The following is a 111,324-nucleotide window of genomic DNA, read 5'->3' as shown; positions in this document are numbered from 1 at the left end:
GCCCTGGCCGTAGATGCTCTTGCCGTCCTCGAGCCGGTACGCCGGGCCGAGATCGAGCGTGTCGAGCGCGTAGCCGACGAAATCCCAGTTCACCATGTCCTTCGAATGGAGGATCGGCAGGCCGGGCATCGCGTGCATGGTCGTGCCGGTGAGATAGAAATCGTCGCCGACGCGGATCATGTCCGGGTCGGAGAACTCGTCGTAGAACAACGGGTTTGTATAGGTGCCATTGCCGTTGTCAGCGGTCCATGTCGGGTGCTGTGTAGCGATGGCGGGGGTGGCGGCGAGCGCCAGGGCGAGCAGGCTTGCGAACGTCTTCATTGTTATCCTCTCCACCAACTGCCGTTCGTGCTGAGCGAAGTCGAAGCACGTGTGGCGAACGCACCGCTTGCGGCACGCACTTCGACTTCGCTCAGTGCGAACGGAACTGTGCGTTAACCCCGTGGCCCCTGCGCGAACGGGCCGATCATCGTGCCGACGAACCCGCCCGCGGTTGCGGTGCTGAGGTTGGTGGCATCGACCCCGGCGGCGACCGTCGTCCACGCCTTGCCTTGCGAAACGGCGAAGTCGTAGCGGCCGCCGTGCGCGGCGATGCGTAGCCGCACCGGGCCGGCCGCGATCGGGCGCTCTGCGATGGTGACGCCGTCGCGCGGCTCCTGCTTGCCGGCGCGGCGTGCGACCCGGACGAACGTGCTGCCGTCGTGACGGGTGAGCGCGATCGTCAGGAAATAGTCGTCGTTCTGGAGTGCGGCGAGCCCCGCCATCTCGCCCTCGCGCGGGGAGAAGCGGAGCGCGGTGGTGACGGTCGCCTCGGCATGTTGCTGGCGTCGCGCGACGAACGCGGGGCGGCCGAAATCGCCAAGGCCGTCGCGGCCGGGCGTCAGCATGAGCGCGCCGCCGGCGGGCCGCACCGGCGCGCCGCGCATCGCCATCCATTCGCGGCCGAGCTTGGGCGCGGTGAAATCGTCGCGCACGGTGAAACTGCCGGTCATCGGCGTGGTGCCGGCCGTCACGGCGGGAAGCGGCGCCTTGAGCAGCGTCGGTACCGGCTTGCCGCGATCGAGGATCACCGGCCAGCCGTCGCGCCATGTCACCGGCAGGAGGAAGGTCTCGCGCCCGGCGTTGTAATAGTCCTGCGCATAGGGTCGCGTGGCGAGGAACACCGCCCACCAGCGGCCATCGGGCAGTTGCACCAGATCGGCATGGCCGGCGGCGCTGATCGGGTTCGGACGGCCGGCGGGCAGATCGCGCTGGGTGAGGATCGGGTTGATCGAGGGCGGGGCGGGGCGATAGGGGCCAGCGACGTTATCGGCGCGCAGGATCACCTCGCTGTGGTTGACGCTGGTGCCGCCCTCCGCCGCCATCAGATAATATTTGCCGTTGACCTTATAGACGTGCGGCCCCTCGATCCAGACCGGCTTGGTGGCGGGATCGATGCCGCCGTCGACGACCAGCTTGGCGTTGCCGAGCATCCTTAGGCCGACCGGATCGAACTGCTCGATCCAGATCGCGCGGTGTCCGGAATAGCGCGGCGTGCCCTCGGGCGCGCGGTTGTTGACGATCCACGCGCGGCCATCATCATCGAAGAACAGTGACGGGTCGATACCTTCGACGGTCTTGAGCCAGACCGGAGCGGACCAAGGACCCGCCGGGTTGGTCGCGGTGATGACGAAATTGCCGCCGCAATCGACGCAGGTGTTGACGATGTAGAAGCGGCCATTGTGGTAGTTGATCGCCGGCGCGAACACGCCGCGCGACATCGGCAGCGTACCGAAATCGAGCTGGTCGGGACGGTCGATCGCGTTGCCGATCTGCGTCCAGTGGATCAGATCGCGGCTGTGGAACACCGGAATGCCGGGGAACCACGAGAAGGTCGAGGTGACGAGATAATAATCGTCGCTGACGCGGAGGATGCTCGGGTCCGAATAGAAGCCGGCGAGGATCGGGTTGCGATACTGGCCCGCCGGTGTGGCGGGGCCGTCGGCTCCCTGATACTCGACCCAGTCGAAGCGCGCTCCATCGTTGGCCGGGTGAGGCGCTGGCGCGGCCGAAACCAGTGTCGCCGCCGCAAGCGCGCCGACCATCGCCAGGATTGTGCTCTTCATCGTCCGACCTCTCCCGTACCGCGCCGTCCCGCAGCGTCGAGATCGGATGTTAACGCTATCAAAGCGCGCTGTCGAGGCGCTCGGTCAGCGTTCGATATCGACGTCGCGGCCGGTCTGCGGGAAGCCGTCGCCGGTCGCCGCGTCGCTGTCGAAATCCTCGCCCGCGTTGCCGCCGCCGGCGCCCGCGCCGCTGCCGCGCGCCGCGCCGGTCGCGGGATCGTAGGAGGCGCGCTTGCCGTTGTCGGGCGGGAGCGCGGCGTCGGCGGCCGGCGGGGTCACGCCGTCGCTGGCGTTGGCGTCGAGCGCCCGTTCGCTGGCATGCGCCTGGCTGTCATATTCCTGGCCCGAATAGCCGGGTCCGGTGCCGAGCTTGCCGGTCTGGACGTCGATGTCTTTGTCGATGCTGCCCCCGGCCTTGGGCGACGTGGGTAGATCCTTGGGTGCGGACATGATGTTCTCCTTGCGGGTATAACGCATCACATCGTAGCGGGTGCCGAACGTGGGGCCGAAGCCGGTTCCCGTGCGTTGTTGCACCGCAGCACTTCGAGGAAGCCACGATGCCATCCGTCACCGACAATGCCATGACCCTGTGGACCTGGCCGCTGGCTGCCGCCCAGTGGAACAAGGACGTGATCGACATGATGTTCGGCGCGCAGCGCGTCGTCGCGGCGCGCCTGCCGACGATCGCGGCGGCGATGCAGAACCCGCTGGCCGCCGACCATGTCGAGCTCAGCCGTATGGTCACCGAGAAGGTCGGTGCTTTCACCACCTCGGGCAAATCGATCGGGGTCGCGGGCGACGCGGTACAGCGCGCGGGCAGCGCCAACGCTAAAGCCATCGAGCGGATGGCGCAGGGCAAGCTGTTGTGGCCAAGCGATTGGATGCGACTGGCGGAAAGCAATCTCGCGGCAGCGGCTGCGGTCGCATCGTTGCCGACCGCGGCGCTGGCGCCGCTCCAGGCCGGAGTGAAGGCGAACGACACTCGGTTGCGGCGGTAGGACGCGGCGCAGCCCAGACGGCGGATGAGATAATGCAGGGGCCGGGGTGGCGATGCACCCCGGCCCATTCGATCACCCGCCGAGCGACACGGTTTCGAACGTGCGCGCTTCGGGCGTGGGCAGCTTCTTCTTGTACTGCGCGGTCAGCTCTTCCTTACGCGCGGCCATCTCCTCGCCGAGCGCGGCGAGATCGAGATCGGTGCGCCGCGCCTGCGCGAACAGGCCCTTGAGGAACGCCTCCTCCTCATGGACGTGGTGCTTGATCTGCTCCGCCAGCACCGTGACCTTCGCGTCGTAGAAATCGTCGCTCGGCTTGCCGTTCTCGATCTCGGCGATCAGCACCTTGGCGCCGTCATGTTCGACATAGCTTTCGTCAAGCAGGTCGCCCTCCACCTTGCCTTTGCACGCCGGGTAGAAGATTTCTTCCTCGATCTGAGTATGGACGGTGAGTTCGAGGCAGATCCGTTCGGCGAGCTTGCGCTTGGCGGCGGCGCCCTTCGCGCTTTCGTATTCCGAGAACAGATCCTCGACCGTGCGATGATCGGCCTTGAGCAAGGCGATCGCGTCCTGTGCCATGTCGTCGTCTCCTGTTGATTGCGCGCCCTTAACGTCTTGTCGGCGCGCGGCGTTCCTCGCCGGCTTGATCGGCACCGAAGGACCATCCGGGCGCCTCGCGGGTTACAGTCGGGTCCAGTCCTTCCCGGAGCATTCCCTTATGGCTCAGACCGTTGCGCAGGTTATCATCGAAACGCTCGAACAGGCAGGCGTGCGGCGCTGCTACGGCGTGCCGGGCGACACGCTCAACCACGTCACCGACGCGATCCGCACCTCGGGCATCCGCTGGGTGCACGTCCGGCACGAGGAAGCGGGCGGCTTCGCGGCGGGCGCGGACGCGCTGCTGACCGGCGAATTGGCGGCGTGCGCGGGGTCGTGCGGTCCGGGCAGCCTGCACTTCATCAACGGGCTGTTCGAGAGCCACCGCAACCGTGCGCCGGTGGTGCTGATCGCCAGCCAGATCGTCCGCGACGAACTCGGCTTCGAATTTCCGCAGGAGGTCGATTTCAAGCAGGTCTATTTGGCGTGCAGCGTGTTCTGCGACGAAATCCGTACACCCGCCCAAGCGCGCCGCATGACGGCGATGGCCGCACAGGCCGCGCTCGCCAAGAAGGGCGTCGCGGTGCTGATCGTGCCCGCCGACGTTTCCTCGTCAGCCGCGCCCGACGAGCCGGGGTTCGCGGTGCATCGCGCCGAGCCGCGCACCTTGCCCTCCGAAGACGAACTCGCCCGCATCGCCGGGCTGCTCAACGCCGGCGAGAAGATCGCGATCTACGGCGGTTCGGGCTGCCATGATGCGCATGACGAGGTGGTCCGGCTCGCCGAGCGGCTCAAGGCACCGGTCGCGCACACCTCGCGGGCGAAGGACTTCCTCGAACACGACAATCCCTTTGTCGTCGGCATGACCGGCGTGTTCGGATCGGAGAGCGGCTATCACGCGCTGATGAACTGCGACACGTTGCTGCTGCTCGGCTGCGATTTCGCGTGGCGGCAATTCTACCCGGAGAAGGCGACGATCATTCAGATCGACATCGACGGATCGCATCTCGGCCGTCGCCATCCGGTCGATCTCGGCGCGGTCGGCGGAATTCGCGAGACGCTGGGCGCGCTACTGCCGCTGATCAAGGCGCGCGAGGCGCGCGGCTTCCTCGACGAATGCCTAGAACACCGCGAGAAAGCGCTGGCGGGCGAGCGCAAGCATGCCGTGCCAGAGGCGGGCAAGGCGATCCACCCGCAATATCTCACCGAGACGATCGGCCGCCATGCCTCGCCCGACGCGGTGTTCACCGCCGACGGCGGCTCGCCGATGGTGTGGCTGTTGCGCCATGTCCCCGCGACCGGACGCAACCGCACCGTCATTTCGCTGACGCACGGCACGATGGCGAACGCGATGCCGCAGGCGCTCGGCGCCAAGGCGGCGTTCCCCGAGCGGCAGGTGATCTCGCTGTCGGGCGATGGCGGCATCGCGATGCTGATCGGCGATCTGATGACCGCGATCCAAGAGGATCTGCCCATCAAGGTGTGCATCTACAACAACAGCTCGCTCGGTTTCGTCGAGCTGGAGCAGAAGGTCGAAGGGCTGCTCGACACCTATACCGATCTCAAAAATCCCGATTTCGCGCGCGTCGCCGAGGCGATGGGCTTCTGGAGCCGGCGGGTCGAGGACAGCGCGAAGCTCGACGAGGCGGTGCGGCAGTGGCTCGCCGAGCCGGGGCCGGCGCTGCTCGATGTCGTCACCGACCGCTACGAACTGGTGATGCCGCCCAAGATCGAGGCCGACAAGGTGTTCGGCACCGCGCTCTATTCCGCCAAGGCGGTGTTCGCGGGTCGCGCGGGCGAGGCGTTCCAGCTTATGAAGGGCGCGATACGGTGAGGGGGATCGCGAATGGCCGGGAAGACACGGTGCGCCTGGTGCGGCGACGATGCGCTGATGGTACGATATCACGATGAGGAGTGGGGCGTGCCGCTCCGCGACTCGCGCGAACTCTGGGAGACGCTCGTCCTCGACGGGTTCCAGGCCGGGCTGTCGTGGCGGACGATCCTGCACAAGCGCGAGGCGTTCCGCGCCGCCTTCGCGGGTTTCGATCCCGCGATCGTCGCGCGCTTCGACGATGCCGATGTCGCACGGCTGATGGCGGACCCCGGCATCGTGCGCAGCGCCGCCAAGATCCGCGCGACGATCGCCGCCGCCCGCATCTATCTCGACATGGTGGCGCGCGGCGAGGATTTCGCCGCGTTCGTGTGGGACGTCGCCGGTGGCGCGCCGGTGGAGGGCGACGGCCATGTCCTCGCCAGCACGCCGGCGTCCGAAAGGATGTCGCGGGCGCTCAAGGCGCGCGGGTTAAAGTTCGTCGGCCCGGTGATCGTCCACGCCTGGATGCAGGCGGTCGGCATGGTCAACGATCATGCGCGCGCGTGCTTTCGTCATGCCGAGGTGCGCGCGCTCGCATGAGCTTCTTCGAAAGCCTCATCGCGCTGCTCGCCGCCGCAATCCTGCTGTTGCAGGTCGCGCGGCGGGTGCGGCTGCCCTATCCGGGGATGCTCGCGGCGGCCGGCGTGGCGGTTGCGATGGTGCCCGGCGCCCCGGTCATCCCGATCGACCCGAACACCGCGCTCGCGCTATTCATCGCCCCGGTGCTGATCGATTCGGCCTATGATTTTCCGATCGGCGCGGCCTGGCGGCTGCTGGTGCCGCTAATCGTCTTCGCGGTCGGCGCGGTGGTGCTGACCACCGCCGTCGTGGTGGCGATCGGCTCGGGCGCTTTCGGGCTGCCGGTCGTGGTCGCGGTGACGCTCGGCGCGATCGTCTCGCCGCCCGATGCGGCGGCGGTGACGGCGGTGCTGGTCAATCTGCCGGTCGCGCGGCGCGTCGACGCCTTGCTCAAGGGCGAGAGCCTGTTCAACGACGCGACCACGCTGCTGCTATTCGGCGCCGCGCTCGCGGTGCAGTCGCACGGAGGGATCGATGGCGGCACCGCGCTCAAGCTGACGCTCGCGGTGCCCGGCGGCATCCTGTTCGGGATCGCTTACGGGACACTGGTGTCGCGGATGACCCCGCTCGCTGGCAATACCGTCGGTGCGACGTTGCTCCAGTTCGTCCACGCCTTCGCGACCTGGCTGATCGCCGAGCGGCTGCATCTGTCGCCGGTGCTCGCCACCGTCGCCAGCGCGATGACGATCGCCTACCACGCGCGCGTCACCGATTCGCCCCGGATGCGGGTCCATTCCTATGCCGTGTGGACAACGGTGGTGTTCCTGCTCAACGTGCTCGCCTTCCTGCTGATGGGGTTGCAGGCGCGGCGGATCGTCGGCGGCATGTCGAGCGCCGATCTGCACCGCGCGGCCGGCCTCACCAGCGCGGTGGTGGTCGGGGTGATCGTCACCCGGCTGCTGCTCGCCTTCCTGTACCGCGAATTCGCGAAATTCCGCCACAACCGTGCCGGCGGCGCCGAGCCGGCATCGCGCGGGGAGGCGGTGCTGATCGGCTGGGCGGGGATGCGCGGGCTGGTGACGCTCGCCACCGCCTTCGCGCTGCCGGCGAGCTTCCCCGAACGCGACCTCGTCGTGCTGACCGCCTTCGCGGTCGTTTTGGCGACGCTGGTGCTGCAGGGCGCGACGCTCGCGCCGCTGATCCATCTCCTCAAGCTCGAACGCAGCGGCGATGCCGCGCGGGAGCGCGACGCGGCACGACGGGCGCTCGCCGAGGCGGCGCTCGCGCGGCTGGAGGACGAGCCCGGCGACGCCGCCGAGGCGATCCGCGCGGCCTATCGCGAACATCATGATCGGCTGAGCGGCCCCGGCCATGAAGCGCCGCTCGCGCACCGGCGCGGGCTCTCGCTCGCCGCGGTGCTGGCGCAACGCAAGCGGCTCGACGCCTTGCGCGACGCCGACGAGATCGGCCCGGACGAATATCTCCAATTGCAGGAAGATCTCGACTGGAAGCAACTCGCCGTCGTCTCGGACGAAGACCGGCGCATCGACGAGAGCTGACGCTCGCTGATGCCGGAAAGACCCACCAGGCGTCCTCCGTATCAAACCTAGGGATAGATGGTCCGCGTTCGCGGTAGATCGTAGTCGCGTCATGCGAGTGTCGTCGGCTGCCGGCTAGACCGGCGTGCCGACGATGCCGCAGTTCTTGCCGGACCGGGGAATCGAGCGCCATGACATGCTGCCGACATGACGGAATGTTACGGAATCTTGCATTTCATAACCGCTGGATGACGGACTTGTCACTGTTACGCCGCCATGCCGCGGCGTAATGCCGCGCCGGACCCATTTTCGCGCCTGCCCGAAACACACAGGAATTCGATGCACACACATGACGAGCCAAAGGCGCTGCCGCCTTCGACGCGCCTGCCCGCCCGCACGCAGCTTCGCTGGCTCGGGTTGGCCGTCGCCGCGCTCGTGGTGATCGCGGTGCTGGCTATGGTGATCGCGCAGTTCACCCGCAGCACGCCCCCTGCGCCGCCGGTGACGCCGCCCGGCACGCTGCGCCTCTCGCCCGATCAGTTCGCCGCGTTGCAGACGATGCGCGTGGCGATCGGCAACTCGGACGCGCGCACGCTCGCGACCGGCGCGATCACGGTCGATGCCGATCACAGCACGCCGGTGCTGATGCCATATTCGGGGCAGGTCGCGCAGGTGCTGGCCGACGCCGGCCAATATGTGAAGCAGGGCCAGGCGCTGCTGACGGTGCGGACCAACGATTTCGTGGATGCGCGGAACGGGCTGTTCTCGGCGCGCGCCGCCTATCAAAGCGCGCAGGCGCAGCTACAGACCGCGCAGCGCACCGCCGAGCGGCAACAGCAGATCTATTCGACCGCCGGCGGCGCGCTGAAGGATTATCAGCAGGCGCAGGCAGACCTCGCCGCCGCGCAGGCGGCCGCGCGCACCGCCGCCGCAGCACTCGGCGCCGCGCGCGACAAGCTCGCCATCCTCGGCAAGAGCCCAGGAGAGATCAACACGCTGGAAGGCGCGGGCGAGGTGTCGGGCATCCACGACATGACGACGCTGCACGCGCCGATCTCCGGCCTCGTGGCGACGCGCGACGTGTCGGTCGGGCAATATCTGTCGCAGGGCGGCGACAAGCCGGTGATGACGATCACCGATCCCTCGCGCGTCTGGCTGGTCGCGCAGATCGCCCAGAGCGACGCGAGCGCGGTCCATGTCGGCGATGCCGTGACGGTGACGACGCCGGCGCTGCCCGGCCGCGTGTTCCACGCGACGATCAACCTGGTCGGCGCGGCGCTCGACCCCGATACGCACCGCCTGCCGGTGCGTGCCGCGATCCCCAACCCGGACGGGGCGCTCAAACCGCAGATGTTCGCGAGCTTCGCGATTCACCAGAGCGGTGCCGGGCAGGTGATCCGCGTTCCCGCCGCCGCCGTCATCCACGAAGGCGATTCGGCGCGCGTCTGGGTCGTGCGCCCCGACGGGCTGCTCGCCGCGCGTTCGGTGACGGCGGGCGAGGAACAGGACGGTCAGGTCGAGATCACCGCCGGCCTCAAGCCCGGTGAGCGGATCGTCACCGCGGGCGCGTTGTTCGTCAACGAGGCGGGTCTGGGCGAATGAACCGTCTCGTCGCGATCGCGCTACGCCAGCGGATGCTGATCGTCGGCATCTTCTGCGCGATGCTGCTCGCCGGGGTGATCGGCTTCCTCAACCTCAATATCGAGGCGTATCCCGATCCCGTGCCGCCGATGGTCGAGGTCATCACCCAGACCAACGGCCTGTCCGCAGAGGAGATGGAGCGCAACGTCACCATCCCGATCGAGGTCGGCATGGCGGGCATCCCGCATCTCACCGCGATCCGCGCGATCTCGCTGTTTGGCCTGTCCGACATCAAGATCCAGTTCAGCTATGACCTGACCAACGAGGCGGCCAAGCAGCAGGTCATCAACCGGCTTTCGCAATTGCCGCCGCTCGCCGGCGGTGCGCAGCCGACGCTGTCGCCGACCAGCCCGGTCGGCGAAATCTACCGCTACAAGATCACCGCCCCCAAGGGCTATTCGGTGATGGACCTCAAGACCCTGCAGGACTGGGTGCTGCAACGCCGCTTCAAGCGCATCCCCGGCGTGATCGACGTGACCGGCTGGGGCGGCAAGCTGCGCACCTATGACGTGGTGATCGACAGCGCGCGGCTCGCCGCGCACAACGCGACCATCTCGCAGGTGCTGACCGCGCTCTCCAAGAGCGACAGCAACGTCGGCGGCCAAACGATCAACTTCGGCGCGCAGGCGGCGATCGTGCGCGGCGTCGGCCTGATCCAGTCGGCCTCGGCGATCGAGAACGTGCTGGTCGGTACGTCGGGCGGCCAGCCGATCCTCGTCAAGGATGTGGCGGACGTCCAGATCGGTAACGCGCCGCGGCTCGGCATCGCCGGCTACAACGACCAGGACGATATCGTGCAGGGCATCGTTCTGATGCAGCGCGGCGCGCAATCGATGCCGACGATCCAGGCGGTGCAGAAGGAAGTCGCCGACATCAACAGCTCGGGCGTGCTGCCGCCGGGCGTCCAGCTCGAACGCATCTACGACCGTTCCGACCTGATCCACCTGACGATCCATACCGTGCTGGAGAACATGCTGGTCGGCATCGTGCTGATCTTCGTTTTGCAGGTGCTGTTCCTCGGCAATTTGCGCAGCGCGATCATCGTCGCGGCGACCATCCCGTTCGCGCTCGCCTTCGCGATTCTGTTGCTGGTGTTGCAGGGGGAGAGCGCGAATCTGCTTTCGGTCGGCGCGCTCGATTTCGGGCTTGTGGTCGATGCCAGCGTCATAATGGTGGAAAACATCTTCCGCCACATGGTCGATCGAACCGCGCGCGTGGAAAGCGGGCATGGCCATTACACGACGGCGACGCGTTTCTCGGCGATCCTCGGCGCGAGTTCCGAGGTGAGCCGCGGCATCTTCTTCGCCGCCGCGATCATCATCGTCAGCTTCCTGCCGTTGTTCACCTTGTCCGGCGTCGAGGGCCATATCTTCGGGCCGATGGCGAAGACCTATGCCTATGCGATCACCGGCGGGCTGATCGCGACCTTCACCGTGGCGCCGGTGCTCTCGGCGATGCTGCTGCCCGACAAGCTTTCCGAAGTGGAGACGTGGATCGTCGCGCGGCTGCGGCGCGTGTACGAGCCCGCCGCCGCCTTCGCGCTCGGCAACCGCATTCTCGCGATCGGCGGGGCGGTGCTGCTGCTCGCCGTCGCGCTGATTGGCGCGCGCTCGCTCGGCATCGAGTTCCTCCCGCATCTGGAGGAGGGCAACATGTACATCCGCGCCAGCCTGCCGCCCTCGATCAGCCTCGAAGCGGGCGAGCCGGTGGTCAAGGGCGTGCGCCGGATCATCATGCAATATCCCGAGGTCAACGCGGTGCTCTCCGCGCATGGCCGCCCCGATGACGGCACCGATGCGACCGGCTTCTTCAACGCCGAATTCTTCGTGCCTCTGAAGCCGTTCGACACCTGGCCGCGCGGCGTGACCAAGGACACGTTGATCGCCGAATTGTCGAAAAGACTTTCCGACAAATATCCCGGCGTCGAATTCTCCTTCTCGCAGATCATCGAGGATAACGTCGAGGAAGCCGCCTCCGGCGTGAAGGGCGCCAATTCGATCAAGCTGTTCGGCCCCGATCTCGCGACGCTCGAGAAATATGCCGACCAGATCAAGGATCAGATGGCCAAGGTTCAGGGCATCGCCGATCTCGGCGTGTTCCAGTCGCTCGGCCAGCCGACCGTACAGGTCGATGTCGATCGCGGCGCGGCGGCGCGTTACGGGCTCACGCCCGACGACGTCAACCAGACCGTCGCCGCCGCGATCGGCGGGTCTTCGACTGCCGACCTGTATGAGAAGGGCACCGATCGGCACTTCCCGATCGTGGTGCGCCTCAAGCCCGAACAGCGCAACAGCGTGGAGGCGATCCGCCGCATCACAATCGGCGCGACCGCGCCGAGCGGCACCGGCATGATCCAGGTGCCGCTGTCCGAAATCGCCAACGTGCGGCTGACCTCGGGCGCGTCGTTCATCTACCGCGAGCATCAGGAACGCTACATCCCGATCAAATATTCGGTGCGCGGGCGCGATCTCGGCAGCGCGGTGGCGGAGGCGAAGGCGCGGATCGCACGCAACGTCCATTTGCCATCGGGCTATCACCTCGAATGGGCGGGCGAGCTCGACAATCTCAACAACGCCGTCGCCCGGCTCGAGATCGTCGTCCCGATCAGCCTGCTGCTGATCCTGCTGCTGCTCTACGCCAATTTCGGCTCGATCCGTGACAGTCTGCTCGCCTTCTCGGCGATCCCGATGGCGGTGATCGGCGGCATCCTCGCGCTGGCGCTGTCGGGCACGCCGTTCAGCATCTCGGCGGCGATCGGCTTCGTCGCGTTGTTCGGTATCGCGGTAATGGACGGGATTCTCGTGGTGACGACGTATAACAACGCGATCGACGAGGGCATCGATCGCGAGGCGTCGCTCGCGACGACGGTGGCGCATAGCCTGCGCCCCGTGGTGATGACGTGCCTGGTCGCCGCGATCGGTCTGCTGCCGGCGGCGATGTCGAGCGGGATCGGCAGCCAGGTGCAGAAGCCGCTCGCGCTCGTCGTGGTCGGCGGGATGACGTTGGCGCCGGTGCTGATCCTGCTGGTGCTGCCCGCGCTGATCGCGCGCTTCTCGCGCCGGGTGTCGCCCCACGATCGCGGCGCGCATGGCCGCGATGTCGGGCACCACACACCACCTGCGGGCGATGGGGAGGTGCCGGCATGACGCGCGCGATCCTCATCGCCGCGCTGCTCGCGACCAGCGGCTGCGCGCTCGGCCCCAAGACCCTCGATCCGCACGCGGCGCTGCCGCCCGCGCCCAAGCCCGAGACGATCAGCCCGGCGAGCGGTCCGGCGCAGGCGCTCACCGCCGACGCGCCCGCCGGCGACTGGTGGCGCGAGTTCGGCAGCGGTCAGCTCGACACGCTGGTGGCGACCGCGCTCGCGCACAATAACGACATCCAGGTCGCCGAAGCGTCGCTGCGCCAGGCGCAGGAGACGGGCAGGGCGGCGGCTGGCGCGGCCTTGCCGCAAGCCGACCTCAGCTATCAGGCGCAGCGCACGCGTATCTCGCGCGACCTTTCGCCCGCGGTCGCGGATGCCAACCAATATCTCTACAGCCTCCACACCGCGCAGGTGACGGTCAGCTACGGCCTCGATCTGTTTGGCGCGACGCGCTCGCGGATTCGCTCGGCGCGTGCGGCGGCCGAGGTGCAGGCGCACAGGCGCGATGCCGCGCGCGCGACCGTGGTCGCGAATCTGGTCGCCGCCGTGATCCAGCGCGCGGCGCTCGCCGAGCAGATCGCGGCGACACAGACCAGCATCGCGGTCAACCGTGATATTCTCGGCGCGTTGCGGCGGCGTCAGCAGCTTGGCGATGTCGGCGCCGCCGACGTGGCGACGCAGCAGACCGCGCTTGCGGCAGCCGAGGTCGCCTTGCCGCCGCTGGTGCGCGCGGAACAGCACCAGCGGGTCGTGATCGGCAGCCTGATCGGCGTGCCGGCCGGAGCGGCCTTGCCCGATCTGCCGACGCTCGACTCGCTCGCGCTGCCGACCCGCTTGCCGCTCGCCCTGCCGTCCGATCTCGTCACGCGACGGCCCGACATCGGCGCGGCGCGCGCGCAGCTCGAAGGGGCGGGGGCGGATGTCGGCACCGCGATCGCGGCGCGCTTGCCGAGCATTCAGCTCAGCGCCAGCGCCGGCGGCACCGCGCAGGCATTCGGCGATATGTTCAAGGACGGCAATCCGTTCTGGGCGATCCTCGGCGGTGTGACCCAGCCGCTGTTCCACGCCGGCGCGCTGCGCCACCAGCAGCGCGCCGCCGAGGCTGCGCTCGATGGCGCCAAGGCGCAATATCGCGCGACGGTGCTTCAGGCGTTCGGCGAAGTCTCCGACGCGCTGAGCGGCCTGCGCACCGATGCCGAAGCGCTCGACGCGGCGACCCGCGCCAGCGATGCCTCGGGACGCGCGCTGGGTTTCGCGCGGCGCCAACTCCAGCTCGGCAGCATCGGCACGCTCGCGCTGCTCAACGCGACCGCGGCGGACGCGCAGGCGCGTGCGCAACTCGTCCAGGCGCGTGCCGCGCGGCTGAGTGACACGGTCGCCCTGTTCCAGGCGGTCGGCAGCCGAATCGGCGCGAAATAGCCGCATACCCGCACGCGCGAGGATCGGTGGCACGGCAGCGGGAACGCGCTTGCCGGGTCGCGGTACCTGCCACCCGGCATGTTCGCGACAAAAAAAGGGCCGCCCCGGAGGGCGGCCTTTGAAAGTTTTAGGAGAGGATGCCTGAAAGGCACGCCCTCTTTGCGGCGGAAATGAAAATGCTGCAAGTGCGAACAGGGCAGCTCTGATTGCGCGGAACGCATCCGATCCCCGGAAAATTAAGTGCGCGTAAACGAAATCTCGATACCCAATTTGGGGTTAGCGCCGGGCATAGCTCGACCGGCCAGCACAATGGCGCGTCACGCCGGGGAGAGAGCGGCCATGTTCGACCATCGCAACGACAAAGCCTTGACCGTCATCTCGATGTCCGATGACGTGCCGCCGGCGCCCGAGCGCCGTGCCGACGCCCGCAACCTGTCGATCCTGAAGGCGGCTATCCTGCGCACCGCGCTCGGCGAGGAACTGTGCCTCGTCCGCAACATCTCGCGCGGCGGGCTGATGGCGCATATCTTCTCCGATCTGGAGGTCGGCGACGCGGTGAAGATCGAGTTCCGCTCGTCGAAGATCGTGCGGGGCCGGGTGGTCTGGCGCCGCCCGGAGTTGATGGGGGTCCGGTTCAGCCAGTTCATCGACATCGCCGAAGTCCTCACCGAATCCACGCCGACCTCGGGCTATGTCGCGCGCGCGCCGCGCGTCGCGGTCAGCGTGCCGGCGCGGCTCCGCTCGGGCGCACGCTATCAGCCCGTTGCGCTCGCCAACATCTCGCAAGGGGGCGCGCGAGTCTATCTGAGCGACCCGGGCCGGGTCGGCGACGACGTGGTGCTTTCGGTCTCTGGCCTGCCGGTGCTCACCGGTTCGGTGCGGTGGCGTGCCGATGCGTGCGCGGGCATCGCATTCAACGAACTGCTCGCGTTCGAGGATGTCGGCCGCTGGATTTCCAGCCACAATGTCGGAGTTGCCACCGGACTGGCGGAGTAGCCGCCAGCGGTTCGAGACGATCTCAGGCGGCGGCGGTTCGTGGTGCGGCGCGTCCGCCCGCCACAAACAGTCCCGAGGCGATCAGACCGAACAGGCCCGCGATGACGAAAGCGGGCAGGTACGTGCCGGTCGCCTCCCGGATCGCGCCCGCACCGAACGCGGCGGTCGCGGCGCCGAGTTGATGGCCGACCATGATCCAACCGAACATCACCGGCGCATCGCGTTCGCCGAACGCCTGGTTGGAGAGCTTGACGGTGGGCGGCACGGTCGCGATCCAGTCGAGCCCGTAGAACACCGCGAACACGGTGAGGCTGAGCGCCGAAAGGTCGATGAACGGCAGCGCGATCAGCGATGCCCCGCGCAGGCCGTAATAAACCATCAGCAGTTTTCGGGGATCGTAGCGGTCGGTCAGCCAGCCCGACGCGGTCGTGCCGATCAGGTCGAACACGCCCATCATCGACAGAAGCCCCGCCGCCGCCACCGGGGCGATGCCGTGATCGCCGCAGAACGCGATCATATGCGTGCCGATCAGCCCGTTGGTGGTCAGCCCGCAGACGAAGAAGGTGCTGAACAACAGCCAGAACACCGGGTTGCGGCTTGCCCGGAACAAAGCCTCGAACGCAAGCAGCGGCGTCGCCGCCTGTTTCATCGCGGGCGGGGCGGTCGGCTCCGCCTCGCCGAACCGGCCGGTGCCGACGTCGCCGGGATGTTCCGGGATCAGCAGCCATACCAACGGGATCAGGGCGAGCGCGGCGATACTCACCGCCGTGGCGACCGGCTTCCAGTCGCCCGCGCTCGAAAGCCACGCGAGCATCGGCAGGAACACCAGCGCGCCCGTCGCGGTGCTCGCGCTCAGCATCCCCATCACGAGGCCCTGCCGGGTCGCGAACCAGCGGTTGACCACCGCCGCGCCGAGCACCGAGGCGACCGCGCCGCTGCCGATCCCTGAGACCACGCCCCAGCTCAGCACATAGTGCCAAGGCTCGGTCATCTTCAGGCTGGCGATCGTTGCCGCCGCCATTAGCCCCAGGCCGCCGAGCATCGTGCGGCGAATGCCGATGCTCTGCATCAGCGCCGCCGCGAACGGCCCGACCAGCCCGTAAAAGAAGATTCCGATCGCGGCCGAGGCGGAGATGGTCGCGCGATCCCAGCCGAAGTGCATCTCCAGCGGTACCATCATCACGCCCGGCGCCGAGCGCAAGCCCGCCGAGACCAGCAAGGCGAGGAACGTCACCGCGACGACGACATAAGCGTAGAATCGCGGCGGCACGCGCGGGATCATGCGTCGGCTTCTTGCGCGAGCGTGGACAAACGGCCGAGCGTGGCTTCGAGCGCGGCCCATTGCTCCGCCCCGAACGCGCCGATCAAGCGCCTCTGCATCGCCTGCCACGGCGCGCCGGCGCGCTCCAGCGCTTCATGTCCCGCATCGGTGACGGTCACGGCCTTGGTCCGCGCGCCGGCGTCGGCGATCGCGAGCCAGCCGAGCCTTTCGAGAGGCGCGAGCGCCCGATACAACGACGTCCGCTCCATCACCAATATCTCGGCGAGCCGGCTGAGCGCGACCGTGCCACGCCGCGCCACGTTGCGCAGGATCGCGAATTGCGTGATCGTCATGCCGGTCGGCGCCAGCGCCTCGTCATAGAGGCGCGTGATGGCGCGGGTCGCCTTGCGAAGCGTCGTGCAGGCGCAGGCGGGGTCTGATGTGGTGGACATGGCGATGATGTATATGCATCATCGCACGGACGTCAACCGAGCGGCTGGCGCGCCAGCCAGCCGCTCTGGTTCGGCGCGAACGTCGGGTGACTCGTCAGAAGTTGACGCTGATCGTGCCGAACACCTGCCGCGGCGCGACCGGGAACTGGTTGAACGTGCCTGATGCCGCACCGATGCTGAGCGTCGACGCGCCCTTCTGATCGGTGATGTTGGTCACGTTGACGCTGAGGTTGAGCGTCTTCACGAACATCGCGTCGTTCAGCGGGACGGCGACGCCGATGCGGCCGGCAAGAGTGAAGTAGCCTGGCACCGACAGATCGTTGGTGTAGGTCGCGAAGCGGCGGCCGAGATAATCGCCGGTGAACTGCAGGTCGAAGATGCCGTAATTGGCCGAGACGACGGTCTTGTTGAGCCATTTCGGCGAGCCGGGCACCTGTTTGCCAGCGGTCGGCACCACCACCGCCGGAACGCCGGTCGAATAGTTCTGCTGGTACTGCGAGTCGTTGTACGACACCGCGTTGTAGATCGAGAAATGCGGCCCGAAATGCAGCGTCGCCGCGAAATCGACCCCGTTGGTCTTCACGTCGCCGACGTTCTGGATGATCGCCGCGCCGCTGATGATCGAGGTGATGACGGTCGTCGGGCTGAGCGCGAGCAGGCGGTTGCTGAAATCAACGTGATAATAGCTGATCTGCCCTTCGAAGCCGGTGATCGGGCCGAGTGAAACCGCGTGCTGTGCGCGCGCGCCGACTTCATAGGTCCAGCTCGTCTCCGGCTTCACGTTGGCCTTGAAATCCTCGAACACCGGCTGGCTGCCGAGCGCGAACGGTGACAGGCCAGTGGCGGCGCTGGTCGGGAACTGGCGAATGTTCTGCTGCGCGTTGACGAAGAACTGGTCGTGTTCGGTCACCGCCCAGGTCGCGCCGATCTCGGGCAGGAACGCCTTGTCGGTGTTGATGCGCCCCACCGGCAGCGCCGTCGAGTTCGAGAAAGATCCGGGGATCGGCTGGACCGGGACGTCCTGGCGCGCCTTCTGGAAGGTGCTCTTGAAGCCGGCCAGCACGGTCACGTTCGGCAGGATGTGCCAGGTATCCTGAATGTGCGTTTGGATTTCGTCGACGGTGATGCGGCTGCCGTATTGCGTGATGAGCGGCGCGGCCTGATCGAACGGGCGGGTGTAGGGCGACGAGGGATTGTTGACGTCGAGCGCATACCAGCGCCGGAACGCCGACGAGCTTTGCCGTTCGTACCAGCCGCCGACTTCGATCTCATGGTTGCCGAGGTGCGCGCTCAGCGTCGAGAGGATGCCGCCGCGATCGATCTGATATTCGGTGGTGCGGGTCGCGAGGCCCGAGCCGCCGAAGATCGTCGAAAGCCGCGCGAGGTTCGCCGCCGAGGTCGGGCTGCTGCCGGGGACGCCGGGATAATAGAAGGAGAACAGCCCCGGCAGGCCGGCGACGTCGATCGGCCCGGCGACGACGCCGACGCCGTCGTTGTGATGCGCATAGGCCTGGTTGGTCCAGGTGACGCGGTCGCTGATCCGCCAGTCGTATTTCGCGTACGCCAGATAATCGGTGCGCTGCGCGTCCGAATAATAGTTTCGGTAATTCGAACCCGCCGCCTTGTATGCGCCGGAGTTCAGATAGGTCTGCATGCCGGCGAAATCGGGATAGAAGAACGGGCGCGTATAGGGCGCGGTCGCGCGGTTCGCCGGGGTGATGACGGTCGCGTCCTCGTTCGGCTCGGTCTTGTCCGAATAGGCGGCGTAGATGGTGAACTTGCCGGTGGCGTCGTCATGGACGAACTTGCCATTGGCCTGATAGCCGCCCTGATGGCCGTTGAAGTCCCACGCGCGGGCATCCTGCCGCACGCCCGAGAGATAGAAGGCGCTGCCGGTGCCGAGATCGCCGCTGTCGATGCGGACGAAGGTGCGGTAGGTGTTGTAGCTGCCGAAGGTCTGCGCGATCGTGCCGCCCATCTCGTGCTTGGGATCGCTCGAGAAGGTGTCGATCGTGCCGCCGAGGTTGCTGGTCGATGCGGTGCCCAGGTCGCCCGCGCCGCTCGCTAGCGTGACACGCCCGACATTCTCCGAGATCACCGCGCGCTGCGGCGCGAGGCCGTTGTAATTGCCGTAGGTCTGGTCGCCGAGCGGAATGCCGTCGAGCGTGTAGCCGAGCTGCTGCTGGTTGAAGCCGTGGATGAAGAGCGAGATGTTCTGCTCGTTATTGCCCCACGGGTCGGCGGTGAGGAAGGTGACGCCGGGCAGTGTCTGGATCGCCTTCAGCGGGTTGATGCCGGGCAGTTGCTTCTGGATCTGGATGCCGTCCATCTCGACGACCGAGCGCGTGCGGCGGCCGGTGACGACGATCTGCTGGTCGTCGTCCCCCGCAGGTGCGGCGTCATCGGCCGGGGCCGCCGCCGGGGCGGGGGCGGCATCGGCGGCATGTGCGGCGAACGGCGTGCTGGCGATCCCCGTGGCCAGCGCGATCATGGAAATCAGACCGGTCTTCATCGTCTCTTCCCTCTTTGCGGCACTGCAACAAAGCGGGCGGGTAGAGGCGCTGGAAGACGATATGGCGTCAGGAATGTTTCAGATTCGCGGCAGGGCCGATTGCCGGTTACTGTCACATATCGGCATCAGTGGCGGGGTGGGTACTGGAACCCGTCCGGCATGACGACGAAGCTATTGCGGAGGTTTCGCGTCACGCCGCGGCGTCCGCCATCGCGCCCATCGTCACGTAATCGGTCTTGCCCGTGCCGAGCACCGGCAACGCGTCCACCACGCGGATGTCGCGCGGGATCGCGAGTTCGGCGATGCCGTTCGCGCGCCCCCAGGCTTGGAGATCGGCGGCCTTGGCGTTGGTGCGCGTGGTGAACAGCACGAGCTGCTCGCCCTTCTTGGCATCGGGCCGCGTCACCACGCCGTGTTGCGCCCCGGGCCAAAGCCGGGCCGCATAGCCCTCCACCGCCGGCAGCGACACCATCTCGCCGCCGATCTTGGCAAAGCGCTTGGCGCGGCCCTTGATCGTCGCGAACCCCGCCTCGTCGACCTCGACGATGTCGCCGGTGTCGTGCCACCCGCCCTCGGGCGGTTGCAGCACGCCCGGCCGATCGGCCTTGAGATAGCCCGCCATCACATTAGGCCCGCGGATCGACAGTTTGCCGCCGCCGCCGATCCCCGGCACCGGATCGAGCCGCCCCTCGATACCGGGCAGCAGTCGCCCGACGCTGCCGGTCTTGAAGTGCATCGGCGTGTTGACCGCGATCACCGGCCCCGCCTCGGTCGCGCCATAGCCTTCGAGGATGCGCAGCCCGAACTTCTCCATCCAGCTTTTGCGCGTCTCGTCCCGCACGCGCTCGGCTCCGGCGAAGACGTAGCGCATCGCGTAGAAGTCATAGCTATGTGCCATCCGCGCATAGCCGGCGAGGAAGGTGTCGGTGCCGAACAGGATCGTGGCGTTGGCGTCGTAAGCAAGCGCAGGCACGATCCGGTAGTGGAGCGGGTTTGGGTACAGCAGCGTCTTCACGCCCGACAGGATCGGCAACAGCGTGCCCCCGGTCAGCCCGAAGCTGTGGAACACCGGCAGCGCGTTCAGCACCATGTCCGACCCGCTGAAATCGATCCGCGCCGCGATCTGCGCGCAATTGGCGAGCAGGTTGCGATGCGTGAGCACGACACCCTTGGGCAGACCTTCCGAGCCGCTGGTGAACAGGATCACCGCCGGCGCATCCGGCGCGATCCGGCGGCGGGCGTGGAGATGCGCTGCGAACCGCGTCGCGACCAGCGCGCGCAGCTTGGCGAACGCGCCGATCCCGGCGGAGACATCCTCCAGATAGCGCACCGTGATCCCTTCGGCGGTGAGTCCCTCGATTACCGCCGCGAGCTTCGCCTGATCGATGAAAGCGCGTGCCGTCACGATCGTCCGCAGCTCGGCGGCGGCGCACGCCGCCTTGAGATTGGCGAGGCCGGCGGTGTAATTGAGCATCGCCGGCACCCGCCCGGTCGCCTGCAATCCGAAGAACGTCACCACCACCGCCGAGACGTTGGGCAGCAGCACGCCGATCGCCTCGCCCGGCTTCGTGCCCGGCTCCAGCGCGCGCCCGAGCGCGAGGCTGCCGGTGACGAGCCGGCCGTAGCTGAGCGGCGTGCGCTTCATATCCTCGACCACCGGCTTGCCCGCACCGCTCAGATGGCTGGCATCCACCAACGCCTCGAACAAGGTCCGGTCGATATGCGAGGTCGCGAAGATCATCGCGCTCATCTCGTCATAGAGCTGGCGTCCGGCTGCGGCGCGGCGCGCGCGCGCCGTCATCTCGCCGTCGATGTGGAAACGGCGCGGCGGCAGCACGGTCAGCGAAATCTTGGGGAACAGCCGCGTCCGCACCTTGCCGCGCAGATAGGAGAAGGGGGTGAACTGCGCCCCCTCGATCCGCACCGGCACGATCGGCGCGTCAGCCTTGTCGGCAACCATGCCGGGGCCGTCGAACACCTTCATCAGCGCACCCGTCACGGTGATGCGGCCTTCGGGGAAGATGACGAGCGTATTGCCCGCCTTCACCGCGCGCACCATCGCCTTGGCCGACATCGGGTTGGTCGGATCGACCGGGAAGGCGCGGAACAGTTTCAGCGCGGGCGCCATCCACCAGCGTTTGGTCACCGCGGTGTGCACCGCGAACACCGGCTTGCCGGGCAGGAACACCGCGAGCAGCAGCCCGTCGAGCCACGACACATGGTTGACCACCACCACCGCGCGCTCACCCGGTTGCGGCATGTTCTCGCCACCCGCGACCTCTACACGGTACAGCATGGTCAGCAGCCAGCGCATCACCGCCTTGATGACCGTTTCGGGCAACAGCCAGCACGAGATCAGCGCCACCGCCAACGTCGCGAAGCCGAGCGCGCCGATCACCCCCGGTGCGCCGGTGCCGCTCGCCTGAAGCCCGGCGACCGCCGCCACCACCGCCACCGTGACGGCGGCGTTGAGGATGTTGTTGGCGGCGATGATCCGCGAGCGTTCCTCGGGCGGACTGGCGGTCTGCAGGATCGCATAGAGCGGCACGATGAACATCCCGCCCGCGAACGAGATGCCGGCGAGATCGAGCAGCACTCGCCACCCGCCGTCGCTGCGCGCGAAGGTCAGCATGCCGGGGTTGGGCGCGTGGACGACATAGGACGAGGTCGACAGCCACAGATCGATCATGAACCCGGCCATCAGCAGCGCCGCCACCGGCACGTAGCGCGCCGAGACTTCGCCCGCGAGCAGCCGGTTGACGAACAGCGAGCCGAGCGCGACCGCGATCGAGAAGGTCAGCAGGAACAGCGTCACGACGGGCGACGCACCGCCCAACCGCGCCGTCACCAAGGACGGAAATTGCGAGACGAGGATCGCGCCGACCGCGAAGAACCAGCTAATGCCGAGGATGCACAGCCACACGCCTTCGCCGTCATGCGCGGCCTTCAGGACGTGCCAGGTGCTCTTGAACGGATTGCGCTCGATCCGCACGTCGGCGCGGACCGGCGGGGCGGGCGCGATGGCGAGGCTGGCGACCAGCCCGCACGCCGCCAGCGCGGTCGCGATCATGCCCGCCTGCCACGGCTGCACCACGCCCGCGAGCAACTGCCCGCCGAGGATCGCGAGGAAGGTGCCAGCCTCGATCACACCGGTCGCGCCCATGATCTCCTTGGGCGCGAGTTGCTGCGGCATGATCGAATATTTGACTGGACCGAACAGCGTCGAGTGGCACCCCATCATGAACAAAGCGACGAGCAGCAGCGGCACCGACTGGAACCAGAAGCCGGCAAGACCGATGCCCATGAAGGCGATCTCGGCGGTCTTGACCAACCGGATCAGCTTGGCCTTGTCCCATGCGTCGGCGATCTGCCCGCCAAGCGCCGAGAACAGGAAATAGGGGAGGATGAAGATGCCGGTCGCGATCGTCGCGAGCATCTCCGCCTTGGCCGGCTGCCCCGCGTAGAGCGTGAAGTTGGCAAGGAACAGCATCGCGAACTTGAGCACGTTGTCGTTGAACGCCCCGAGGAACTGGACGACGAACAGCGGGCCGAAGCGACGCTTGGCGAGGAGCGAGAAATCGGGTGCCGACATTGTCATCTCCGAACGGGGCGGACGCGCATTGGTTGCCGTCCGCAACTGACGATCACGACGTGCCACATAAATGAGCGGTGTTCAATATAAGAATTAGACGGTGTTCATTTTTTGTTTTAAGGGGCGCTCATGGGCCGCCGATCCGATCATAGCCGCGCAGAGCTCGAGGAGCTGATCCTCGCCGAGGCGCATGCGCTGATGGCCGAAGTGGGGTTCGCACGCTTCTCGGCGCGCGAAGTGGCCAAACGGATCGGCTATTCGATCGGCACGATCTACAATGTGTTCGGCAGCCTCGACCGGCTGGTTTTGGCGGTCAACAGCCGCACCTTCATCGCCTGGGCGGGGCTGGTGCGGGCGCGGCTTGACGCGGCCGGGGCGGACCGGGTGGCGGCGCTGGTCGAAGCCTATTTCGATTTCGCCGAGGCCAATCCGAATCTGTGGATGGCGATCTACGATCATCGCCTGCCACCCGACGCGCCGTTTCCGGAGGGGTATTTCCGCCAGCGCGCCGAGCTGACCGGCTTGGTCGAGGCCGAGATCGCGGCGATCCTGCTGCCCGCCAAAATAGGGACGGCGGCGGCGCTGGCACGCTCGCTGGTGGCGATGGTCCACGGGCATTGCGTGTTCGCGCTCAACGGCACGTTCGCATTGCTGGGGGAGACCGATGCGCGCGGCGCGGCGCTGGCGCGCGCGCGCGAGGTGCTGGCGGCGCAATAGTCAACACGTCGCCCCGGCGCAGGCCGGGGCGACGGTGATCTTACTTCTTCAGCTTCACCGCGATGAACAGCGCTGGCATCCGCCCGCGCTGCACGTACAGTGCGACCTGATCGCGGCCGTCACGCTTGGCCTGCGCCACGACCGCCGCCAGCTCCGCAGGTGCCGCCGTCGGCGTGCCGTTGGCGGAGATGATGACATCGCCGCGCTTGAGCTTCTGGCCGGCGTCGCTGGCCGGATCGGTGGTCGCGATCACGACGCCCCGCACCGACGAATCGATGTTGAGGCTGCGCGCGATTGCGGGGGTGAGCGTCTGGACGGTCAGCCCGAGCGGGTTGGCCGTTGCCGAGGGCGTGCCCTGCTGCTGATCGTCGTCGCCGCCCAGCGCGTCGTCATCGTCGCCGGTCGCGACCTTGGCGGCAAGCGCGTCTTCCGACGGACGCGTGCCGATCACCGCGCTGACCGTCATCGGCTTGCCCTGGCGGATGATGCCGATCGGAACGCGTGTGCCCGGCGTGACGTTGGCGACCAGATAGCTGAGCGACTGATCGGGCGTGACGTCCTTGCCGTTAACCGAGGTGACGACGTCGCCGACCTTGAGGCCAGCCTTGGCGGCGGCTTCGTTCGGCTCGATCGAGCGCAGCAGTTCGCCGTGGTTCTTCTGGAGGCCCAGCGCCGCCGCGATATCGTCATCGACCGGCTGCGGGCCGACGCCGAGATAACCGCGCGCGATCTTCGTGCCCTTCATCAGCTTGTCGATGACGGGGCGCGCGTCTTCCGCCGGAATCGCGAAGCCGATGCCGATGTTGCCGCCCGACTGGCCGGCGTAGATCTGCGAGTTGATGCCGATCACCGCGCCGGTCATGTCGAACATCGGGCCGCCCGAATTGCCCTGGTTGATCGCCGCGTCGGTCTGGATGAAGCGATCATAGGCGCCGCCGCCGGTGACGCGGTGGAGCGCCGAGACGATGCCCGCGGTCACGGTCGAGCCGATCCCGAACGGGTTGCCGATCGCGATGATCCAGTCGCCGACGCGCGCGCGGCTCGAATCGCCGAACTTGACGTAGGGCAGGTTGGTCGCGTCGATCTTGAGCAGCGCGAGGTCCGAGGTCGGATCGCGGCCGATCAGCTTGGCCTTGTATTCCTTGCGGTCGATCATGATCGCGGTAATCGAATCGACGGTCGCACCCTTCGCGCCGGGTGCGACGACGTGGTTGTTGGTGACGATATAGCCGTCGGGCGAGATGATGAAGCCCGAACCGAGCGAGGTCGCCTCGCGCGTGATCGGCGCGCCGTTCCCGCCCTGGCCCTGGTTCATCTGCCCGAACAGATCGCCGAAGGGCGTGCCGGCGAACGGATTGGCGGGCTGCTCGACCTTGATGTGCTGGCTCGTCGAGATGTTGACAACCGCCGGCTGCAGCTTCGCGACCATGTCGGCGAAGCTCATCGGCGCGCCGGAGCGCGGGACGGCGGCGGCGATCGCGCCGGGTTCGTTCTGCGCGGTCTGCGCGGGCGGTTCCAGCGCGACGGCGGCAGCGGTGCCGCTGAGAAGGATGGCAGCAGTAATGGCGTAAGCGTATCGCACTTGGGTTGATTCCTTCCGTGTGCCGTATCGGGGCAACGCACCGACCTTAGCCAAGGTTGCTGAACGGTGATTGAATATGAACAAGCCGAAAGAGTCGATCAACGCCGGCCCTGGAACTCCTTCAAATAGGCATTGTCGGGCGACAACACCATCGAGGTCTGGCCCTTCGCGCTGTCGCCGAAAGTATAGCGATAGGACTGCATGGCGCGATAGAAGTCGTAGAAATCCGGGTCTTTATTGAAGCTTTCCGCGTAGATTTGCGCCGCCTTGGCGTCGGCTTCGGCGCTGATGATCTGCGCGGTCTGCTGCCCCTTCGCCTGGATGGTCAGCGCTTCCTGTTCGCGCGCGGTCTTCATCCGGTCGAGCGCGCTTTGCAGTGGCGCGCCGTCGGGCAGGTCGGCATGCTTGATTCGCACATCGACGATCTGCACGCCGTATTGCGCGGCCAGCCGCTGCAACCCGGCCTGGATATTGTCCATCACCTGACCGCGCTCTGGGCTGAGCAGCGCCGCGAACGGGCGTTTGCCGAGTTCGTTGCGCAGCGCCGAGCTGAACAGCGGCTGGAGCTGATCGATCACGCGCTGCTCGGTGACCGATGTGCTGCCGGTCGAGACCACCGCCTTCAGCGGATCGACGATGCGGAAGCGCGCATAGGCATCGACCTCCAGCCGCAACTGATCGGTCGAGAGCACCGGCTGATTTTCCAGATCGACATCGAGCACCCGCTTGTCGACCCAGACGATCCGGTCGATGAACGGAATGCGCGCGATCAGACCCGCGCCGGAGCGGCCGAACACCTCATGCGGCTTCCAGCGGTTGATCGCCCCGCCGACCGGCTGTTCGAAGCGCAGGATCACCGCCTGTTTGGTCTCGGGGACGATCGCAAAGGTGCTGGCGATCAGGATCAGCGCGAGCATCGCGACGATGCCGATCGCGATCGGATTGCGGAAGCTGAGGTTCACTGGGCGTCTCCCTGAACCTGCGGGGCGGGGGCCTGGGCTGCCGGGGCCTGCGCCTCGGGCGCACGCCGCGCGCCGCCGGGCAGCGGCAGATAGGGCACGACGCCGGGCGCCTCCACGATCGTCTTGTCGCTACGCGCCATCACCTGTTCCATCGTCTCGTAATACAGGCGCTTGCGCGTCACCTCCGGCGCGAGTTTGTACTGGGCGTAGATCACGTCGAACGACGCCGCCTCGCCCTGCGCGAGCGCGAGCTTCTGCTGCGCATAGCCGCGCGCCTTGTTGATGTTGCCCTGCGCCTCCTGCTGCGCGGCGGAGACCTTCTTGAACGAATCGATCACCTGCTCGGGCGGCTGCGCGCCCTTGATCGCTACGCCCTGGATGCGGATGCCGGCGTTGTAGCTGTCGAGGATCGCCTGCATGTTCTGCTGGACCTTGACCTCCATCGCGCCGCGCCCCGACCCGATCGCGTCGTCGAGCGTCGCGGTCGCCAACACCGCGCGCATCGCGCTCTCGGCGGTGGCGCGCAGCGTCGCCTTGGGGTCCGCGATCTGGAACACATAATCCTGCGGGTTGCTGATGTCCCAGCGCACCGAATAATTGACGTCGACGACGTTCTGGTCGCCGGTCAGCATCAAATTCTCGCCGCCATTCTCCGGGAAGGTATCGGTCTTGATCTCGCGGACATCGACCTTCATCACCGAGTTGAACGGCGCTGGCAGCGTCAGCCGGATACCGGGTTCGAGCGTGCCAGCATAACGGCCGAAGAACGTCACCACCGCGCGCTGCTGCGGGCCGATCGCGTGGATCGAGGTGAACGCGATCCACATCGCCACGAGGATACCCACGCCGATCAGCCACAGCGCGCCCGCGCTCGGCGTGCCGGGAATGTGCGGCCGGCCGCCGCCGCCGTTTCCACCGCCGCCCGCGCCCCGCGCGCGCTTGATGAACTCGTCGAGTGCGCTCGGGCCGGGAATGCGGGGGCGGTTGCCGTTGCCGTTGCCGGGTTTGGGCGCCCACGGATTGCGCGGGCCTTCGCCACCACCAGCGCCGTCACCGCCGGGGCCGCCGCCCCACGGGCCTTTGTCGTCGCTATTCAGGAGTGGGGGACGCTGAAACCAGCCCGTTAGGATCGTCATCCTTTCTCTATAGGTACGCGTTCCGCCGAAAAATAGTGGCAAGCGCCCGCAACCGCCCTATCTGCGCAACGATGACTGATCCAAATCCGCTCGATAGCGCGCTCGCTCCCGTCGCAGGCACCCGCGCGACCGCGCGTACGGAGGGGAACCGCGCCAGCATCATCCTCGACGTGAGCGGGCTTGAGCCGAGCGAGCATGCGCCGCTTGAAGCGCGCGTCCGTGCCGCCGCCGCCACTGTTCCCGGCATCGAGACGGTGCGCGTCGCGCTGACCAGCCAGCGCACCCGCCGGCTGTCGATCGCGGTGGCGAGCGGCAAGGGCGGGGTGGGGAAATCGACGGTCTCGGCCAATCTCGCGATCGCGCTCGCCGCGCGCGGGCGCCGCGTCGGGCTGGTCGATGCCGACATCTACGGCCCGTCGCAACCCAAGCTGATGGCGGTCGAAGGCAGTAAGCCGACCGCGCGCGACAAGGTGCTCCAGCCGGTGGCGACGCCCTATGGCGTGCCGTTGCTGTCGATGGGTCAGCTCGTCGCCGCCGATCAGGCGATCGCGTGGCGCGGGCCGATGGCGGCGGGCGCGCTCGGGCAGCTCATGGACGCCAATTGGGGCACGACCGATACTCTGGTGATCGATCTGCCGCCCGGCACCGGCGACGTCCAGCTCACCATGATCCAGAAGCATCGTCCGGCCGGCGCGGTGATCGTCTCGACCCCGCAGGATCTCGCGCTGATCGACGCGCGCCGCGCGATCGACCTGTTCAACAAGGCGGGCGTGCCGATCATCGGTCTGGTCGAGAACATGTCGGGCTATGCCTGCCCGCATTGCGGCGAAATCTCGAACCCGTTCGGGCAGGGCGGCGCGGAAGCGGCGGCGGCCGAACTCGGCATCGCATTTCTGGGCCGAGTCCCGCTCGACATCGCGATCCGCTCCGCCTCCGACGCGGGCACGCCGCCCGCCGCCGGGAACGGTCCCGAAGCCGCCGCGTTCGCGACGATTGCCGACGCGGTTTCGCGCTGGATCGAAACGGAGGGACGCTGATGCCGATCACCGATGACGCCGGGATCAAGGCTTTGCTCGAAGAGACGCGCACGATCGCGCTGGTCGGCGCGTCCGACCGGCCCGATCGCCCATCCTACGGCGTGATGAAGCGCCTCCAGGATCACGGCTACCGCGTGATCCCGGTCAATCCGCAGATCACCGGCGAGCATATTCACGGCGAATTCGTGTTCCGCGATCTCGACCAGCTTGGCGATCCGATCGACCTCGTCGATATCTTCCGCAATTCGGCGGCGGCCGGCGATGCGGTGGACGATGCGATCCGCATCGGCGCGAAGGCGGTGTGGATGCAACTCGGCGTGGTCAACGAAGCGGCTGCCGCGCGCGCCGAGGCGGCGGGGCTGAAAGTGGTGATGGACCGCTGCCCCGCGATCGAGATCCCTCGGCTGGGGGTCGCTCGCGTCGCATAACCACGGCGTGGTTGACCTTGCGGCGCGCGCGGATCATCCTCGCGTGATCTAAGGCTTCCGGGCGACTCCGCGATGGTGTTTCCGCTGCTCCTGCTGCTCGCCGCGCCCGATGACGTGGCCATCACCACATACCATGCGCTGACCAGCGCCACGCCTGCCTGCTCACGCCCGGCCGGCGACGACGTGGTGGTATGCGGCCGCCGCGCCGCCGATCGCTACCGGGTGCCGCTGGTCATTCACGACCCCGGCGACCCGGCGTACGAAGGCGTGCCGGCCGAGCGCGAACGGCTGTTCGCGCGGACCGACAATTGCGAGGAGAAGTCGATCTTCCTCGTCGGCTGCGGCTCTTTCGGCATCAAGGCGACCGTCAACGCGAGCGGCACGCATGTCGCGGGCGAACGGGCGCTGGCGCCGTAGCGCCCGCTCGCGTGGTCGTCAGCGTGCTTGCGCGAGCAGCACTTCGGCGATCTGCACCGCGTTGAGCGCCGCGCCCTTGCGCAGATTGTCGCCGCTCACGAACAGCGACAGGCCGTTGGCGACAGTCGGATCGGGCCGCACGCGGCCAACGAACACCGCGTCCTGTCCCGTCGCCGCGAGTGGGTTGGGCACCGCCACCAGTTCGACTCCTGGCGCGCGGCGCAGCAGGCCGTTCGCTTCGCTCACCGAGATCGGCCGTTCGAACGCCACGTTCATCGACAGCGAATGGCCGGTAAACACCGGCACGCGCACGCACGTCGCCGACACGGCGAGATCCGGCAGGCCGAGGATCTTGCGGCTTTCGTCGCGGAGCTTCAGTTCCTCTTCGGTATAGCCGTCCTCGACCAGCACATAGTTGAGCGGCACGACGTTGAACGCGATCGGCGCCGCCCACTTGCGCGGCACGCCCAGCTTCACCGCGCCGCCGTCCTGCGCGAGCCCGGCGCACGCGCCGGCGCCAGCGACGATCTGCTCCTCGAGTTCGCGCACGCCCTCCATGCCACCGCCCGACACCGCCTGATAGGTGCTGGCCACCAGTCGAGTCAGGCCGGCGGCGTCGTGGAGCGGCTTGAGCACCGGCATCGCCGCCATCGTCGTGCAATTGGGGTTGGCGACGATGCCCTTGGGCAGATCGCGCAGCGCATCGGGGTTTACCTCCGCCACCACCAGCGGAACGTCCGGATCGCTGCGCCAGGCCGAGCTGTTGTCGATCACCACCGCGCCCGCCGCCGCGACCTTTTCCGCGAGCGCCTTCGAGGTGCTACCGCCGGCCGAGAAGAACACGATGTCGAGCCCGCTATAGTCGGCGGTCGCCGCATCCTCGACGAGGATCTCGCCGCCCTTGAACGGCACGCGGCTGCCCGCCGAACGCGCCGAGGCGAACAGCCGCAGCGCGGTGAACGGGAACTTCCGCTCGGCCAGCATGGTCAGCATCATGCTGCCGACGAGGCCGGTGGCGCCGACGATGCCGACGGCGAGACGATCGGGCGAGGGGCGGAACGAAGGCATGGGTAGGCGTCTCCTGTTGAGCGGAGGCGCGGGTGTGATTTCGGTCCTGTCGTACAAGGCCGCCCCGCGCTACCGCGGGGCTGTGTCCGGTTGGCTTAGGGTTGAACCGTCAGCACGACCAGACCGCCCCGCGTATGCGGGTCGGCTTGGTGCTAATGGTTTTGGCCATCGAGGACATGGGGAGCGCCGATAGCGGGGCGCGAGGGCGGTGTAAACCGGGGTTGGCGCTTTTTGCTCCCCTCCCTGGAAGGGAGGGGCTGGGGGTGGGTCGCTCTCGTTGGAGCGCTGCGCCAGCCTCAAGCCAACCCACCCCCGACCCCTCCCTTGTTCAAGGGAGGGGAGTAAGAGCGCGGTCACTCCAGAATGTGCATCCACAGCGGCTGGCCGGTGAGGCTCTGCGAGCCGCGCAGCCGTTCCAGCGCCTGTGCGACCGCACGCTCGGGGGCTTCGTGTGTCACGATCGCGACCAGTACGCTGCCGTCGCCGCTCGCACCGCGCTGGATCAGGCTCTCGATCGACACGCCGGCATCGCGCATCGCCGCGGCGATCTCGGCGAGCACGCCGACCTTGTCCGCCACCGCGAAGCGCACATAGTTGCGCCCGCGCCGCTCGCCCGGATCGGCCGCGCCCTGTGCCGCCAGCGCGGACGAGGGCATGGCGAAGGCGGGGCCGAACTCGCCGCGCGCGATGTCGATCAGGTCGGCGACCACCGCGCTCGCGGTCGGGCCGTCGCCCGCGCCGGCGCCCTGGAACAGCAACCGGCCGACGTAATTGCCCTCGGCCACCACCGCGTTGGTCGCGCCCGTCACGTGCGCGAGCGGATGGCTGATCGGCACCAGATGCGGGTGGACGCGCTGGAACAGCCCGCCCGCGCCGTGATCGGCCACGCCGAGCAGCCGCACGCGGTAGCCGAGCGCGGCCGCCTCGGCGATGTCGGCGGCGAGGACGTGGCGGATGCCGCTCGCCGCGACATCGCCGAACGCCGGCTGGGTGCCGAACGCGATGCTGGCGAGGATCGAGAGTTTGTGCGCGGCATCGATGCCGTCGATGTCGAAGGTCGGATCGGCTTCGGCATAGCCGAGCGCCTGCGCCTCGGCGAGCACCTCGGCGAAATCGCGGCCTTCGGCTTCCATCTTCGACAGGATGAAATTGCAGGTGCCGTTGAGGATGCCATACACGCGGCCGATCTCGTTGGCGGCGGCGCCCTCGCGCAGCCCCTTGATGACCGGGATGCCGCCCGCGACCGCCGCTTCGAACTTGAGCGCCGCGCCGGCCTTCTCGGCGGCTGCGGCGAGTTCGAGACCGTGGTGCGCGATCATCGCCTTGTTGGCGGTGACGAAACCCTTGCCCGCGCCGAGCGCGCTGCGCGCCAGCGTGAGGGCGGGGCCGTCCGACCCGCCGACCAGTTCGACGACGACATCGACCTCGCGCGAGGCGAGCGCGGTGGTGTCATCGACCCATTCGAAGCGGCCGATATCGACGCCGCGATCCTTGCCGCGGTCGCGCGCGGAGACCGCGACGATCTCGATCGGCCGGCCCGCGCGCCGCGCGATCAGCGCGCCATTCTCGTCGAGCAGCCGGATCACGCCGCCCCCGACGGTGCCGAGGCCAGCGAGCGCGATACGAAGCGGTTGGGTCATCGTCTAAGGTCTTTCCGAGGTCTCGCCACACCACCCGTTCGTGCTGAGCGAAGTCGAGGCACGTGCCGCAAACGCTCGCGGCCGAAACACGCCCTTCGACTTCGCTCAGGGCGAACGGTGTGGGGTTGACTTTAGACAGGCGGATAAGGCGGGGACAAGCCCGGCGTGGCTACTTCTTCACCAGCCCGATCTCGACCAGCCGCTCGTGCAGATAATCGTGCGCGGTGATGGGTTGCGGATAGCGGTTGGGTCGATCCGCGTCGATGCAGCCGGGCAAGGTCTCGATCAGGAAATCGGGGTTCGGATGCAGGAAGAACGGCATCGAATAGCGCGAGACGCCGCGCCGCTCGGGCGGCGGGTTGACGACGCGGTGGCTGGTCGAGGGCAGCACATGGTTGGTCAGCCGTTGCAGCATGTCGCCGACATTGACCACCATCGCGCCCTCGGGCGGCTTGACCGGCAGCCAGCGCCCGTCGTGATCGAGCAGTTCGAGGCCGGCCTCCTCGGCGCCGAGCAGCAGGGTTATGAGGTTAATGTCTTCGTGCGCGCCCGCGCGCACGCCCTCGGCATCTGCGGGGATCGGGGGGTAATGCAGCAGCCGCAGGATCGAATTGCCATTCGCCACGGCGGGATCGAACCAATCCGGCGCGAGTCCCAGATGTCGCGCGATCGCGGAGAGGATGCGGTCGCCGGCGCGATCGAACGCGGCGTAGAGCTGGAGGAAGGTATCCTTGAAACCGTCCGGCCGCTCGGGCCAGACGTTTGGCGGCATTCGGTCGGCGAGCGGATGTCCCGCCGGCAGCTCGCGGCCGACGTGCCAGAACTCCTTGAGATCGACCGCCGATGCGCCCTTGGCGATCTCGGTCTTGAACGGCGTATAGCCGCGCTGCCCGCCGCCCTCCGGGGTGAAGTAGCGGCGCTTCTCCGCCTCGGGCAGCGGGAAGAAGGCGGCGGTGTCGGCCCAGCCGCGCGCGATCAGCTCGCTTGGGATGCCGTGGTCGGCGATGACGGCGAAGCCGAACCGCTCGAATGATCCGCCCAACGCGGCGGCGAAACCCGCGGGGTCGCGCGCTTCGTCGGCAAGCGAGAGCGTCGGGATTTCGGAAGGCGGGGTATCGAGCATGGACGCGACCGTTGATTGGGGCTGGGCCGCGCAACATAGTCGGTCGGGCCGCGAGCGAACACCCCGCCCGAACCACCTCCGTCCTCCCGCGCTCGCGGGCACGGGTGGGCGGAAGCTGGCCTAGCCGATCAGGATCGTTCCGTCCGCCTTGTCCGCGCCCCTTGGCGCGAGATCGAGGCGGAACGGCTTGCCCTCATCCGTCGTGCCCGACAGCCCCGATCCGTTCGGCGCGACCTTGAACCTCGCGCGCCCGAGCTTCGCCGCGAACCAGTCGCGCACGGCGGCCGGCGTCGCAGGGCTTTCGAAGCTGACCTTGACCCGGCCGTCATCGTCGCGGCCGGAACGGTCATGCCCGTCGATGTTCATGCCGCTGATCGTCGAGCCGGGGTAGAGATGCACGCCGTTCATGTCGAAGTCGCCGGCGTCGAGCTTGATCGCGGGCAGTTTGATGTTACCCGATATGCCTGGGGCGTTGAGCGCCAATTGCCCGTTGGCGGCGATGCTCGCGACGACATTGCCGTCCGCGCCATCGGCGTTGAGGGTGATGGCCGTACCGTCCTTGCCGCTGCCGCACGCGGCGAGCAGCGCAAGGGGGATGACGAGGATCAGGGGGCGGGCCATGACGCTCTCCGTGTATCAGCAGTACAATACACTATGCCGAAGTCGCGCGTCAGGTCAACGCGCTTGCGCGTGACCGGGGCAGTGATGTCGGGCATGGGGACGGTCGATGTCGATCGAATCGCCTCCTCGCACGCTCAATGCCGCGCCGATCCCGTTCTTCGAATTCGTCGCGCTGGTCGCCGCGCTGATGTCGTTGGGCGCGCTCGGCATCGATTCGATGCTGCCCGCGCTCCCCGAGATCGGGCGGCGGCTCGGCGTCCGCGACGTCGGCGGCCGTGCGCTCGTCGTCACCGTGTTCGTGGTCGGCTTCGGCCTCGGCCAGTTGGTTCAGGGGCCGCTCACCGATCGCTATGGCCGGCGACCGGTGCTGATCGGCGGGCTGATCGGCTATATCGTCTGCTGTCTTCTCGCCGGGCTGGCAGGCAGCTTCACCTTGCTGCTAGTCGCGCGCTTCGCAGGCGGGCTGGCGATCGCGGCGAGTCGTGTCGTCACCATCGCGCTGGTGCGAGACTGTTTCACCGGGCGCGCGATGGCACAGGTGTCGAGCCTCGCGTTCATGGTGTTCATGGCCGCGCCGATCCTCGCGCCGAGCGTCGGCCAGCTCATCCTGCTGGCGGGATCGTGGCGGTTGATTTTCGAGGTGATCGCCGGCCTTTCCGCGATGGTGCTGGTGTGGTTCGCGTCGCGCATGCCCGAGACGCTCGCGCCCGAGAACCGCGTGCCACTGTCGGTGCGGCAGTTGCTGCGCGGGTGGCGCGCGACGCTCGCCGACCGCGCCTCGCTCGGCTACATGATCGCCGGCATGATCGTGCAGGGCGCGCTGTTCGGGTATATCGGGCTGATCGAGCCGATCATGGAGCGCGTGTTCCACGCCCAGCATCTGCTCGGCCCGGTGTTCGCCGCGTCGGCGGGGACGATGGCGGCGGCGAACCTGCTCAATTCACGGATCGTGATGCGGCTCGGCATGCGGCGCATCTCGCAGGCCGCGCTGGTGGTGATGATACTGGCGGCGGCGGGTGGGCTGATCGCGGCGGGGGCCGGGCGCGAGGGGCTGGTGCTGTTCGTCGTGCTGCAGGCGATGGCGATGGCGGGTTATGGTCTCGCGGGATCGAACATGTCGGCGATGGCGATGGAGAATATGGGCGCGATCGCCGGCACCGCCGCCAGCCTGCAGGGATCGCTGGTGGTCACCGGCGGCGCGGTGCTGGGGTCGATCATCGCCAGCTTTTTCGACGGCACCACGATCGCGCTGCATACCGGCTTCTTCGTGGCGGGGTTGCTCGGCCTTGGCATCGCCGCGATCGTCGAGCGCGGGCGGCTGTTCCGGCCGAGCTGAAAGCGCGCCGATTTCGCGTGTGACGGGAACCGACCTTCGGTTATGATGTTGGCGTCGTGCCCCCCATTTTTCCCGGGACAGGAGAGCGAAGATGGCGATCAGCGGTGGATATCAGGTGCCCGGCGAAGGCCCGGGCGACGATGGTTATGACGAGGAAGGCTATGACGAGAGCCAGCGCGCCGAAATCCTCGAGGCGACCAGCGGCGGCCCGAGCGACGGTGCGATCCTGACCGACCTCGAACCCGATATCGCGGGCGACGAGGATGAGGACGACGAAGACGATCTCAAGATGGAGAGCGACGAAGTCGGCGGGGAGGACGATGACATCGATCAGGACGAGGACGACCAGGACGAGGACTCGCTCCAGGAGGATTTCGAGGACGATGATCTCGCCGACGACGACGATCTCGACGACGAGGACGACGTCGCGCTCAAGCCCTGAATCGTCAGGCGGAGGGTTCGAGAGGGCACGGTCGGCACCCCCGGCCGTGCCCTTCGCTGTACCGGGCATAGCCCGGTCAGAACGTTGCAGGATCGATACGAGTTGACCGGAACGGAGCCGATGACGCATCGTTAAAGGCGCGTAAATGTCATCGAAAGGCCTGCCCGTGCGCGTTGCCGCCGCTTTGCCCCTGCTCCTGATCGTCGCGTGCTCGCCGCAGACCGATGTTGCGGCCAACAATGATGTCGATATCGACGCGGCGGCGGAGCGCGCGCAGAGCAGCATAAATGCCTATCATCCGGATAGCACGCTGCCGGAGAACGATCCGGCCGCGCCGCCGCCGCCGACCGATCCGATGCCATCACCCACCCCGACGCCGACGGCGAGCGTGCCCGATGGTATCGAAGAGCCGCTCTCGCCGCCGGCGCCCGGTACGCCGGGGGGACTGCCCGATGATCGCACGCCGATCTCGGAAGCGCCCGCGGCCCCCGAGAGCGCCCAAGGCGCCGCGAGCATCGTCGAGCGCTATTACGGGCTGATCGGCGAGCGCAAATACAAGCCGGCCTGGCAGATGTGGCGTGGCGGCGGCGCCGGATCGCGGCTCACGCTCGCGGATTTCGCCGACAGTTTCTCGCCCTACAGCGAATATCACGCCAATGTCGGCGCTCCTGGGCGGATCGACGCAGGTGCCGGCCAGCGCTACGTCACCGTGCCGGTGCAGATCTATGCGCGGCTCAAGCAGACGCGCAAACCCTTCTATCAGATCGGGACGGTCACGCTCCAGCGCTCCGACGTCGATGGCGGTACGGCCGCGCAGAAGGTCTGGCATATCCAGCAGGTCGCGCTCAAACCGGTGTTCAAGCGCTAATCCGAAGCCTGGCGCTCGCGCGGTAGAGCGTTACGCCCGATCGCCGTCGTCGGGTGGTGGGAGTGGTTGCGCGTCGGTGCCTTGCGCCTGCGCTGCGCATGCGGCGGCATGGATCGAGCTTGCCGTCCGACGCGCCGCATCGGGCGTGAGCGATAGGGCGAGACCGTCCGGGCCCTCGATCAGCACTTCGCCGCGTTCGGCCGTCGCTTCCGCGGGTGTTTTTTCCGGCTGCTTGGTCATGGACGATACCTCTTGCGGGAAATAACGTGCATGGCAGGGTGGCGTTCCGGTGTTGGGGGTGTTCGAGCGATGATGACGCGGTTGTTTCTGCAGGCGCACAGAACCCCGGCGCTGACGCCGGAGGATGCCGGTGCGCTGGAACAAGCGATCGCCCGCACCGCCGAGTTCGCCGCGCGCCGTACGATCGTGCGGCCCAACGAACCGCTCAGCCAGTGCACGTTGCTGCTCGACGGCTTCGTCCAGCGCTACAAGGACACGCCCGACGGGCGCCGCCAGATCCTCGCGATCCATGTGCCAGGCGATTTCGTCGATCTGCACAGCTATCCGCTGCGCCAACTCGAACATCATGTCGCGGCGATCACCCCCGCCCATGTCGCGCTGCTGCCGCATAGCGCCATCCGCGCGTTGACGATGGAATCGGCGACGCTCACCGAATTGCTGTGGCGATCGACGATGATCGACGCGGCGATCAACCGCGAGTGGATCGTCTCGATCGGCGCGCGCCCGGCGGCGGTGCGGCTCGCGCATCTGTTCTGCGAGATGTTCCTGCGGCTGGAGCGTGTCGGGATGGTGGACGGCACGCGCTATGCACTGCCGCTGACGCAGATCGATCTCGCAGATGCCACCGGGCTGACCGCCGTCCACGCCAACCGCATGCTGCGCCAGTTGCGCGAGCAGGGGCTGGTCGAGTTCCGGCAGGGCGCGGTTGAGATTTTCGACTGGGCGGCATTGAAGCGTTTCGCCGAGTTCGACGCGAGCTACCTCTATCTCGATTGAGCGGCGGCGGGGAGCGCGGGCCTAAACCGCCCGATCGCCCAGATAATGCGCCTGTGCCGCGTCGGTCGCATTGATCGCCAGGATCGAGCGCGCTTCGCTCGGCGGGCGCGTCTTGCCGTGGCGGTCGGCCGCGGCGTGGACGACCCGGTCGAGCAGTTCGCGTCCCTCGTTCCACCAACCGATGCCGCTGGCCGCGTTGAGATGTCCCTGCGCGCCCGCATCGACGAAGTGGCTGCCCCAATCGACCGCGAGGCTGTGCGCGCGCTCGATGTCGATCCACGGATCATCCGTGCTCGCCACCACAATCGACGGGAAGGGGAGCGGTGCGCGCGGCGCGGGCGCCAGCGCCTTCAACTCTTGCTGCGCGTCGGCGCGATCGACATCGGCGGGCGCGACCAGCAAGGCGCCCGCGACAGGCCAGCCATAGGGTTGCCGGGCCAGCTCCGCCCACCACGCCACCGCGAGGCAGCCGAGGCTGTGCGCCGCCAGCACGACCGGTGCCTGCGCGGTGCGGATCGCCTGATCGAGCTTGGTTACCCAGGCATTGCGATGCGGGGTGTTCCACATGCCGAGTTCGACCCGGACGGTGTCGGGGCGCGACTCTTCCCACAGAGTCTGCCAGTGCGATGGCCCCGAGCCGCCGAGGCCCGGCACCGTCAGGATCGTCGGCTGCGCCGGATCGAAGTGCGAAAAGGTGCCCATTGTGCCTCTCCAAGAGTTGGAGGAAACGTGGCCGTCCGTCGCTCTAGGGTACGCCGGATAACCACGCTTCCCAGGCCCGAAGATATTCCTACTTAAGAGATAGGCAATAGCGCCTGCGCCGGAGCGAAGACCGGCTGCGACAGCCCGAAATCGGCGCGGTCTTTGCGTCGGTGAAGCGCCGCTGTTAGGAGGTGGAATGCCCAAGCTGCGTGCCGACCAACTCCTCGTCGATCGGGGACTCGCCGAGAGTCGCGCGCGCGCGCAGGCGCTCATCATGGCGGGGCTCGTGTTCGCCGGTACGCGCAAGATCGACAAGCCGGGGCAGGCGGTCGCCGACGATGTGGCGCTCGACGTGCGCGGGCGCGATCATCCGTGGGTCTCGCGCGGCGGCATCAAGCTGGCGCACGCGCTGGCCCATTTCGGACTCGATGTGCGCGGTGCGGTGGCGATCGACATCGGCTCCTCGACCGGCGGCTTCACCGATGTCTTGCTGACCAATGGCGCGACGCGCGTCTATGCGGTCGACAGTGGCACCAATCAGCTCGCGTGGAAGCTGCGCGAGGACGAGCGCGTCATCGTCCATGAAAAGACCAGCGCACGCATCCTGACGCCGACACACATTCCCGAACCCATCGACCTGATCGTGTGCGACGCGAGCTTTATCGGTCTCGCCAAGGTGCTCGACGTGCCGCTCGGCTTCGCGCGGGCGGGGGCGCGGCTGGTCGCTCTCATCAAGCCGCAGTTCGAGGCTGGCCGGGGCGAGGTGGGCAAGGGCGGGGTGGTGCGCGACGTCGCCGTCCATGCCCGCGTGTGCGCGGAGGTTTCCGAATGGCTGACGCACAAGGGATGGCGCATCGACGGGCTGGTCGAAAGCCCGATCACGGGACCGGAGGGCAATGTCGAGTTTCTCATAACGGGGCATCTGCCTGAGAACGACGCCGACTGACGCGGAACTCCGCCGCGCGGCGGCAATTGTGTTTCGTACCTGCAATGATACACGACCCACTCACCCGCAGGGCGTAAAGGATCGACGATTGAGCGAGATCGCGTCTAGGCAGCAGTTGAGGCTGGCGTTCCTGCGCTGGGCGATCGTCACGGTGCCGCTGATCCTGCTGCTGGGCTTCACCTCGGCGCGGATCGCGCCGGCGGGGTCGCAGAACCGCTGGTATGCGATGCTCGCGAAGCCGGCCGCGAACCCGCCCGACTGGGTGTTCCCGGTGGCGTGGACGACGCTGTACATCTTGATGGGGCTGGCGCTGGCGATGGTGATCCATGCGCGCGGATCGCGGCTGCGCGCGCCGGCGATCGCGCTGTTCGCGGTGCAACTGCTCGTCAACCTGATCTGGTCGCCGGTGTTCTTCGGCATGCATCTGATCGGCTGGGCACTGGCCATCATCGTCGCGATGTTCGTGCTGGCGCTGGCGACCACGCTGCTGTTCGGGCGCGTGCGCAGGCTGGCGGCGTGGCTGATGGTGCCCTATCTCGCGTGGATAACGTTCGCGGGGGCGCTGCTGTTTCAGATCGATCGGCTCAATCCGAACGCCGAAACCATTGCGCCCGCGTCGGCGAGTACCCAAGTCATCTCTCTGTAATCCAGCCAAGGAAGTGTTTTCATCATGCAGGCCGACAACAAAATCTTCGACGATCTCGTTAAGCTGATGAACAGCGCGGCGGGTACGATCGCCGGCGTCGGCCGCGAAGCCGAAGCGAGCGCGAAGGCGCGTGCGAAGGAATGGATCGGCGGGCTGGACTTCGTCAGCCGCGATGAGTTCGACGCGGTCAAGGCGATGGCGGCCGCCGCGCGTGACGATGCGGATGCGTTGCGCGCGCGCATCGCCGCGCTCGAAGCCAAGCTCGGCGCGGGGGTCTCGAGCGAAGCTTGACATCTTATCCACAGCTTTTGTCGGCGGGCCCGTTCTCACGGGCTTGTCGGCGTTTCGCGGCTCCGCCACGCTTGAGCATGTACCGCCTAAAGCGTAAGGGCTGACGATATGCTCGACGAAGCCGATTACGAACGCGACGACGCCGCCCCCATCGATATGCTGGAAAGTTACTTCTCGGCGCATGGCTGGGAGCACGAGCGCCAGGATGACGAGGTCATCGCCAAGGTCAAGGGAAGCTGGACGCAGTACGAATTGCGCGCCCTGTGGCGCGACGAGGACAGCGTCATCCAATTCCTCGCCTTTCCCGACATTCGTGTCACCGACGATCGCCGCAGCGCGCTGTACGAGACGGTCGGGCTCATCAACGAGCAGCTCTGGGTCGGCCATTTCGAGATCTGGTCGGCGAGCAACATCCTGCTCTACCGGCATGCCGCGATGATCGATGGTGACGGCGGCACTCTGTCGCTCGCCGCGGCGGAATTGCTGGTCGAATCGGCGATCGACGAATGCGAGCGCTTCTACCCGGTGTTCCAGTTCGTGCTGTGGGGCGGCAAGAGCCCCAGGGAGGCGCTCGCCGCCGCGATGACCGAGACGCAGGGCGAAGCCTGAGATGAGCCTTTCCGCCGCCGGATTGCCCGGCCGTATCCTGCTGGTCGGCGCGGGCAACATGGGTGGCGCGATGCTGGATCGCTGGATCGATGCCGGCGTGGTGCCCGAGAATATCACCGTGCTGGATCCGGGTGCGCCTCGGCTTCCCGCCGGCGTGAGACATCTCGCCGCGCTGCCGATGGACTACACGCCGGACACGCTCGTCCTCGCGATTAAGCCGCAACAGCTCGATGCGTTCGTGGCCGCCGTGCCGGGGCTCGCGCCGCGTCTGCTGGTGTCGATCCTCGCCGGTGTCGAGGAAGCGTCGCTGGCCGCGCGCTTCCCCGGCGCCGGAGCGATCGTGCGCGCGATGCCCAATCTGCCGGTGCTGATCGGCAAGGGCGTGGTGGCGCTCCACGGTGCCGGAGACGACGGCGAGGCGCAGGTCGCCAGCGAAGCGCTGATGCGGCCGCTCGGGCTGGTCGAGTGGATCGCCGAAGAGGCGTTGTTCGACGCGGTGACGGCATTGTCGGGCTGCGGGCCAGGGTTCGTGTTCCGCTTCGCGGAGGCGCTGGCGGAGGCGGGCGCCGCGCTCGGTCTTCCCGCCGATCAGGCTGACCGGCTCGCACGCGCGACGCTCGAAGGCTCTGGGATCATGGTCGCGTCTGCCACCGAAAGTCCGGCGACGCTGGCCGATCGCGTCGCGAGTCCCGGCGGCTCGACTCGGGAGGGTCTCAACGTGCTCGATGTCGACGCCGCGCTCAAAACACTGCTGCGCGAAACGCTGGCGGCTTCCGCGCGCCGCAACGCCGAGTTGGCCGCAGCGGCGCGATAACGCGCGGCTAACGTTCATTGCATCCAGAACCCGCGATTTTTGGCGGTCCGTTCGTCCTGAGTAACTGCCGAGTAGCCCGAAGGGCGTATCGAGGTGGTGTATCGAAGGACAGGCCACGCGCGATCACCGCGCGTCGATACGCGCTTTCGATACGGGCCGTCGGCCCCACTCAATCGCTACTCAGCAGGAACGGGTGAGGTAAGTCATCCGCTCCCAATATACTCGGAACGAAAAAAGGCGGCCCGTTGCCGGACCGCCCTTTCGCGACTTCGAGACGGGGAACGCTTAGCGCTTCGAGAACTGGAAGCTGCGGCGTGCCTTCGCACGGCCGTACTTTTTGCGCTCGACGGCGCGGCTGTCGCGGGTCAGGAAGCCGGCGGCCTTGACCGGCGCGCGCAGGATCGGCTCGTACTTGGTGATCGCCTGGCTGATGCCATGCTTCACCGCGCCGGCCTGGCCCGAAAGCCCCCCACCCTTGACGGTGCAGACCACGTCATACTGACCGACGCGCTCGGTGATGCCGAACACCTGGTTGATGACGAGGCGCAGCGTCGGACGTGCGAAATACACTTCCTGATCGCGGCCGTTGATGGTGATCTTGCCGGTGCCGGGCTTGAGCCACACGCGGGCGACGGCGTCCTTGCGGCGGCCGGTCGCATAGGCGCGGCCGAACTTGTCGAGATCCTGCTCGCGCAGCGGCGCGCGGTGGACCGGCTCGTCGATCTGGCCCGAGAGATAGGCTTCGGCCTTGACTTCGGCGGCGGCCTGCGCGGCTTCGCCCTGCTGGTTGAGCACGGCGCCGAGATCGGAAAGGGACTGGCGATTGTCGGTCATTACACGCCCACCTTGTTCTTGCGGTTCATGCCCGCGATATCGAGGACTTCGGGGTTCTGCGCGGCGTGCGGGTGCTCGGTGCCGGCAAAGATGCGAAGGTTGCGCATCTGGGCGCGGCCGAGCGGGCCGCGCGGGATCATGCGCTCGATGGCCTTTTCCAACACGCGCTCCGGGAAGCGACCTTCGAGCACCTTGCCAGCGGTGATCCCCTTGATGCCGCCGGCATAACCGGTGTGCTTGTAATAAACCTTGTCCTTGAGCTTGTTGCCCGTGAACCGCACCTTGTCGGCGTTGATGATGATGACATTGTCACCACAATCGACGTGCGGGGTGAAGCTCGGCTTGTGCTTGCCGCGCAGGACGTTGGCGACGATCGAGGCCATGCGGCCGACGACCAGACCGTCGGCGTCGACGATATGCCATTTCTTCTCCACCTCGTGCGGCTTGACCGCCTTGGTGGTCTTCATGAGCGCCTTCATGGGGCTGTGACCTCTTGTTCGAAACGAAAGGCGCCGCCCACGGATGGACGGCGCTCGGTGATGGGCTAATGTTGGAGAAGCGCGTGCAAGTCAAGCAAAACGCGGGTTTGCTGACGGGTATCATGATACCCGACGCGTTTCAGCCCCGGCGGCGCCCGATCGCATGCACGCCCCAGGTGGTGGCGATCACCAGCAGCGCGCCGACCAACTGGTGCAGCGCCGCCAGGGTGATATCCACGCCGGTCATCACCGTCGCGATGCCGAGCAGGATCTGTACGCCGAACGCGCTGTGGATCGCCACGGAAGCCGCGCGATGCCGCGCGCGCTTGGCCGCGCGCGCGAGCACGATCAACGCGGCGACCGTTACCCACGCCCACCAGCGATGGATGAAATGGACCAGCGACGGATCATCGAGCAGCAGCGTGCCGAACGGGCGCGTGCCGAGTACCTCGTGCGGGAAGAACCGCCCGTTCATCAACGGCCATTGGTTGGTGACGAGGCCGGCGCGCAGCCCCGCCATCAACGCGCCGTAGAGCAATTGCACCGCCAGCACCGCGCCCGCCAACGCGCCCAGCGCGGTAAGCCGCGCCGGTTTCGCATAGGGGTTGGCGGCGAGCGCGCGCAAATCGAGCGCGGTCCATACCAGCCCGGCGAGCGTGAACAGCGCGGTGAGCAGATGCGCGGCCAGCCACAACGGCGCGACCTCGGTCCGATCCGACAGGCCCGAACGTACCATCACCCAGCCGAGCGCGCCCTGCAGCCCGCCGAGCGCGAGCAGCGCGACGAGCCGCCAGCCATAGCCGCGCGGAATCTGCCGACGGATCGCGAACCACACCAGCGGAACGGCGAAAACCGTCCCGATCAGCCGGCCGAGCAGCCGGTGGAGATACTCCCAGAAGAAAATCCCCTTGAAGCCCGCCAGCGTCATGCCGTGATGGATCGCCTCATATTGCGGAATGCGGCGATAGTTGGCGAATTCGGCCTGCCATTGGCTTTGGGTGAGCGGCGGAATCACGCCGGTGATCGGCTTCCATTGCGTGATCGACAGCCCCGATTCGGTGAGGCGGGTGACGCCGCCGACGACGACGATCAGCACGATCATCGCGGCGACGACATAGAGCCAGCGGATCATCGCGAGCGGAACGGCCGGCCGGCCTGAGAGCGGCTTTAGCATCGCCCATGCGTAGCGGGGGAGCGCGGCGCCGTCGATCGGACAAATTGGCGCGGGCCTACCCGCGGCGTTCGCGACGATCGCCGCGTGCGGCGCGCTAGCCGATCCGCTCGCGCACGAATTGCGCCCGTTCGTCGATCGACGCCAGCGGAAGCGTGACGAGTTCGTATCCCATGCCCGAATAGGTAGCGATCATCGCATGATACGTGGTCTCGGCCTCCGCCAGCGTTTGTCTGCGCTCCGCGTCCTGCGCGAAGATGGCTGGCCAAGGTGGCGCGATGAACACGCGGCGCGCATACCGCCGCAGTTCCGCCGCGCGCAGCGTTGCGGCCGGCACCGGCAACCCGCACAGCCGCAGATAGCCGATCACGTCGGGGATGCCGCGATCGAACACGATCGGGCCGGGCGCGTTCACCGCCTCACGGTGAGACCGCATCTCCCACGCCAGCATCAATGCCGCGAACGCCTCCCGATCGTTCCAGGGCAGCGCGGTGCCGCCGATATCCACCTGATCCTGGATGATCGCCCTGCCGGCCTCCGGCATGTGGCGGATGCCGCCGGCGGCGAGAGCGTGGATCAGGGTCGTCTTGCCCGAACCGGGACCGCCCGTGATGATGTGAAGATGGTCGGCCATGCTCTCGTTGCGTGGTTCGGCGCGGTATCGGCTTTCGGAAAGGCGTGCCGCCCTTCAGATATCGGTCGTCGTGTCGGCGGACCTCAGGTTGGTGCGCAAGGCGGTCAGCGTCGTCCGCATCGTCTCCAGTTGGGCAGGGGTGATGCCGGTCGCCTTGAGAACCTGTTCGGGCAGGCACGCGGCTGCTTCGGCAAGCGCGCGGCCGGCCGGCGTGAGCGACACGCGCACCACCCGTTCGTCTTTCGTGTCGCGTCGCCGGGTGACGAATCCGGCGGCTTCCAGCCGCTTTATCAGCGGCGTGAGCGTATTGGATTCGAGGAACAGCTTCTCGCCCAGTTGCGAGACCATCTGATTGTCCTCCTGCCACAGCGCGACCATCGCCAGATATTGCGGATAGGTCAGCCCCAGCGGATCGAGCAGCGGCTTGTACACGCGGTTGAACGCCAGGCCCGTCGAATAGACGGCGAAGCACAGGAACTCATCCAAATTCGGCCCTGCGGCGGTGCCGGGTTGTCGTGCTGGGGAGGTGCGCTCGGTCATGGCCCGAATATATATCGCGCACGATTTAATCGCAATGCTTGCGCAGCGGCTGGATGTCCCTATATAATTCGCACGCGATTAAATCGTGTAACGCTAAACGGAGATGCATCATGACGATCAAGGCGGCTTACGAAGCACAGGCGACCGCGACCGGCGGCCGGGACGGACGCGCGATCACCAGCGACGGTGGGCTGGACGTCAAGCTGGCCACGCCCAAGGCGCTCGGTGGAGACGGCAACGGCAACAACCCCGAGCAGTTGTTCGCGGCCGGGTACAGCGCATGTTTCCTCGGCGCGATGAAGTTCGCCGCGTCCCAGGATAAGGCGTTGCCGCGCGTTCCGGCAGACGCCAGCGTGACCGCAACGGTCGGGATCGGCCCGCGTGAGGACAAGGGTTTCGGATTGGCCGTCGGCATCACCGTCACGCTTCCGGGCGTCGACCGTGCCGCGGCGGAGGCGCTCATCGCCGAGGCCGACCAGATCTGCCCGTACAGCCACGCGACGCGCGGCAATATCGACGTCGTGCTGACTCTCGCGTGAGGCCCGCGTCGGGCACGCTCGCAGTGGCGTGCCCGAGCGCGCCAGACGTGAACTGGGAAGTCGGCGAGGCGACCGGCGTCACCGCGCCTGCGTAGAATTGCGGAATGCCCGCACGTCGATGCGCGGCTAATCCAGCCCGGCAGGTTGACGAGGGGACCATGACGCTGTCCGGCATATCGCAAGGTGAAACGCTGATCTTCGGCCCTCGCGGCATGGCGATCGGAACACGGCGCAGGGGCGGGCGATGACGCTCAGGGAGATCCTCGTCGTCGAACGCCAGGGGCATGACAATGCATCGGTGCTGGCGGTTACCGGCTGGCTGGCCAATGCCTTCAACGCCTTCGTCCGTGGCCTTTGCGTCTACGCTGCACCCGATCCGACGATCGCGGAATGCTTCGCGATCGGCGACCGGCCTATGCGCGCGGTTTCCGACCATCTCGACCGCCAACGCGACGAGTCGGTGGTGCCGGTGGAGACCGGCTTCCGCGCGACCCTCACCGAAGCGGGCGCGTCGGGCGATTGGGCGCGGATCGACAGTGGCGCGGCGGTTGACACCGGGCCGCTCCGGGCGAGGCTGGTCGATCTGGTGGTCCTGCCGCGACCGGCGGGAGACGATCATGCGAGCCTGCGCTTGGTCGAGAGCTTCCTGTCGGACGGCGGCACGCCTTGCCTGCTGGTTCCCGAGGCCATCGATCTCCCGGTCTCCTTCGATCGCATCCTGCTCGCCTGGAACGGATCGCGCGAGGCGAAGCGCGCGCTCGACGCGGCCCTGCCGCTGCTCGCGCGGGCGGCGGCCGTGCAGGTGGTGATGGTGGGAGAGCCCACCGAGAGCGAGGCACAGGGCCATATCGACGCGCTCGCCGCGCGGCTCGCCCGGCACGGCATAACCATCGACGCGCGGCATCATCCGCGTGGCCACACCGCCCAGCAGATCCTGGAGAGCTGCCGGACCTTCGACGCGGATCTGCTGGTGCTGGGCGCCTACGGCCAGAGCCGCACGACCGAGGCGATCCTGGGCGGGGTCACCCGGACGGTGCTGCTGAACGCGCCCGTGCCGGTGCTGATGGACCGCTGATCGCGCGCGAGCGCCCGTTTCATTGCACGAGCACCATCGCGAGCGCCGCGGCGGCCATGACGATCGTCGCCGCCCAGCCGGTCGCGAGCAGCGAGGGTGCTGCCCGGAACGCCCCCATGATCGCCTGACGCGAGACCACGATCATCATCGCCGCCATCAACGGCACGGCGACGACGCCGTTGATCACCGCGCTCCAGAACAGCGCGCGGGTGGGATCGATCGGCGACCAGTCGATGACGATGCCCAGCACCGTCGCCGCCGTGATGATCGAGTAGAAGCCGATCGCCTCGCGGGGCTTGCGTTCGAGGCTGGACGGCCAGCCGCGCAAATCGCCGACCGCATAGGCCGCCGATCCGGCGAGCACCGGCACGGCCAGCAAGCCGGTACCGATGATGCCAAGGCTGAACAGCAGGAACGCGAACCGCCCCGCGATCGGCGACAAAGCGCGCGCGGCGTCGGCGGCGGTGGTGATCGAGGTGACGCCGCTGGCATGCAGCGTGGCCGCGGTGCCGATCATGATCGCGATCGCGACGATGTTCGAAACGGCCATGCCCGCAAGCGTGTCGAAGCGCATCCGCCGCATCTCGGCAGGCGCCTCCTCGGGCGAGGTCACCAGCGGATGTGCATCCGGGTGCTGCGCGATCTCCTCCACCTCCTGCGCGCTTTGCCAGAAGAACAGATACGGGCTGATCGTGGTGCCGAACACCGCGACGATCGTCACCACCGCGTCCTTGCTGGTGACGCGGGGCAGCACCAGCCCGGTCGCCACCGCGCCCCAATCGAGGTGGAGCACGAACAGTAGCGCCACATAGCTCAACAGCGCCAGCGTGAGCCATTTCAGGATGTGGGCGTAGCGATGATAGGGCACGAACAGTTGCAGCAGCAGCGAAACGACGGCGAACAGGATCGTCGTCGCGTGGCCGCTGATGCCGGTCACCAGCTCGCCGGCCTCGCCCATCGCGGCGATGTCCGCGCCGACGTTAATCGTGTTGGCGACGAACAGCAGCGCGACGAGGATGTCGACCGTCCACAGCGGGAGCACCTGGCGCATGTTGCCGGCCAGCCCCCGCCCGGTCACCCGGCCGATATGCGCGCTGACGAGCTGGATCGCGCTCATCAGCGGATAGGTCAGCACCAGCGTCCAGAGCAGGGTGAAGCCGCATTGCGCGCCCGCCTGCGAATAGGTGGCGATCCCACTGGGATCGTCGTCGGCCGCGCCCGTCACAAGACCGGGCCCGAGTTCCCGCAGCAGCGCGACGGGGCGAATCGGCACTCGGCGCCGCCCCGCCTTCGCCCAGGGTCTCCGAAACGGCAGCATGGTCAGGCGGCGCCGCGCGCGCGCTTGCCGAAGGCGCGCGTCGCCGGTTGCCGCGCGAGCCGCTCATGCGAGGTCGCCGCACGTCTTCGCAACCTGACACTCATTGGGCGCACCCCGTCTGAACCGCCTTCTTGATAGTGGGTGGTGATACTCAGCGCACGGATATTCGACGGGCCACGGTCGTTCGCCTAGGGCGATGACAATGACACACGGGGAAGCACGATCATGCCGTCAGGACTCGTAGCGCTGCTCGACGACGTCGCGGCGATCACCAAGCTCGCCGCCGCCTCGCTCGACGATGTCGCGGCGGCGACGGGCAAGGCGGGCAGCAAGGCGATGGGGGTGATCCTCGACGATGCCGCCGTCACGCCTCGCTATGTCACCGGCGTCACGCCCGACCGCGAACTGCCGATCATCGGCCGGATCGCCTTGGGGTCGGTCCGCAACAAGCTGCTGATCCTGCTGCCCGCCGCGCTGCTGATGAGCGCGTTCGCGCCGTGGCTGGTCACCCCGCTGCTGATGCTGGGCGGATGCTATCTGTGCTTCGAAGGCGCCGAGAAGGTGTTCGAGGTGATCTCCGGCCACCACGCCGAGGAAGCGGTCGCGGCGGAGGCCGCCGATGCTGCCACGGTCGAGAAGGAAACGGTATCCGGCGCGGTCCGCACCGATCTGATCCTGTCCGCCGAGATCATGGCGATCGCGCTCGCCGACGTGGCTGCCGCCTCGATCGTGACGCAGGCGATCGTGCTCGTGCTGGTCAGCCTGGCGATCACCGCCGGGGTTTACGGCGCGGTCGGGCTGATCGTGAAGATGGACGACATCGGCCTGCATCTCGCCAGGCGCGACGCGGCGCCGGTTCGGGCGATCGGCCGCGCGCTGGTGACGGGCATGCCGATCGTGATGCGCGCGCTCGCGATCATCGGCACCGCCGCGATGATCTGGGTCGGCGGCGGCATCCTCGTTCACGGGCTGGAGGCGTTCGGGGTCAGCGGCCCCGCGCATGTCGCGCACGCGTTCAGCGCCGCCGGCGCCGGCCTCCCCGTGATCGGCGGCGCCGCGTCGTGGGTCGCCGGCGCGGCGTTCTCCGGCATCGTCGGGCTGGTGGCAGGGGGCGTCATCGTCGCGGGGATGCACCTGATCGCCGCGCTGCGCGGCCGGAGTAATCACGCGGGCCACTGATGTCCGGCGCGACGCGCGCCCGCTTTGCGGCGGGCGGGACATCCTTTTCGGCTTCGGGCCGAAAGACATGCTAGACGCCGGGCGGCGGCGGAAGGCAATGCTGGGAGCGCAGGCTTGGAAACTATCTCTATCGTGTTGATCCTGCTGCTGGCGGTCGTCGTCAGCGGCGCCATTTCGCGGATGCTGCCGGTCGCGTTGCCGACGCCACTGGTGCAGATCGCGCTCGGGTTCGTCGTCGGTCTGGCCGCGCACTTGCGTGTCTCGCTCGACCCGGATCTGTTCATGTTGCTTTTCCTGCCGCCGCTCCTGTTTCTCGATGGCTGGCGCATTCCCAAGGATGCGCTTTTCAAGGATCTGCCGACCGTCGTCGAACTGGCGCTGGGTCTGGTCCTGCTGACGGTGGTGGGGATGGGATTCCTGATCCACTGGATGATCCCGGCGATGCCGCTGGCGGTGGCGTTCGCGCTGGCGGCCGTCGTGTCGCCGACCGACCCGATCGCGGTCTCCGCGATCGCCGCGCGCGTGCCGATCCCGAAGCGGATGATGCACATTCTGGAAGGCGAATCGCTGTTCAACGACGCGTCCGGGCTGGTGTGCCTGCGCTTCGCGATCGCCGCGGCGCTGACCGGCACCTTCTCCGCGACCGGCGCGGCATTGAGCTTCCTCTGGATGGCGGGGGCGGGGATCTTCGCCGGGGTCACACTAACGCTTGTCGTGACGTGGGCGAAGGCTTGGGTGTCGCGCCGCTTCGGCGAGGAGACGGGATCGCAGATCCTGATCAGCGTGCTGATCCCGTTCGGCGCCTATCTGATCGCCGAACACGTCCACGCCTCCGGCATCCTCGCGGCGGTGGCGGCGGGCGTAACGATGAGCTACGCCGAGATTTCCCGTCAGGCGCTCGCCGTCACGCGGATGCGGCGCAACTCGGTATGGGACACGATCCAGTTCGCGGCGAACGGCATCATCTTCGTGCTGCTCGGCGAACAACTGCCCGAGATACTGTCGGGGCTCGATCGCACCGTCGAACTGACCGGCCGCACGAGCCCGTGGTGGCTCGCGCTGTACGTCGGGGCGATCATGGCGGGGCTTGCCGCGCTGCGGTTCGCCTGGGTGTGGGTGTCGCTCCGCATCACGCTTCTTCGGCGCGCGCCGGGCGGCAAGATGGGTTCGACCCCGCCCTGGCGCCTGGTCGCGGCGATGTCGTTCGCGGGCGTGCGCGGCGCGATCACGCTCGCGGGCGTGCTCACGCTGCCCCTGACGATGGGCGACGGGACGCCGTTTCCCGGCCGCGAGCTTGCCGTCTTTCTCGCGACGGGGGTGATCCTGAGCTCGCTGGTCATGGCAAGCGTCGGCCTGCCGCTGTTGTTGCGTGGGCTGACGATGCCACCCGAGCCATCGCAACAGGCCGAAGAGGACATGGCACGGATCGCCGCCGCCGAGGCGGCGATCAAGGCGGTCGAGCGCCTCCAGCACGCGCTGGTGCAGGGACGGGACGACGCCGACGTATATGCCGCCGTCGGCGCGCGGATCATGGACGGCTATCGCGAGCGAATCGAAAGCCGCGCCGGTGACGGCGACGCCAGACACGAAGCGCGCGCGAGCGAGCGGATCGAGCGCGATCTCCGCTTGGCGGCGGTGCAGGCCGAACGCGAGCAGATCGTCCGCATCGCCCGCGAGCGCCGCATCGGCAGCGAACTCGCGAGCAAGCTGATGCGCGAGCTGGATCTGCTAGAGGTGCGCTACAAATAGCGGACCCGCAGCGCTGACTTATCGCTGCAAGAAACCGCATCTAGGGCTTCGCGCTCGAAAGGGCGGGGACGAAAATGCGGTTGCGGTACAGGCTGGCGGGACTGGCGCTTCTGAGCGCCGCGTTGGGCGCGTCTTCGGCGCGCGAGCGGCCGCTGTTCAGCATCGGCGCGATCGCGGATGCGCAATATGGCCCCGCGCCGGATAGCGGCCAGCGCCTGTACCATACCGCGCCGGGCAAGCTCGCCGCAGCGGTCGCCGACTTCAACCGGCGCAAGCTCGCCTTCGTCGTTCATCTCGGCGATTTCATCGACCGCGACTGGGCGAGCTACGACACGCTGTTGCCGGTCGCGGCGAAGCTCCGGCACCCGTGGCGCTTCGCGCTCGGCAATCATGAATTCGCGATCGACGACGCGCACAAGCCGATGGTGGCGGCCAAGCTCGGGATGCCGGGGCGCTATTACAGTTTCACGCACGACGGCTGGCTGTTCCTCGTCACCGACGGCACCGATCGCAGTACGTTCGGCTGGCCGGCGGGCAGCGCCGAGGATCGCGCCAGCCGCGAACTCCACGCCGCGCGCTACGCCGACAAGCCGGAGTGGGACGGCGGCATCGGCGACGTACAGATGCACTGGATCGACGCCGAACTGACCCGCGCCGACCGTGCGGGACTTAAGGCGATGTTGCTGTGCCACTTCCCGGTGTGGCCCGAGAACCCGCACAACCTCTGGAACGCCGCCGAGGTACGCGCGCTGCTGGAGCGGCATCCTTCCGCCAAAATCTGGCTCGACGGGCACAACCACGACGGCAATTACGGCGAGCGGGCCGGCATCCACTATGTCAACCTCAAGGCGATGCTCGACACACCGGAGACCGCCTATGCGCGGCTCGACTTCTTCCCCGATCGGGTGATCCTTCACGGCGTGGGCCGGCAGCAGGACATGACGTTGCCGCTGCGGTGACACGCCGGGCGCGATACCCGCGCTACAGGATCGCCAGCCCGGCGCGCTTGAGCCCGCCGAGATAGCCGCGCATCGCCTCGCTCGCGCTGGGCGCGAGTTCCATGAAGGCGCGGCGGCGGTCGAACGGATCGGGCACGCGGGTCAGCAGCCCCGCTTCGGTCATCTTGGCGATCCAGCGTAGCGCCGTGGTCGGCGCGACGGCGGCGGCGATGCACAGGCTCGACACAGAGACCTGAACGCGTTCGAGTTCGGCGGCGAACAGATCGAGCAGAATGTCCCACGCCGGGTCTTCGAACAGCCCGACGGTGAAATATTGATCGCGTAAACGCCGTGCGCGGATCGCGCCGCGCACCTCGCGCGGGGAGATCGGGGGCGGCTCGTCCGACGGCGGCTGCGCGGTGTAGCTGCCGCCGCGATCCGCCACGCGATCCCGCGGCGAATCGGTGCCCTCGACCCGGCTGAGCCGCGCCAGCGTCTCGGCGATGCGGGCGATCTCCTCATTGAGCCGGCGCAACCGGGTCGTCTCGACCTCGCGGGCGCTGTCGAACAGCCGGTCCGGGTGCGACTGCGACAGCGACGGCGCATAGGCCGCGACGCGTTCGGCGAGCGACGGCGCGCACAACAGCTCGACGTTCGGGCCGAACAGATTGGCCGCTACGAGATCGACCTGAGTGGACGCGAGCGTCGCGACGAGCCGTGCGTCATTGTCGCGCGCGAATTGATTGATACGCGGCAACGCCTCCGCCAGCGCGCCATCGTCGGTGCCTTCGCAGTCGGCCGCGATCAGATGGACCGGCCCTTGCGCTTCAAGCCGCGTCGGCGCCGCGGCCCAATCGACGCGCGCGACCAGGCGCGCGGGCGTCGCGCCGATCGCGGCGGCGGCGTCTGGCGCCTCGTGATCGGCGATCACCAGTGCAGCGATGGTTTTCGCCGGCGATCGTGTGGTTTCCCAAGCATCGGTTCCGTTCATGCCAGCCCCCTGACTTCGCTCCCGCAAGGTAATGCTTTTCACCAAAATGGAGGCAGGTGGATCATGTCCAGAATGAACTCAACTGCGGGTTCCATATCGTTGACGCGACAAGATTCGGCGAAAACATGCGCTTAGCGCCGCCGAAACGGAGTTGACGTATGGCACAGTTTCAAAAGATATCAATACGTGTTTGTGCGAATTCGGCACAGCGAAAGGTCTATACCAAAGAGGATGACGTCGCTCCCGAGATGCGGCCGCTCAATCGAGCGCTTTGACGATCTCCTCGACCATCTTCTTGGCGTCGGCAAGCAGCATCATCGTGTTGTCTCGATAGAAAACATCATTGTCCACTCCGGCATAGCCGACACCGCCCATCGAACGCTTCACGAATAGTACCGTCTTGGCATTTTCTACATCGAGTATGGGCATGCCGTAGATCGGCGAGCTCTTGTCGGTCTTGGCGGCGGGGTTGGTGACGTCGTTGGCGCCGATCACGAACGCGACGTCGGTCTGCGCGAACTCGCCGTTGATGTCCTCGAGCTCGAACACCTCGTCATAGGGCACGTTGGCCTCGGCGAGCAGCACGTTCATATGGCCGGGCATGCGCCCAGCGACCGGGTGGATCGCATATTTGACGCGCACGCCATGCGCCTTCAGCTTGTCGGCCATTTCACGCAGCGCGTGCTGCGCCTGCGCGACCGCCATGCCGTAGCCCGGCACGATGATGACCTGCTCGGCCTGGCTCATCAGGAAGGCGGCGTCTTCGGCGCTGCCGCGCTTCCACGGGCGATCGACCTTGGCGGCGCCGTCGCTCGCCGCCGCGGTCGCGCCGAAGCCCCCCGCGATCACGCTGATGAAGCTGCGGTTCATCGCCTTGCACATGATGTAGCTGAGGATCGCGCCCGACGAGCCGACCAGCGCGCCGGTGATGATCATCGCGGTGTTGTGGAGCGTGAAGCCCATCGCCGCCGCCGCCCAGCCCGAATAGCTGTTGAGCATCGACACCACCACCGGCATGTCCGCGCCGCCGATCGGGATGATGAGCAGGAAGCCGATCGCGAACGACAGGATGGTGATCGTCCAGAACACCCACGCGCTCTGGTCCTGCGTGAAATAAGCGACGAGTCCGAGGATCGCGGCGAGCACGGTGAGGTTGATGATGTGACGCGCCGGCAGCAGGATCGGCGCGCCGCCCATGTTGCCGTTCAATTTGAGGAAGGCGATCACCGAACCCGAAAAGGTGATCGCGCCGATCGCGATGCCGAGGCCCATTTCGATACGGCTCTGCGGATAGATCGCGAAGAACGGCTTGCCGATCAGCGGGATCACCATGTCGGCGATGCCGAACGCCTGCGGATTGAGGAACGCCGCCGCCGCGACCAGCACCGCCGCCAGCCCGACCAGCGAGTGGAACGCGGCAACGAGCTGCGGCATGTCGGTCATCGCGATGCGCCGCGCGGTGGTGAGGCCGATCACCGCGCCGATCGCGATCGCGGCGAGGATGAGCCCAACCGTCGACCAGTCTACAACGAGAACAGGTGCATAGGTCATATCATGGCACAGAGCCGGACCACTGCCGGCGATCGTGTGCATTTGGCTGCACAGTTGGCCGGTGGCCTCGACCATTTCGCCCGGCACATGCGTCACTAGCGTGGTAACCACCGCGATGGTCATGCCGATGATGCCCATGCGGTTGCCGCGCTGTGACGTGGCGGGCGACGACAGGCCGCGCAACGCGAGGATGAAGCACACGCCCGCGACGAGATAGGCGAAGGCCGCCCAGGGATTTACGCTTGCGTGTTCCACGATATTTCCACCCCTTGTCGTCACCCCAGCGAAAGCTGGGGTCTCCCGTTGCTCGCGCGGGACAGGAGCCCCGCGAGACCCCAGCTTTCGCTGGGGTGACGGGCTGATTAGTGCTTAGCCGGAACCGGCCGCTCCTTCTTCTTGTACATCGCGAGCATCCGCGCGGTGACCGCGAAGCCGCCGAAGATGTTGACGCTCGCCAGCACCACCGCGAGCAGCCCCAGCCATTTCGACACCGCGCCGCCGGCGCCGATCCCGGCCGCCGCCGCCGCGATCAGCGCGCCGACGATAATGACCGAGGAGATCGCGTTGGTGACCGCCATCAGCGGCGTGTGCAGCGCGGGCGTGACCGACCAGACGACGTAGTAGCCGACGAAGCACGCCATGACGAAGATCGACAGGATCGCGATGAAGTCCATGTCAGTCCATCCTCTCGAAGTTCCGGAAGCTTGTTCGTGTCAAAGTCGAAATCGCGGCGACCGTGCATGACCGTGGAATCTGGCACGGCCAGGCGCGCACCGCAGCGTAGTACAAATCACGACTGGCCACCCCCGCACCAGCGAGGCTCACGCGAGAAGCCTTTGATTCACGACCTCACCGCCCTTGGTCAGGCGGATCGCATCGCCGATCTCGGCATCGAGCACTGGCGCGCCCGCCGCCTTGTCCCAGAACGCGCTCAGGAAGTTGAACAGGTTGCGGCTGAACAGCGCGCTGGCATCCGCCGCCAGCCGGCTCGGCACGTTCTTGTGGCCGACGATCTTCACGCCGCCGATCTCGATGATCTCACCCGCCACCGCGCCCTCGACATTGCCGCCCTGTTCGACCGCGAGATCGACGATCACGCTGCCGGGCTTCATGCTCGCCACCTGCGCGGCCGAGATCAGTCGGGGGGCGGGGCGGCCGGGGATCAGCGCTGTGGTGATGACGATATCCTGCTTGGCGATGTGCGCCGAGACCAGTTCGGCTTGGGCGGCCTTATATTCGTCGCTCATCTCGCCGGCATAGCCGCCGGACCCTTCGCCCTCGATGCCCGCGACATTTTCGACGAAGATCGGCTTGGCGCCGAGCGACAGGATCTGCTCCTTGGTCGCCGAGCGCACGTCGGTCGCCGAGACCTGCGCGCCGAGCCGCCGCGCGGTGGCGATCGCCTGCAGCCCCGCGACGCCGACGCCCATCACGAACACGCGCGCGGCGGAGACGGTGCCCGCCGCGGTCATCATCATCGGGAAGGCGCGGCCATATTCGCTCGCGGCATCGAGCACCGCCTTGTAGCCGGCGAGGTTCGATTGCGAGGAGAGGATGTCCATCGATTGCGCGCGGGTGATGCGCGGCATGAACTCCATCGCCAGCGCCTCCAGCCCCGCCGCCGCATAGCCATCGACTTGCGCGCGCTCCCCGAACGGGTTGAGGCTGGCGACGACCCATGCGCCCGGCGCGACTCCGGCGAGCGACGCCGGCTCCGGACCCTGCACGCCGAGCACGATGCCCGCGCCGGCGAGCGCGCCGGCGCGGTCCGCGACCTGCGCGCCGGCGGCGGCATAGTCCGCATCGGCGATCGCGGCGGTCAGGCCGGCGCCGGCCTCCACCGCGATCTCGGCGCCCAGGCCGATGAATTTCTTGACCGTTTCCGGCGTCGCCGCGACGCGGCGCTCACCCGGCGCGCTTTCCTTGAGGACCGCGATCTTCACTTGCTGGCGGGGGCGAGCGCGAAATAGACGATGACGAACGCGAGCAGGAAGCACGCCGCCGCACCATATTTCAGCAGGCCGATCACCTTGTGATAGGTCGCTTCATGGACCTTGATGTCGCCGTCTTCGGCCATGCCCGCATCTCCCAATGCTTATATCGGCATATGGCTTAACCGCTGCGCGCCCCGCCCTCAAGTCCGCACCGGGTGTTTAAGGGCGCTTTTACCGATCCACCCTAAACGGGCCGCTCGAACGGCTTTTGTGGGATGGCGGATGACGCGTAACGGGCAACGGCTGCTGATGCTGATCGATGACGAGCCGGCGCAACGCCGCCTCGTCGCCGCGATCGCGGCGCGGCGCGGCTGGCGCGCGATCTTCGCGCAGGATGGCGAGACCGCGATCGCCATGCTCGGCACCCAGGACGGGATGCAGCTCGACGCGATCCTGCTCGATCATTGGGCGCCCGACGCCGACCCGACCATGTTGATCGCCGAGGTGCGCAGCCGCCGCCCGGCGCTGCCGCTGCTGCTGATCACCGCCAACAGCTCGGTCGCGCAGGCGGTGGCGGCGATGCGCGCGGGCGCGACCGACTTCCTCGTCAAGCCGCTCGCCCCCGAACGGCTGCTCGGCGCGCTCGACGCGGCGGTGGCGGGGCAGGCGGCGGGCGAGCTGCGGCCGCTCACCGAGAAGATCCCGGCGCTGCTCGCGTTCGACGAGATCGTCGGCTCGGCGCCCGATTTCCGCGCCGCGCTCGCCATCGCCGCCAAGGCCGCGCGCGCGCGCGTGCCGGTGCTGCTGGAGGGCGAGAGCGGGGTTGGCAAGGAAGTGGTGGCGGAGGCGATCCACGCCGCGTCGCCGCGCGGCAAGAAGCCGATGATAACCGTCAATTGCGGCGCGATCCCCGCCAATCTCGTCGAGAGCGAGCTGTTCGGGCACGAGCGCGGCGCCTTCACCGGCGCGTTCGAGCGCAAGATCGGCCGATTCCAGGAGGCGGATGGCGGCACCTTGTTCCTCGACGAGATCGGTGAGATGCCGCTCGAGGCGCAGGTCAAGCTGCTGCGCGTGCTGCAATCGGGCGACATCCAGCCGATCGGCGCGCGCCACGCGCGCGAGGTCGATGTGCGCGTGATCGCGGCGACCAACAAGACGCTGATCGACGAGGTCGAGGCCGGGCGGTTCCGCGAGGATCTCTATTACCGGCTGAACGTGGTGCAGGTGACGATCCCGCCCTTGCGCGAGCGGCCGGGCGACATTCCCGCGCTCGCCCGCCACCTGCTCGCGCGGATCGCGCAGCAGCCGGGGCTGCGGCCGCTTGGCATCACCGACGAGGCGCTCGATCTGCTGTGCCGGTATGATTGGCCCGGCAACGTCCGCCAACTTCAGAACGCGCTGTTCCGCGCGGCGGTGCTGTGCGAGGGCGCGGCGCTGACCCCGGCGGATTTCCCGCAGATCGCGGCGCTCGGCGCGCAACGCCGCGCCGTCAGCGCCGCCGCGCCGATGGCGACCTCGGGCGGGGTGACGCTGTTCCACCCCGACGGCAATCTGCGCGCGCTCGAGGAGATCGAGGCCGACGTGATCCGGCTCGCGATCGGCCATTACCGCGGACGGATGACCGAGGTGGCGAGGCGGCTGGGGATCGGCCGGTCGACGCTGTACCGCAAGCTGGGCGAACTGGGGATCGACAGCGCGGCGTGAGGCGCAGGCGCGGCTCCGCGCCAGGGCGCGAAGCGCAGCGCCTCGCCCGGACGGCGGGTCGCGTCAGCGAATCCGTCCGACGCCGGCTTTGCCGGCGGCGTGGTTTGATGGCCCACGCCCCCGGGCTGCTAAATCTCGTCCAGCCCACCGTCGCGTCTCGATGCGTCATAGGCGCGCTGCGCGCGTTCCAGCGCGGCGCCGTTGGTGAGCGACCAAGTGTATAGCGCGGCGAAGGGTTCGCGTAGCGAGCAGCCGAGATCGGTGATCGTGTACTCGACGCCGATCGGCTGCGTCGGCAGGACTTTGCGGCTGATGAGGCCGTTGCGTTCCAGGCGCTTCAGGGACTCGGACAGAGCCTTGTGGGTGATGCCGTCGAGGCGGCGCTTCAAGTCGTTGAACCGCGCCGGCCGCGTGCACAGGACGCTGAGGATCAGCACCGTCCATTTGTTGGCGATATGTTCGAGGATGGGCCGCGTCGCGCCGACATCGAGCGGCAGGTCGAGCACGTCTAGGGACATGGGTATACATCTCACTATCTAGGCACCACCTGGTGCCTTCTTGTGATTAGATATAGGATTGATATCTGCCCGTCATCATCCGAGACGGGAGGACGTATGAGCAGACTTTCAGGAAAAATCGCCGTCGTGATCGGCGGCCATGGCGGCATCGGTGGCGCCATCGCGGAGCGGTTCGCGGCGGAAGGCGCCACGGTTTACGCCACCAGCCGCCGCGCCGAAGAGGGGGAGGTCGAGCTTGGGGCCGGCAGGCTGCGCGCGCGCCGCGTCGATGCCGCCGATCCGGCGGCGCTCGCCGCCTTCTTCGAAGTGGTGCGCGGCGAGGCCGGGCGGGTGGACGTGCTCGCCGTCAACGCCGGCATCTCGGAGTTCGCGACGCTCGACGAGATCAGCGAGGATCATTTCGACCGGACCTTCAACCTCAACGTGCGCGCGCTGCTGTTCGCCGCCAAGGCCGCGACGGCGGTCATGCCGGATGGCGGCTCGATCGTGCTGGTGGGCTCGATCGCCGACGCGATCGGCACCAAGGGCTATGGCGTCTACGGGGCGACCAAGGCCGCGGTGCGCTCGTTCGCGCGGACCTGGGCCAACGAGTTGGCGCCCCGCAACATCCGCGTCAACGTCGTGGCACCGGGGCCGACGGACACCGCCATGATGGCGGCGGTCTCCGACGAGGTGCGCGAGGCGCTATCGACGCTGATCCCGCTCGGCCGGATGGCGCGCGCCGACGAAGTGGCATCGGCCGCGCTGTTTCTCGCCAGCGACGAAAGCAGCTTCATCACCGGCGCCGAACTGCCGGTCGATGGCGGCATGGCGCAGGTCTGATCCGCGGCGCGTCCTCACCCCAGCAGGGCGCGGTCCTTCAGGCCGCGCCATACGCGCAGCGCCTGCACCGTCTCGGCGACGTCGTGGACCCGCAGCAATTGCACGCCGGCCTCGGCGCCCTTGAGCGCCAGCGCGACCGAGCCGCCGAGGCGTTCGCCGACCGGCGCTTCGCCCGAGAGCGCGCCGATCAGCCGCTTGCGGCTCGCGCCGAGCATGATCGGCACGCCGAGGCCGTGGAACAGCGCGAGCCCGTTCAGCAGCGCGAGATTGTCGGCGAGGCCCTTGCCGAAGCCGATGCCGGGATCGACCAGGATCTTCGTGCGGTCGATGCCGGCGGCGACCACCGTGTCGATGCGCGCCTCGAGCCAGTCGTACACTTCGGTCAGCACGTCGGTATAGCCATCGCCGCCGTGGGGGCCGCGTTTGGGATCGGGCGAGTGCATCAGGATCACCGGCGCGCCCGCGCGGGCGACGATGCCGGCGGCGCGATCGTCCCAGAGCAGCGCCGAGACGTCGTTGACGATCACCGGGCCGAGCGCGAGCGCGGCTTCCATCACCGCGCCCTTGCGGGTGTCGACCGAGACCAAAGTGCCCGCGCGCAGTAGCCGTTCGGCGACCGGCGCGACGCGCCGGGCCTCGTCGCCCTCCCAGACGAGCGGCGCGCCGGGGCGGGTCGATTCGCCGCCGAGGTCGATCAGCGCCGCGCCCGCCGCCGCCATCGCGACGCCGGCCGCGGCGGCGGCTTCGGGATCGTTCTCGAGCTTGCCGCCGTCCGAGAAGCTGTCGGGCGTGACGTTGAGGATGCCGGCGACCAGCGGCTGATCGAAGCGCAGCGTGCGCGCGCCGAGCGTGAGCGGCGGACGCGGGGCGACGACGCGCGCGTGGATCGCGGTGGCGTGTGGGCCGAGCGTGGCGATCTCGGCGACGGGCACGGTGCGCCTGGTGCCGCGCTCGATCACCTCATAGGCGGCGAACCACAGCATCCCGCCGGCCAGCCGCGCGACGCCGCCGTCCGGGTGGGCGGCGGGGGTATCGACGAACTGGGTGGGGCGGAGGTGGAGGGTGGTCATGGAACGCGCCGTAGCCCCCACGCTCCGTTCGTGTCGAGCGAAGTCGAGACACGTTGCGCCTGGGCGTGTCCCTCGACTTCGCTCGGGACGAACGGGTGGGGTGGCCTTCCTCAGCCGGGTGTCACGGCTGCGTCGCGAGCAGATACGTCTGGCGCAGCGTGTCGATCGGGGCGAGGCCGGTCTCGGTCTCGATATGCCAGAAGGTCCAGCCGTTGCAGGCCGGCGCGCCTTGCACGAGCGAGCCGACCTTGTGGATCGAGCCGCTGTGCGTCCCGCACGCGCTTTGCAGGCTGCCGTCGGCGCGGACCAGCGCGCGGTGTTTGCGCTTGGCGTCGCTCAGCACCGCGCCGGGGGTGAGATAGCCGTTCTCGACCAGCACGCCGAACGCCACCTTCGGCGCGGCCTTGGGGCTTTGCATCGTCGTCAGCGCGGATTCGTCGAGCGGCAATGCGGCGTCGATCCGTTCCTGCGCGGCGGCGACATAGGCGTCCTCGCGCTCGATGCCGATCCAGTGGCGGCCGAGCCGCTTGGCGACCGCGCCGGTGGTGCCGGTGCCGAAAAAGGGATCGAGCACCACGTCGCCCGGCTTGGTGCAGGCGAGCAGGATGCGGTAGATCAGCGCCTCGGGCTTCTGGGTCGGGTGGACCTTGACGCCGTCCTTCTTGAGCCGCTCCTGCCCGCCGCAAACCGGGAATTCCCAGTCGCTGCGCATCTGCAACTCGTCGTTCAGCGTCTTCATGCTGCGATAGTTGAAGGTGTAGCGCGCCTTTTCGCCCATCGACGCCCAGATCAACGTCTCGTGCGCGTTGGTGAAGCGCGTGCCCTTGAAATTGGGCATCGGGTTCGACTTGCGCCAGACGATGTCGTTCAGGATCCAATAGCCGAGATCCTGGATCGCGGAGCCGACCTTGAAGATGTTGTGGTAGCTGCCGATCACCCAGATCGAGCCGTTGGGCTTGAGGATGCGGCGCGCCTCGGCGAGCCATGCGCGGGTGAAGGTGTCATAGGCCGAGAGGCTGTCGAACTTGTCCCATTCGTCGGTGACGGCATCGACATGGCTGCCGTCCGGGCGCGACAGGTCGCCGCCGAGCTGAAGGTTGTAGGGCGGATCGGCGAAGATCATGTCGATCGACGCGGGCGGCAGCGCGCGCATCGCGGCGATGCAATCCCGCTGGAGGATCTGGTCGAGCGGGAGCTCGACGGGAGCTGCCACGACCGGCGCCGCCTTGCGCGCCTTAACCTTCTCCATCAGCCCCATGCATATACCCCCGCTTCCAAGTCCGCACCTTCCTGCGGATCGCGAGACTCGCGTCAAGCGAACATTGGTTAACGATTCGGCTTGCTAAATCGTTAACGTGGCGGAACATTTCGGGAAGGATCGCAGATGTTGAGTCCCGACTTATCCACAGGCCCCAGCGATAGCGTGTGGCGGCGAAGACTCGGCTTCGCGAAAAAACGCCGCGACCGGCGCGAAGCTGCGCCGATGGAGCGGGGAGGGGCCGTGTTCGCGAAGCGCGCGCAGATGTTCGGGGGCGCTATAACCCTTGTTGGTGATCCAGCCGTACTGCGGATGCGCCTCGTGATGCGCGAGCATGATCGTGTCGCGGGTGTGCTTGGCGACGATCGAGGCGGCGGCGATCGACAGGCTGATCGCATCGCCCGAGACGATCGCGGTGGCGGCATGGCTCCATTTGGGCAGCCGGTTGCCATCGACGAGGACATGGCCGGGCGCGCAGCCGAGCGCCTCCACCGCGAGCGTCATCGCCTTCATCGTCGCCCAATAAATGTTGAGCGTGTCGATCTCTCCGGCCTCGACGATGCCGATGCCGATCTGCGCGCAGCCGCGCAGCCGGTCATGCAGCCGCGCGCGCTCGGCGGCGGGCAGCTTCTTCGAATCGTCGATCCCGCGCGGCACGCCCTTCGCGGGCAGGATGACGGCGGCGGCGACCACCGGCCCGGCGAGCGGACCGCGCCCGGCCTCGTCGACGCCGACGACCGGCGCGAGGCAGAGCTTTTCATGTTTGAGGGACGGCATCAGGCGATCCGCCATGCCGGAAAGCGGCGCGCTTCGCCAGCCTGATAGAGACAGATCGCATTGCCGGCGGGGTCACGCGTGCGTGCCTCGCGCCAGCCCCAGCGCTGATCGGCGGGATCGCTCACCGCTGCGCCGAGCCCGCGCAACGCGGCGACGGCGGCGTCGAGATCGCCGCATTCGACATAGAGCATCGTGCCGTCCGGCATTTCGTCCGCCGCCTCGATCGACAGCGTGACGCCGCCCGCGCTTTCGAAGCGGGCGTAACGCGGGGGGGCATCGACGATGCGCCGCAAGCCAAGCGCTTCGTAGAAGGCGGCGCTCGCGGCGAAATCGGTGAGCGGCAGCGTGATCTGATTGGGGGTGGGGGCGTCGGGCGCGTCGAGCCGGACGCTCTGGTGCCCCATCGGGCCGTGGCCGGCGCCGAAACCGGGCGCGCCGAGCATCGCCAGCCGGACGAAGCCGCGCCCGCGCGCGACCGCCTGCGGCAGCGGTGCGCCGCGCGCGAGTTCGGTGGCGATCGCCGAGGCGAGCGTGCAGCCGGTGCCGTGGGTGTGGCGGGTCTCGATGCGCGGGCTGTCCCAGCGCGCGATCTCGCCTTCGGGGCCGACGAGGCGGTCGGTCAGCGTGTCGCCCTCGGCGTGGCCGCCCTTGGCGAGGATCGCGGTGCCGGTGGCGGCGGCGAGCCTTTCCGCGTCTCCGTCCGTTCGCGCTGACGTCTCAGCTTTCCCTTCCGTTCGTGCTGAGCTTGTCGAAGCACGTGTCGCGGGCGCTGCGCCTGGGACACGCCCTTCGACAAGCTCAGGGCGAACGGGAGGAGAGAGCGTGGCCAGTTCGGGCAGGTTGGGGGTGACCAAGGTCGCGAGCCGCATCAGGCGGCCGAACGCGGCGATCGTGTCGGCGTCGGCGAGCGCCGCGCCGCTGGTAGCGACCATCACCGGATCGAACACGATCGGCACCTCCAGGCTTTCGATCGCATCCGCGACCGCATGCGCGGTCTCCGCCGAGCCGATCATGCCGATCTTGATCGCATCGACGCCGATGTCCGACACGCACGCCTCGATCTGCGCGACGACCATGTCGGCGGGGACCGGCAGCACCGCCTGCACGCCGGTGGTGTTCTGCGCGGTGATCGCGGTGATCGCGGTCATGGCGTGGCCGCCGAGCATCGTCACCGTCTTGATGTCGGCCTGGATGCCCGCGCCGCCGCCCGAGTCCGAGCCGGCGATGATGAGGATGCGCGGGGTCACGCATGTCCCTTGAAGCGGCGCACGCTCGATCCCGGATTGCCGGCGAGCGCCTTGCCGGTGCGCGCGGGCCGGTCCATCAGCTCGCCGCCGCAGTTCGGGCAGCGATCGTCGAGATCCTCGGCGCATTCGGCGCAGAAGGTGCATTCGAACGAGCAGATGAACGCGCCGGGGGCGTTGGCGGGGAGATCGGTGCCGCAGCGTTCGCAATCGGGGCGCATTTCGAGCATTGTGTTTCCTTTTTTCCCCTCTCCCATCGGGAGAGGGGCAAGCCGCGAAGCGGCGCGGGGTGAGGGCGGGGGCGTGCCTCACCCTCACCCTTCCGTCGCTTCGCTCCTCCCTCCCTCTCCCGAGGGGAGAGGGACATTTTACGCCGCCGCCCGCACCGCGTCGCAGATGCGCTCGACCACGCGCTCGACCTGGCCGGGATCGTCGCCTTCGGCCATCACGCGGATCACCGGTTCGGTGCCCGAGGGGCGGATGACGAGACGGCCCTTGCCGGTCAGTTCGGTCTCGGCCTCGGCGATCACCGCCTTGACCGATTCGGCTTCGAGCGGCTTGCCGCCAGCGAAGCGGACGTTCTTGAGCAGTTGCGGCAGCGGATCGAAACGGTGAAGCAATTCGCTCGCCGGCACGCCCGATCGGACCAGCTCGGCGAGGATCTGCAACGCCGCGACCAGCCCGTCGCCGGTGGTCGCGTAATCCGACAGGATGATGTGCCCCGATTGCTCGCCGCCGACGTTATAGCCTTGCGCGCGCATCGCCTCGAGCACGTAGCGGTCGCCGACCGCCGTGCGGACCAGCTTGATGCCCTGCGTGGCGAGGTGACGTTCGAGCCCGAGGTTGGACATCACCGTCGCGACCAGCCCGCCCTGCTTGAGCCGGCCGGCGCGCGCCCAGCCGCTCGCGATCGTCGCCATGAGCTGATCGCCATCGACGACCTGGCCCTTCTCGTCGACCACGATCAGCCGGTCGGCGTCGCCGTCCAGCGCGATGCCGATATGCGCGCCGCTCGCCACCACCGTCTCGCGCAGCACCTGCGGCGCGGTCGAGCCGACCCCGTCGTTGATGTTCTTGCCGTTGGGGGAGACGCCGATCGCGATCACCTCGGCACCCAATTCCCACAAGGCCGAGGGCGCGACCTGATAGGCGGCGCCGTTGGCGCAATCGACGACGATCTTGAGCCCATCGAGCGTCAGCCCGCCGGGGAAGGTCGATTTGGCGGCGTGGATGTAGCGCCCGCGCGCATCCTCGACACGGCGCGCGCGGCCGATTTCCTCGGCGGGCGCGAGCGCGACCTCGCCGTCGATCAGCGCCTCGATCGCGAGTTCGTCGGCGTCGGAAAGCTTGTAGCCGTCGGGGCCGAACAGTTTGATGCCGTTGTCCTGATACGGATTGTGGCTGGCCGAGATCATCACGCCGAGATCGGCTCGCATCGCATGCGTCAGCATCGCCACCGCCGGGGTCGGCATCGGGCCGACCAGCACCACGTCCATGCCGACAGAGGTAAAACCCGCCACCATCGCGTTTTCGAGCATATAGCCCGACAGCCGCGTATCCTTGCCGATCACGACACGGTGGCGGTGATCGCCCCGCCGGAAACGCGCGCCCGCCGCCATGCCGACCTGCATCGCCATCGCCGCCGTCATCGGGCTCTTGTTGGTCAGCCCGCGAATGCCGTCGGTGCCGAAATATTTGCGTGCCATGCGTGGGGTTCCGGATCGGTTGTTTGCGCTCAATATCGTGGGTTCGTCGCCTGCGCGACCCCTGTACCCGTTCGCCCTGAGCCTGTCGAAGGGCGTGCCAAGGGCGCGACGTTTGGGGCACGTGCCCTTCGGCTGGCCGGCAAGCCAGCCGCTCAGGACGGGCTTCGACAGGCTCAGCACGAACGGGACGGACGGGGGGCGTCACGCCAGACATCCAGCGCTCAGCACGAACGGGTTTTCACGTCACCCCATGCATCCAGCGCTTGAGCGGCCACGACAGCGCGAGCAGCACCACGCCGAGCGCGATCGCGACTTCGGAGATCGTCACGAACACGCCGACATAGGTGTCGAGACTGACCTTGAGGTTGGTCACCTGTCCGCCGACCGTATCGACGCTGGCGAATTGCGCGACGACGCCGGCGACATATTGCGCGACCGAGATCGACAGGAACCACACGCCCATCATCAGCCCGACCACGCGCGCGATCGACAGCTTGGTTATCATCGAGAGGCCGACCGGCGAGATGCACAGTTCGGCGAGCGAGTGGATCACGTAGAGGCCGGCGAGCCACCACAGCCCGACCTTGTAATCGGCGCCGACGAAGGTCGTGCCCCAGACGAGGAACAGGAAGCCCGCGCCCACCCCCATCAGCGCGATGCCGAACTTGACCGGGATCGAGGGTTCCAGATTGCGCCGGGCGAGGAAGCCCCACACGACGCTCATCACCGGCGCGAGCAGCATGATCGCGATCGAGTTGAAATTCTGCGTTTGCGGCGCGGACAGCGAGAACAGCCCGAACACGCTGAGATCGGTGTTGCGGTCGGCGAACAGTGTCAGGCTCGATCCGGCCTGTTCGAACAAAGTCCAGAAGATCACGTTGAAGGTGACGAGCACCATCGCCGCCATCATCATCTGGAATTCGGTGCGGCTGCCGGCGAACCACGACCACAGGATGATCGCGGGAACCGAGACGAGGAAGGTGCCGAACAGCAATTTGCCCATCAGCGACAGTGACGCGAGATAGCCGAGGAAGCCCGATCCCGGCGCGGCCGGCGCCGCGCTCATCAGGTTGGTGAACAGGAAATAGAAGGCCGGCACCGCGAGGAGCGCACACAGATAGATGATCTTCGAGCGATCCTTCACCGCGTCGGCGGGCGGATTGCCGACCAGCGCGAGCTGGCCGCCGTGGAAGCTCACCATCGCCCACGAAATCAGCATAACCACGCCGGCGAAACCGAGCCCGAACGGCCAGCCGAACACGTCGGCGAAGATCGGGCACAGGATCTGCCCGAGGAACGAACCGGTGTTGATGCCCATGTAGAAGATCGTGAAACCCGAATCGCGGCGGCGGTCGCCTTGCGCGTAGAGTTCGCCGACCATCGTCGAGATATTGGGTTTGAAGAAGCCGTTGCCGACCGAGATCACCGACAGCGCGATGAGCAGGATCATCGTCAGCAGCGGATCGCGCTCGGCTTCCTCCGCGAAATGCCCGGCCGGCACGGTATGCGCCACGCTGCCGTCGGCGGCGAGCAGCGCGAGGCTGCCGTCGTCATTGCCGCGGATCTTGAGCTTCTGCCCCTGGTACAGCAGCGAGCGAACCTCATTGGGATCGCTGGTCGGCGCATCGCGGAAATGATCGACCACGACTTCGTAGCGCTGGCCGTCGATCACCTGATACGGCTTGGCGGGCTGGCCGCCGAACGCGAGCGTGAAATAGCCGACCGCCATCATCAGCGCGCCGAACTTCACCGCGCGCTTGGAGCCGAGATATTGATCGGCGAGGAAGCCGCCGACCAAGGGGGTGAGATACACCAGCGCGGTATAGCCGCCGTACAGCCCGGTCGAGGCGCGGTCGCCGAGCACGAAATGCTTGGTGAGGTAGATCGTCAGGAGCGCGCGCATCCCGTAATAGCCGAACCGCTCCCACATCTCGGTGCCGAACAGCCAGAACAGCGGCTTGGGGTGGCCGAACCACGTTCCGCTCGCCGCCGGATTGACATGGGTGATGTCCGGCTCTCGCGGGCTATCCGCGGTCGGGGTGTCCACCATTTTCTAATGTGCTCCTAAAAACGCGACGCGCCGCGCTTGGTCGCGCGGTGTTTTGTAGCAGATGAAACTAGCGGCATTCCGCCGGCTGTAAATATGTCCGCTGCCGCGCTACAGGGCCGGGCCATGTTCAACGACACCAGTTCGCCGCTCGCGCTGCTCGCCACGCGCCGCTCGGGCAAGCCGCGCGACATGATCGCGCCCGGCCCCTCGCCCGAACAGATGGAAACGATCCTCACCATCGCCGCGCGCACGCCCGATCACGGCAAGATCGCGCCGTGGCGCTTCGTGATCGTGCCCGGCGACAAGCGCGACCGGCTCGCCGAGGTCATCACCGAGGCGTACCGCGCCGAGCGGCCGCAGGCGACGCGCGTCGAACTCGAGTCGCTCGTCCAGTTCGCGCATCAGGCGCCGGCCCTGGTGGTGGTGCTCTCCGCGCCCCACCCGACCAGCAAGATCCCGCTGTGGGAGCAGGAGCTTTCGGCGGGCGCCGCGTGCATGAACCTGCTCACCGCCGCGCATGCGCTGGGCTTCGTCGGCGGCTGGCTGACTGGCTGGCCGGCGTTTTCGGATGCGGTGCGCGATGCGTTCGGCGCCGCGCCCGAGCGAATCGCCGGCTTCATCTTCCTCGGCACGCCCGAGCGCACCCTCGACGAGCGCCCCCGGCCCGAACTGGGCGACGTCGTCTCGACCTGGGCAGGCTAGGGCTGGACGCCACGCCCCGCTGCTGTATTAAGATGGCATGACAGCGCTCAGCAACGACGACAGCCCCGTGTACATCCGGCTGCGCGGCACGATCGCGGCGGCGATCCTGCGCGGCGATTATCGCGCGGGTGACCAGCTCCCCTCGGTGCGCGCGCTTGCTGCGCAGCATGGCGCCAATCCGCTCACCGTGGCGAAGGCATACCAGACCTTCCAGGACGACGGCTATGTCGAGGTGCGGCGCGGAGTCGGCATGTTCGTGCTGCCGGGTGCAGCGGAGAAGCTGCGCGACGCCGAGCGGACCCAGTTTCTAAACGAAAGCTGGCCGCGCATCCGGGAGCATATCGGTCTGCTCGGTCTCGATCCCGCCGACCTGCTGGAACGCAGCCACGCCTGAGCGAGTGACGATCACCGGCGAGTCGCTCGCGCGCGCGGATATCGCCGCGCTGGCTGGTTCGGCGCCCGTGAGCCTGATCGACTGCGATCTCGCCGAGGCCGAGCTTGGCCGGCTCGATCTGTCGGGATGGCGTTTCGAACGCTGCGGCCTGCGGCGCGCCGACTTCTCCGGCGCGCGGCTTGAGCGGACGCACTGGCGATCGTGTCGCGGCGCGTTCGCGACTTTCACCGGCGCGGAACTCGGCGATGCGGTGTTCGTGGCGAGCGATTTCAACAATGCGCTGTTGCGCGGCGCGACCTTGCCGGCGGCGTCGTTCACCGGCTGCAAGCTGACGGGCGCGGACTTCACCGATGCGCGCGCACTCGAGCTGCGGTTCGAAGAGACGTTGCTGATCGACGCGAGATTGGCGGGCTTTCGTTCCTCAAGCAGACGCTAACCCGGCTCGATCTCAGCCGTGCCGATCTGCGCAAATGCGATTTCCGCCACGCGGTGTTTGAAGCGTGCAGCCTGCGCGACGGCAACATGGCGGGCTCGCGCTTCACGGGCGCGGACCTGCGCGGTGCCGATCTCGGCGGGTTGCGGCTGGTCGATGCCGCGCTGTTCCGGGGCGCGACGATCTCGCGCGACCAGGCCGGGCAGTTGCTGGGCGAGCTCGGCCTCAACGTGCGGTAGCGCATCCGGACCGGGAGCGATAAGAGGCGCGCGATCAGGAGAAGCCGTATGAAAACCCGCGCTGCCGTATCGTTCGAAGCCAAAAAGCCGCTGGAGATCGTGGAACTCGATCTCGAAGGCCCGAAGCCGGGCGAGGTGCTGGTCGAGATCATGGCGACCGGCATCTGCCATACCGACGCCTATACGCTCGACGGGCTCGACAGCGAGGGGCTGTTCCCGAGCGTGCTGGGCCACGAGGGCGCGGGCATCGTCCGCGAAGTGGGCGCGGGCGTCACCAGCGTGGCGCCGGGCGATCACGTCATCCCGCTCTACACGCCCGAATGCCGCCAGTGTAAATCGTGCCTCAGCGGCAAGACCAACCTGTGCACCGCGATCCGCGCGACCCAAGGCAAGGGGTTGATGCCCGATGGCACGACTCGGTTCAGCTACAAGGGGCAGCCGATCTTCCACTACATGGGCTGTTCGACCTTCTCGAACTTCACCGTCCTGCCCGAGATCGCGGTCGCCAAGATCCGCGAGGACGCGCCGTTCAAGACGAGTTGCTATATCGGCTGCGGCGTGACGACCGGCGTCGGCGCGGTGGTCAACACCGCCAAAGTGCAGGTCGGCGACAACATCGTCGTGTTCGGGCTGGGCGGAATCGGCCTCAACGTGCTCCAGGGCGCGAAGCTGGCCGGCGCGAACAAGATCATCGGCGTCGATATCAACCCGGATCGGGAGGAATGGGGCCGCCGCTTCGGCATGACCGACTTCATCGACGCGCGCGGCAAATCGCGCGAGGAGACGATCGCTGAAATCCTCGCGCTCACCGACGGCGGCGCGGACTATACGTTCGATTGCACCGGCAACACCGAAGTGATGCGCACCGCGCTCGAGGCGTGCCATCGCGGCTGGGGCACCTCGATCATCATCGGCGTGGCCGAGGCGGGCAAGGAGATTTCGACCCGTCCGTTCCAGCTCGTCACCGGGCGCAATTGGCGCGGCACCGCGTTCGGCGGGGCGAAGGGTCGCACCGACGTGCCCAAGATCGTCGACTGGTATATGAACGGCAAGATCGAGATCGACCCGATGATCACCCACGTCCTCTCGCTCGACGAGATCAACAAGGGCTTCGACCTGATGCACGCGGGCGAGAGCATCCGTTCGGTCGTGGTGTATTGAGGCGATGTTCACCCACATCATGCTCGGTGCCGACGATCTCGATGCGTCGCAGCGCTTCTACGACGCCACGCTCGGTGCGCTCGGCATCGCGCCGGCGCGCCGCGCCGAGGATCGCTTCCTCTACGCGCACGACGGGGGCATCTTCATCGTGATCAAGCCGATCAACGGCGAAGCGGCATCTTGCGCCAACGGCGGCACGATCGGCTTTCGCGCCGTGTCTGCCGAGGCGGTCGATGCGTGGCACGCCGCCGGGCTGGCGCATGGCGGCAGCGCCTGCGAGGATCCGCCCGGCCATCGCGACACGCGGCTGGGCCGCGCGTACAGCGCGTATCTGCGCGACCCCGCCGGCAACAAGCTTTGCGCCGCGTACCGGATCGTCGCATGATCGAGACGGTCAGCACCGCGCGCGCGCATGGCGGCGTGCAGGGCGTGTACCGGCACGCGTCGGCTACGACCGGGACGACGATGACCTTTTCGGTGTTCGTGCCCGATCACGCGCCGGGGGCGCGCCTGCCGGTCGTGTGGTTCCTGTCAGGACTGACCTGCACGCACGCCAATGTCACGGAGAAGGGCGAGTATCGCGCCGCCTGCGCGGAGCTCGGGCTGATCTTCGTCGCGCCCGATACGTCGCCGCGCGGCGAGGGCGTGGCGGACGCGCCCGAATATGATTTCGGGCAGGGTGCGGGCTTTTACGTCAATGCGACACAAGCGCCGTGGTCCGCGCATTTCCACATGCGCTCGTACGTCGAGCAGGAACTCCCCGCGCTGATCGCGGCCGAGTTCCCCGCCGACATGGCGCGGCAGGGGATCACCGGCCATTCGATGGGCGGGCATGGCGCGCTGACGATCGGCCTGCGCAACCCCGACCGCTTCCGCAGCGTCTCCGCTTTCGCGCCGATCGTGGCGCCGAGCCAGGTGCCGTGGGGGCGGAAAGCGCTCACCGGCTATCTCGGCGACGATTCGGCGGTGTGGCGCGCGCACGACGCGGTCGCGCTGATCGAGGACGGCGCGCGGCTGGACGCGCTGCTGGTCGATCAGGGCGACGCCGATCCCTTTCTGGCCGAACAATTGCGCCCGGAGTTGCTTGCGGCGGCATGTGACGATGCCGGTATCCCGCTCACGCTCCGGCTCCAGCCCGGCTACGACCATAGCTATTATTGTGTCTCGACCTTCATGGCCGATCATCTGCGCTGGCATGCGGAGCGCCTCGGCTGAACCCGTTCGTGGTCCTCACGCGTTGGGTGGCTCTGAGGAGAACGACATGACCGACGATACGGCCACCGGGCGCGAGGATGAGATCGACCGCGATGTCGGCGGGGTTCAGGGCACCGAAGGCGACGACACGACGGCGGACGCGACCGGCGATGCCGGCGGGACCGACGAGGGCACCACGGTGATCGCGCCCGATGCGGGCGAGATCGAATGGGCCGGCGGGCTGGTCAAGAAGGCGCCGGGCACGTCGAACCCCTGACGATCGGGGCGTCGAGTCGCGCTTGTCGCAGTGCAACATTTCTGGCTTGACCGACTGAACACTCTTTAATAGACGGCGCGCCATGGCGAGGCCGAGAAGCGACGACAAGCGCAACGCGATCATGGCGGCGGCGACACGGATCATCGCCGCGCAGGGGCTTGGCGCGCCCACCGCGCTGATCGCCAAGGCGGCGGGTGTCTCGAACGGATCGCTGTTCACCTATTTCGAGACCAAGGCCGATCTGCTCAACCAGCTCTATATCGAGCTCAAGAGCGAGATCGCCTCGCTCGCGCTGGCGGATATGCCGATGGAGCAGAGCCCGCGCGAGCAACTCTTTCATGTCTGGTCGTGCTCGCTGCGCTGGGCGCAAAGCTATCCGGAGAAGCGCCGTGCGATGATGCAGCTCAACGTCTCCGACGAGGTCGGCGCGGCGAGCCGCGACCGCGTCCGCTGCGCGTATGGAGAGATCACCGCGCTCGTCGAGCGGGCGCGGGAGAATGGCCCGATGCACGCGGCGCCGTTCGGGCTGTTCGCGGCGCTGATGCACGCGGTAGCCGACGCGACGGTCGACTTCATCAATCAGGATCCCGCCAATGCCGATGCGCATCGCCAGACCGGCTTCGACGCGCTGTGGCGGATGATCGGATGATCTTCTTTTCAACTTCAAACGACTGACTGGTCAAACATGCAGGGTTTCATGATGACGCGATATGCAGACGGGCGGACGGTTGGGGCGCCCCCATCACGCAAGGCGAAGGCGGTGACGGCGCGATGAGCGACACGCCCGATCAGACCATGCGCGACGACGCGTCGGCACAGGACCAGCCCGAGGCCACTGCCAAGAAGTCCAAGCTGAGCCCGGTCACCAAGCTGGTGCTGCTGGCGGTCGTGGCCGTGCTGGTGGTGCTCGGCATCGTCTGGTTCATCCATCACCAGACCGTCGGCAAATATCTGCAATCGACCGATGACGCGACGATTGCCGCCGATGCGGTGGTGATCGCGCCGAAGGTGAGCGGCTATGTCGAGCAGGTGCTGGTGATCGACAACCAGGACGTGAAGGCCGGCGACCCGCTCGTCCGCATCGACCCGCGCGATTATCGCGCCCGCGCCGAGCAGGCGCAGGCGCAGATCGCGCAGGCCGCCGCGACGACCGAGAACGCGCGCGCCGGCATCGCCGAGCAATATGCTGCGATCGACCAGGTGCGCGCGCAGCTCGCCGCCGCGCGCACGAAAGCCGCGCACGACGCGGCCGAGGTCGCGCGCTACACGCCGCTCGCGGCGAGTGGTGCCGAGACCCGCCAGCAACTCGCGCAATTGCAGCTTGCCGCCAAGCAATCGGCCGAGGACGCGCGTGCGCAGGCGGCGGCGCTGGTCGCGCAGGAACGCCGCATCGCCAGCATCCGCGCGCAGGTGCGGCAGGGCGAGGCGCAGGCGCAGGGCGCGCGCGCCCAGCTTGCCGCGGCGAACGTCGATGTCGGCGCGACGATCCTGCGTGCGTCGATCAACGGCCGCATCGGAGACAAGACGGTGACGCTCGGCCAGTTCGCGCAGGCCGGTACGCGACTGATGTCGCTGGTGCCGCTCGACAAGATCTATGTGACCGCCAATTTCAAGGAGACCCAGCTCGCGCTGATGCGCGCCGGACAGCCGGCGACGATCGAGGTCGATGCGCTCGGCGGCACCGAGTTGCACGGCCGAGTCGAGAGCGTGTCGCCCGGCACCGGCGGCGAATTCTCGCTGCTGCCGCCGCAGAACGCGACCGGCAACTTCACCAAGATCGTCCAGCGCGTTCCGGTCCGCATCGCGATCGACGCGACCCCGGCGGCGCGCAAGCTGCTCGTCCCCGGGCTGTCGGTGACGGTGACGGTCAACACGATCGGCGCGAAGGGCGAACTCGACCATATCCGCGATCAGGAAAAGCAGCGCGAAAAGGCCCGTACGCGTGGCTAGCTCCGCCGCCGCCGTGCCCAAGGCGCGGCCGCCCGCCGATGCCGAGGGGCGCCGCGCCGATGCCAGCGCCTGGCTGGCGGTGGCGGCGGGCACGCTCGGCGCGCTGATGGCGACACTCGACATCTCGATCGTCAACTCGGCGCTGCCCACGATCCAGGGCGAGATCGGCGCGAGCGGTACCGAGGGCACGTGGGTCGCCACCGCCTATCTGGTCGCCGAGATCGTCATCATCCCGCTTTCGGCATGGCTGACGCGGATGCTCGGCTTGCGCACCTTCCTGCTGATCGCGACGGTGCTGTTCACCGGCTTCTCGCTGATCTGCGGCACCTCGACCAACCTGACGCAGATGATTATCGGTCGGGTCGGGCAGGGGTTCACCGGCGGCGCGCTGATCCCGACCGCGCAGACCATCATCGCGCAGCGGCTGCCGCGCGCGCAGCAGCCGGTCGGCATCGCCATGTTCGGCGTGGTCGCGATCATGGGGCCGGTGATCGGCCCGCTGCTTGGCGGCTGGCTGACCGAGAACGTGAGCTGGCACTACGCCTTCTTCATCAACCTGCCGATCTGCGTGGTGCTCGCGGTGCTGCTGTTCGTCGGTCTGCCCCACCAGAAGGCCAAGCTCGGCGAATTCGCCAATGCCGATTGGCTCGGCATCGCCGGACTCGCGCTCGGGCTGGGCGGGCTGACCGTCGTGCTCGAAGAGGGCCAGCGCGAATTGTGGTTCGATTCGAGCGTGATCCGCACGGTGACGGCGATTTCGGCGGTCGGCTTCATCTGTCTGTTCGCCGGGCAGGTGTTCGCGAAGCGGCCGGTCATCAAGCTCAGCCTGCTGCTCGATCGTCAGTTCGGGTCGGTGGCGCTGATGGGGATCGTGCTCGGCATCGTGCTGTACGGCACATCCTATGTGATCCCGCAATTCCTCGCTTCGATTGCCGATTACAATTCGCTGCAATCGGGCAAGGTCGTGCTGCTGTCGGGTATCCCCAGTCTGTTGCTGATGGCGGTTGTGCCGATCCTGCTCAAGCGGATCGATATCCGTATCGCGGTAGGGATGGGGCTTATCATCATGGGCACCTCGGCGCTGATCGATTCGAGCCTGAACGCGCAATCGACCGGCGGCGACTTCACCGCCTCGCAATTGTTACGCGGCGTCGGCCAGATCCTGACGATGCTGTTCCTCAGCCAGGCGGCGGTGCAATCGGTTCCGCCGGCCGATGCCGGCGACGCTTCGGGCCTGTACAACGCCGCGCGCAACCTTGGCGGCAGCCTCGCGCTTGCCGGCATCTCGATCATCCAGGATCAGCGGGTGTGGCTGCATTCGCGGCGGATGGAGGAATCGCTCCACGCCAATTCGGTGGCGGTGCAGGATTACATGGCGGCGACGGCGCGAACCGTCGGCAGCCAGGTGGCGGCGTACCGGCTGATCGGCGGGCAGATCCAGATCGAGGCGCTGGTGATGACCTATAACGACATCTTCTTCGTGATGGGCATGGGCGCGCTGATCGTGCTGCCGCTCATCTTCTTCCTTCGGCCCTTGCCGAAGCATTCCGAATCTGCGGCGGTGCATTGATGCTGAAACATACTCCCCTCGTCGCGCTGGCGTTGCTCGGCGCGTGTACGGCCGGCCCGAACTATGCCGGCCCGCCCAAGGCCGCGTCCGACGCGGTGGCGCGCGGCGGCTTCGTGCGCGCGAAGGACGCGGCGTTCGTCCCCGCGCCGGGCCTCGCGCGCTGGTGGGAGGCGCTCGGCGACACGACGCTCGACCGGCTCGTCGACGACGCGCTGGCGCACAGCCCAAATATCGATCTCGCGCAGGCGCGCATCCGCGAGGCGCAGGCGCAACTCAGCTCGCGCCGCGCCAACGAACTTCCCAATATCAGCGCCAACGCCACCTATCTGCATGCCGGGCTGCCGGGCACCAACCTGGTCGGATCGAGCGACAGCGGCAATGGCGGCAGCAGCGGCGGCGGGGATGTCTCGTCGCTCAATTTCTACAATCTCGGCGGGCAGGCGTCCTGGGAGGTCGATCTGTTCGGCGGCGGCCGGCGCGGCATCGAACAGGCGCGCGCGGGTGTCGCGCAGCGCTTCGCCGATCTCGCCGACGCGCAGGTCAGCCTGTCGGCGCAGGTCGCGCAAGCCTATGTCAATCTGCGCGACGTGCAGGAACGCCAGCGGCTCAACGCCGAATCGAGCCGGCTCCAGCGCCAGGCGCTCGATCTCACCCGCCAGCGCCTGCGCGCGGGCACGGCGTCGCAACTCGACGTCGAGCGCCTGCAGACCCAGGTCCAGAACACCGACGCGCAGAACGTGCCGCTCGCCGCGCAGATCGACCAGTATAAGGATCAGCTCGCGGTGTTGACCGGGCGGACGCCGGGCGCGCTCGACGCGCAGCTCGACGCGGGCGCGCCGGTGCCGCTGCCGCCCGCGCAGGTTCCGATCGGCGACCCGGCGACGCTGATCGCGCATCGCCCCGATATCCGTTCGGCGGAGCGCGCGCTCGCGGCGGGCAACGCCAATATCGGCGTGCAGACCGCCAAGCTGTATCCCAAGATCAACTTCATGGGCATCCTCGGCCTGGGCGGCACCAATCCGGGCGATGTGTTCGATCCGGGCAAGCTGACGTCTCTGGTCGCGCCGATGCTGAGCTGGTCGTTCCTCGATTTCGGCCGCACCCGCGCCGCGATCCACACCGCCGAGGCGCAGCGCGACCAGGCCGAGGCGCAATATCGCGAAACGGTCTTGGAGGCGCTTCAGGACGCCGAGCGCAACCTGTCGCTGTTCGGCAACGTCCGCCAGCAGCTTGGCCAGTTGCGTGGGGCCGAGGCGACGGCGGAGCGATCCGCCCAGCTCAATGCGCAGCGCTATCGGGCGGGCACCAGTACGCTGATCGACCAGCTCGATATCGAACGCCAGCGGCTGTCGGCGGCGATCGCGGTCGCGCAGGCCAAGGCGCAACTGACCAACGCCTATATCGGCGTGCAGAAGAGCCTCGGGCTGGGCTGGAGCGACCCCGCCGGCGCGCCGGCCGGCTCCGCGCCGGTCAGTTCCGGCGGCTGAACGCCGCCAGTTCGTCGGCGCGGCGGCTGGTCGTGTCGAACGCGCATTGCGCCGCCTCGATCCGGGAGATCGTGCCCTCGCCGAGCGCATAGGCGTGGCAATTGGCATCGCGGTACGCGATCCACGCGCGCTGCGCGGCTTGCAACGCCGCCGCCTGCCGCGCCGGAATGCGCGCCCGGGCCGCCTTGTAGGCGGCGTTGAGCCGCGCGTCGGCCTGCGCGGTCTGGCGCGTGAAGCACTCGGCGATCGCGGCGGTCGAGGTCTGGTCGAGGCAGGCGTTGGGCGTGGCGGCGGCCAGCGCGAGGATCGATAACAGCATCTGCGTCCTTCTCCCGGTTCGGCCGCGCCGGCGCGTGCGCCGAAACGGTCCGCGCGGATGGCAAGCGGCGCGGGGGCGTGTCAAGCCGGGCGACTGCCCGATGCGATTGACTGAGCCCGCCGCGTGGCGCAAAACCCGGACAAATCAGGGGAGATGGACAATGGGGCACACCAATTCGGGAAGACTGACTCGCGCGATCCGGCGGTCGGGCGTGCGGATGACGGCGACGGCGCTGGTTCTCGCGCTGGCGGCGGCCTCGCCCGCGCTGGCGCAGGCCGACCGGATGGTGGCGATCGCGGTCCCCAGCCAGCCGGACGCGATCGAACTCGGCACCGGGCCGCTGCCCGGCGCGACCGCCAAGGAATCCTGGCACAGCCAGTATAACAGTGTCTTCGCGCGCAACGTGACGGTGGCGACGCTCACGCCCTTCCTGCCGGACCCCGCCAAGGCGAGCGGCACCGCCGTCATCGTCGCGCCCGGTGGCGGCTTCACCACGCTGTCGATGCAGAACGAGGGGTGGGATGTCGCCCGCGCGCTCGCCGCGCGTGGCGTCGCCGCCTTCGTGCTCAAGTACCGGCTCAACCAGACCCCCGGCGACATGGCCGCCTATCAGCGGTCGCTCCAGGAGCGCGCCGCCGGCGGGGCGCCGCGCCCGAACGTGGCGGCGATGATGGCCAATCTCGGCCCGCAGCTCGCCGATGCGCGCGCCGCCTTCGCGCTGATCCGCGGCCGCGCGTCCGAATGGCATGTCGATCCGGCGCGGATCGGCATGGTCGGCTTTTCGGCGGGCGCGATGCTGACGATGGCGACCACCCTCAACGGCGCGGCCGATGCGAAGCCCGCCTTCGTCGGCAACGTTTATGGTTCGCTCGCGGCGGTGACGGTGCCCGCCGACGCGCCGCCGCTGTTCGTCGCGCTCGCCGCAGACGATCCGCTGTTCGGCAACGGCAATTTCGGGCTGATCGAGAGCTGGCGCGCGGCCAAGCGCCCGGTCGAGTTCCACTTCTTCGAACAGGGCGGACACGGCTTCGGCATGTACCCGAAGAAGACGACCAGCACCGGCTGGTTCGACGAATTCGCGCGCTGGATGACGATGCATGACTGGATGAAGCCCGCCGGCTGACGCGAAAGCGGCCGGACGGCGGGGGCGTCACGCCCCCGGCGGCGGTTCGACGACCGGGTCGGGGGCGGGGCGGGCGCTGATGAAAATGTCCCACACCGCCATGAACAGCGCCGCGATGACCGGCCCGACCACGAAGCCGTTGAACCCCATCAGCTCGAACCCGCCCAGCGTGGCGATCAGGACGACATAATCGGGCATGCGCGCATCGCGCCCGACCAGGATCGGGCGGACGACGTTGTCGACGCTGCTGATGATGAAGAAGCCGCAGCCAGCGAGCGCGATCCCCTGCCAGATCGCGCCGGTGGCGAACAGATAGATGGCGACCGGCACCCAGACGATGCCGGTCCCGATCGCCGGGAACAACGAGAACACGCCCATCGCGACGCCCCACAGCAAGGCGCCGGGCAGCCCCAACGCCCAGAACACGAGTCCGCCGGTCGCGCCCTGCAGGATGGCGACGATCAGGCTGCCCTTGATGGTCGCGCGGATCACGGCGACGAACTTGCCGATCAGCACGGCGCGCTGGCCGTCGGTGAGCGGGATCGCGCGTTCGATCCGCGCCGCGATCGCATGGCCGTCGCGCAGCAGGAAGAAGGTCAGGTAAAGCATCACCCCCAGCGCGACGAAGAACCCGAACGTGCCCTGGCCGATGCTCAGCACCTGCGCGGCCACGGTGCGAAAGCTGCTCGCGACCCCCTGGGCGAGTTTGGTGCGCAGCCCGTCCACGTCGCCGAGGCCGATGTCCCGCAGCCAACCTCTCAGCCAGCCCGGCAGATGCGCCTGCGCCTCGACGAACAGCCGTCCGATGTCGATCTCCCCGGCATGCACACGCGCGTAGAAGGCCGTCGCCTCGCGCAGCAGCGCGCCGGCGAGCAGCATCGCGGGAACCACGACGACCACGACGATGATGAGCAAGGTTATCAGCGCGGCGCCGCTGCGGCGCCGCGGCATCATGCCGAGCACGCGCGCGTTGAGCGGCTCGAACAGCACCGCCGCGATCACCGCCCACAGGATCGCGCCCGCGAAAGGCGCGATCAGCCACACGAACGCCACGGTGGCGGCAGCGACCAGCGCCAGCAGGAAGACTCCCGCCGGCGTCTTTTGGCCGGGATGCTCCATCATGCCGTTGCGGCCAATCCGCGCGTGCCAGCCGGCACGAGGCGGGCGAGCAGGTGCCGGACGAGCGGCTTGCACGCTTCGAGCAGGATCAGCAGGACCATGCCCAGCGCGAGCGCGAGCGCCATGTCGCTCCAGCGGATCGACCCGAATTTCAGCAGCGCTTGCGACTGCGGCACGAACAGGATCAGCACGGTCACGCTCGCGATGGCGCCGAGCACATAGCGGAGCGCCGCGTTGGCGCGCGCGACCGCTTGGCCGATCGAGCTGCCGAACGCCCGGTTGATCAGTATCAGCGCGATGATCTCCGCGACCAGCGCAAAGAACATCAGCGCGCGCAGTTCGGTGTCGGACATGCCGGTCGATCGCTCGACCACGAAGACCAATGCCAGCGTCGCGAAGGCGGCGCACCCCTGGAACACGCTCCACACGACCATCGCCACGGAGAACAAGGTTTCGGATGGATCGCGGGGACGGCGTCGCATGATGTCGTCTTCGCCGCTTTCGGCCTCGAACACCAGCGCGCAGACCGGGTCGATCACCATTTCCAGCAGGGCGATATGGATCGGGCCGAACAACACCGGCAGCCCGAACACCAGCGGCAGCAGCGCCAGCCCCGCGATCGGCACATGGACCGCGAAAATGAAGGACATCGCCTTGCGGATATTGTCGTAGATCCGCCGCCCGAGCCGAACCGCCTGCACGATCGCCCCGAAATCATCCTCGATCAGCACGATCGACGACGCCTCGCGCGCGACATCGGTGCCGCGCCTGCCCATCGCGATGCCGATGTGCGCGGCCTTGAGCGAGGGCGCGTCGTTGACGCCGTCTCCGGTCATCGCGACGATCTCGCCGTCGGCCTTGAACGCCTGCACGATGCGCAACTTCTGTTCGGGCATGATGCGCGCGAAGACGGTGACGCGCTTCAGCCGCTCGGCGAGCCGGGCGTCGTCCAGCGCGGCGAGTTCGGCGCCGGTCAGCACATCCCCTGCGGCGAGCCCGGCCTGATCGGCGATCGATCGCGCGGTGGCGGCGTAATCGCCGGTGATCATCACGACCCGGATGCCGGCGCCGCGACATTCGGCGACCGCGCCCGGCACGCTCGCGCGGAGCGGATCGGCCAGCCCGACGAGGCCGCACAGGTCATAGTCATAGCCGTGTTGCGTCTCGTGCCAGTCGCGGTCGCGCGGGGCCGCCGTGGCGACGGCGAGGACGCGGATGCCGCGCACCGCCATCGCCTCGATCGCGGCGGTCATTTCGGCGAACGGTTCCGGCGGCAGGTGGCACAGCGCGGCGATCGCCTCGGGCGCGCCCTTGGCGGCAAGGACGAGAGCCGCGCCGTCATCCCAGATGTTCGACACCGCGAGCAGTTCGGGGCGCAGTGCATAGCTGTGGACCAGCGCGCCCCGCGACGCCCCCGGTTGCGGCGCGGCACCGCGCGCGGCGTGCAGCGCGATCTCCATCGGGTCGGTCGGCTCGACCGCGCTGGCGAGCGCGGCGGTTTCGATAAGGCCGCGATAGGCCTCGGGGACGGTCACGCCCGGCCCGAGCGCGAGCGTCTCGCCCGACGGGAGCCAGAGTTCGGCGACCGACATGCGGTTCTCGGTCAGCGTGCCGGTCTTGTCAGTGCACAGCACCGTCGCCGAGCCGAGCGTCTCGATCGCCGCCGCGCGGCGCGTGAGCACGCCGACCTTGCCGATCCGCCACGCGCCCATCGCGAGGAAGACGGTGAGGACGACCGGAAACTCCTCGGGCAGCATCGACATGCCGATCGCGATGCCGGCGAGGATCGCCTCGACCCAGCCGCCGCGCAAGAAGCCCGTGAGCAGCACGACGAGCAGCGCGACCGTGGCGCCGCCCGCCGCGCACCAGGTGACGATCCGCGTCGTTTCGCGGCGCAGACGCGGCGCTTCGGTGTCGAGCGTGGCGAGCGCCTGGCCGATCCTACCGATTTCGCTACGCGGCCCGGTCGCGATGACGCGGGCGATGCCGGTGCCGCGCGTGACGAGCGAGCCGGAATAGACGAAGGGCTGGCCCTCGCCGCCGGGCCGGCGGGTATCGGGCGCGAGACCTTCGGCGGCGACCGTCTTGCCGACCGGCAGCGATTCGCCGGTGAGCAGCGATTCGTCGGTCTGGAGATCCGCCGCCTCCACCAGCACGGCATCGGCGGCCACCCGGTCGCCTTGTTCCAGCACCATCAGATCGTCCCGGACGACCTCCCGCCCGGCGATGCGCATGCGCGCGCCGTCGCGGATCACCAGCGCGCGCGGCGCCGAGAGATCGCGGAGCGCCTCCAGAACATGTTCGGTGCGCGCTTCCTGGACGACGGTGACGACGACCGAGAAGGTCGCGAAGGCGAGCAGGATCAACGCCTCGGCCAGATCGCCGAGCAGCAGATAGGCGCCGCCGCCCGCCAGCAGCAACGCGAGCATCGGCTCGCGCAGCACGTCGAGCACGATTGCCACGGTCGAGCGCCGGCCCGCCTGCGCCAGGGCGTTCGGGCCTTCGGCGGTAAGCCGCTCCGCCGCCGCCGCCGCCGTCAGGCCCACGTGGCGGTGCGCGGCGGCGGTCATACCGCCGTGCCGACCGCCAGCCCGATCCCGGCGGTCAGCGCCATCGCGAGCGCGCCCCAGAAGGTCACGCGCAGCGTCGCGGTCCAGACCGGCGCGCCGCCCGCGCGCGCGCCGATGCCGCCGAGCAGCGCGAGGAACAGCAGCGAGCCGACCGCCTCGCTCGGCGCCAGCCACCGCGCGGGCGCCACGAACACGATCGCGAGCGGCAGCGCGGCGCCGGTGGTGAAGGTGGCGGCGGACGTGAACGCCGCCTGGATCGGCCGCGCGGTCGTGATCCGCGAGATACCCAGTTCGTCGCGGGCGTGCGCGGCGAGCGCGTCCTTCGCCATCAATTGCCGCGCGACGATCTGCGCGGTCGCCGGATCGACGCCGCGTTCGACATAGATGCCGGCCAGTTCGTTGACCTCGGCGGCGGTGTCCCCGGCGAGTTCGCTGCGCTCGCGCGCGAGATCGGCCTGTTCGGTGTCCGATTGCGAGCTGACCGAGACATATTCGCCCGCCGCCATCGACATCGCGCCGGCGACCAGTCCGGCCGCGCCCGCGACCAATATGTCCGCCGGCCGGGCGGCAGCGGCGGCGACGCCGATGATCAGGCTCGCGGTCGAGACGATCCCATCATTGGCGCCGAGCACGGCGGCGCGCAGCCAGCCGATCCGGGAGACGAGGTGATGTTCACGATGCACACGCAACCTGGTCATCGCCGCTCCCTTTCCGGCATGCCGATGGCTCGCGCTGTGGGCGCGCGGGCGATCAGCGCGCGCATTGGCCCTGGTCCCCCCGCAGCTTTGCGCCGGTATCGCGGTGATAGATATCAGCGATGTACCGTATGTCACCTTTGTCATCGGGTTCGGCGGTGAAATAGGCGATGTAGATCGGGACCGGCGCGGCCAGCGCGACCGTGCGCGTCCGTCCGGTGGCGACGGCCGCGTCGACATCTCCGCGCGTCCAGCCGGGTTGTTTCGACAGCAGTGCGGCGACGAGGCCGAGCGCATCGCCGACCCGGACGCACCCGTGGCTATAGGCCCGCACGTCCTCGGCGAAGAGTTTCTGTTCGGGGGTGTCGTGCAGATAGACGCTGTACCCATTCGGCATGACCAGCTTCATCCGGCCGAGCGCGTTGTTCGCGCCGGGGCGCTGTCGATAGCGGCCCGCTTGCAGGACATAGCCCTGCGCGGCGGCTTGCGCGGGATGGGTCCGCAGTAGCGCGGCGATGCCCTCGCGCGCGATCGAGGGCGGAATCTCCCACCACGGATTGAGGATCACGCCCGTGACCGTCGCGGCGAACACGGGGGTCGGCGACGCCGTCTTTCCCGCCACCACGCGCCAACGCCCGGTCATCTTCCCGTCCTCCCACAACGTCGCCTCGAAGGCGGCGGTGTTGACCAGAAGGTAGCGGGTGCCGAGCGCGCGCGGCATCCAGCGCCACCGGTCCAGATTGGCGGCGAGCGTGGCGCGGCGGGCCGGATCGCTTTCCGCGTGATAGGCCGCGCGGAGCGCCAGGTAATAGGGGTGCGAGGGCCGCGCGGATGCGAACAGCGCGTCGATCCGGTCGGCCGCCACCGCCTGTCCGACGCGCGTCGCGGCGTCGGTTCGGTCGGACGTGTCGGCGATATGCCAGCCGCTGCGAAGCGCGGCCCCGCAACAGCCATGCCGATGGGCTTCGAGCAGCCGCGTCGCCGCCTCCGTCGCGGCGGCGTCGAGAGCGGCTTGATCGTTCGTATCAAGCGCGGCCCGCACGATGCGCGCCTGCGCCGTGACGGGTTCCAGCGCGTCATCGGCGGCCGCGTCGAGCCATTCGACGAGCCGGGCGGCCTGGGGCCGCGTCCAGTGCGGCTGGACGACATCGGGCGCGGGGGCGGCCGACACCAGCGACAGGAAGCAGCAGAGCAGGACGGCGCGTGTCATCGCACGCTCATCAGCGGTGGGGCGCGGGGTGCCTATACGGGTTTCTACGGTGCGGGCGCCGCAAGCCCAAGCCGGTCCGGCGCCCGGTCTTCCGGGTGAACCGGGTGCGGGCGCGACTACGTAGCAATCCGTATTGGGCCGTCGTCGCCGTGCGAACAAAGCTGCCCGTGGCCGGCCCGATCCGGGGCGCTCGACGCGATGGGCGTATGCGACTGCATCGACGCGCCGTTCTGAACGAGGATAGACATCAATGGAAAAGACAATGAAAGCGGCGGTGGTCCGCGACTTCGGCAAGCCGCTCGTTATCGAGGAAGTGGCGGTGCGGATGCCGGGGCCGGGGCAGATCCTCGTCAAGATCGCGGCGACCGGCGTGTGCCACACCGATCTCCACGCCGCGCAAGGCGACTGGCCGGTCAAGCCCAAACCGCCGTTCATCCCCGGCCATGAGGGCGTCGGCCATGTCGTCGCGGTCGGCGCGGGGGTCGGCCATGTGAAGGAGGGCGACCGGGTCGGCGTGCCCTGGCTCTACACCGCCTGCGGGCACTGCGTGCATTGCCTCGGCGGATGGGAGACCTTGTGCGAGGCGCAGCAGAACACCGGCTATTCGGTGAACGGCAGCTTCGCCGAATATGTCATCGCCGATCCCAATTACGTCGGCCATCTGCCCGCCAACGTCGGTTTCGTCGAGATCGCGCCGGTGCTGTGCGCGGGCGTGACGGTCTATAAGGGCCTCAAGGTCACCGACACCAAGCCGGGCGACTGGGTGGCGATCTCGGGCATCGGCGGTCTGGGCCACATGGCGGTGCAATATGCCAAGGCGATGGGGCTGAACGTCGTCGCGGTCGATATCGACGACGCCAAGCTGAAGCTCGCGACGGAGCTGGGCGCGGCGCTCACCGTCAACGCGCGCAACACCGATCCCGCCGCGTTCATCAAGAAGGCGATCGGCGGCGCGCAGGGCGTGCTGGTGACGGCGGTCTCGCCGATCGCGTTCGCGCAGGCGATGGGGATGGTGCGGCGTGGCGGTACGGTCGCGCTCAACGGCCTGCCGCCCGGCGATTTCCCGCTGTCGATCTTCGATACCGTGCTCAACGGCATCACCGTGCGCGGGTCGATCGTCGGCACGCGGCTTGATCTTCAGGAGGCGCTTGATTTCGCTGGTGACGGCAAAGTCCATGCGACCGTCGCCACCGACACGCTCGAGAATATCAATCAGGTCTTCGGGCGGATGACGCGCGGCGAGATCGAAGGACGGATCGTGATCGACTTCGAAAAGGCGTGACGTTCCGGCCCGAACGTCCGGCCGGCTCGGCGAAATTGGGTCGTGCCGGACGTTCGCGGCGGAAACCGGCGTTCAATGCGCGAGGAACACCGGGATCGGGCTTTGCCCGAGCATCTCGCGCGTCGCGTTGCCGAATGCCGCCTCGACGAGCCGCAAATGGCCATAGCCGCCCATGACGGCATAGCCGAACGCGCCCGACGATGCCTCGGCCAGCAGCGCCGGCCCCGCGCGCGGCGCATCGACCCGTCGGATTTCGGCCCAGATGCCGTAACGCGACAGATATTCGGCGGCATCCTCCGCCGGGGTGGTGGTGATCGAGCCATCCTGCACCTCGACGATGGTGACGCGACGCGTGCGCCGCAGCAGTGGCACGGCGGCGCGCAGCGCGCATGCGGCGCAGCGCGATCCGTCCCAGGCGAGCAGCACCGCATCGCGATCGAGCCCGCGGCATTCCGCCGGCACCGCGAGCACGGGCTTGCCTGAACGGACGATCAGGTCGGCCCCGGCGCCGTGCATTTCGGGATAGGCGAAATCGCCGAGTTCGCGCTGGACGACGATCACGTCGGCGAGCGCCGCCGCGCCGCGCAAGGATGTCGCGATGTCGCGGCGCGCGTCGATCCAGTCCCAGGATATGTCCTCGCCGGCGAGCCGCGCTTCGACCGCGCTTCTGGCGCTCGTCTCCGCCGTGAGCAATCCGCCGCGCTCGCCGCCGTCACGACACCCGTCCGTGTCGGTCGCGGGGCCTCCGCCGATATCGAGACAGGTGACATGCCCGTCGATCGTGCGGCACAGATCGAGCGCGACCTGCAAGCGCCCGTCCTGGCCACGATCGCTGTGGATGAGCAGAAGGATGTTCTTCATCGGGTCGTTCCCGTGCCGCGATACCGTCATCACCAGGGGTATGTCGCGCGCCACGCGCCGCCCATCCGCAATCATACGGACATGGCGCAGGGCCGACGGGGCGATGGCGGGCTATAGGCCGAGCTGCCGCTCGACGAAGCCGATCCGGCGCACCATCGCGACGAAGAAGGCGGTCGACCAGCCCAGCAGGATGATGCCGTTCGCGCCCTCGATCGCGCCGATCAGCCGCCACGGCCGGGCGAGCAGGACATCGCCATAGCCGATCGTCGTATAGGTGGCGGTGGAGAAATACAGCGCGGTTTCGAAATCGGGCACCGCGCCAGTGCCGTCGTAAAGCAGCGCATAGGCCCAGATCTCGATACCGTGCAGCACGAACAGCCCGATCGCCGCGGCGACGATCACCGCGACCTCGACCCGCCAGTGGCGCTCGGCGGGCACGCGCGCGCGGTGCGCCAGCACGCTGATCAGCAGCGCCAAACCGCCGAGATGCAGGATCAGCATCGACAAGACCATCGCGGTCGCGACGAGCAATTGGCAGGCGAGACTCATGCCCGCGCGAGTAGCAAAAGGCCGCGAGGGGCACCGACTGGGGAAAGTACGTAGCCCCGATGCCGCGCCCCCGCCGCCGCTACGGGAGACTACGCATGGCCATCCCCCGGCCGAGCGGCGATGACCGCCGACGATAGCTGATTGGAGATGATGATGGCCGGCCCTCAGACACCGTCCGCCCCGTTCCGCCACCTGCTGGTCTGCGCCAACCCCTCGACCCACAGTTTCGACCATGCGATCGTGAACACCTATGCCGAGACTGCGCGCGGCTATGGTCATGGCGTCGAGGTCCGCGATCTGTACGCGCTCGGGTTCGATCCGGTGCTGCGCGACGAGGAGCGGCCCGGCACCGGCGCATGGACGCCCTCCGCCGATGTCGCGGCCGAGCTCGATCTGCTGAACGCGGCGGATATCCTCGTTCTGGTCTATCCGATCTGGTACGGCCTGCCGCCGGCGATGCTGAAGGGCTATGTCGACCGGGTGCTCGGCGCGAACCATTCGTTTCGCAAGGTCGCCGACAACCGGACGCAGTCGCCGCTGGCGGGCAAGCCGCTGCTGTCGTTCAGCACCTCGGGTCTGTCGCATGTGTGGCTGCACGCGCGCGGGCAGGACGATTCGCTCCGCGCGGTGTTCGATGCCTATCTGATGCGCGCCTTCGGGATGCGGCGGAGCGACCATGTCGCGATCGACGAGATCGTGCCTAACATGAGCGAGCATCACGCGGCGGCGCAACTCGAACGGGTGCGGGCCGCCGCGCGGCAAGTCTGCGACATGCCGGCCCGAGCCGACGCCTGACGCGCGGCGGTGCCGCTCGCGATCAAAACCGCTGCTTGAGCAGCGCGACGAGCGCCATGACCATGCCGAGCAGGGTGAGACCGACGAAAAAGGCGATTGGGCCGGGCGTGCGGCCGATCTCCTCTCCGGGGGGGATCGGCCCCTCGTCGTCAAACTGCTGTGACATCGGCGGGCTTCCTTTCAAGCGGCGGTGGGCGGCGCGGTCAGGCGGGCGGATGCTCCGGTACGGGCGGCGGCGCCTGCGGTGCGGCGCGGCCATGGCTGAGAACGCGCGACATCTCGTCGCGGTGGGCGGCGTGAAGTGCGTCGGCGCAGATCTGCCGGGCGGTCTCGCGCACCCGTTCGAGCTGTTCCTCGGCATAATGTTTGTCGAGGCCCTCGACGATGGCGTCGATGTGCAGGTGCCGGGTGTCCGCCATGTTGAAGATCGTACCGAGATATCGGTCGAAGCCTTCGCGAAGCGCGATCAACTGCCCGTGCTCGGCGAGCCACGCCTCGGTCGAGGCCGATGTCGTGATGCCGAGCATGCGCACGCCCGCGAGCAGCGGCTTGCCCACGCGGGGATGCTCGCTGTCCGGCTTGAAGCCGCCGCCCAGCACGCGATCGACATAGCCCTTGATCATCGCCGGGGGGAGGCCGAACCAGATCGGATAGATGAAGGTGAGGACGTCGCAGCGGCGGATTTCGCGCAGGTCGTCGAGCGTGGCGAGTTGCGGCCCTTCGCCGATATATTCGAGGATCGGATCGAAGCGCAGCGCATAGAGATCGCGCACACACACGACCTGACCGCACGCCTGCACGGTTTCGCTATAGGTGGCGGCGATCTGGTGGTTGAAGCTGCCGCTGCGGGGATGGCATAGCACCACCAGATGCCGGATCGGTTCGATGGTCACGGCCGCATCTCCTTCAATGCTTGATGAAGAGCGGGAAGGGGCAATCGTTCAGCAGGCGCTCGGTCACGCCGCCGAACAGGCCCTCCACCAGACGCGCGTGGCCGTAGCCGCCCATGACGACATAGGCGGGTTTGATCCCCTCGATCGCTTCGCGGATCACGAACCCGGCCTTCTCGCCGAACGCGGGATCGTGCCGGAGGTGGTGGCGGATGCCGCGCTCCGACAGATATTCGGTGCATTTAAAAGCGGGCACGCCGAGCGAGCCGTCGTCGATCTCCAGCACGGTGACGGACGCGGCGCGGCGCAGCAACGGCATCGCCGCGAGCATCGCGTCGTTCGCGCCCTGTGATCCGTCCCACAGCAGAAGCGCCTCGCCGTGGAGTTGCATGCCAGCCGCCGTACCCGGCACCGCGAGCACGGGCTTGTCGGCGTGTACCAGTGTTTCGCCGATCGCCTTGTGCATCGCGGGGAAGAGCAAGTCCTTCGGCGAACTCAGCACCACCAGATCGGCGAGCGGGGCGACCTGCGCGAGTTCGTGCGCCAGCTCGCCGCGCCGCTCGATCCAGTCGTATCGAAGCCCGCTGCGGTCGAGTTCGGCGCGTGCCGCCAGCACCGCCTCGGTGGCGGTGTCCGGCTCCAGCACCATCGGCCCGAACAGCGGGTCCGCGCCGATCGATGCGATCGGGATGGTCAGATCGAGACAGAGCAAGGTCGCGTCCAGCGCTCCGGCGACATCGACGGCGGCCCGCAGCCGTGAAGTGAGACCGGCGTCATCATGGACGAGCAAGAGAATGGTGTTCATTGTTTTTCGCGTCCCCGCTTCGATGAAGGCCGCCGGCCGCCGACGTGTCAGGCGGCGTGACGCGGCGTGGTCGCGGCCGCGATGTTGGCGGCGTCGCGCTGCGCGGTCTGCAACGCCTCGACCGCTTGGCGGCCGATCTCGCCGCTTTGCTCCGCGAAATGCCTGAAGCCGGTCTGGACGAAGTCCGAACAGGCCGAGAGCACCTCGGTGGGCGTGTTCGCGCTGGATACCGCGTCGGCGAACTTCAGGCCGTCGGCCGTGCGCTCGCTGAGAAACGCGATCGCCTGACGTTGACGGTCGAAATAGGTCTTGAGCACGGTGGCCTGAAGGCGCGGCCCCACCATCAGCATCTTGCCGATCGCGGGAATCGCCGCCGTGACGGACGCCTCGCTCCTGGCGGCGTGTTGATCCGTTACCAACGTCTGCTGATCTTCACTCATCTCGGTCTCCGGTCAAATGGTCCCCGCAGGGGCGGTCTGCATCTTGGGCCGGGCGGGGCGCTATACGGGATGTTACGCGGTGTCGGTCGGGCGGGCGGTGGCGATCGCGACGAGATCGGCCGCGCTGCCGACGCGGAGCTTGCGCATCAGGCGGCCGCGATGATTTTCGACCGTGCGGTGGCTGATGCCGAGTTCGATCGCGATCTGCTTGTTGGTCAGGCCGCGCACGACGCCGTCGAGCACGTCGCGTTCGCGCGCGGAGAGGCTCTCGAGCGTGGCCGGGCGGCGATGGTCCGGCGCCCGGAGCGAGTCGGGCGCGGGCGGCATCACGCGGCGCCCGGCGGGCACGGCGCCAGCGCGCGCGCGGCGCCCGCGCCATGCGCGACGATAGGGGCTCCCGGCCTTTGGCCCGTGGTCGATGCGGCGACATTCCTCATCCGACGCTCCTCGGCGAACCCCGCCATGTTGCGCGATTGTTGCGCGATTGCTGCGCCGCGTCGTTACGTAATGGTCACACGGATCGGCCGGGCCGCCCGGGTCTCGGGCGCGTCCGGCGCGCGGATGCGGGGAATTACGCATGGCCGCGCCCGCCGCGTCTGGGGCAAACCCGGCAGCGCAGTTCGCAAACCGGCGAGAGACACGATGACGATCCGCCACCCATCCGCTCCGACCGCCAGCGCCGCGCCGCGCGTCGCCACGGAGGACGCGGCATGAAGAAGCGCCTTCTCGTCATCGACGGGCACCCGGACGCAGATCCGGCGCGGTTCGTCCACGCACTCGCGCGGCGATACATCGAAGGGGCCGAGGAGGGGGGGCATGAGGTCCGCACGCTCAACGTCGCCGAGCTTCGCTTCCCGTTGGTCGCCTCGCGCGCTGATTGGGAGAATGGCAACCTGCCCCCCGATATCCAGACCGCGCAGGAAGCGGTCGCCTGGGCCGATCACATCGCCATCTTCTTCCCGCTATGGCTCGGCGACATGCCCGCGCTGCTCAAGGGCTTCGTCGAGCAGGTGATGCGGCCCGGATTCGCGTTCGTCGAGCGGCAGGGCAAGCTGCACGAGAAGCGCCTGACGTCGCGCACGGGGCGGCTGATCGTGACGATGGGGATGCCGGCGGTGGTCTATCGCACCTATTACCGCGCGCACTGCGTCAAGAGTTTCGAGCGCAACATCCTGCGGTTCGTCGGGATACGGCCGCTCGGCCATGTCCTGATCGGCAATGTCGAGGGGAGCGCGGTGGCGCGGGCGGGGTGGCTCGACGATCTGTTCGATTTCGGCGAGGCCGGGATCTGATCGTCCCGCGCACGGTGTTTCAGACGGAGGCCCGATTCATGGCAAGCAACGATCCCGGCGCAGCCCCGCTGCATGTCGTCATCCTCTGCCACCCCGATGACAACAGCTTCAACGCCTCGGTCGCGCGCGCCTATTGCGACGCGGTCGAGAAGCACGGACACCGCGCGATCCTGCGCGACCTGTACGCGATGAACTTCAATCCGGTCCTGAGACGCGAGGAACGGCCCGGGCCGGCGTTCCGCCGCTTTCCGGACGTGACCGACGAACTCGCGATCCTCGCGGACGCGGTCGCGTTCGTGCTGGTCTATCCGATCTGGTTCGGGACACCGCCGGCGATGATGAAAGGCTATGTCGAGCGTGTGCTGGCTTCGGCCGCGACCGCGCAGGACGTGCAGGCGGCGGCGGCGAAAGGCGTGCTGACCGGCAAGGTGATGATAAGCTTCACGTCCTCGGCCGCGCGCGAAGTCTGGCTGAACCTGCAAGGGCAGGTGAACGGCTTGCGGAGCTGTTTCGACCATTACATCAAACACGCCTTCGCGCTGCGGATGGTGCGCCATGTCCACTATGACGAGATCGTCGATGGCGTCGATGCGGGCTTCGTGCGCCAGTATCTGAGCGACGTGCGCATGGAAGCGGGCAAGGTGATCCGCGAGCTCGCCGACGCGTCGGCGCGCGCGGCGGCGGGATGACCGCCGCGCGCCGCGCCCAGCTTCAGCGCGAGAGGACGTATTGGCCGGGCGCGGGTTCGATCGGCCCGTATCCGGCCTCCGGTTTCCCGATGGACGGGGGCGGGCCGGGCTGCCCGGAGCGTTCGCCGAGCCAGGCCGCCCAGGCGAGCCACCAACTCCCTTCCTGCCCGCGCGCGACCGCCTGCCAGCCATCGGGATCGAGATGGCCGCGCGTCGCCGGGTGCGTCATGACGCGGAAATGCCGCCCCGGATGCCCGGGCTCGGAAACGATGCCGGCATTGTGGCCGCCGCTGGCGAGCAGGAAGGTCACCTCGGTATCGGTCAGCAGGTGGATCTTGAAGACCGAGCGCCACGGCGCGACGTGATCCCATTCGGTGCCCACCGCGAAGATCGGCACGCGAATGTCGTTGAGCGCGATCGTCCTGTCATCGACCTGGTAACGGCCTTCGGCGAGATCGTCGTCGAGGAAGAGCCGCCGCAGATATTCGCTGTGCATCGCCTGCGGAAGCCGGGTGCCGTCGGCGTTCCACGCCATCAGATCGTTCATCGGCTCGGCTTCGCCCATCAGATAGCCGTGGATGACGCGCGACCACAGCAGGTCGTTCGACCGCAGCATCTGGAAGGCGCCACCCATCTGGCGGCTGTCGAGATAGCCTTGCGCCCACATCATGTTTTCGAGGAAATGCACCTGCGCCGCGTCGATGAACAGGCCGAGCTCGCCCGGTTCGCTGAACTCGGTCTGCGCGGCGAACAGCGTCATCGAGGCGAGCCGCGCGTCGCCATCGCGCGCCATCGTCGCGGCGGTGATCGCGAGCAGGGTGCCGCCCAGGCAATATCCGGCGGCATGGATGGCGGCGTGGCCGGTGATCGCGGTGACCGCGTCGAGCGCCTTCATCACGCCCAGCCGGCGATAATCGTCGAAGTGGATGTCGCGGTCTTCGCGTCCGGGATTGCGCCAACTGATCATGAACACGGTGAAGCCTTGCCCCACCAGCCAGCGCACCAGCGAATTGGCCGGGCTGAGATCGAGAATATAATATTTCATGATCCAGGCGGGGACGATCAGGACCGGCTCGGGGCGGACGGTCGCGGTGGTGGGGTGGTACTGGATCAGTTCGATCAGATGATTGCGATAGACGACCTCGCCGGGCGTGACCGCGACCTCGATTCCCGGACGATAGGCATCGGCGCCGGCGGGCCGGTCGCCCGAACACGCGCGACGGAAATCGTCCAGGAAATTGGCGGCGCCATCGGCCAGACATTGGCCGCCCGTCGCCGCGATGCGCCGCTGCACGACGGGATTGGTCGCGATGAAATTGGACGGCGCCATCACGTCGAGCCACTGGCGCAAGGTGAAGCGCACCATCTCCTCGTGGCGGGGCGTCACCCCGCCGACGGCGCGGCCGCTCTTGTCGCACCATTGCTGGCCGAGCAGAAACGCCTGCTCGATCAGGTTGAACGGCCATGCCTGCCAGTCCGCATCGGTGAAGCGCCGGTCCTGCGGCAGCGGATCGATCGCCGCCGCGACCGGCGCGGAGGCGACCGCGACGGTGCAGGCGTAATCGAGGAAGCGCAGAATCTGGCGATCGGCGTCGGCGGCGAGCTGGAGCTGCCGCCCCGGCGAGATCGCGAGATGGACCGCCCAGTCGAGGAACGCCGCGCCGATCGACGCGGGCGAGAGCCCGCCGGTCAGCCGCGCCAGCGCGGCGCCGGTCACCCTGTCGATCACATCTGCGACGGCATCGAGCGGCTCCGCGCCCGCGCCGTGATCGTTCACACGCTCGGCTTCCACCGCCTGCCCCTCCTCGGTTCGCGGAAACGATCCCCGTCGCGGGGCGCCGGCCCCGCGCATCGCCGCCTGGCGGCGCGCGCCGCGCGCCTCAATGGCCGAGGATCAGGGGAAACGTGCTTTGGGACAGCATGCGTTTGGTCACGCCCCCGAAGGTTTCCCGCAGCCGGCCGTGGCCATAGGCGCCCATCAGCACGTAATCGGCGCGCCAGCGCGTCGCCTCGTCCCTGATGAGTTCATCCGGCGCGGTATGCGTTTCATCGACGATGCGGACGGTGGCGTGGACATCGTGGCGTGACAGATATTCGGCGGCTTCGGTCGGCTCGACGCCGTCTCCGCCCCGCCGGGCCATGAAGATCTCGACATCTTTCGCGAGCTTGAGCAGCGGCAGGCACGCCCGCACCGTCGCGGCGACGGAGCCGCGGCCATCCCAGGCGATGAGCGCGCGGTCGAGCGTCATGCGCTTCAGCGTCTCGGGAACCGCGAGGATCGGCGCCCGCGCGTGCATCACGAGATTGCTCACGATGTCGTGCATGTCTGGGCTGCCGACCTCGAGCTTGCGGTTGAGCACGACGAGATCGGCGAGCGCCGCCTTGTCCTGCAGGCATCGTTCGATCGAGCCGGTGGAATCGCACCAGTCCCACGCCACATCCTCGTGCACCAGCCGGGCTTCGAGCGCGGCCTTGTTCTTGGTCTCGCGCTCGCATTCGTCGGCGAACAGGATCGCCTCCGCTTCCGCCCCGCCGTAATAATCGCCGACGAGGATCGGCAGCACGGACACGTCGACGCAGGACAGATGCCCTTCGAGCGCACGGGTGATGTCCAGTGCCGCCTGCAGGCGGGCCTCCTGTCCGCTGTCGTCATGCACCAGCAAGAGAATGTTCTTCATGGCCACCTCCAATGTTCCGGCGACGACGATAGGAAAGGAGTCGATGGTGCCGATATGGGGGATGATACGGATACGAAAGCGGCCGCCCGGCGCCCGGACGGCCGCGTGACGCGATCCGCGCGGGATGGTCAGAACGCGACGACGATGTCGTCCTCGACGGCGGTGACGCCAGGCGCCGCCCATGCCGCCTGTTCGGCCAGGCCGCGCTCGCTCCACGCCCGCACCTTGCCGGTCAGCTTGACCTTGCTGCCCTCGGTCGCGACCATCACCGTGTTGGCGTCGAGATTGGCCTGGCGCTTGAACGCGGCCATGATGCGGTCCTTGATGTCGGCGGGCACCGGCAATTGCTTGACGGTGATGAGATTGACGACGCCGAGCACCCCGGTCACACGGCCAGCCGCCCTGCGCGCCTCCTCGCTCTGATAATGTTTGTCGACCGTGCCGGACAGCGTCACCCAGCCATGTTCGACCTTCACGGTCAGGCGGTCGTCCGGGATCGACACGTTCCACGCGAACAGATCGAGGATGCGCTTGGCGATCTCATGGTCGGCGGTCTTGGGTTCGGCCGCGAGCCGGACCTTGATCTCCTCGGCGATCGCCTTGACGCCGGCCACCCTGCGGGTCGCCTTTTCGGCGGCGAATTTTTCCGGATAGGTCTTCACATAGCCGGACAGGGTGACGACGCCGTCGTTGACGGCCACGCCGATGTCGGCGTGATCGACACGCGGTTCCCATTCGAGTTCGGCGATGACATCATGCTGCAACTGGCTGTCGGTCTTTAGCATTGCTCTTCTCCTTCTTCGAGGTGAGACGCCCGATCGGGGCGCCGGGCTCGCAGGCGGATAGGCTGAGGACCGCCGGCAAGATCGTGGAAGCCTTCGTGCCACGCCGGCGCCGCAACTGTCGGAGGAGGTTTGGGAAGGGGTCGGTCGGCATCCAGCGCTCCCGTGGCTATCACGGTCTTTCTGAAGCGCGGATTTGCGCCGCCCAATGCGCAAATTCCCTTAAGGGTCGGGCATCAGCCCATGCGCTGGCCGCCGTTCACGTCCAACGTCGCGCCGGTGATGAAGCCGGACTCCTCGGCGACGAGGAACGCGATGCAGCGCGCGATCTCCTCCGGCCTGGCGAGTCGGCCCACGGGAATCCGCGCGACGATCCCGCCCAGGACATCGGTCGGCACCGCCTTGACCATATCGGTGTCGGTGTAGCCGGGCGCGACCGCGTTCACCGTCACCCCGTCCCGCGCGCCTTCGAGCGCGAGCGCGCGCGTGAACCCGAGAATGCCCGCCTTGGAGGCGGCATAGTTGGTATGGCCGAACTGTCCCGTCTCGCCGTTGATCGAGGAGACGTTGACGATCCGCCCCCATTTGCGCGCGCGCATGCCGGCGAACACGGCATGCGCCATGTTGAAGCAGCCCGAAAGGTTGGTGTCGATCACCGCGCGCCACGCGTCCGGCGTCATCTTGGCGAGGCTGGAGTCGCGGGTGATGCCGGCGTTGTTGACGAGGATCTCGATTGGCCCGAGCGCGGCCTCGATCGTATCGATGCCGGCCCGGCAGGCATCGTGATCGCTGACCGACCAGCGCCACGCCGGGATGCCGGTCCGGCTGGTGAAATCCTTGGCCCGATCCTCGTTGCCGCAGAAGCTGGCGGCGACCGTATATCCGGCCGCCGCCAGCGACTGGCAGGTCGCGGCGCCGATTCCCGTGGTGCCGCCGGTCACCAGCGCGACGCGCCGTGTCTGTGTCGCCATTTTCGTCTCCTCTCTCATGTGGAAGCGGGCGCCGCGCCGTCAGGTCGCGATCAGCACCTTCAGCGCCTGGGTCTCGGCCGCGCGGCCGAACGTGTCATAGGCGTCGAGGATATCGGCGAGCTGGAAGTGGTGGGTGATGAGGCGTTCGGGCGCCAGCGTTCCGGCGGATACCGTTTCCATCAGCATCGGCGTCGTGGCGGTATCGACGAGCCGCGTGGTGATGGCGATATTGCGCGACCACAGGGTTTCGAGGTGCAGATCGGCCTTGCAGCCATGCACGCCGATGTTGGCGATGACGCCGCCGGGCGCGACGAGTTCCTGGCAGAGCTCGAACGTCGCCGGTACGCCGACCGCCTCGATGACGGTATCCGCGCCGAGACCGCCGGTGACCGCGCGCACCGCCGCCGCCGCGTCCTCATGGCCGCTGTCGACGACATGCGTCGCGCCGAAGCGCTTCGCGGTCGCGAGGCGGTGCGCGTCGAGGTCGATCACCACGATCTTGGCCGGCGTGTAGAAGCGCGCGGTCAGCAGCGCGGCGAGCCCGATCGGCCCCGCGCCGACGATCGCGACGCTGCTCCCCGGCTGGACCCGCCCGTTGAGGACGCCGCATTCGAAGCCGGTCGGCAGGATGTCGCTCAACATCACCAGCGCCTCCTCGTCGGCGCCGGCCGGTATGGGATAGAGGCTCGTGTCGGCATGCGGCACGCGCACATACTCCGCCTGCGTCCCGTCGATCGTGTTGCCGAGAATCCAGCCGCCCGACGTGCAGTGCGAATACATGCCCTTGCGGCAGAAGGCGCACCGCCCGCATGACGTGATGCACGAGATGAGGACGTGATCGCCGGGCTTGAACGTCGTGACGCCGGCGCCGACCGCCTCGACGATGCCGACACCCTCATGGCCAAGGATGCGGCCGGGCGCGCAGGTCGGCACGTCGCCTTTCAGGATGTGCAGATCGGTGCCGCAGATGGTCGTGCGCGTCACCCGCACGATCGCGTCGCCGCCGTCGCGGAGCACCGGCATGGGACGTTCGTCCAGGCTTTTGCTGCCGGGGCCGTGATAGACCAATGCTTTCATCGCCGTCTCTCCAGGTTCGCGCGCCGCGCCGACCGGCGGGCGATCTTGCGCATCGGCTCATGCCGATCGCACCACGCGCAGCCCATCCGTAGATTCACGGACGGCACGGCGGCGCGGGCGGGGGGCGATGCGCGGCGAAGCTGGCGCGCGCGGCGGTGCCCGTGCCGGACACCTAAGTAGCATCCCCGATTCATCGCCTGCGGGCGCGATCCTATCCCTCTGCCGGCGGGACTAAGGAGACGAGCGATGACCGAATCGGCCACCACGCAATTCGACGCGCCGGTTCCCGAGCTGCTCTGGACTGCTTGCGAGCGCGTCTGGGAAGTGCCGATGATCGTCACCACGGGATGGTGGAACGCGGCCGTCAATGCGGCCTGGCCGCCCCGGTGCCATCATACGATCTCGCATGATTGCCACGAACAACTGGCCGTGCCCGAGCCGATCGAGGACGATCCCGAACCCGCGCTCTTCGCCTGATCCCGCGTGCCGCAACCCGAAATGGAGACGCTTCCCATGAACGAGATGAGCAAGACACCCGCCACGCGGACGTCGATCGCGGACATCAGCCCGTTCGGCTGGCTGCGCGGTGAGATCGACCGCATGTTCGCCGATGTCGATCAGCCGGGGCGAGGCTTTTTCGATATCGCGAAGCGCGTGGTCGCGCCGATGCCGCCGCTGGAACTGAACGACACCGGTGACGCCTATCGGCTGACGGCGGAACTTCCCGGCCTCACCGACAAGGACGTTTCGGTGGAAGTGACCGAGGGTGTCCTCGTCATCGCCGGCGAAAAGACCGCGTCGGAGGAGCGCAAGGACGAGGGGCGGCTGATCAGCGAACGCCGCTACGGCGCGTTCCGCCGGGAGATAGCGCTGCCCGCCGACGCCGATCCCAACGAGATCAAGGCCAAGTTCAACCACGGCGTGCTGAGCCTGGAGATCGCCAAGGACCGCAACGCCCCGCAGCGGTCGCGAAAGATCGCGATCGAGGCATAGGCGTGGCGGCGGCGTCGGTCGCGCGCCTTCCCCGGCGCGATGCCGACGTCGCGGCCTGGCTGGCACGCGGCGGCCCGTTCGGGACCGATGCGCCGGTGGAGATCATCGAAACCCATGCCGCCACGATCTATCTGTCGGGCGACCGCGCGTGGAAGATCAAGCGCCCGGTGGCGTTCGGCTATCTCGATTTCACGACGCCGGAGCGCCGCCGCGCCGCGCTCGACGCGGAACTTCACCTCAACCGCCGCACCGCGCCGGACCTGTACCTGAACCTGCACCCCGTTACGCTCGAGCAGGACGGCACGCTGGCGCTGGACGGGCGTGGCGCGCCGATCGACTGGCTGCTCGAGATGCGCCGCTTCCCCGACGCGGCGTTGCTGGCGAACATGGTGGACCGGATCACGCTCGACGATGCGTTGCTGATGCGCCTCGCGGACGCGGTGGCGGGCTTTCACGCGCGCGCGCAGATCGCCGAAGGCGGTGATGGCGCGGACCGCATCCGCAAGGTGGTGGAGGGCAATGCCCACAGCATGGCGGCCTTCGCGGATACGCTCGACCCGGCCATCGTGAAGGCGCTCACCGAACGGCTGATGGCGGGGGTCGCGCGGCACCGGCCGCTGCTCGACGCGCGGGCGCGTGCCGGACGGGTCCGGCATTGCCACGGCGATCTCCATCTCGCCAACATCGTCGTGCTCGATGACGTGCCGACACCGTTCGATTGCCTGGAATTCGATGCCGAACTCGCCACCACCGACGTACTGTACGACCTTGCGTTCCTGCTGATGGATTTCTGGGCGCGCGGGCTGCGCCGCGAGGCCGGCATCGTCGCCAATCGCTATTTCGATCTGTCGCCTGCCGACGAAGCGGGAATCGCGCTGCTGCCGCTGTATATGAGCATCCGCGCCGGCATCCGTGCGCATGTGCTCGCCGCGCAGGCGGCGCGAACCGGCCGGGCCGAGGACTTCGCGCAGGCGCGGCGTTACCTTTCGCTCGCGGGTGAAATCCTTGCCGATGCCCGTCCGCGACTCGTCGCGATCGGCGGCCTGTCCGGGTCGGGCAAGTCGACGCTCGCGCGCTTCGTCGCGGGCGAGATCGGCGGCCCGCCCGGCGCGCGCGTGTTGCGGAGCGACGTCTTGCGCAAGCGGCTCTGCGGCGTCGGGCCGGAGCAGCGGCTCGACCCGTCGCACTACACCGCGCCGGCCAACCGGCGGGTCTATGAGGAAACGCGGCGACTCGCGGCCGAGGCGCTGCGCGCGGGTCGCGCGGTGATCGCCGATGCCGTCTTCTCGGACCGACTCGACCGGGCGGCGATCGCGGCGGTGGCGCGGCTGTGCGGCGTTCCCTTTCACGGCTTCTGGCTGGAGTTGGGCGAGGCGGAACGTGTGCGGCGTATCGCGGCGCGTGGGCCAGATGCGTCGGACGCGAACGCGGAGGTCGCGCGAAAACAGAGCGCGCTTGCGGCCCCGGATGACTGGATCGTGCTGGCGGCGGGGCGGGATCTGCCGGAACTGAAACGCGCGCTGGAGGGGTGCCTCACCCAAACCTAAGTATCAATCCCAATGCGTCGGCGGTGACGATATTGTTACAAAGTCTTAAAGATAAATGCAGATTCGGGACTATGGAAATGCGAGCGCACATCTACAAATCCCGCTCCGTGCTCGATGCGGAAGCGAAGCGTCGTATTCAAGTCGGCGGAAGTGTGCTTGCTTCGATCATCCTGTTCGAAGTCATCGTTTCGGTCTGGATGAATAGCGGATTCGTCTGACGGCGGTTTCGCCAACCATGAGAGGATCGCCGGGAGGACGCGGGCGGCGTCACCGCAGCGGCGCCGGCATCTCGCGCGCGCAGCGGATCGTCACGGCGCTCCCGCAGGCCGCGAAGTACAGCGCGAATCCATGCAGATCGACAATGGCTTTGACGAGCGCGAGCCCAAGCCCCGCGCCGACGCCGTCGCGGCGGCCGCGATAAAAACGCTGGGTGACGAGCGAGCGTTCGGCGGCCGGCACGCCATCCCCTTCATCGGCAATGGTGATGGTCGGGACGGCGGCGTCGCTGGCCAGCCGCACCGTCACCGTCCCGTTCGGTGGCCCGAACTTCATCGCATTGTCGATCAGGTTGGCGACCGCTTCGAACAGGAGGCTGGCATCGCCCTCGATCGTGGGAACGCGCGCGCATTCGCACAGCAGCGTGATGCCGCGATCCTCCGCCGCCGGGCGGTGAAGGTCGCACGCGTCTTCCACCAGCCGGACGAGGTCTATCGACGCGAAGCGGCTTCTGCGTTCGTCATCCTCCAACTCGCGCAAGCGCAGCAGCGCGGCGACGATGCCGAGCAGGCTGTCGATCTCGGCGAGCCCGCGGTCGATCACCGCTTCGAAGCCGGCCCGGTCCTCGGCTTCGCGCAAGCCCCGCTCCAATCCTGCGCGGAGGCGGGTGAGGGGGGTGCGGAGCTGGTGCGCGATATCGTCGCCGATGCCGCGCACCTCGGCAACCAGCATCTGTAATTGGTCGAGCATGCTGTTGATGTGCGCGCACAGCAGCCCGAAACTGTCCGGCCGCGCCGGCACAGGCAGGCGCTGGGCAAGATCCCCCGAGACGATCCGTTCGGTGAGCAAACGCACCGCATCGACCTGCCGCGCGGCGCGCCGGCCGGCGACGAGGCCGACGCCGAGTGCCAAGCAGAGGCCGGGCAGCAGGCCGAGCAGCAACGATTGCCAGGTCAGCCGCAGCGCTTCCTCGGTATCGTCGAGGTCCATGCCGGTCAGCAGGCGCGTGCCGTCCGACAAGGGGCAGAGCGTCAGGCGGGCGACGTCGCTCGTCTTGCCGGGCAGTTCGGTCGGCGCGACGGGAGCGACGAACGACGCACTGGTGCCGGGTGGAAGGTCCGGGATCGTCGCGACGTTACCCGCGATCCGCCGCCCGTTCGCATCGAACAGGGCAAGGAAGCGCTCGCGGTGAATGTCGCGCGCCAGCCGTTCGCGCAGTTCTTCGGCGCGTTCGGCGGGCGGGGTGAGCGCGAAGAAGCCGCAATCGTCGAGCAGCGTGTGTTCGATCGCGCGCCGGTGATTGCCGTTGGCGGTCACCCAGAAGATGCCGGCCAGCACCAGCGACTGCAGGATCAGGATCGCTGCCAGCGCGCCGCCCCAGCGCCAGGTCGCGCGGGTGCGGGGATCAGGCCGGAACATCGAAGATATAGCCTTGCCCGCGCACGTTGCGGATCAGTTGCGGTTCGCCTTCGCCGTCCACCTTGCGGCGCAGGCGGCCGATGTGGACATCGACCACATTGCTGTTCGGCTCGAAATTGTAGCCCCATACGTCCTGGAGCAGCATCGAGCGGGTGACGATGCGGCCGGGGCGGCGCACCAGATAGTCGAGCAGCTTCAACTCGCGCGGCAGCAGGTCCAGCGGCCGGCCCGCGCGGCGCGCCTTGCCTTCGAGCAGGTCGAGATCGAGCGGGCCGACGATCAATCGCGTGTCGCGCCGCTCGTCGGGGCGGCGGAGCAGCGCCTCGACGCGGGCGATCAGCTCGACCAGCGCGAAGGGCTTGGGGAGGTAATCATCGCCGCCGGCGCGCAGACCGCGCACGCGATCGTCGAGGCTGCCCAGCGCGCTCAGCACCAGCGCGGGGGTGCGAAATCCCTCCGATCGCAGCGCCGCGATCAGGTCCAGCCCCTCGCCATCGGGCAATTGGCGGTCGACGATCAACACGTCGATGCCGCCCGCGCGCACCGCCTCGGCCGCTGCGGCGAGCGTGGAGCGATGTGCGACCCCGTGCCCGGCGGCGACGAGTTCCAGCCGGATTTCATCCGCCGTGCCGGGATCGTCTTCGAGGAGCAGGATCTGCGTCACGCCTGCGCATGTGTGGCGGGCACGCGCGCGCGGTCAACTGAATTGCGTTTCAGACTCTGAACGCGGTTTTAGTCGACGGCCGTAAAGCGGCAGGGTTAGGGGGCGGCAGGATCGATCGGAGGCGGAAGATGCGGTTGCTCGCACTGGCGGGATGGATATGCCTCGCGACGCCCGCGCTGGCGCAGAGCGGCCCCGCCGTGTCGCTCGACGCGCTGGCGCAGGACGTGATCGCGAACAATCCCGAGCGGCAATTCTACCAGCGGCAGATCGATACGGCCGGTGTCGAGCGCGCGGCGGCCGGGCGCTGGGCCGATCCCGAAGCGACCGTCGAATTCGGCCAGCGCCGCGCGAACGACGTCAATACCGGCGCGCTCAACGGCGAGGGCATGACCTATGCCGTGTCGGTCACTCAGCCGATCGAGTTCGGCGGGCGGATCGCGCTGCGCCGCGCGATCGCCGACCGGCAGGTGTCGCTGGCGCGGATTGGCCTCCAGCAGTTCGACGCGACTTTGGCGGCGCGGGCGCGCTCGCTCGGCTACCGGCTGTTCGCGGCGGACGAGAAGGCGGCGGCGGCACGCGCGGTCGCCAATCGGATGCGGACGCTGGCGCGCGTGATCGTCGCGCGCGACCCCGCCGGCCCTTCGCCCCAGCTCGAGGCGACGGCGCTGCAGGCGAACGCGATCAGCGCGGAGCGTAGCGCGGCGGCGGCGGATGCCGAGGCCAATTCGATCCTCTACGAACTCAATCAACTGCGCGGTGCGCCGTTCGCCGCGCGCATTCGCATCGTCCGGCCCGACATGGGCCTGCCCGATCTGCCAGCGGACGCGACGCTCGCCGCGCAGGCGAACGCCAACAATTTCGAGCTGCAGGCGCTGCGGGCGCAGTTCGAGCAGCAGGGGCTGCGGGTGGACCTCGCGAAAAAGGCCCGCATCCCGGTGGTGAGCGTCGGGCCCTATTATGATCGCGCGCGCTCCGACATTCGCGAGACCAACGTCGGCGTGCGCCTCTCCACCTCGATTCCCCTGTGGAACCGGCAGGCGGGCGACGTCGCGGCCGAGCAGGGGCGGCAGGCCCAGGCGAATGCCACGCTGGTCGCCGCCGAACGCCGGATCGCGCGCGACGTGTTCGATCAAGCCGCGCAATATCAAGCCAAGCGCGAGGCGCTGGCGAAATGGGACGGCGCATCGGCGCAGCGCTTTGCCGCCGCCGCAATCGAGGCTGACCGTAACTACCGGCTCGGCGCGATTCCGCTCACTACCTACACGCAGATGCAGCAGGCCTATCTCGACGCGACCGGGGCGATCCTCGACACGCGGCGCGACGCGATCGAGGCGCTGCTCCAGTTGCGCGCGCTCAATGGCGGCAATGCGCTGGCGCGCTGAGGCCACGGCATGACGCGCTGGCTCCACTGGGTCACCCTCCACCGGCTGGCGGTCGCCGCCGTCAGCGCGGTCGTCGCGGCGATCGGGCTGTGGTCCTATTTCAGCCTGCAGATCGACGCGATCCCGGACATCACCGGCGTGCAGGTGCAGATCAACACCCAGGTGCCCGCGCTCGCCCCCGAGGAGATCGAGCGGCTGGTGACGCTGCCGATCGAACGCGCGATGGGCGGCCAGCCAGGGCTCGACCAGACACGTTCGGTGACCAAGACCGGGCTGAGCCAGGTGACCTTGCTCTACAAGGGCGGCACCGATCAACTGAAGGCGCGCCAACTTGTCACCGAGCGCTTGAACGCGGTACGCGACCAGCTACCGGCCGGCAGTACGCCCCAACTGGCGCCGATCACCACGGGCTTGGGCGAAATCTATTACTACACGCTCGAATGGCGGCGGCCGCGACCCGGCATGTCGGCGGAGCGGCAGTTGATGGAGTTGTACGAGGCGCAGGAATATACCGTGCGGCCGATGCTGCGTGCCGTACCCGGCGTGGCCGATGTGAACTCGAACGGCGGGCTGGAGGAGCAATATGTCGTCCAGCCGGACCCGGCGAAGCTCACCGCCCACGGGGTGACCGCGGCCGAACTGGCGCAGGCGGTGGCGGGCAATGTCGAGAATGCCGGCGGCGGCATCATCGCGCGCGGCAGCGAACGCTTCGCGGTGCGTACCGACGCGCGGGTGATGACCGCGCAGGAGATCGGCGCGATTCCCGTCAAGTTCGCCGGCGGCGTGCTGCCCTTGCAGGTGCGCGATCTCGCCACTGTCGTCACCAGTCATGGTCCGCGCCAGGGCGCGGCGACGCAGAACGGGCGCGAGACGGTGCTCGGCACCGCGATGATGCTGGTCGGCCAGAACAGCCGGCAGGTCGCGCTGCGCATCGAAGGCGCGCTGCCCGATATCCAGGCGGCGCTGCCCAAGGGCATGGTGATCGACCGGCAATATAGCCGCGCCGATCTGGTCGATCGTACGATCCACACCGTCGAGCGCAACCTCGGCGAGGGCGCGCTGCTGGTCGCGCTGGTGCTGCTGGTGGTGATGGGCAATTGGCGCGCGGCGCTGATCGTCGCGCTGGTGATCCCGCTCGCCTTTCTCGTCACCGTCACCGGCATGCATGCGATCGGCGTGTCGGGCAATCTGATGAGTCTGGGGGCGCTCGACTTCGGGCTGATCGTTGACGGCGCGCTCGTCGTGGTCGAGAATGCGCTGCGGCTGCTCGCCGTGCGGCGGCGGGAGAAGGGCGCGGACCTGACGCTGGAGGAGCGCCGTGCGATCGTCGGCGAAGCGGCACGCAGCGTCGCGCGGCCGACGTTCTTCGGCATCGCGATCATCGCGCTCGTCTATGTGCCGGTGCTGAGCCTCGGCGGCGTGGAGGGGAAGCTGTTCCAGCCGATGGCGCAGGCGGTGATGCTGGCGATCGTCGCCGGGCTCGCCTGGACCTTCACGATCGTGCCGATGCTCGGCGCCTGGCTGCTTCGTGCGCCGGCGGACCACGCCGAGACGGGTGGTGAGAAGGGCGTGATGGGCCTCGCCGATCGCGTCTATACGCCGGTGCTCTCGGCCGCGCTCGCGCATCCGCTGCTGCTGGTGATCGGTGCGGTGGCGTTGCTGGGTGGCACCGTCCTCACCTTCCGCACGCTCGGGTCGCAATTCACCCCGCAACTCGACGAGGGCGCGATCACGGCGATGGTCTATCGCCCGGTCGGCATGTCGCTCGAGCGCAGCCTCGCGATCGAGCAGGCCACCGAGCGGGCGATCCTGAAGGCGTTTCCGCAGGTGACGCACAGCTTCTCGCGCATCGGCACCAGCGAAGTCGCCACCGATCCGATGCCGCCCGAGCAGAACGACCTCTACCTCTTCTACGCGCCCGAAAAGACGTGGCCGCACGCGCCGGGCAAGCCGCGCACCAAGCAGGACCTGATCGCCGGTATCGAGAAGGTGGCGCAACAGGTTTATGCCGAGCAGACCCTCGCCTTCGCCCAGCCGATCGAAATGCGCTTCAACGAGATGCTGGAAGGCGTGCGCGCCGACGTCGCGGTGAAGATCTACGGCGACGATTACGACGTGCTGGAACGCGCGGCCGCCCAGGCGAAGGCGATCCTGGAGAAACAGCCCGGCACCGCCAGCGTCGAGTTCGAGACGACCGGGCGCCCGAAGACGATCGTCGTCGAGCTCGACCATGCCGCGCTGCTGCGGCTCGGCATCGGCACGCAGGAGGTGAACAGGGCGATCAGCGACGCGGTGGCGGGCGCCGAAGTCGGCTTCATCCCGCACAATGCCGCGCGCCACGCGATCGTGATCCGCATGGCCGAAGGGCTGCGCGCCAACCCCAATGCCATCCTCGCGCTGCCCCTGCGCGTCGGCGCCTATGGCATGGTGCCGCTGTCGCGCGTCGCCCGGCTGCGCGAGGCGAGGATGGTGGAACCGATCCTGCACGACAATGGCAATCGTCGCGCCGCGCTGATGGTCAACCTCTCGACCAGCGATCTCGCCGGCTATGTCGCCGCGGCGCGCGCCGAACTGGATCGACGGATCAAGCTTCCGCCCGGCTATCGCATCGAATTCGGTGGCCAGTATCACCAGCTCGAGGCGGCACAGCAGCGGCTGTCGATCGTCGTACCCGCCGCGCTGCTGCTGATCTTCGCTCTGGTCTATGCGGCGCTCGGCAGCGTCCGCGAGGCGGCGATCGTCTACACCGGCATCCCCTTCGCGATCACCGGCGGCGTGCTGGCGCTATGGCTGCGCGGCATGCCCTTTTCGATCACCGCCGCGATCGGCTTCATCGCGCTATCGGGCATCGCGATGCTCAACGGGCTGGTGTTGATCGACCATATCAACGGACTGCGCGAGGGGCGAGAGGGCGAGCCGCTATCGGCCAACGCCGCCGTCCGCCAGGGCGCCCGCGACCGCCTGCGGCCGGTGCTCTCCACCGCCTTGGTCGCCTCGATCGGGTTCGTGCCGATGGCGATCGCGACCGGCGCGGGGGCGGAGGTACAGCGCCCGCTCGCGACCGTGGTGATCGGCGGTATCGCCACCTCGACGCTTCTCACGCTGGTTTTGTTGCCCAGCCTGTACCGCTGGTTACACCGGGACTAACGTGGGTAGGTGCTTCGTGGCCAAAGCACCCACCACAGCGCATTACGCCATCTCGCCCTTGACGCTGGAGAGAGGGTTCGCGTCATTCTATGGCGGGAGCTGGGCCAGTCGAGGCCACCACGCATCTCTCGACTTTGCCTTGCCGTGAAATATCCGGAGAGGGTTCGGGCTTCTTCGTCGTTCATTCGCCACGACGCCAAAGTCGAACCCTCTTATGTCGTTACGACCTGATGAACGCCAGCAGGTCGGGGTTGAGGACATCCGCATGGGTGGTCAGCATGCCATGGGGATAGCCGGGATATGCCTTCAGCGACCCCTTTTGGAGCCGATCGACCGCGCGCGGCACAGAACTGGCGAACGGGACGACTTGGTCCGCCTCCCCATGCATCACCAGCACCGGCACGGTGATCTTCTCGAGGTCCGCAGTATAGTCTTCGAGCCAGGAGTCGACCGATGCGAGGTGCGCAAGGGCGCCGCCGGCCATGCCCTGGCGCCACCAGTTCGCGATGATCGCCTCCGAAGGTTCGGCTCCGTCGAGGCTGTAGCCGTAGAACGGATTCTCGGGGACGAAACGGTAGAACTCCGCCCGGTTGCCTAGCACGCCCCCGCGAATGGTCTCGAACCACTCGGGCGGCTGGCCCGACGGGTTGTCCTCGCCCCGGTACATGTTCGGTGTCAGAGAGGCGACGAGCACCGCCTTGGCAACGCGATCCTGGTGGTGCGCGACATAGCGAGCCACCTCACCTCCGCCAGTCGAGTGCCCGATATGGATCGCATCGCGCAAGTCGAGATGCTCGGTCAGCGCCGCGAGATCGGCGACCCAGGTGTCCATGTCATTGCCGGCGCCGGGCTGGTCGGACCGGCCATGGCCGCGCCGATCATGCGCGATCACCCGATAGCCCTGTTTGAGGAAGAACATCATCTGGGCGTCCCAGTCGTCCGCCGAAAGCGGCCAACCGTGGCTGAAGACGATCGGCTGACCCGATCCCCAGTCCTTGTAGAAGATGTTCGCGCCGTCGTGAGTAGCGATCGTCGGCATCGAATTGCTCCATTGTGCTGCTGTACATCCAGTCACCGTTATCTAGACCCATCCCTCGGCAGGGGGCGTCAATTGCGGTAACGTAGCGTTAAAGGATGGGTCGGTTCCTTCGGTGGCTGAGCAACCTTCTCCAGATTTGATCAGGGTTGACCGCGAAGGTGCCCGGAGAGCTGGCCGGCCAGAGCTGCCCGTGTTCGCTATCGGATGTCTCGCGGGTCATGCGGCTTGGCTTCCAAGCCAGATGCGCATTTTGCGGGAAGACGCCCCTGGTGTTGAGATCAAGCGTCTCGCTTTACCGCGACCGGCCCGCTGTCCCCGCGCGGTTTTGCCAAGCAGCAGCAATGCGCCGGAAAGCAGCCTCCTGGCCGTTTGCGTTTGCCTCGCGACGTGCAGAACCGTTTTTCAGATCGCCAGCGTTTCACCATCGGCGGGGATACGTAGGTGTTGTTCGTATCCGTCGCGCTTCGAGAAGGTGCGCAGATCGGCCCGACTGAGGATGCAGTGGTTCACGGCTTCCATGTGGCTGGCGATCAGCATCGCGTTCGGCGCGGCCCGATGCACCGCCAGGACGTCGGTCGGCCCCATGATAATGGGATCGAGGCCAATCACGGTCGCCATGCCGGCGTTCAGGACGATGACGTCCGGGGCGTGGGTGGCGATGGCGCGCTCGACCTGGCTGTTCCAGATCGTATCCCCCGCGACGTACAGCGTCTTGTGCGCTGGATGGCGCATGACGAAGCCGCTGACCGGGCCGAGGATCTGCGGTAATGCCTTGAGGGCCGCGTCAGTGCCATGCTGCCCGCCGGTGCGGCTCAAGTGCACACCACGAAATTCGGTGCTCTCGGTCAGAACGCGGACGTCTGCGAAGCCTGCCGAGCGGAGTTGGGAGGCATCGCCGGCATTCTGCGCGAAGATCGGCAGCGCCTTGTTCAGCTTGGCCTTCGCCGCCTCGTCCCAATGATCGGGATGCAGGTGCGTCACGATGACGGCGTCCACGTCGATGATCGAAGCAATCGGCATGGGTAGCGGCACCAGCGGGTTGCGCCGCTGGCTGTTCGCCGTCCCTTCGAAGCCGGGATAGGCGTCTTTGTCCGCCAGCACCGGGTCGACAAGGAAGCGGACGCCGCCATACTTGATGCGCAATGTGGCGTTGCGCACCTGGGTCAGGCTATTCGTGTTTGCCGGGTCCAAACTAGCGGCACCGACTGAGCCGCTCGCGGCGGACAGCGCCGAGGCGAGGAGTGCGGCGCCCCCCAAGGTGATCGCTTGGCGGCGGTTAACCGCCTTCGGCGTGTCTGATCCATCGGCCATGGGACATCTCCCTCAACATATATTTGGATCGACCGCCGGGCGCGCCAGGGATCGGAACGCGCACAGCCAGCGCCGGCACCGCGATCGCAGTCAACCGTGCCGCAACTCTATCAGTGCGGCAGATCGAGCGGCCTTGGATCTCGACAATGTCCAAGGACGGCGCCGTGGTGCGCCGTCCTTGGAGCGGGGGCTAGTCGGCGCCGGCGGCCGCCGCCTCGATGAACGCGGCTACGTCCTTCGGGTGGGACAGCATGACCGCGTGGCTGCTGTTGATCTCGGTCAGCTTGGCCTTGGCGCGGGTCGCCATGAAGCGCTGGGTGGTCGGCGAGACCATGTGATCCTGTGACGTCAGCATCCAGCGAACCGGTTTGTCGCGCCATGCCGCCGTGGCGAGCTTGGTCTGCACCGCAGCCAGGCCCCAAGGAACCTGCGCCACCGCCATGAAGCCGGTGATCGAGACGTCGACATCCTTCGCGAAGGCGCTCGGGAACTTGACGGGATCGACGATGATGAACCCGTCGTCCGGCGGCAGCAGCGGCGGACCGGCTTCGCCCGGCACCGGCCGGGTCGCCAGTTCGTACACCGATTCCCCGACATCGGGCGCGAGCGCGGCGATATAGGCGAGGCTCTTCACCTTGGGATCGGCGCCAGCTTCGGTGATGACGGCGCCGCCATAACTGTGGCCGACCAGCACAACCGGCTTGCTTGCCTTCGCGATCACCTGGCGGGTGGCCGCAACGTCACCGTCGAGCGTGACGGTCGGGTTCTGGACGACCAGCACCTCATACCCGTCCTTAGTCAGAATGTCGTAGACCGACTTCCAGCCCGACGCGTCGACGAAGGCGCCATGCACCAGCACGATCGAGACGGGCTTGTTCGGCGCGTGTGTTTGGGCGGTGGCGGAAGCGGTGGTGGCCATGGCGAGGAGTACTCCTGCAATATGATGTTTCATCGTCGTCACTCCAGGTTGAACAGGGCGCGCGCGTGCGCTGGGGCCGCGTAAGGTTGACACCGAGGTCCATGGCGCGCGGCTTCGGACAGCATTCGGCGCAGGTCAGGCGTGGCCGAGTTTGCGATCCAGGGCTGCGATCAGGGCCTTGGCGATCGGGTGGTCCGAGCGGGGGTTCTGGCCCGTGATCAGTTCGCGATCCTCGATGACATAAGGCTCGAAGTCCGGCCCGGTATCAACGACGGCGCCCGCCAGGCCGAGCGCATAGGGCATGTCGAAATAGATCTTGGCGTGGAGGATCGTGTCCTCGATCACCTTCTCCTCGGACTTTTGGAACACGGTCATTCGGTAGCCGGCATATTGCCAGCCCTCGGACCATTCCTTCGCCTTTGCCTCGTCGCCGGCGATCAGCGCAGCGCGGAACTCGCGTGCGTATGGCATGGCGGCACTCGAGGAAATCGGGCCGTGACAGAGCATCGCCGTCGGCTTCTGATACGCATGGAAATGGCGCAGCATCTCACCGAGTTCCTGATCCTGCATCAAGTCGACGATGGGCGCCTGGCCGCCAGGGATAAAGATCCCATCATACGTTTCGATGCCCTCGTCGAGGATCGAGCGCAAAGTGCGGCCCTTCATCGACGGGTCCTCGGCCCAGAAACGCTTCGCGTGCTCGTAGGCCTGCTCATCGCCCCCAAAGTGCGCGGGGGAGTCCGAGGCTTTATCGATCGTCGGTGGCGCGCCATTGGGCGTCGCAAGCACCACTTCATAGCCGGCATCGATGAGCGCCAGCATCGGAACCACTGTCTCATTCAAGTAATTACCGGTATCTCCCCAATATCCGCCTTTGGTTTCAATGCGATTGGCATTGGAACCAATAACGACGACCTTGCCTTTGCTCATCATGTCCTCCCTGGTCCGGATCGGCTCAGCAGCAGTGCAGGGATTATCTAGTCCCATCCCTCAGGCAGGGCGCGTCAATTGCGGTAACGTAGTGTTAAGGCATGGACAGGTTCCCTTCGGCGGCTGAGTAACCTTCTCCAAAATTAACCTGACTTAACTGCGGCCCCGAAAAGGGCCGCGCTACAAGAGCGCCGGCATGGGACGGTTCGTCCGGCGGCCGCGATGGAGGAGCGAGATGATCCGCAACGTGAAGACCGTCGGCGTGCTGACGGCTCGCCTGGGTAAGGAAGCGGACTTGCAGGCGCTGCTCGAAGGTCTGATCGAACCGAGCCGTGCGGAGCCGGGGAACCTGCGCTACGACCTGTGGGCCGATCCGGCCGAGCCGGGCGTCTTCGTACTCGACGAACTCTACGTCGATGCCGGGGCGCGCGATGCGCACCGCGCGACACCGCACTACCAGCGCTATCTGGCGACCATCGCACAGTTGGCCGAACGCAAGGCGTTCAGCCTCGAACCGCTCATCGTCGCCTGACCCAAGAGGAACTCGATCATGGCTCTCAAGGATATTCTACCCGGCAGGCTTGGCTTCGGCGCTGCGCCGCTCGGCAATATGTTCCGCGCGATTCCCGAGGAGGAGGCGCTGGCGACGGTGGAAGCGGCTTGGCAGGACGGCATCCGCTATTTCGACAATGCGCCCTTCTACGGAGCGGGCCTTGCCGAACTCCGCATGGGGGTAGCGCTCAAGGACAAGCCGCGCGACGACTATGTGATCAGCACCAAGGTTGGCCGCATCGTTCTCGATGAGATCGAGCCCGGCGCGCGCGACAATGGCGAAAAGGGGGATGTGTTCGCCCATGGCCGTGCGAATAAGGTGATCAACGACTATTCGGCCGACGCGACGCTGCGTTCGATCGAAGACAGTCTGAAACGGCTCCAGACCGATCGGATCGATATCATATGGGTCCATGATGTCGCCCAGGATTTTTATGGCGACGCCTGGCTCGAGCAATTCGAGAGCGCCCGTAAAGGCGCCTTCACGGTGCTGGATCGGTTGAAGGGTGAAGGCGTGATCAAG

At 67.8% G+C, this 111,324-nt stretch carries 110 protein-coding genes and 1 pseudogene (2 of these 111 running past the window's edge); 52 read left to right on the top strand and 59 right to left on the bottom strand.

Annotated features, from left to right (window positions below; translation table 11 throughout):
• The 3 genes from BLS81_RS05050 to BLS81_RS05040 all read right to left on the bottom strand — a co-directional run.
• Positions 1–321 carry the start of a glycoside hydrolase family 43 protein gene (locus BLS81_RS05050; RefSeq protein WP_093221407.1) on the bottom strand. The gene continues 1,671 nt to the left of window position 1, outside the view, so the window shows 321 of its 1,992 coding nt (coding positions 1–321); the start codon lies at positions 319–321; the stop codon falls past the left edge of the window.
• A 113-nt stretch (positions 322–434) separates the two neighbouring features.
• On the bottom strand, positions 435–2,105 hold the full coding sequence (locus BLS81_RS05045; protein ID WP_218123089.1) for a glycoside hydrolase family 43 protein: 1,671 nt from the start codon (positions 2,103–2,105) through the stop codon (positions 435–437).
• An 84-nt stretch (positions 2,106–2,189) separates the two neighbouring features.
• Positions 2,190–2,555 (bottom strand): hypothetical protein, encoded by a 366-nt coding sequence (locus tag BLS81_RS05040; RefSeq protein ID WP_143023300.1) that lies wholly within the window; start codon positions 2,553–2,555, stop codon positions 2,190–2,192.
• A gap of 107 nt (positions 2,556–2,662) precedes the next feature.
• On the opposite strand from BLS81_RS05040, the gene BLS81_RS05035 reads away from it, so the two are divergent.
• On the top strand, positions 2,663–3,103 hold the full coding sequence (locus tag BLS81_RS05035; protein WP_093221400.1) for a hypothetical protein: 441 nt from the start codon (positions 2,663–2,665) through the stop codon (positions 3,101–3,103).
• A 72-nt stretch (positions 3,104–3,175) separates the two neighbouring features.
• Here BLS81_RS05035 and BLS81_RS05030 read toward each other — a convergent pair whose 3' ends face one another.
• Entirely contained in the window at positions 3,176–3,679 is a 504-nt protein-coding gene (locus tag BLS81_RS05030; RefSeq protein WP_093221397.1) for a hemerythrin domain-containing protein, read from the bottom strand.
• A 139-nt stretch (positions 3,680–3,818) separates the two neighbouring features.
• Between BLS81_RS05030 and BLS81_RS05025 the strand changes: the two genes are divergently transcribed.
• The 7 genes from BLS81_RS05025 (at position 3,819) to BLS81_RS04995 (ending at position 14,828) form a co-directional block, all read left to right on the top strand.
• Complete coding sequence (locus BLS81_RS05025) at positions 3,819–5,531, top strand: thiamine pyrophosphate-dependent enzyme (RefSeq protein WP_093221395.1); 1,713 nt, start codon at positions 3,819–3,821, stop codon at positions 5,529–5,531.
• Between the two features lie 12 nt (positions 5,532–5,543).
• Positions 5,544–6,110 (top strand): DNA-3-methyladenine glycosylase I, encoded by a 567-nt coding sequence (locus BLS81_RS05020; protein WP_093221391.1) that lies wholly within the window; start codon positions 5,544–5,546, stop codon positions 6,108–6,110.
• A complete protein-coding gene (locus BLS81_RS05015) occupies positions 6,107–7,648 on the top strand; it encodes a cation:proton antiporter (RefSeq protein ID WP_093221388.1) in 1,542 nt (513 codons plus the stop codon). Before BLS81_RS05020 ends, BLS81_RS05015 begins: the two co-directional genes overlap by 4 nt.
• A gap of 318 nt (positions 7,649–7,966) precedes the next feature.
• Positions 7,967–9,229, top strand: a complete 1,263-nt coding sequence (locus BLS81_RS05010; protein ID WP_093221386.1) for an efflux RND transporter periplasmic adaptor subunit — start codon at positions 7,967–7,969, stop codon at positions 9,227–9,229.
• Entirely contained in the window at positions 9,226–12,414 is a 3,189-nt protein-coding gene (locus BLS81_RS05005) for an efflux RND transporter permease subunit (RefSeq protein WP_093221383.1), read from the top strand. Before BLS81_RS05010 ends, BLS81_RS05005 begins: the two co-directional genes overlap by 4 nt.
• A complete protein-coding gene (locus BLS81_RS05000; RefSeq protein ID WP_093221380.1) occupies positions 12,411–13,832 on the top strand; it encodes an efflux transporter outer membrane subunit in 1,422 nt (473 codons plus the stop codon). Before BLS81_RS05005 ends, BLS81_RS05000 begins: the two co-directional genes overlap by 4 nt.
• Positions 13,833–14,171: 339 nt before the next feature.
• Complete coding sequence (locus tag BLS81_RS04995; protein ID WP_176787035.1) at positions 14,172–14,828, top strand: PilZ domain-containing protein; 657 nt, start codon at positions 14,172–14,174, stop codon at positions 14,826–14,828.
• Between the two features lie 22 nt (positions 14,829–14,850).
• On the opposite strand, the gene BLS81_RS04990 is transcribed toward BLS81_RS04995, so the two are convergent.
• The 4 genes from BLS81_RS04990 to BLS81_RS04975 all read right to left on the bottom strand — a co-directional run bounded on the left by BLS81_RS04990 (position 14,851) and on the right by BLS81_RS04975 (position 22,645).
• Positions 14,851–16,110, bottom strand: a complete 1,260-nt coding sequence (locus BLS81_RS04990) for an MFS transporter (RefSeq protein WP_093221375.1) — start codon at positions 16,108–16,110, stop codon at positions 14,851–14,853.
• Entirely contained in the window at positions 16,107–16,541 is a 435-nt protein-coding gene (locus tag BLS81_RS04985) for a MarR family winged helix-turn-helix transcriptional regulator (protein ID WP_093221372.1), read from the bottom strand. Before BLS81_RS04985 ends, BLS81_RS04990 begins: the two co-directional genes overlap by 4 nt.
• Before the next feature lie 94 nt (positions 16,542–16,635).
• On the bottom strand, positions 16,636–19,053 hold the full coding sequence (locus BLS81_RS04980; RefSeq protein WP_093221370.1) for a TonB-dependent receptor: 2,418 nt from the start codon (positions 19,051–19,053) through the stop codon (positions 16,636–16,638).
• Positions 19,054–19,243: 190 nt separating this feature from the next.
• Positions 19,244–22,645 (bottom strand): acyl-[ACP]--phospholipid O-acyltransferase, encoded by a 3,402-nt coding sequence (locus BLS81_RS04975; RefSeq protein WP_093221367.1) that lies wholly within the window; start codon positions 22,643–22,645, stop codon positions 19,244–19,246.
• A gap of 129 nt (positions 22,646–22,774) precedes the next feature.
• Between BLS81_RS04975 and BLS81_RS04970 the strand changes: the two genes are divergently transcribed.
• Positions 22,775–23,362, top strand: a complete 588-nt coding sequence (locus BLS81_RS04970; protein WP_093221365.1) for a TetR/AcrR family transcriptional regulator — start codon at positions 22,775–22,777, stop codon at positions 23,360–23,362.
• A gap of 40 nt (positions 23,363–23,402) precedes the next feature.
• Here the strand turns inward: BLS81_RS04970 and BLS81_RS04965 are convergent, their stop codons facing one another.
• From BLS81_RS04965 to hflK, 3 genes are all read right to left on the bottom strand, one after another.
• Complete coding sequence (locus BLS81_RS04965) at positions 23,403–24,944, bottom strand: Do family serine endopeptidase (protein WP_093221362.1); 1,542 nt, start codon at positions 24,942–24,944, stop codon at positions 23,403–23,405.
• A 98-nt stretch (positions 24,945–25,042) separates the two neighbouring features.
• Positions 25,043–25,861 (bottom strand): protease modulator HflC, encoded by an 819-nt coding sequence (gene hflC, locus BLS81_RS04960; protein WP_093221862.1) that lies wholly within the window; start codon positions 25,859–25,861, stop codon positions 25,043–25,045.
• Positions 25,862–25,902: 41 nt separating this feature from the next.
• Positions 25,903–27,042 (bottom strand): protease modulator HflK, encoded by a 1,140-nt coding sequence (gene hflK / locus BLS81_RS04955; RefSeq protein WP_093221360.1) that lies wholly within the window; start codon positions 27,040–27,042, stop codon positions 25,903–25,905.
• A 71-nt stretch (positions 27,043–27,113) separates the two neighbouring features.
• On the opposite strand from hflK, the gene BLS81_RS04950 reads away from it, so the two are divergent.
• The 3 genes from BLS81_RS04950 to BLS81_RS04940 all read left to right on the top strand — a co-directional run bounded on the left by BLS81_RS04950 (position 27,114) and on the right by BLS81_RS04940 (position 28,924).
• On the top strand, positions 27,114–28,079 hold the full coding sequence (locus tag BLS81_RS04950; RefSeq protein WP_093221357.1) for an Mrp/NBP35 family ATP-binding protein: 966 nt from the start codon (positions 27,114–27,116) through the stop codon (positions 28,077–28,079).
• Positions 28,079–28,507, top strand: a complete 429-nt coding sequence (locus BLS81_RS04945) for a CoA-binding protein (RefSeq protein WP_093221355.1) — start codon at positions 28,079–28,081, stop codon at positions 28,505–28,507. The genes BLS81_RS04950 and BLS81_RS04945 overlap by 1 nt, the downstream gene beginning before the upstream one ends.
• A 72-nt stretch (positions 28,508–28,579) precedes the next feature.
• Entirely contained in the window at positions 28,580–28,924 is a 345-nt protein-coding gene (locus BLS81_RS04940; protein WP_093221352.1) for a hypothetical protein, read from the top strand.
• 18 nt (positions 28,925–28,942) lie between these two features.
• On the opposite strand, the gene BLS81_RS04935 is transcribed toward BLS81_RS04940, so the two are convergent.
• From BLS81_RS04935 to BLS81_RS04920, 4 genes are all read right to left on the bottom strand, one after another.
• Entirely contained in the window at positions 28,943–29,992 is a 1,050-nt protein-coding gene (locus BLS81_RS04935; protein ID WP_093221350.1) for an aspartate-semialdehyde dehydrogenase, read from the bottom strand.
• A 353-nt stretch (positions 29,993–30,345) separates the two neighbouring features.
• Positions 30,346–31,632 carry a homoserine dehydrogenase gene (locus BLS81_RS04930; RefSeq protein WP_093221347.1) on the bottom strand — a complete coding sequence of 429 codons (1,287 nt, stop codon included), beginning with the start codon at positions 31,630–31,632 and terminating at the stop codon, positions 30,346–30,348.
• A 169-nt stretch (positions 31,633–31,801) separates the two neighbouring features.
• The gene (locus BLS81_RS04925; RefSeq protein WP_093221345.1) at positions 31,802–32,755 is read right to left on the bottom strand and encodes an isopenicillin N synthase family dioxygenase; all 954 of its coding nucleotides are present in this window, start codon (positions 32,753–32,755) and stop codon (positions 31,802–31,804) included.
• Positions 32,756–32,875: 120 nt separating this feature from the next.
• Positions 32,876–33,376 (bottom strand): hypothetical protein, encoded by a 501-nt coding sequence (locus BLS81_RS04920; protein ID WP_093221342.1) that lies wholly within the window; start codon positions 33,374–33,376, stop codon positions 32,876–32,878.
• A gap of 106 nt (positions 33,377–33,482) precedes the next feature.
• Between BLS81_RS04920 and BLS81_RS04915 the strand changes: the two genes are divergently transcribed.
• The 3 genes from BLS81_RS04915 (at position 33,483) to BLS81_RS04905 (ending at position 36,022) form a co-directional block, all read left to right on the top strand.
• Positions 33,483–34,712, top strand: coding sequence for an MFS transporter (locus BLS81_RS04915; RefSeq protein ID WP_093221339.1), 1,230 nt, complete (start codon positions 33,483–33,485; stop codon positions 34,710–34,712).
• Between the two features lie 91 nt (positions 34,713–34,803).
• On the top strand, positions 34,804–35,154 hold the full coding sequence (locus BLS81_RS04910; RefSeq protein ID WP_176787034.1) for a DNA primase: 351 nt from the start codon (positions 34,804–34,806) through the stop codon (positions 35,152–35,154).
• A gap of 145 nt (positions 35,155–35,299) precedes the next feature.
• Complete coding sequence (locus BLS81_RS04905; RefSeq protein ID WP_093221337.1) at positions 35,300–36,022, top strand: hypothetical protein; 723 nt, start codon at positions 35,300–35,302, stop codon at positions 36,020–36,022.
• 30 nt (positions 36,023–36,052) lie between these two features.
• Here BLS81_RS04905 and BLS81_RS04900 read toward each other — a convergent pair whose 3' ends face one another.
• A complete protein-coding gene (locus BLS81_RS04900; RefSeq protein WP_093221334.1) occupies positions 36,053–36,262 on the bottom strand; it encodes a hypothetical protein in 210 nt (69 codons plus the stop codon).
• Positions 36,263–36,334: 72 nt separating this feature from the next.
• Between BLS81_RS04900 and BLS81_RS04895 the strand changes: the two genes are divergently transcribed.
• The gene (locus BLS81_RS04895) at positions 36,335–37,039 is read left to right on the top strand and encodes a Crp/Fnr family transcriptional regulator (RefSeq protein ID WP_256326066.1); all 705 of its coding nucleotides are present in this window, start codon (positions 36,335–36,337) and stop codon (positions 37,037–37,039) included.
• Between the two features lie 21 nt (positions 37,040–37,060).
• On the opposite strand, the gene BLS81_RS04890 is transcribed toward BLS81_RS04895, so the two are convergent.
• Entirely contained in the window at positions 37,061–37,741 is a 681-nt protein-coding gene (locus tag BLS81_RS04890) for an RBBP9/YdeN family alpha/beta hydrolase (protein WP_093221329.1), read from the bottom strand.
• A 196-nt stretch (positions 37,742–37,937) separates the two neighbouring features.
• Here BLS81_RS04890 and BLS81_RS04885 point away from each other — a divergent pair, with 196 nt between their 5' ends.
• The 5 genes from BLS81_RS04885 to BLS81_RS04865 all read left to right on the top strand — a co-directional run bounded on the left by BLS81_RS04885 (position 37,938) and on the right by BLS81_RS04865 (position 41,047).
• On the top strand, positions 37,938–38,687 hold the full coding sequence (locus BLS81_RS04885) for a TlyA family RNA methyltransferase (RefSeq protein ID WP_093221327.1): 750 nt from the start codon (positions 37,938–37,940) through the stop codon (positions 38,685–38,687).
• Positions 38,688–38,775: 88 nt separating this feature from the next.
• Positions 38,776–39,333, top strand: coding sequence for a TspO/MBR family protein (locus tag BLS81_RS04880; protein WP_176787033.1), 558 nt, complete (start codon positions 38,776–38,778; stop codon positions 39,331–39,333).
• A gap of 24 nt (positions 39,334–39,357) precedes the next feature.
• On the top strand, positions 39,358–39,624 hold the full coding sequence (locus BLS81_RS04875) for an accessory factor UbiK family protein (RefSeq protein WP_093221324.1): 267 nt from the start codon (positions 39,358–39,360) through the stop codon (positions 39,622–39,624).
• A gap of 108 nt (positions 39,625–39,732) precedes the next feature.
• Positions 39,733–40,233 carry a type III secretion system chaperone family protein gene (locus BLS81_RS04870; protein ID WP_093221322.1) on the top strand — a complete coding sequence of 167 codons (501 nt, stop codon included), beginning with the start codon at positions 39,733–39,735 and terminating at the stop codon, positions 40,231–40,233.
• A 1-nt stretch (position 40,234) separates the two neighbouring features.
• Positions 40,235–41,047 (top strand): pyrroline-5-carboxylate reductase family protein, encoded by an 813-nt coding sequence (locus BLS81_RS04865; RefSeq protein WP_093221320.1) that lies wholly within the window; start codon positions 40,235–40,237, stop codon positions 41,045–41,047.
• Positions 41,048–41,332: 285 nt separating this feature from the next.
• Here the strand turns inward: BLS81_RS04865 and rpsI are convergent, their stop codons facing one another.
• The 5 genes from rpsI to BLS81_RS04840 all read right to left on the bottom strand — a co-directional run bounded on the left by rpsI (position 41,333) and on the right by BLS81_RS04840 (position 44,705).
• Complete coding sequence (gene rpsI, locus BLS81_RS04860) at positions 41,333–41,881, bottom strand: 30S ribosomal protein S9 (RefSeq protein ID WP_093221317.1); 549 nt, start codon at positions 41,879–41,881, stop codon at positions 41,333–41,335.
• On the bottom strand, positions 41,881–42,360 hold the full coding sequence (gene rplM / locus BLS81_RS04855; RefSeq protein WP_093221312.1) for a 50S ribosomal protein L13: 480 nt from the start codon (positions 42,358–42,360) through the stop codon (positions 41,881–41,883). The genes rpsI and rplM overlap by 1 nt, the downstream gene beginning before the upstream one ends.
• A gap of 139 nt (positions 42,361–42,499) precedes the next feature.
• Positions 42,500–43,492 (bottom strand): COX15/CtaA family protein, encoded by a 993-nt coding sequence (locus BLS81_RS04850; protein ID WP_256326065.1) that lies wholly within the window; start codon positions 43,490–43,492, stop codon positions 42,500–42,502.
• Between the two features lie 136 nt (positions 43,493–43,628).
• Positions 43,629–44,165: an AAA family ATPase gene (locus tag BLS81_RS04845; protein WP_093221306.1), complete on the bottom strand. Its 537-nt coding sequence runs from the start codon at positions 44,163–44,165 to the stop codon at positions 43,629–43,631.
• A 54-nt stretch (positions 44,166–44,219) separates the two neighbouring features.
• The gene (locus BLS81_RS04840; protein WP_093221299.1) at positions 44,220–44,705 is read right to left on the bottom strand and encodes a MarR family winged helix-turn-helix transcriptional regulator; all 486 of its coding nucleotides are present in this window, start codon (positions 44,703–44,705) and stop codon (positions 44,220–44,222) included.
• A 110-nt stretch (positions 44,706–44,815) separates the two neighbouring features.
• Here BLS81_RS04840 and BLS81_RS04835 point away from each other — a divergent pair, with 110 nt between their 5' ends.
• Positions 44,816–45,244 carry an organic hydroperoxide resistance protein gene (locus BLS81_RS04835; RefSeq protein WP_093221297.1) on the top strand — a complete coding sequence of 143 codons (429 nt, stop codon included), beginning with the start codon at positions 44,816–44,818 and terminating at the stop codon, positions 45,242–45,244.
• A 244-nt stretch (positions 45,245–45,488) separates the two neighbouring features.
• On the top strand, positions 45,489–46,319 hold the full coding sequence (locus BLS81_RS04830) for a universal stress protein (protein ID WP_093221295.1): 831 nt from the start codon (positions 45,489–45,491) through the stop codon (positions 46,317–46,319).
• Between the two features lie 19 nt (positions 46,320–46,338).
• On the opposite strand, the gene BLS81_RS04825 is transcribed toward BLS81_RS04830, so the two are convergent.
• Positions 46,339–47,592: an NRAMP family divalent metal transporter gene (locus BLS81_RS04825; protein WP_256326064.1), complete on the bottom strand. Its 1,254-nt coding sequence runs from the start codon at positions 47,590–47,592 to the stop codon at positions 46,339–46,341.
• 270 nt (positions 47,593–47,862) lie between these two features.
• On the opposite strand from BLS81_RS04825, the gene BLS81_RS04820 reads away from it, so the two are divergent.
• From BLS81_RS04820 to BLS81_RS04810, 3 genes are all read left to right on the top strand, one after another.
• Positions 47,863–48,816: a DUF808 domain-containing protein gene (locus BLS81_RS04820; protein WP_093221292.1), complete on the top strand. Its 954-nt coding sequence runs from the start codon at positions 47,863–47,865 to the stop codon at positions 48,814–48,816.
• A gap of 114 nt (positions 48,817–48,930) precedes the next feature.
• The gene (locus BLS81_RS04815; RefSeq protein ID WP_176787032.1) at positions 48,931–50,565 is read left to right on the top strand and encodes a Na+/H+ antiporter; all 1,635 of its coding nucleotides are present in this window, start codon (positions 48,931–48,933) and stop codon (positions 50,563–50,565) included.
• A gap of 74 nt (positions 50,566–50,639) precedes the next feature.
• A complete protein-coding gene (locus tag BLS81_RS04810) occupies positions 50,640–51,524 on the top strand; it encodes a metallophosphoesterase (RefSeq protein WP_093221290.1) in 885 nt (294 codons plus the stop codon).
• A 22-nt stretch (positions 51,525–51,546) separates the two neighbouring features.
• On the opposite strand, the gene BLS81_RS04805 is transcribed toward BLS81_RS04810, so the two are convergent.
• From BLS81_RS04805 to BLS81_RS04785, 5 genes are all read right to left on the bottom strand, one after another.
• Positions 51,547–52,494, bottom strand: coding sequence for a MarR family winged helix-turn-helix transcriptional regulator (locus tag BLS81_RS04805; protein ID WP_093221288.1), 948 nt, complete (start codon positions 52,492–52,494; stop codon positions 51,547–51,549).
• A gap of 258 nt (positions 52,495–52,752) precedes the next feature.
• Positions 52,753–54,300 carry an NAD(P)(+) transhydrogenase (Re/Si-specific) subunit beta gene (locus tag BLS81_RS04800; protein ID WP_093221287.1) on the bottom strand — a complete coding sequence of 516 codons (1,548 nt, stop codon included), beginning with the start codon at positions 54,298–54,300 and terminating at the stop codon, positions 52,753–52,755.
• 107 nt (positions 54,301–54,407) lie between these two features.
• Complete coding sequence (locus tag BLS81_RS04795; protein ID WP_093221285.1) at positions 54,408–54,719, bottom strand: NAD(P) transhydrogenase subunit alpha part 2; 312 nt, start codon at positions 54,717–54,719, stop codon at positions 54,408–54,410.
• Between the two features lie 147 nt (positions 54,720–54,866).
• The gene (locus tag BLS81_RS04790) at positions 54,867–55,988 is read right to left on the bottom strand and encodes an NAD(P) transhydrogenase subunit alpha (RefSeq protein WP_093221284.1); all 1,122 of its coding nucleotides are present in this window, start codon (positions 55,986–55,988) and stop codon (positions 54,867–54,869) included.
• Positions 55,985–56,122: an aa3-type cytochrome c oxidase subunit IV gene (locus tag BLS81_RS04785; protein ID WP_093221281.1), complete on the bottom strand. Its 138-nt coding sequence runs from the start codon at positions 56,120–56,122 to the stop codon at positions 55,985–55,987. Before BLS81_RS04785 ends, BLS81_RS04790 begins: the two co-directional genes overlap by 4 nt.
• Positions 56,123–56,261: 139 nt before the next feature.
• Between BLS81_RS04785 and BLS81_RS04780 the strand changes: the two genes are divergently transcribed.
• Complete coding sequence (locus BLS81_RS04780) at positions 56,262–57,683, top strand: sigma-54-dependent transcriptional regulator (protein WP_093221279.1); 1,422 nt, start codon at positions 56,262–56,264, stop codon at positions 57,681–57,683.
• Positions 57,684–57,811: 128 nt separating this feature from the next.
• Here BLS81_RS04780 and BLS81_RS04775 read toward each other — a convergent pair whose 3' ends face one another.
• Positions 57,812–58,201, bottom strand: coding sequence for a winged helix-turn-helix transcriptional regulator (locus BLS81_RS04775; protein WP_093221277.1), 390 nt, complete (start codon positions 58,199–58,201; stop codon positions 57,812–57,814).
• A gap of 96 nt (positions 58,202–58,297) precedes the next feature.
• Here BLS81_RS04775 and BLS81_RS04770 point away from each other — a divergent pair, with 96 nt between their 5' ends.
• Positions 58,298–59,023, top strand: a complete 726-nt coding sequence (locus BLS81_RS04770; RefSeq protein ID WP_093221275.1) for an SDR family NAD(P)-dependent oxidoreductase — start codon at positions 58,298–58,300, stop codon at positions 59,021–59,023.
• A 14-nt stretch (positions 59,024–59,037) separates the two neighbouring features.
• On the opposite strand, the gene folP is transcribed toward BLS81_RS04770, so the two are convergent.
• From folP to BLS81_RS04735, 7 genes are all read right to left on the bottom strand, one after another.
• Positions 59,038–60,093 carry a dihydropteroate synthase gene (gene folP, locus BLS81_RS04765; RefSeq protein ID WP_093221272.1) on the bottom strand — a complete coding sequence of 352 codons (1,056 nt, stop codon included), beginning with the start codon at positions 60,091–60,093 and terminating at the stop codon, positions 59,038–59,040.
• A gap of 121 nt (positions 60,094–60,214) precedes the next feature.
• A complete protein-coding gene (locus tag BLS81_RS04760; protein WP_093221270.1) occupies positions 60,215–61,351 on the bottom strand; it encodes a site-specific DNA-methyltransferase in 1,137 nt (378 codons plus the stop codon).
• A gap of 141 nt (positions 61,352–61,492) precedes the next feature.
• On the bottom strand, positions 61,493–62,128 hold the full coding sequence (locus tag BLS81_RS04755) for a ribonuclease HII (RefSeq protein WP_093221851.1): 636 nt from the start codon (positions 62,126–62,128) through the stop codon (positions 61,493–61,495).
• Positions 62,128–63,375 carry a bifunctional hydroxymethylpyrimidine kinase/phosphomethylpyrimidine kinase gene (locus BLS81_RS04750; RefSeq protein WP_093221268.1) on the bottom strand — a complete coding sequence of 416 codons (1,248 nt, stop codon included), beginning with the start codon at positions 63,373–63,375 and terminating at the stop codon, positions 62,128–62,130. The genes BLS81_RS04755 and BLS81_RS04750 overlap by 1 nt, the downstream gene beginning before the upstream one ends.
• Entirely contained in the window at positions 63,372–63,602 is a 231-nt protein-coding gene (locus tag BLS81_RS04745) for a DUF1272 domain-containing protein (protein ID WP_093221266.1), read from the bottom strand. Before BLS81_RS04745 ends, BLS81_RS04750 begins: the two co-directional genes overlap by 4 nt.
• 138 nt (positions 63,603–63,740) lie before the next feature.
• Positions 63,741–65,078: a phosphoglucosamine mutase gene (gene glmM, locus BLS81_RS04740; RefSeq protein ID WP_093221263.1), complete on the bottom strand. Its 1,338-nt coding sequence runs from the start codon at positions 65,076–65,078 to the stop codon at positions 63,741–63,743.
• 238 nt (positions 65,079–65,316) lie between these two features.
• Positions 65,317–67,128 (bottom strand): peptide MFS transporter, encoded by a 1,812-nt coding sequence (locus tag BLS81_RS04735; RefSeq protein ID WP_093221261.1) that lies wholly within the window; start codon positions 67,126–67,128, stop codon positions 65,317–65,319.
• Between the two features lie 123 nt (positions 67,129–67,251).
• Between BLS81_RS04735 and BLS81_RS04730 the strand changes: the two genes are divergently transcribed.
• The 11 genes and pseudogenes from BLS81_RS04730 to BLS81_RS04680 all read left to right on the top strand — a co-directional run bounded on the left by BLS81_RS04730 (position 67,252) and on the right by BLS81_RS04680 (position 76,535).
• The gene (locus BLS81_RS04730) at positions 67,252–67,830 is read left to right on the top strand and encodes a nitroreductase family protein (RefSeq protein ID WP_093221258.1); all 579 of its coding nucleotides are present in this window, start codon (positions 67,252–67,254) and stop codon (positions 67,828–67,830) included.
• A 37-nt stretch (positions 67,831–67,867) separates the two neighbouring features.
• Positions 67,868–68,224: a GntR family transcriptional regulator gene (locus BLS81_RS04725; protein WP_093221256.1), complete on the top strand. Its 357-nt coding sequence runs from the start codon at positions 67,868–67,870 to the stop codon at positions 68,222–68,224.
• Between the two features lie 4 nt (positions 68,225–68,228).
• A pseudogene (locus tag BLS81_RS04720) lies at positions 68,229–68,896 on the top strand (pentapeptide repeat-containing protein).
• Between the two features lie 48 nt (positions 68,897–68,944).
• Positions 68,945–70,057, top strand: a complete 1,113-nt coding sequence (locus BLS81_RS04715; protein WP_093221252.1) for an S-(hydroxymethyl)glutathione dehydrogenase/class III alcohol dehydrogenase — start codon at positions 68,945–68,947, stop codon at positions 70,055–70,057.
• Positions 70,058–70,061: 4 nt separating this feature from the next.
• A complete protein-coding gene (locus BLS81_RS04710) occupies positions 70,062–70,442 on the top strand; it encodes a VOC family protein (protein WP_093221249.1) in 381 nt (126 codons plus the stop codon).
• A complete protein-coding gene (fghA, locus tag BLS81_RS04705; protein WP_093221848.1) occupies positions 70,442–71,272 on the top strand; it encodes an S-formylglutathione hydrolase in 831 nt (276 codons plus the stop codon). The genes BLS81_RS04710 and fghA overlap by 1 nt, the downstream gene beginning before the upstream one ends.
• A gap of 46 nt (positions 71,273–71,318) precedes the next feature.
• Positions 71,319–71,528 (top strand): hypothetical protein, encoded by a 210-nt coding sequence (locus BLS81_RS04700; protein WP_093221247.1) that lies wholly within the window; start codon positions 71,319–71,321, stop codon positions 71,526–71,528.
• 82 nt (positions 71,529–71,610) lie between these two features.
• Positions 71,611–72,177 carry a TetR/AcrR family transcriptional regulator gene (locus BLS81_RS04695; RefSeq protein ID WP_093221244.1) on the top strand — a complete coding sequence of 189 codons (567 nt, stop codon included), beginning with the start codon at positions 71,611–71,613 and terminating at the stop codon, positions 72,175–72,177.
• Positions 72,178–72,299: 122 nt separating this feature from the next.
• Positions 72,300–73,478 (top strand): HlyD family secretion protein, encoded by a 1,179-nt coding sequence (locus BLS81_RS04690; protein ID WP_093221243.1) that lies wholly within the window; start codon positions 72,300–72,302, stop codon positions 73,476–73,478.
• Complete coding sequence (locus tag BLS81_RS04685) at positions 73,471–75,048, top strand: MDR family MFS transporter (protein ID WP_093221240.1); 1,578 nt, start codon at positions 73,471–73,473, stop codon at positions 75,046–75,048. Before BLS81_RS04690 ends, BLS81_RS04685 begins: the two co-directional genes overlap by 8 nt.
• Entirely contained in the window at positions 75,048–76,535 is a 1,488-nt protein-coding gene (locus BLS81_RS04680) for an efflux transporter outer membrane subunit (RefSeq protein WP_093221238.1), read from the top strand. The genes BLS81_RS04685 and BLS81_RS04680 overlap by 1 nt, the downstream gene beginning before the upstream one ends.
• On the opposite strand, the gene BLS81_RS04675 is transcribed toward BLS81_RS04680, so the two are convergent.
• Complete coding sequence (locus BLS81_RS04675; protein ID WP_093221236.1) at positions 76,519–76,854, bottom strand: lysozyme inhibitor LprI family protein; 336 nt, start codon at positions 76,852–76,854, stop codon at positions 76,519–76,521. The genes BLS81_RS04680 and BLS81_RS04675 overlap by 17 nt on opposite strands.
• A 217-nt stretch (positions 76,855–77,071) precedes the next feature.
• Between BLS81_RS04675 and BLS81_RS04670 the strand changes: the two genes are divergently transcribed.
• Positions 77,072–77,977: an alpha/beta hydrolase gene (locus BLS81_RS04670; protein WP_256326080.1), complete on the top strand. Its 906-nt coding sequence runs from the start codon at positions 77,072–77,074 to the stop codon at positions 77,975–77,977.
• A gap of 27 nt (positions 77,978–78,004) precedes the next feature.
• On the opposite strand, the gene BLS81_RS04665 is transcribed toward BLS81_RS04670, so the two are convergent.
• The 4 genes from BLS81_RS04665 to BLS81_RS04650 are packed head-to-tail and all read right to left on the bottom strand — an operon-like array spanning position 78,005 to position 83,571.
• Positions 78,005–79,099, bottom strand: a complete 1,095-nt coding sequence (locus BLS81_RS04665; RefSeq protein WP_093221231.1) for an AI-2E family transporter — start codon at positions 79,097–79,099, stop codon at positions 78,005–78,007.
• Complete coding sequence (locus tag BLS81_RS04660) at positions 79,096–81,666, bottom strand: cation-translocating P-type ATPase (protein ID WP_093221228.1); 2,571 nt, start codon at positions 81,664–81,666, stop codon at positions 79,096–79,098. Before BLS81_RS04660 ends, BLS81_RS04665 begins: the two co-directional genes overlap by 4 nt.
• Positions 81,663–82,364, bottom strand: a complete 702-nt coding sequence (locus BLS81_RS04655) for a VIT1/CCC1 transporter family protein (protein ID WP_093221225.1) — start codon at positions 82,362–82,364, stop codon at positions 81,663–81,665. Before BLS81_RS04655 ends, BLS81_RS04660 begins: the two co-directional genes overlap by 4 nt.
• A 52-nt stretch (positions 82,365–82,416) precedes the next feature.
• Positions 82,417–83,571 carry a L,D-transpeptidase family protein gene (locus BLS81_RS04650; RefSeq protein ID WP_093221222.1) on the bottom strand — a complete coding sequence of 385 codons (1,155 nt, stop codon included), beginning with the start codon at positions 83,569–83,571 and terminating at the stop codon, positions 82,417–82,419.
• A gap of 250 nt (positions 83,572–83,821) precedes the next feature.
• On the opposite strand from BLS81_RS04650, the gene adhP reads away from it, so the two are divergent.
• A complete protein-coding gene (gene adhP, locus BLS81_RS04645; RefSeq protein ID WP_093221219.1) occupies positions 83,822–84,853 on the top strand; it encodes an alcohol dehydrogenase AdhP in 1,032 nt (343 codons plus the stop codon).
• A gap of 72 nt (positions 84,854–84,925) precedes the next feature.
• Here adhP and BLS81_RS04640 read toward each other — a convergent pair whose 3' ends face one another.
• On the bottom strand, positions 84,926–85,714 hold the full coding sequence (locus BLS81_RS04640) for a universal stress protein (RefSeq protein WP_143023299.1): 789 nt from the start codon (positions 85,712–85,714) through the stop codon (positions 84,926–84,928).
• Positions 85,715–85,825: 111 nt separating this feature from the next.
• Positions 85,826–86,263: a potassium channel family protein gene (locus tag BLS81_RS04635; protein WP_093221215.1), complete on the bottom strand. Its 438-nt coding sequence runs from the start codon at positions 86,261–86,263 to the stop codon at positions 85,826–85,828.
• Between the two features lie 153 nt (positions 86,264–86,416).
• Here BLS81_RS04635 and BLS81_RS04630 point away from each other — a divergent pair, with 153 nt between their 5' ends.
• On the top strand, positions 86,417–87,058 hold the full coding sequence (locus tag BLS81_RS04630; RefSeq protein ID WP_176787030.1) for an NAD(P)H-dependent oxidoreductase: 642 nt from the start codon (positions 86,417–86,419) through the stop codon (positions 87,056–87,058).
• A 22-nt stretch (positions 87,059–87,080) separates the two neighbouring features.
• On the opposite strand, the gene BLS81_RS20685 is transcribed toward BLS81_RS04630, so the two are convergent.
• The 5 genes from BLS81_RS20685 to BLS81_RS21025 all read right to left on the bottom strand — a co-directional run bounded on the left by BLS81_RS20685 (position 87,081) and on the right by BLS81_RS21025 (position 89,520).
• Positions 87,081–87,224 carry a hypothetical protein gene (locus BLS81_RS20685; RefSeq protein ID WP_176787029.1) on the bottom strand — a complete coding sequence of 48 codons (144 nt, stop codon included), beginning with the start codon at positions 87,222–87,224 and terminating at the stop codon, positions 87,081–87,083.
• Positions 87,225–87,261: 37 nt separating this feature from the next.
• Positions 87,262–87,951 (bottom strand): NAD(P)H-dependent oxidoreductase, encoded by a 690-nt coding sequence (locus BLS81_RS04625; protein WP_176787028.1) that lies wholly within the window; start codon positions 87,949–87,951, stop codon positions 87,262–87,264.
• A gap of 13 nt (positions 87,952–87,964) precedes the next feature.
• The gene (locus BLS81_RS04620) at positions 87,965–88,753 is read right to left on the bottom strand and encodes a universal stress protein (RefSeq protein WP_093221207.1); all 789 of its coding nucleotides are present in this window, start codon (positions 88,751–88,753) and stop codon (positions 87,965–87,967) included.
• Positions 88,754–88,800: 47 nt separating this feature from the next.
• On the bottom strand, positions 88,801–89,193 hold the full coding sequence (locus tag BLS81_RS04615) for a phasin family protein (RefSeq protein WP_093221205.1): 393 nt from the start codon (positions 89,191–89,193) through the stop codon (positions 88,801–88,803).
• Positions 89,194–89,265: 72 nt separating this feature from the next.
• Entirely contained in the window at positions 89,266–89,520 is a 255-nt protein-coding gene (locus BLS81_RS21025) for a response regulator transcription factor (RefSeq protein WP_256326063.1), read from the bottom strand.
• Between the two features lie 383 nt (positions 89,521–89,903).
• Here BLS81_RS21025 and BLS81_RS04605 point away from each other — a divergent pair, with 383 nt between their 5' ends.
• Both BLS81_RS04605 and BLS81_RS04600 read left to right on the top strand, forming a co-directional pair.
• Positions 89,904–90,485 carry an NAD(P)H-dependent oxidoreductase gene (locus tag BLS81_RS04605; RefSeq protein WP_093221200.1) on the top strand — a complete coding sequence of 194 codons (582 nt, stop codon included), beginning with the start codon at positions 89,904–89,906 and terminating at the stop codon, positions 90,483–90,485.
• Positions 90,486–90,523: 38 nt separating this feature from the next.
• The gene (locus BLS81_RS04600) at positions 90,524–91,174 is read left to right on the top strand and encodes an NAD(P)H-dependent oxidoreductase (RefSeq protein WP_093221198.1); all 651 of its coding nucleotides are present in this window, start codon (positions 90,524–90,526) and stop codon (positions 91,172–91,174) included.
• Between the two features lie 22 nt (positions 91,175–91,196).
• On the opposite strand, the gene BLS81_RS04595 is transcribed toward BLS81_RS04600, so the two are convergent.
• The 5 genes from BLS81_RS04595 to BLS81_RS04575 all read right to left on the bottom strand — a co-directional run bounded on the left by BLS81_RS04595 (position 91,197) and on the right by BLS81_RS04575 (position 96,682).
• Positions 91,197–92,966, bottom strand: a complete 1,770-nt coding sequence (locus BLS81_RS04595; protein ID WP_256326062.1) for a PHA/PHB synthase family protein — start codon at positions 92,964–92,966, stop codon at positions 91,197–91,199.
• Positions 92,967–93,054: 88 nt separating this feature from the next.
• The gene (locus BLS81_RS04590) at positions 93,055–94,035 is read right to left on the bottom strand and encodes a universal stress protein (protein WP_256326061.1); all 981 of its coding nucleotides are present in this window, start codon (positions 94,033–94,035) and stop codon (positions 93,055–93,057) included.
• The gene (locus BLS81_RS04585) at positions 93,981–94,637 is read right to left on the bottom strand and encodes a BON domain-containing protein (protein ID WP_093221190.1); all 657 of its coding nucleotides are present in this window, start codon (positions 94,635–94,637) and stop codon (positions 93,981–93,983) included. The genes BLS81_RS04590 and BLS81_RS04585 overlap by 55 nt, the downstream gene beginning before the upstream one ends.
• 233 nt (positions 94,638–94,870) lie before the next feature.
• Entirely contained in the window at positions 94,871–95,605 is a 735-nt protein-coding gene (gene phbB / locus BLS81_RS04580) for an acetoacetyl-CoA reductase (RefSeq protein WP_093221187.1), read from the bottom strand.
• A gap of 39 nt (positions 95,606–95,644) precedes the next feature.
• A complete protein-coding gene (locus tag BLS81_RS04575; protein WP_093221185.1) occupies positions 95,645–96,682 on the bottom strand; it encodes a zinc-dependent alcohol dehydrogenase family protein in 1,038 nt (345 codons plus the stop codon).
• Positions 96,683–96,928: 246 nt separating this feature from the next.
• Between BLS81_RS04575 and BLS81_RS04570 the strand changes: the two genes are divergently transcribed.
• From BLS81_RS04570 to BLS81_RS20680, 4 genes are all read left to right on the top strand, one after another.
• Complete coding sequence (locus BLS81_RS04570; protein ID WP_093221182.1) at positions 96,929–97,159, top strand: hypothetical protein; 231 nt, start codon at positions 96,929–96,931, stop codon at positions 97,157–97,159.
• 36 nt (positions 97,160–97,195) lie between these two features.
• Positions 97,196–97,675 (top strand): Hsp20/alpha crystallin family protein, encoded by a 480-nt coding sequence (locus BLS81_RS04565; protein ID WP_093221846.1) that lies wholly within the window; start codon positions 97,196–97,198, stop codon positions 97,673–97,675.
• Between the two features lie 2 nt (positions 97,676–97,677).
• Positions 97,678–99,222, top strand: a complete 1,545-nt coding sequence (locus tag BLS81_RS04560) for a bifunctional aminoglycoside phosphotransferase/ATP-binding protein (RefSeq protein ID WP_093221178.1) — start codon at positions 97,678–97,680, stop codon at positions 99,220–99,222.
• Between the two features lie 77 nt (positions 99,223–99,299).
• Complete coding sequence (locus tag BLS81_RS20680; RefSeq protein ID WP_176787027.1) at positions 99,300–99,440, top strand: hypothetical protein; 141 nt, start codon at positions 99,300–99,302, stop codon at positions 99,438–99,440.
• A 49-nt stretch (positions 99,441–99,489) separates the two neighbouring features.
• On the opposite strand, the gene BLS81_RS04555 is transcribed toward BLS81_RS20680, so the two are convergent.
• Entirely contained in the window at positions 99,490–100,857 is a 1,368-nt protein-coding gene (locus BLS81_RS04555; RefSeq protein WP_176787026.1) for an ATP-binding protein, read from the bottom strand.
• Entirely contained in the window at positions 100,844–101,521 is a 678-nt protein-coding gene (locus tag BLS81_RS04550) for a response regulator transcription factor (RefSeq protein ID WP_093221173.1), read from the bottom strand. Before BLS81_RS04550 ends, BLS81_RS04555 begins: the two co-directional genes overlap by 14 nt.
• 128 nt (positions 101,522–101,649) lie before the next feature.
• On the opposite strand from BLS81_RS04550, the gene BLS81_RS04545 reads away from it, so the two are divergent.
• On the top strand, positions 101,650–102,903 hold the full coding sequence (locus tag BLS81_RS04545) for a TolC family protein (RefSeq protein ID WP_093221171.1): 1,254 nt from the start codon (positions 101,650–101,652) through the stop codon (positions 102,901–102,903).
• Positions 102,904–102,912: 9 nt separating this feature from the next.
• A complete protein-coding gene (locus BLS81_RS04540; RefSeq protein WP_093221168.1) occupies positions 102,913–106,050 on the top strand; it encodes an efflux RND transporter permease subunit in 3,138 nt (1,045 codons plus the stop codon).
• A 220-nt stretch (positions 106,051–106,270) separates the two neighbouring features.
• On the opposite strand, the gene BLS81_RS04535 is transcribed toward BLS81_RS04540, so the two are convergent.
• The 4 genes from BLS81_RS04535 to BLS81_RS04520 all read right to left on the bottom strand — a co-directional run bounded on the left by BLS81_RS04535 (position 106,271) and on the right by BLS81_RS04520 (position 110,249).
• A complete protein-coding gene (locus BLS81_RS04535; RefSeq protein ID WP_093221165.1) occupies positions 106,271–107,089 on the bottom strand; it encodes an alpha/beta fold hydrolase in 819 nt (272 codons plus the stop codon).
• Positions 107,090–107,491: 402 nt separating this feature from the next.
• Complete coding sequence (locus BLS81_RS04530; RefSeq protein WP_093221163.1) at positions 107,492–108,400, bottom strand: MBL fold metallo-hydrolase; 909 nt, start codon at positions 108,398–108,400, stop codon at positions 107,492–107,494.
• Positions 108,401–108,590: 190 nt separating this feature from the next.
• Complete coding sequence (locus tag BLS81_RS04525; RefSeq protein WP_093221161.1) at positions 108,591–109,319, bottom strand: alpha/beta hydrolase; 729 nt, start codon at positions 109,317–109,319, stop codon at positions 108,591–108,593.
• A gap of 135 nt (positions 109,320–109,454) precedes the next feature.
• Positions 109,455–110,249 (bottom strand): type 1 glutamine amidotransferase domain-containing protein, encoded by a 795-nt coding sequence (locus BLS81_RS04520; protein WP_093221843.1) that lies wholly within the window; start codon positions 110,247–110,249, stop codon positions 109,455–109,457.
• A gap of 235 nt (positions 110,250–110,484) precedes the next feature.
• On the opposite strand from BLS81_RS04520, the gene BLS81_RS04515 reads away from it, so the two are divergent.
• Together BLS81_RS04515 and BLS81_RS04510 are read left to right on the top strand one after the other, a co-directional pair.
• A complete protein-coding gene (locus tag BLS81_RS04515; protein WP_093221159.1) occupies positions 110,485–110,781 on the top strand; it encodes a putative quinol monooxygenase in 297 nt (98 codons plus the stop codon).
• Between the two features lie 18 nt (positions 110,782–110,799).
• Positions 110,800–111,324, top strand: the 5' portion of a protein-coding gene (locus BLS81_RS04510; protein ID WP_093221156.1) for an aldo/keto reductase. It continues 486 nt past the right edge of the window; 525 of the gene's 1,011 nt are visible here — the first part of the coding sequence; it begins with the start codon at positions 110,800–110,802; its stop codon lies off the right edge, out of view.

The organism is Sphingomonas sp. NFR15 (assembly GCF_900103265.1).
In the GTDB taxonomy this organism is placed as follows: Bacteria; Pseudomonadota; Alphaproteobacteria; order Sphingomonadales; family Sphingomonadaceae; genus Sphingomonas; species Sphingomonas pollutisoli.
The sequence above is the reverse complement of the archived record's forward strand: the minus strand, read 5'-3'. Positions and strand labels throughout refer to the sequence as shown.

Bases quoted from the DNA above. Each gene is read 5' to 3' on its own strand.
- BLS81_RS05045 (WP_218123089.1), bottom strand. From the start codon at position 2,105: ATGAAGAGCACAATCCTGGCGATGGTCGGCGCGCTTGCGGCGGCGACA.
- BLS81_RS05040 (WP_143023300.1), bottom strand. From the start codon at position 2,555: ATGTCCGCACCCAAGGATCTACCCACGTCGCCCAAGGCCGGGGGCAGC.
- BLS81_RS05035 (WP_093221400.1), top strand. From the start codon at position 2,663: ATGCCATCCGTCACCGACAATGCCATGACCCTGTGGACCTGGCCGCTG.
- BLS81_RS05030 (WP_093221397.1), bottom strand. From the start codon at position 3,679: ATGGCACAGGACGCGATCGCCTTGCTCAAGGCCGATCATCGCACGGTC.
- BLS81_RS05025 (WP_093221395.1), top strand. From the start codon at position 3,819: ATGGCTCAGACCGTTGCGCAGGTTATCATCGAAACGCTCGAACAGGCA.
- BLS81_RS05020 (WP_093221391.1), top strand. From the start codon at position 5,544: ATGGCCGGGAAGACACGGTGCGCCTGGTGCGGCGACGATGCGCTGATG.
- BLS81_RS05015 (WP_093221388.1), top strand. From the start codon at position 6,107: ATGAGCTTCTTCGAAAGCCTCATCGCGCTGCTCGCCGCCGCAATCCTG.
- BLS81_RS05010 (WP_093221386.1), top strand. From the start codon at position 7,967: ATGCACACACATGACGAGCCAAAGGCGCTGCCGCCTTCGACGCGCCTG.
- BLS81_RS05005 (WP_093221383.1), top strand. From the start codon at position 9,226: ATGAACCGTCTCGTCGCGATCGCGCTACGCCAGCGGATGCTGATCGTC.
- BLS81_RS05000 (WP_093221380.1), top strand. From the start codon at position 12,411: ATGACGCGCGCGATCCTCATCGCCGCGCTGCTCGCGACCAGCGGCTGC.
- BLS81_RS04995 (WP_176787035.1), top strand. From the start codon at position 14,172: ATGTTCGACCATCGCAACGACAAAGCCTTGACCGTCATCTCGATGTCC.
- BLS81_RS04990 (WP_093221375.1), bottom strand. From the start codon at position 16,110: ATGATCCCGCGCGTGCCGCCGCGATTCTACGCTTATGTCGTCGTCGCG.
- BLS81_RS04985 (WP_093221372.1), bottom strand. From the start codon at position 16,541: ATGTCCACCACATCAGACCCCGCCTGCGCCTGCACGACGCTTCGCAAG.
- BLS81_RS04980 (WP_093221370.1), bottom strand. From the start codon at position 19,053: ATGAAGACCGGTCTGATTTCCATGATCGCGCTGGCCACGGGGATCGCC.
- BLS81_RS04975 (WP_093221367.1), bottom strand. From the start codon at position 22,645: ATGTCGGCACCCGATTTCTCGCTCCTCGCCAAGCGTCGCTTCGGCCCG.
- BLS81_RS04970 (WP_093221365.1), top strand. From the start codon at position 22,775: ATGGGCCGCCGATCCGATCATAGCCGCGCAGAGCTCGAGGAGCTGATC.
- hflC (WP_093221862.1), bottom strand. From the start codon at position 25,861: ATGCTCGCGCTGATCCTGATCGCCAGCACCTTTGCGATCGTCCCCGAG.
- hflK (WP_093221360.1), bottom strand. From the start codon at position 27,042: ATGACGATCCTAACGGGCTGGTTTCAGCGTCCCCCACTCCTGAATAGC.
- BLS81_RS04950 (WP_093221357.1), top strand. From the start codon at position 27,114: ATGACTGATCCAAATCCGCTCGATAGCGCGCTCGCTCCCGTCGCAGGC.
- BLS81_RS04945 (WP_093221355.1), top strand. From the start codon at position 28,079: ATGCCGATCACCGATGACGCCGGGATCAAGGCTTTGCTCGAAGAGACG.
- BLS81_RS04940 (WP_093221352.1), top strand. From the start codon at position 28,580: ATGGTGTTTCCGCTGCTCCTGCTGCTCGCCGCGCCCGATGACGTGGCC.
- BLS81_RS04935 (WP_093221350.1), bottom strand. From the start codon at position 29,992: ATGCCTTCGTTCCGCCCCTCGCCCGATCGTCTCGCCGTCGGCATCGTC.
- BLS81_RS04930 (WP_093221347.1), bottom strand. From the start codon at position 31,632: ATGACCCAACCGCTTCGTATCGCGCTCGCTGGCCTCGGCACCGTCGGG.
- BLS81_RS04925 (WP_093221345.1), bottom strand. From the start codon at position 32,755: ATGCTCGATACCCCGCCTTCCGAAATCCCGACGCTCTCGCTTGCCGAC.
- BLS81_RS04920 (WP_093221342.1), bottom strand. From the start codon at position 33,376: ATGGCCCGCCCCCTGATCCTCGTCATCCCCCTTGCGCTGCTCGCCGCG.
- BLS81_RS04915 (WP_093221339.1), top strand. From the start codon at position 33,483: ATGTCGATCGAATCGCCTCCTCGCACGCTCAATGCCGCGCCGATCCCG.
- BLS81_RS04910 (WP_176787034.1), top strand. From the start codon at position 34,804: ATGGCGATCAGCGGTGGATATCAGGTGCCCGGCGAAGGCCCGGGCGAC.
- BLS81_RS04905 (WP_093221337.1), top strand. From the start codon at position 35,300: ATGTCATCGAAAGGCCTGCCCGTGCGCGTTGCCGCCGCTTTGCCCCTG.
- BLS81_RS04900 (WP_093221334.1), bottom strand. From the start codon at position 36,262: ATGACCAAGCAGCCGGAAAAAACACCCGCGGAAGCGACGGCCGAACGC.
- BLS81_RS04895 (WP_256326066.1), top strand. From the start codon at position 36,335: ATGACGCGGTTGTTTCTGCAGGCGCACAGAACCCCGGCGCTGACGCCG.
- BLS81_RS04890 (WP_093221329.1), bottom strand. From the start codon at position 37,741: ATGGGCACCTTTTCGCACTTCGATCCGGCGCAGCCGACGATCCTGACG.
- BLS81_RS04885 (WP_093221327.1), top strand. From the start codon at position 37,938: ATGCCCAAGCTGCGTGCCGACCAACTCCTCGTCGATCGGGGACTCGCC.
- BLS81_RS04875 (WP_093221324.1), top strand. From the start codon at position 39,358: ATGCAGGCCGACAACAAAATCTTCGACGATCTCGTTAAGCTGATGAAC.
- BLS81_RS04870 (WP_093221322.1), top strand. From the start codon at position 39,733: ATGCTCGACGAAGCCGATTACGAACGCGACGACGCCGCCCCCATCGAT.
- BLS81_RS04865 (WP_093221320.1), top strand. From the start codon at position 40,235: ATGAGCCTTTCCGCCGCCGGATTGCCCGGCCGTATCCTGCTGGTCGGC.
- rpsI (WP_093221317.1), bottom strand. From the start codon at position 41,881: ATGACCGACAATCGCCAGTCCCTTTCCGATCTCGGCGCCGTGCTCAAC.
- rplM (WP_093221312.1), bottom strand. From the start codon at position 42,360: ATGAAGGCGCTCATGAAGACCACCAAGGCGGTCAAGCCGCACGAGGTG.
- BLS81_RS04850 (WP_256326065.1), bottom strand. From the start codon at position 43,492: ATGATCCGCTGGCTCTATGTCGTCGCCGCGATGATCGTGCTGATCGTC.
- BLS81_RS04845 (WP_093221306.1), bottom strand. From the start codon at position 44,165: ATGGCCGACCATCTTCACATCATCACGGGCGGTCCCGGTTCGGGCAAG.
- BLS81_RS04840 (WP_093221299.1), bottom strand. From the start codon at position 44,705: ATGACCGAGCGCACCTCCCCAGCACGACAACCCGGCACCGCCGCAGGG.
- BLS81_RS04835 (WP_093221297.1), top strand. From the start codon at position 44,816: ATGACGATCAAGGCGGCTTACGAAGCACAGGCGACCGCGACCGGCGGC.
- BLS81_RS04830 (WP_093221295.1), top strand. From the start codon at position 45,489: ATGACGCTCAGGGAGATCCTCGTCGTCGAACGCCAGGGGCATGACAAT.
- BLS81_RS04820 (WP_093221292.1), top strand. From the start codon at position 47,863: ATGCCGTCAGGACTCGTAGCGCTGCTCGACGACGTCGCGGCGATCACC.
- BLS81_RS04810 (WP_093221290.1), top strand. From the start codon at position 50,640: ATGCGGTTGCGGTACAGGCTGGCGGGACTGGCGCTTCTGAGCGCCGCG.
- BLS81_RS04805 (WP_093221288.1), bottom strand. From the start codon at position 52,494: ATGAACGGAACCGATGCTTGGGAAACCACACGATCGCCGGCGAAAACC.
- BLS81_RS04795 (WP_093221285.1), bottom strand. From the start codon at position 54,719: ATGGACTTCATCGCGATCCTGTCGATCTTCGTCATGGCGTGCTTCGTC.
- BLS81_RS04785 (WP_093221281.1), bottom strand. From the start codon at position 56,122: ATGGCCGAAGACGGCGACATCAAGGTCCATGAAGCGACCTATCACAAG.
- BLS81_RS04780 (WP_093221279.1), top strand. From the start codon at position 56,262: ATGACGCGTAACGGGCAACGGCTGCTGATGCTGATCGATGACGAGCCG.
- BLS81_RS04775 (WP_093221277.1), bottom strand. From the start codon at position 58,201: ATGTCCCTAGACGTGCTCGACCTGCCGCTCGATGTCGGCGCGACGCGG.
- BLS81_RS04770 (WP_093221275.1), top strand. From the start codon at position 58,298: ATGAGCAGACTTTCAGGAAAAATCGCCGTCGTGATCGGCGGCCATGGC.
- folP (WP_093221272.1), bottom strand. From the start codon at position 60,093: ATGACCACCCTCCACCTCCGCCCCACCCAGTTCGTCGATACCCCCGCC.
- BLS81_RS04760 (WP_093221270.1), bottom strand. From the start codon at position 61,351: ATGGGGCTGATGGAGAAGGTTAAGGCGCGCAAGGCGGCGCCGGTCGTG.
- BLS81_RS04755 (WP_093221851.1), bottom strand. From the start codon at position 62,128: ATGCCGTCCCTCAAACATGAAAAGCTCTGCCTCGCGCCGGTCGTCGGC.
- BLS81_RS04745 (WP_093221266.1), bottom strand. From the start codon at position 63,602: ATGCTCGAAATGCGCCCCGATTGCGAACGCTGCGGCACCGATCTCCCC.
- glmM (WP_093221263.1), bottom strand. From the start codon at position 65,078: ATGGCACGCAAATATTTCGGCACCGACGGCATTCGCGGGCTGACCAAC.
- BLS81_RS04735 (WP_093221261.1), bottom strand. From the start codon at position 67,128: ATGGTGGACACCCCGACCGCGGATAGCCCGCGAGAGCCGGACATCACC.
- BLS81_RS04730 (WP_093221258.1), top strand. From the start codon at position 67,252: ATGTTCAACGACACCAGTTCGCCGCTCGCGCTGCTCGCCACGCGCCGC.
- BLS81_RS04725 (WP_093221256.1), top strand. From the start codon at position 67,868: ATGACAGCGCTCAGCAACGACGACAGCCCCGTGTACATCCGGCTGCGC.
- BLS81_RS04715 (WP_093221252.1), top strand. From the start codon at position 68,945: ATGAAAACCCGCGCTGCCGTATCGTTCGAAGCCAAAAAGCCGCTGGAG.
- BLS81_RS04710 (WP_093221249.1), top strand. From the start codon at position 70,062: ATGTTCACCCACATCATGCTCGGTGCCGACGATCTCGATGCGTCGCAG.
- BLS81_RS04700 (WP_093221247.1), top strand. From the start codon at position 71,319: ATGACCGACGATACGGCCACCGGGCGCGAGGATGAGATCGACCGCGAT.
- BLS81_RS04695 (WP_093221244.1), top strand. From the start codon at position 71,611: ATGGCGAGGCCGAGAAGCGACGACAAGCGCAACGCGATCATGGCGGCG.
- BLS81_RS04690 (WP_093221243.1), top strand. From the start codon at position 72,300: ATGAGCGACACGCCCGATCAGACCATGCGCGACGACGCGTCGGCACAG.
- BLS81_RS04680 (WP_093221238.1), top strand. From the start codon at position 75,048: ATGCTGAAACATACTCCCCTCGTCGCGCTGGCGTTGCTCGGCGCGTGT.
- BLS81_RS04675 (WP_093221236.1), bottom strand. From the start codon at position 76,854: ATGCTGTTATCGATCCTCGCGCTGGCCGCCGCCACGCCCAACGCCTGC.
- BLS81_RS04670 (WP_256326080.1), top strand. From the start codon at position 77,072: ATGACGGCGACGGCGCTGGTTCTCGCGCTGGCGGCGGCCTCGCCCGCG.
- BLS81_RS04665 (WP_093221231.1), bottom strand. From the start codon at position 79,099: ATGATGGAGCATCCCGGCCAAAAGACGCCGGCGGGAGTCTTCCTGCTG.
- BLS81_RS04660 (WP_093221228.1), bottom strand. From the start codon at position 81,666: ATGACCGCCGCCGCGCACCGCCACGTGGGCCTGACGGCGGCGGCGGCG.
- BLS81_RS04655 (WP_093221225.1), bottom strand. From the start codon at position 82,364: ATGACCAGGTTGCGTGTGCATCGTGAACATCACCTCGTCTCCCGGATC.
- BLS81_RS04650 (WP_093221222.1), bottom strand. From the start codon at position 83,571: ATGACACGCGCCGTCCTGCTCTGCTGCTTCCTGTCGCTGGTGTCGGCC.
- adhP (WP_093221219.1), top strand. From the start codon at position 83,822: ATGGAAAAGACAATGAAAGCGGCGGTGGTCCGCGACTTCGGCAAGCCG.
- BLS81_RS04640 (WP_143023299.1), bottom strand. From the start codon at position 85,714: ATGAAGAACATCCTTCTGCTCATCCACAGCGATCGTGGCCAGGACGGG.
- BLS81_RS04635 (WP_093221215.1), bottom strand. From the start codon at position 86,263: ATGAGTCTCGCCTGCCAATTGCTCGTCGCGACCGCGATGGTCTTGTCG.
- BLS81_RS04630 (WP_176787030.1), top strand. From the start codon at position 86,417: ATGGCCGGCCCTCAGACACCGTCCGCCCCGTTCCGCCACCTGCTGGTC.
- BLS81_RS20685 (WP_176787029.1), bottom strand. From the start codon at position 87,224: ATGTCACAGCAGTTTGACGACGAGGGGCCGATCCCCCCCGGAGAGGAG.
- BLS81_RS04620 (WP_093221207.1), bottom strand. From the start codon at position 88,753: ATGAACACCATTCTCTTGCTCGTCCATGATGACGCCGGTCTCACTTCA.
- BLS81_RS04615 (WP_093221205.1), bottom strand. From the start codon at position 89,193: ATGAGTGAAGATCAGCAGACGTTGGTAACGGATCAACACGCCGCCAGG.
- BLS81_RS21025 (WP_256326063.1), bottom strand. From the start codon at position 89,520: ATGCCGCCCGCGCCCGACTCGCTCCGGGCGCCGGACCATCGCCGCCCG.
- BLS81_RS04605 (WP_093221200.1), top strand. From the start codon at position 89,904: ATGAAGAAGCGCCTTCTCGTCATCGACGGGCACCCGGACGCAGATCCG.
- BLS81_RS04600 (WP_093221198.1), top strand. From the start codon at position 90,524: ATGGCAAGCAACGATCCCGGCGCAGCCCCGCTGCATGTCGTCATCCTC.
- BLS81_RS04590 (WP_256326061.1), bottom strand. From the start codon at position 94,035: ATGGGCGGCGCCTGGCGTCACCGCCGTCGAGGACGACATCGTCGTCGC.
- BLS81_RS04585 (WP_093221190.1), bottom strand. From the start codon at position 94,637: ATGCTAAAGACCGACAGCCAGTTGCAGCATGATGTCATCGCCGAACTC.
- phbB (WP_093221187.1), bottom strand. From the start codon at position 95,605: ATGGCGACACAGACACGGCGCGTCGCGCTGGTGACCGGCGGCACCACG.
- BLS81_RS04575 (WP_093221185.1), bottom strand. From the start codon at position 96,682: ATGAAAGCATTGGTCTATCACGGCCCCGGCAGCAAAAGCCTGGACGAA.
- BLS81_RS04570 (WP_093221182.1), top strand. From the start codon at position 96,929: ATGACCGAATCGGCCACCACGCAATTCGACGCGCCGGTTCCCGAGCTG.
- BLS81_RS04565 (WP_093221846.1), top strand. From the start codon at position 97,196: ATGAACGAGATGAGCAAGACACCCGCCACGCGGACGTCGATCGCGGAC.
- BLS81_RS20680 (WP_176787027.1), top strand. From the start codon at position 99,300: ATGCGAGCGCACATCTACAAATCCCGCTCCGTGCTCGATGCGGAAGCG.
- BLS81_RS04555 (WP_176787026.1), bottom strand. From the start codon at position 100,857: ATGTTCCGGCCTGATCCCCGCACCCGCGCGACCTGGCGCTGGGGCGGC.
- BLS81_RS04545 (WP_093221171.1), top strand. From the start codon at position 101,650: ATGCGGTTGCTCGCACTGGCGGGATGGATATGCCTCGCGACGCCCGCG.
- BLS81_RS04540 (WP_093221168.1), top strand. From the start codon at position 102,913: ATGACGCGCTGGCTCCACTGGGTCACCCTCCACCGGCTGGCGGTCGCC.
- BLS81_RS04535 (WP_093221165.1), bottom strand. From the start codon at position 107,089: ATGCCGACGATCGCTACTCACGACGGCGCGAACATCTTCTACAAGGAC.
- BLS81_RS04530 (WP_093221163.1), bottom strand. From the start codon at position 108,400: ATGGCCGATGGATCAGACACGCCGAAGGCGGTTAACCGCCGCCAAGCG.
- BLS81_RS04525 (WP_093221161.1), bottom strand. From the start codon at position 109,319: ATGGCCACCACCGCTTCCGCCACCGCCCAAACACACGCGCCGAACAAG.
- BLS81_RS04520 (WP_093221843.1), bottom strand. From the start codon at position 110,249: ATGAGCAAAGGCAAGGTCGTCGTTATTGGTTCCAATGCCAATCGCATT.
- BLS81_RS04515 (WP_093221159.1), top strand. From the start codon at position 110,485: ATGATCCGCAACGTGAAGACCGTCGGCGTGCTGACGGCTCGCCTGGGT.